The organism is Acetoanaerobium sticklandii, assembly GCF_000196455.1.
In the GTDB taxonomy this organism is placed as follows: domain Bacteria; phylum Bacillota; class Clostridia; order Peptostreptococcales; family Filifactoraceae; genus Acetoanaerobium; species Acetoanaerobium sticklandii.
In genome coordinates this window covers 2575172-2690514 of the sequence record NC_014614.1, presented here as the reverse complement: position 1 = coordinate 2690514, position 115343 = coordinate 2575172, and the positions used below count along the sequence as shown (strand labels likewise).

Genomic DNA, 115343 nt, shown 5'->3' with positions numbered 1-115343 from the left:
ATTGCCAGGAAGACCAGTAAGGGGATTGGAGTCAGCAGCTCGTTTTACTTGAAGAGAAACGGCGGCGAGGAGCAAATCCTTAACTGTAACAGTGCTTTTATATTCTTGATTACTGGTGACAGCAACGGAGTCGTAAATACATGAAGCTTGCCTTTCCATAGAAAGATTTGCAACTTCATCTATTCCCATAGCCTCGTCTACTGCTAGAAAATCCTTTATCATGATATCGCTTATTTTAGTTTTTTTATTGAGGTTGTATCCATATTCACCACTGAATTTTTCTAAAATATGCCTTCTAGGAAGTATCCCACATACTTTATTAGACTCATCGACCACAAAAAACTCTGATATAGCAGAGTCTTCCTTCATGGCATCGTAAACTAAAATAGAAGGCTTATTAAATAGAACGGTTTTATTTACAGTTCCAATTTCTGATATTTTTCCAAATATATGTCCCTTTGAATGAGGCTTAGCTTTATTGTGACAGCTAGTGATTTGAAATGTGGTATCGAAGTTAGGAGCTAAGAACTCACTATTAGGTTTTGATAAATAATATCCCTGAGCGTAATCTGCGCCTAGGTATATAAGCACCTTCAGCTCCTCTAGGGTTTCTACACCCTCCGCTATTACTCTTATTCCTGCCTCCTTGCAAAAGTTTATAGTTGCAGACACGGCAGATTTTTTTATAGGATCCTTATCTATGTCTCTTATCAAATCCATATCTAGCTTGATGTAATCTGGAGAAAAAGCACAGACTCTGTTTAGTCCTGAATATCCTGAACCAAAATCATCTATTCCTATCTTAAAGTTCTGGCTTCGATAATGCTCAATTGAAGCGATGAAAACATCTACTGAATTTACAGCGTTTTTTTCTGTTATTTCGAAAACTATATCCTCGGGATCGATTTTAAACTGAGCTAATTGCTGCCAAGTAAATCCGCTTTTGAGATCGGGGTCGTGAATTATATTTGCATCTACATTGAGAAATAATTTAGTTCTTAAAGGCTTGTCTATAGCTGCCTCTAGGGCTTTTTTTCTGCAGAGCTTTTCTAGCTCCCAAAGGCGCTTTCTTTCAGAAGCTAGATGAAATAATTCTTCTATATTAAGTGTAGAATCAGGAAGAGTTATGCGACTGAGCGCTTCATAGCCTAGGACATCTCCTGTTCTAAGCGATACTATGGGCTGAAATACTGGGCGTATAAACTCGCCTTCTAAAATCCTTATAAGTTCGTTTTCCTTTTCCACCTTTGACCTCCTGAAACAATATATGTAAATTCCATGTTCATTTTATCAATATTTTTGAACTCAACTATTATGGCTTTGTTAAAAATATTAAAATTATGTATATTATTTTCAATTTAGTGTGACTTTTATCACATTAAGGATATAAAAATAATGTTAAGATTATGTCACGTTAAAAAAATCACGATAAAGGAGGAAACAATTTGTTTACAGAAACGAAGAATCTACTATCAGAGGTTGCTGTTAAAAAAGTTAATTTTTACAAATCTGGAATTATAAAATATTTGATAGCATCTATGTGGGCAGGAGCCTATGTTGGTTTTGGAATTTTCCTAATTATGACTATAGGAGGACTTGGCTCAGAAAGCAATTTTCCTTTTACAAAAATGCTTATGGGTCTTTCCTTTGGTATTGCACTTAGTCTAGTTATCATGGCTGGCTCAGAACTTTTTACAGGAAACAATTTAATACTTACAGTAGGGGCTCTTGATAAAAAAGTTACATGGAAGGATTCAGCTAATATATGGGTTTGGAGCTTTATTGGAAATGCTATAGGCTCTACATTACTAGGACTTTTATTGTCACTTACAAATGCAGCAGCTACACCTACAGGAGCTTTTATACTTAAGACTGCAGCTACTAAAATGAATGGCGATTTTATACCGCTTTTAGTAAATGGTATCTTGTGTAACCTGCTAGTTTGCTTAGCAGTACTTTGCTCAATTAAGATGAAGAGTGAGTCAGGCAAGCTTATTATGGTGTTTTGGTGTTTGTTTGCTTTTATTACAAGTGGATTTGAGCATAGTGTAGCCAACATGACAATATTTGCAACTGCACTATTCATGCCTCATCCAGAGACTGTATCACTTATGGGAGTTTTTCAGAATATGATTCCTGTTACACTAGGAAACTTTATAGGAGGAGCATTGCTTTTAGGAGCTTCATACTTCTATATGGGAAAAGAAAGCTAATATAAACTAACCCCTTTACTAAAGAAAGAAGCTTCTAGCTGTCTTTAAGTAAAGGGGTTTTGTATTATGAAATTATATAGATCCAAGAAAAATTAGAAACGGAATTGTATTTATAAAGCTTAGTATATTCACATACTCTGTATGAAATAAAAAAGTAAAGCTTCTTTGTCACTGAAATATCTAGTTTTTAATGATAGGAAACCCTCACTGAACTAATGTATCAGTGGTGGGGGGTTCATGCTAAAGCTTCCACCTTATATCACTACCGTAGAACTTATAAAAATCAAAATGCATAACCATTCTTGAAAATATTCTGTCTCCATAGACCTCGTTTAATTCCTTTGGAGTCAGATTAGTTGATATTATAAGCTTTCTAGCGTGCATTTCTCGAAGGTTTAAGATATTAAACAACTGGTTTATTACAAAGCTATTTGTCATTTCAGAGCCTAGGTCATCGATTATTAGAAGCTGAGTATCCATGATTAGATCGTGAATTTCCTTGGAGCTAGTTTTTAAGAAGGTTTCACGTGAAAAGGTATAGTCTGATAACCGGTTAAATAGCTCAGAGGAGCTGTAGTAAAGCACTGTTTTGCTATTGTCCATGAGAGCTTTGGCAATAGAGGTACATAAAAAAGTTTTTCCAAGTCCTGGAGGTCCATAAAATAAAAGGCTCTTTTGGTCCTTGTTTCCAAAATTCTCAATAAAATCATAGGATATTTGCTTAAGAAACTTCATATTTTCTTTTGGAGATTTAGCTTCATTTGTAATATTATCATCAAAAAGGCTTATATCGAAGTTACTGAAGTTTTCATTTTCTATTTTATCTGTGATATTTGAGTTTTTATAAGCCTCTTGTATCAGCCGGTTAACTAAGCAGGTACATTTTTCATATAGCCCGTTTTTTTCTATAAAACCGGTGTCCTTACATAGCTGGCAATCGTGGTGAACCTTGAGCATTTGAGGAGTAATCCCATGTAAATCCAGAAGCTTATGCTTTTGCGCTATTTTTTCATCTATAGCTGATTTTATCTCAGGCATCTTATCGCTTTCACCTGTTATAGCTAGCTTTGACAGTCTTAAGTTTAGCTCGTAAATTTCATCATCTAGCTTTGCAAGCTCAGGAAATCTACTATGAAGTACAGATATATTTTGCTCATGCTGTTTTTGAGCTTTATCTCTTTTTAGCTGATATTCATATAGTATTTTGTTAAAAATCTGATCCTTCATAATTTCGCCTACTTTCTTTACTATAAATAAATTCTATGAATTTTGACTAGATTTATTTTTGCCTTTTTTTCATTAGCTTCGCTTCTAGTTCCTCGTTATTGAGCTTTGAGTTTACAAGAGTAGAGGTTTTAGTAGGTCTAGTCTTTGATACTTGCCTTGCTGGTTTTTCATCTATTATATCTTGAATTTCACTTAAACTGATTCCATCTGCTTTTTCAGCTAACTTTATAGTTTCTGAGCTGGATTCGTTTGCAATTTGGCTAGGGCTATTTAAAAATGTAAAAAGACTTTCTATACTAAGCAGCGCATTAACGGATTTCAAATGCTCTACAGCACTAAGACAGATATCTAAAGGAAAAGCTGTATACAGGTAGTGAAGCATTTTATCCTCGCTGTCAGTTATGATTCTATTTTCTAATTTAATAGCCTCCATAAGCTTAGTTCTATGTTCTAAAGCTGTTATTTCAGGCTTTACATGAGGAGAAGAGCCTCTTTTTACGAGCTTCTCATGCCAATTTTTAAGGATACCATTTACATAGTTTAAGTTTGGATTTTTAATTGCTAGAGATTTTTCAAAAGCTTTTTCAATTACCTCCATAGAGAAGTTCATATTGTCAACCCAAGTATCCATGAGCTTTTCCTCTGCTTTTGTAGGAAGTCTGTACTCACCAAGAAGAGATAGGATTTTGCGGTAAGTAAAGTACCTTTTATGTCTATTTTCAAGATGTTGTTCTAAGTCTTCCTTGGTTCTTACACCATCTAGATACCAGGTTCTAAGAACAGACAAGGAGCCAGCTACAGTTTTTACTTTTTTTATACTGGCAGAAAAGGAAAAAGCCTCTATGACTAAATCAGTAGATACGTTGTATTCCTTCATGAACTCGTTTATAGTTCTAAGCTCGTTGTAGCTTAGTATTCTTTTTAGGATTCCCTCTATTTTATCAAACATGCCTTTTAGATTTTCATTTTTTGATAATAGAATAAGCTCGTCTGTGCTTACTGTAGTTTTGAGATTTGATTTATTAAGATAAAGGTTTTTTAAGTCGATAAACTCTATGCTAAAATCCCAAGCCAAGGCGTTGTCAGAGCTATGCTTTTTTATTACTCCACAGCTTTCTAAAAAATCCCAAGCCTCTAATACCTCTTCTAGGGATAGCTTCAATTTATTTGCAAAGCTTTGATTATCCATCATTTCATTTTCTTTAGAAGAAACTAATAAATAATATGCATATAGATATATTTTGGCAAATTTTCCATCTATGACAGGCAGAATTTGCTCAAAGAAAATAGCTGGAACATCTATGTCAGCCAGTTGTAGATTTTTTGTTTCTTGAAAAAACATTTACTCACATCCTAATTAAGTCTTAACTTGCTATTGTTATTATACCATAGGAAATTTATCCTCAAAAAAGGAAAACTTTGTTATAATCTTTTTTTTGGTATAATGATATAAATATAAGAAATACATGGAGGAGCTAACTATGAAAAATAGAGTGCTTATTGCAGAGGACGAGAAACCTATATCCGATATAATAAAATTTAATTTGGAAAAAGAAGGCTATGAAATAATAACAGCCTATGACGGTGAGGATGCTCTTAAGAAAGCATTAAATGAAGAGCTAGAGCTTATCATCTTAGATATTATGCTGCCTTCTATGGATGGATTTGAGATTTGCAAAAGAGTTAGAGAAAAATCTTCAGTGCCTATAATTATGGTTACGGCAAAAGAAGAAGAGGTAGATAAAATTTTAGGACTAGAGCTAGGGGCTGATGATTATATCACCAAGCCATTTAGCATAAGAGAGCTAGTTGCAAGAGTAAAAGCTAATGTTAGAAGACAAGAGATGAACATAAATGCTGACCAGCAGGAAAAAGAGATAATTAAAAACAAGGATTTAAGCATAGATCTTATGAAGTATGAAGTTAAAAAAGGTTCAACTAGCATTGATTTAACTGTTAGAGAATTTGAACTGCTGAAGTTTTTGGCAAAGCAAAAAGACCAAGTTTTCTCTAGAGAGCAGCTTTTAGAAAGAGTATGGGGTTATGAATACTATGGAGATATTCGTACAGTTGACGTTACAGTTAGAAGGCTAAGAGAAAAGGTTGAGGACGATTCTTCAAATCCTACCTATATCATGACTAAACGCGGCGTTGGATATTATTTTAAAGGAGAGTAAATTTATTGTTTAAAAGTATACGCTATAAACTGATAATACTTTATTTTTTGCTGGTTTTTATCGCCATGCTGATAGTAGGTGTGTTTATAACCGACCAGTTTGAGAAATACCATCTCAATATAGTAAAGGACAATCTAACCTATACAGCAAACAACGTCGTAAGGACTATGATAAAAGATGTAGACCTCATAGAAAATAAAGATGATATCCAGGAAAACCTCATAAAAAGTACTATATCCTTAGGATATGAAATATCTATCATTGAGGGAGACTCATATAACATCATAGCATCAACTAATCTCGATTTTGTGGATAAGAATGCAATGGATGTACTTGAAAAATCAGTTATTTTATCGAGCCTAAACAACAGGGTAACTGAAAAAGATATCCAAAGTGAAAACACGGATTCATATAGAATAAAGCATATGGCTTTTTCCTACAAAGAGGACCAATCTGACAATCTGGATTATATAATTTATGGAAGAGCAAGCTTAGACAGTGTTTATAGGACACTGTCTAATTCTACTGTCATTTTACTTAGAGCTACTGTTATAGCGCTTCTTGTAACTATAGTTTTAGGATACTTGATGGCAGGTTCTATTACTGTACCTATAAATCAGCTTACTATGAAAGCTCTAAAAATGGCTAAAGGAGACTTTAGGCAAAGAGTTACAGTTAAATCAGATGACGAGATAGGTCAGCTAGGAAGCATGTTTAACTATCTTACTGAAAAGCTAGATACAACTTTGCTGGAAATATCCTCTGAAAAGAGCAAGCTAAATGCCATAATAAAGCATATGGAGGATGGCCTAGTTGCCATAGATGGAAAAGGCCAAATAATCCACTACAACCCTAGCTTTCTATCTATGCTAAACCTTAGGGAAAAAGACCTTACAGACAAAAGTTACGATAAAATAATAGATGATTATTCAAAGGATTTGGAGTATGGAGCCATACTTCAAAAAAGCATATCAAATAGCAGTGAAAACATAATATTTGAAAACAATAAAAAAAGAATTCTAAAGGCATCGCCAGCACTTTTTAGAGATGAGGCAGGAAGAATATCTGGAGCTATAGTAGTTTTTCAGGATATAACTGAAAGTCAAAGACTAGAGGATATGAGAAGAGAATTTGTGGCAAATGTATCTCATGAGCTAAAAACTCCTATAACAACAATAAAAAGCTACTCTGAAACCTTGTTATGTGGAGCTCTAGAAGATAAGGAGCTATCCAAGAACTTTGTAGAGGTAATTGAAAATGAAGCAGATAGGATGTCCTCACTGGTTAAGGACTTGCTTCAGCTATCCCATATGGATTATGAGAAGGTAGTATGGGAGATGCATCATTTGGATTTAAGAGAGATAGTTACTGATTCTGTTAGAAAGCTAGAAGTTCATTTTCAAAATAAAAACCAGAAACTCAACATGAAAATTTCTGATGAAGCTGTGCCTATATATGCAGATAGGGGTAAAATTCAGCAGGTAATTATTAACTTGCTTACAAATGCAATAAAATACACGCCTGAAAATGGAAATATAAGAATTAGCGCACAGGTTGTGGATAAAAATGCCATTTTTCAAATCCAGGATAGTGGAATTGGAATTCCAAAAGAAGATATAAAGAGAATATTTGAAAGATTTTATAGAGTTGATAAAGGAAGGTCAAGAGCTCAAGGCGGGACAGGGCTTGGCTTGTCTATAGCTCATAACATAATTAAGCAACATAAGGGCAGTATTAAGGTATCGAGTGAGCTAGAAAAAGGCAGTATTTTTACTGTTTACTTCCCTGTGGATAATTCTGTGGATATCTTGTAACTCATACTTAATTATGGTGTAATAATTTTGTAACAAATTCTATGTATAATCAATAGTGTTATAATAGATAAATTAGGTATTGTGGAAACTATATCAAATTGATATAGAAAAGGCTTATGAAAAAGGAGGTGCTTTATAATTTGAAAAAAATGAACTTTGCAATCATAACACTAATTATTACAGTTATATTCATGTCTACAAGCATCAACTCCTTTGCTGCATCGGTATCTGACACTAAACAGGCCATATTAACAGCGCCAAAGACCGAAAGCTTTTCTACAACTAACAGTACAGTTGTAATAGCTGGGACAGGTCAAAAGAATGACAAGGTTAGAATCGAGCTGTACACTAAGAAAGGCGAAAGCTTTTCTGAATTGCAAGCAGAAATAGAACTAGTGGTTGATGCACTCGGCGTTTTTAGCAAGGAAGTTCAGCTATTTCCAGGGGAAAACAAAATAGTTGTTACTCTTTCAAACGCAAAAGGAGAAATCTCGGAATCAAGATTTATTAACTATATCAAGAAGATTGTAGAAATAAATGAGATAATCCGTGGTTTAGATGTAAAAAATTCTCCATCTGTCTTAGGTGGACCATAGGAAGATGAATATGAATAAAGAAAAGCTAAAGAGCAATCTGCTTATCTTTCTGTTTCTTTCATCTGTGGTGTTGACTTTTATAAAATTTAATTTTATAGAGAATTTCAATCTTTATGAGAAAAATCCATATTCCTACTCACTTAGCCTTGAAGCTGGGCTTCAAAGCACGCTTAGACCCGTTCAAGTAGTAGTTAGATTTGGAGGAAATAATAACACCAAGATATTAAGCGGCAGACAACGATATTATCAGCAGTCAAAAAATCTTTTGAAGCTTTCTTTATCAAAAGCCCAAGGTTTAGTAGAAGTAGATGCTCTGGCATATGAAAAAGCCAAGCAGACCAAAAGCTTAGAACTTAGCTTTACTTCATTAAATGGAAAACTCCTTTCAAGGAGTTTTTTTTTAGAGAAGTCTTTGATAGAGAGCCTCAATGATATAACTCAAATTTTAATTCCTCTAGTAGATGAAAATGCTATCTACATAGTTGATTCAGGAAAAACCTATAAATTGCTTACATCCAATGAAAATAGCTTAGCGATGGTAAATGAACTGGAAAAATCATCCTATATAAAATACTATTCTCTTAAGTATTTATTCGGATCAAGCAGTGAAGTTTTAGTGCCCGGAAATGAGTTTAATATCTTATATAAAGCTTATGATACGGTTAGCAGTATGACTCCTGAAAAAAGCGATGAAATAGCTAAAGATATATTTAATGAGAGATATGACTTTATCAATAGAATAGTTGAAACAGACGGCTCGAATATTTACACTTATAACTATGGACAGCAGCTTTTAAAAGTTCAAACTAACGGTTATATAGAGTATTTGAATGAAAATCTGCCTTCAAAGGACACTGATGTTTCAGATGCAGTTCTTGGAGCTATGAACTTTCTAACAAAGCTAGATATAGATTTAAAATCAGTAGGCTATGAAGAAGCTACTCCAGTTAAAGTCAAAGGTAAAAATGGATATAAAATAGTATTTACAGAAGTGATAGATGATTTGAGACTCATGCCAAACGCTTCTAAATACAAGCTAAGCCTTATAGTTGTAGGTGATACTGTACATTCGTTTACAGGAATAAGAAGGAGTATTCTTCCTTATGATTTGTCGAGAGACCAGTCTATACTTTTACCATTTAAGGTTTTAGATACTCAGTTTTCTGTACTTAGCTCTAAGTTTAACGTCAAAAACGGAGTGGAGCTGTTTGACAAAATAGACGATATAGAATTATTATATTTTATGGATAATCAGTATATGCTCATTCCTTCATGGCAGATTACTATAGAAGGCAAAGAGTATGTTTTCAATGGATATACGGGAGAGATACTCTATTATGGATTGGGGCAAAGCTAAAACCTATCTTATTATCGCTTTTACAATTACAAATATAATTTTGATGTTTAGTATATTTACTGATAGAACTGATGAGAATTCTTATTTTACTAAAGAATCTTATGAAAGCCTAGAGCAATTTTTACTACAAAAAAACCTAAATTTACACACAGAATTACCTAAAGAAACGCCTAAAATGGGTACATTAAAGGTTGAATATCAATCCTTTGACCTCAGGGATTTGGAATCTAGGTTTTTGGAATATAAAAGTAATATTGAAATTTTGGGCGATAAGACTATGACTTTAAAAGCAAAACGAAAGCTAGCTTTATTTGACACAGACCACGCAAAATCAGATACCAAGCTATTTGTTGACACCTACGATTTGGGCAAGGATTTTGATTTGAAGTATGCATCTTTTGAAGGTGAGAATCTCGTAGTTGTTTACAATTCTGTTTACAAAAATAGATTTTTAGAAGACAGCTATATGAAATTTACTTATTTTCCTGATGAAAGCTTTGAGTTTGAAATGCTCAAAATGAATCCAGTAGAGGAAAGTAAGAACAAAAAAATAGTCATGACTTCTATTGAGGCTGTGATGAGAGCTAGCAACATGATGGAGGAAAATGAAACTATCACTGAAGTGGTTTTGGGATACAACTATGCTCAGTATGAGAGTTTATCTGTAGCCAAAACAAAGACAGCTACTGCGTTTCCTTGCTGGAGAATAAAAACTAAAGAAAATCAATATTACTATATAGAAGCTTTGGAGTTCTAAATATCCTTATGAGGAGTAAATATGAGTATACGATATATATCAGTTGCATCTGGAAGCAGTGGAAATTGCCACTATATAGAAAAATCTAAGACCAAGATACTAGTCGATGCTGGTCTTAGTGGCAAGAAAATAGAAGAGCACCTAAGGCAGCACCATGTAGACTTAAGCACTCTTGGAGGAATCATGGTCACGCATGAGCATTCAGATCATATCAAAGGGGTAGGAATAATATCCAGAAGATATGATGTGCCTGTTTTTGCAACTATAAAAACCTGGGAATCCATGGAAAACTGTCTAGGAAAGATTAAACCTGAAAATAAAAGGGTATTTACTCCCTATGAAAGCTTTTCTATTGGCGATATAGAGATAAATCCATTTTCTACTAGCCATGATGCTGTAGATTCTTGTGGATTTGCTATTAGTGATGGCAAAAACAAGCTTTCTATTGCTACTGATTTAGGCTGTGTCACTGATAAAGTTATGGAATATATCAGTCACAGTGAGCTCGTGATTCTGGAATCAAATCACGACGAGCAGATGCTAAAAATGGGTAGCTATCCATACTATCTAAAGCAAAGAGTGCTGTCTGAATTTGGACATCTTTCAAATGCTGATGCAGGCGATGTAGCTGCAAAGCTAGCAAAGCTAGGCACGAAAGCTGTACTTTTAGCTCACCTCAGCCAAGAAAACAATATGCCAGTTCTCGCTTATCAAACTGTTGCTAGTATTATGGAGGAGCAAGGCGTATACGCAAACAAAGATATGGATTTGATGGTTTTAGAAAGAAGTCGTGTTTCAGATATTTTTATAATATAGGGAGGATGAGATTATGAGTTCAAAAGGCTCAGGATTCATTCAAGCACTTATCGGTGCGATACTTGGGAGTGTAATAACCATGCTGGTTATATCTCAAAATATACTTCCGTTTATGCAAAACATAAATCCAAATACACAAAACAACAACCCTCAGACGGCATCGATAAATGTTGAGGGGGACAATCCAGAAACGATATACAAGGCTGTAGTTCAAAAAGCTATGCCCTCTGTAGTAGGGATTACAACAGTATCTACTCAAAATGACTTTTTCTTTGGAGCAAGACAAACCAGCGGCGTAGGTACAGGCGTAATAGTAGACGAAAGAGGCTATATCCTTACAAACTCCCATGTGGTCGACGATGGAACTGCAACTTCAGTTACTGTGCTATTTTATGATGGAAGCAAGCAGGAAGCCAAGGTGCTATGGAATGAAAAAGCTCTTGACTTAGCTGTTATCAAAGTTGAAAAAACAGGTCTTCCAGTAGCTGAGCTAGGAGATAGCGATACAGTAGAAGTAGGAGATATTTCTGTTGCTATAGGAAATCCTCTAGGCTTAGAATTTGAAAGAAGTGTAACTCAAGGCATCATAAGTGGATTAAATAGAAGTATACAAATCAGTGAAACTGAAAGCATAGATAATCTAATTCAGACAGATGCATCAATTAATCCAGGAAATAGTGGAGGCCCACTACTTAACTCAAAGGGTCAGGTAATAGCTATAAATTCTGCTAAAATAAGCAGTGCAGAAGGTCTTGGATTTGCGATACCTATTAATATTGCAAAACCTATAGTAGATCAGTTCATAGAAAAAGGCGAGTTCCAAAGAGTATATCTAGGAATAAGAGGAGTAGATGTGGACTACTATAAACAAGCCACTGGAGCTAACCTTAACGTTGAAACAGGTATTTATATAGCATCTGTGGAGCCAGGAAGTGCAGCAGAAAAGGCAGGACTTAAAGAAGGCGATGTCTTAATTAAATTTGATGGCAAGGACATGGATCAAATGTCAAAACTAGTAAGAGAGCTTTATTCAAAAAGACCAGGAGATAATGCATCTATAGAAATATTTAGAGATGGAAAAACTATAAATGTAGATATTACATTTTAGATTATACGAAGAAAGTCTTTCTTCCTTTCAAAAATTGTGGAACTCGGTTCCACAATTTTTTTTAGATTAAAAAAGATTTTTGAAGCCCACTAGAAATCAAGGTTAATTTCAGCATTAAAGGGTATCAAAGAGGTATTAAACTAAAGGGAGGAGATAAAATGAAAGATAATAAGAAACTAATAAAAAACCTTGTAATTGCAATAATTTTATTTGTAATTTTATTTTTTGGATATAAATTTTTCACAAAACCAAAAGAAGTAGGCTATGTAGGTCTTACTAAATCCAGCTATCAAGAAACTGTTCTTGCCAGCGGAAGAGTAGAAGCAGGTGAGTCAAGAATAGTAACTTCAGAAGTGGCATCAAGGCTAATATCTCTATTAGTAAACGAAGGCGATGCAGTAAATCAAAATACTCTGCTTGTAAAGCTAGACAGCAGTGATTTGAGCAAAAACATCAATGAAGCCAAAGCTTCAGTAGGGTCAGCTTCAGCAAATTACAATAAAATAGTAACCACTTCATATGAAATAGCACAGTCAGATATAGAAAAGCTAGAGCTAGAGTTATCTCAGCAAGCTAGGGAGCTTGAAAGAAAAACAGCGCTCTATGATTCTGGAGCTATTCCATTAATAGAATTAGAAGCTGTTACGGATAAAGTTAATCTTCTAAACAAACAGCTAGAAAGTGCAAAGCTCACACTTAATTCCTATGCACCTGGAGGCAGTGAGGCAAAAAAAGCTTCAGCTAGCATAGAGCAAAGCAGAGTAGCACTTAAAAATTTAGAGCAGTCATTTGGAAAATACTCCTATTCATCACCTATAGCTGGAACTATTGTAGAGTTAAATGTAACTGAAGGAGAATTTGTTCAGCCTGGACAGACGCTCATGAAGATAGTGGATTTGGATGACAAGTATGCACAAATTGAAGTGGATGAAAAAAGCATAACAAAAGTATTTGTGGGACAAAAAGCTTTTATATATCCATCTTCAGACACAAGCTTAAAGCTAGAGACAACAGTTAGAGAAATAGATAAAAGCGTAGATAGCGAAAAAGGTACAGTAGCTGTAAAATTAGATATTCCAGTTATAGACAGCGACAAATTTCTTCTAGATTTGAGCATAACAGCTGAGCTTATCTTAAATGAATATCAAGATGCATATGTAATAGATGCCAACTATCTTTCATATGAACAGAACCAGGCGTATGTTCTAGTAGAAAAAGATTCAGTAGCTGTAAAACAGCCTGTTACTGTAATAGGAAGCGGCTCTAAAAGAATAATTGAGGGAGATTTTTCTGAAGATATAAAACTTCTTAATCCTCAAGAAGTAGAGCCAGGCGATAAAATAAAACTGATGTCTGAGGGTGAGTAATATGCTATATGAATGGAAGATTGCCCTAAGATTTTTAAAAGATGGAAAGGCCCAGACGCTTTTTATTTTGCTAGGAATAGCTGTTGGGGTGGCAGTTCAGATATTTTTAAGCTCACTTATAAGTGGATTGCAGGAAAATCTCATAGACACTACTATAGGCAATAGAGCTCACATCACTATAACAGCAAAAGCAAATTCAAATGTTAATAGTCCATATTTTGAGTATATAAATACGCCTAAAAAAGAAGATAAATTAGGAAATTACCAAGGTATAATAGAGGGGCTTCAAAAAAATAAAGAGATAAGCGCAGTTTCACCATCAGTTGTAGGGACAGCTCTTTACAATCAAGGAGAAAGCAGTACTTCTTTAGTAGTAAAAGGAATAGACCTAGAGCTAGCAGATGAAATTTACAATCTAAAAAGCAGAATCGCTCAGGGAGAATCTGATATAGATTCAAATAGAGTACTGATAGGAACCTCCTTTGCAAATGAGTTCAACCTAACACCAGGAGATTTAATTAACCTAAGTCTTCCTGGAGAAAGCGTTCAAAGCTTTATAGTTGGTGGGATATTTGATTTAGAATCAGAAGCTTTAAATGGTTCATGGATATTTATGGAGCTATCTAGAGCTCAGAGAATATATGGACTAAACGGATATATATCAAACATAGAAATCCAAATGAATGAACCCTTTGATGCCGATATATTAGCTCCAAGATTAATGACGCTTTATCCTGAAATAGATGCAAGTGACTGGAAAGCTGAAAATGCTCAGCTACTTACTGGACTCAATAGCCAGTCTAGCTCTTCACTTACTATACAGGCATTTGTACTAGTAGCTATTGCTCTTGGAATCTCTAGCGTACTAGCAGTCTCAGTGGTTCAAAAATCAAAGCAGATAGGTATATTAAAGGCTATGGGAGCTACTAGCAATTCTGCCAGCAGTATATTTTTGATTCAAGGAGGAGTACTGGGCTTTATAGGTGGGATTTTTGGAATCTTAATAGGATATCTGCTCATCCAAGGCTTTATCATAGGAACTACTAGTGCCTCGGGGCCTATTTTCAATATAGTAGTGAAAAGAGATAATCTAGTATTAGTTGTATTTATCTCGACTATGGCAGGACTTATATCTTCTTTTGTTCCAGCTAGAAAATCTTCGTCCCTTAATCCTATGGAGGTAATCAGAAATGGATGATAAATTACTTGAGATAAAAGATTTGGTCAAAATATATGGAACTAAAATTCAGACAAAGGTGCTTCATGAAGTGAGCCTAGATATAAATAAAAGTGAGTTTATGAGTATAATAGGGCCATCGGGCTCAGGCAAGACCACTTTGCTAAATATAATAGGAGCGCTTGATAATGCCACCTCTGGCAATATATATTTTCAAAACAAAGATATAACTAAAATGAAATCAGATGAGCTAGCTAGCTTTAGAAATCTAAACCTAGGCTTCATATTTCAGTTTCACCACCTTCTGCCAGAATTTACTGCTCTAGAAAATGTAATAATACCCTCTTGGATAAAACATAAAACTCCTACAAAGCGTAAACAACAAAGAGCAATAGAACTACTTGAAATAGTGGGACTAAAAGATAGAATAAACAACAAAGCTACAGATTTATCTGGAGGTCAGCAGCAAAGGGTAGCTATAGCCAGAGCTCTAATAAACGACCCTACTTTGATACTTGCTGATGAGCCTACAGGAAACCTAGATAGCGAGTCAACGGAACAGGTTTATGAGCTTCTTAGAAATATCAATAAGGAGTTCAAAACCACCTTTATTATAGTAACCCATGATAGGCATCTAGCGGCAAAATCAGATAGAGTTATAGAAATGGTAGATGGGAAAATCAATCAAGACTATCTCACTGCTTCAAAAGGAGAAGAGCTGTGGCACTGCCTAGCTCCGCATAATTGCCTTTACTATCAGCAAAATGAAGGAAAAAATGGCATAGCAAAACCACACAATATCTAAATATCATATTTTAATAGCAATTTATACAAGGGGCTACTTATGAGAGCTCCTTTTTGTTTGTAACCATGAGAAATATAAACTATAATATAAGAAGGATAGGGGATTTATAGATGAAAGGATGGTTGCTTACATGAAGACCAAAGTTATAGCAGTTTCCAACAACAAAGGTGGATCAGGCAAGACCACTGTTGCTGGAAATTTAGCATATTCACTCATGCAGCAAGGCAAAAAGGTACTTCTTATAGACGCAGATATGCAAATAAACCTAACACGTTCATATGACCTTTCGAAAAACTCTGAAAAAAGTCTTTACGATGCACTTATCAAGGAAAATTCACTACAGCACTACATAATAAACACTAAGTATCCAAACATAGATTTTATTATTTCAGACCATATGCTCTCAGCTATTGATATGGAGCTGTTTACAAAAAAACTTAGAGAAACTGTATTTGAAAGAATACTAAGACCTGTTAAAAGCGAAAATAGCTACGATTACATAATAATAGATACCTGTCCTTTCTTGGGGCTACTTAATTACAATATTTTAGTTGCAAGCGATTACGTCTTAGTTCCTGTAGAGCTATCTGCATTTGGAATAGAAGGACTCGAGCCGCTTACAAATTTCTTTGAAGAAGCAAGATTAATAAATACTAACCTTCAGTTTCTAGGGATAATAGAAACAAAGGTCGACCTTAGAGAGAGTACAAATGATGTCACTCGTGAAATCCTCAGGGATTTATTTAAGGATAAAGTGCTAAACAGCTATATTCCAATTGACATAAACATCAAAAAGAGCCAGTTTGCAGGTGAACCACTGAGCGTATTTACCTCAGGCTCAAGAGCAGCCATAGCATATGAAGACTTGGCTAAGGAGGTCATATCACTTGTCGAATAAAAAGGATTTTATAAAAAAGGATAGATTTAAATCACTGGAAATAGCTGCAAGCAGAGTATCTGAGAACATATCTGAGGTAAAAGATGAGATAATGGAAACTGTAGTATCTAGATTTGCACCAAAAGATGAAAAGCTAAGTGAAGAGTTACAGGATTCTAGCGTAGTCGAAATAGATATTTCTAAGCTTAGCTCTGCACCAGAGCAGTGGAATTTCTATCAGCCACTTCCAGATGATAAAATGCTAGAGCTAGTAGAATCTATTAAGGATAAAGGTCTGATGCATCCTCTTGTAGTTTGGGAGCAAAAGGATAGCTATATGATACTGTCAGGGCATAATAGAAAAAAAGCTGTAGAAATGCTCTACGAAGAGACTAAAGACTCAAAATACAAAGCTGTAAAATGCAACCTCATAAAAATGAATGAGATAAATGAGGATGAAGCTAGAGAAATAATTATAGATACCAACTGGATACAAAGACAGCTTTCTACTGTAGAAAAAGCAAAATCAATCTCAGAAAAGTACATAAGACTAGGCAGAAAAAAACACCTAGGTGATGGAGTAAAGACTAGGGACATAATAGCTGAATCCTATGGAATAAGTGGAAGAATGGTACAAAACTACCTTAGCCTAAATCAGCTAATAGAGGAAATGGAGAGTCTACTTAGAGAAAACCATATAACAATCAAGTCAGCAGTAGCTATATCAAGACTTTCTAAGGACAAGCAAAAATGGCTCTATGAAAACTTTACTTCAAAACAGCTTTCAAGCCCAGATATAAAAAACATTGAAGCTAAAATGACTAAAACTCAAATAGAAAAGCTTTTAAACGCCGAAGATGAATATGTAAATGTAAACATAAAAGTACCAGCAAATAAAAAAGCTGAGCTATTAGAAAAAGTAAATCAGTGGCTTAAAGAACTAAATTAAAAGAATAAAACCGTAGCTAGTCTAAAATCTGAGCCGACCCCCAAAAGCTAGACCGAAAAATCTAACTTAGAGGAGGTCGGCTCATTTTTTGTTTAATCGGAGCTAGGTCTAAGCTCAGTTATCAGTATTGCTCCAAATATAGCTATGCATCCCATAAGCATACGAAGAGTAAATATTTCTCCTAGCATCACAACGGCAAGTAGGATTCCAAATACAGACTCTAGGCTCAGTATAATTGCTGCATGTGTAGCAAGAGTATAGCGCTGTGCTGCTGTTTGGAGAAAATATGCAAGTCCAGTACAAAAAATTCCTAGATAAAGTACTGAGGCTATCCCTTCAAAGCCTATGGCTGTAGGAAAAGGCTCAAAAAAGAATGCAAATATCCATGATATAATGGCAACCACTGCAAATTGAACAGTAGATAAAATTACAGGATCTTGCTTTTCTACAAAATAGCCATTAAACATGATATGAAGTGCATAGAATAAGGAGCTAAAAAGTGTAAGTCCATCTCCAAAGCTGATACTCAGGCTAGCATTTAGAGTGAGCAGTCCTATACCTAAAAAACAAATAAAAGCACCAGCAAGGGTTCTAAAATCAGGCTTTTTATGATAAATTATCCAGTATAAAAATGGAGCCATTACTACATAGGTGGCGGCAAGAAAAGCTTGCTTTCCAGCTTCAGTATATTGAAGTGCAATTAGCTGAGTTACAAAGGCTATAAAAAATATAATTCCGACTATAATACCGCCCTTTAAATCCTTAAGCGTTATCTTTGAAATCTTCTTCCAGAAAAAAATACACATTGCAAGTACCCCTATAGTAAAGCGAAAGGCTATCATATATACGGGTGTAAAGTAAGCAAAGGCATACTTTGAGACTGCAAAGGTAGTACCCCATAAAAAAGCAACGAGAAACAGAGCTAAATTGGAGTAAAGCCGCCTCTTCTTTAATTCTTCAGTACTTAGATTATTCAGGTGCATAGTAATCCTCCTTTTTAAATTTTTGTTATATATATAAATTATATCAATTAATCCTAGAAAAATCCTGATAATTCAAAATTATTAGCATAATTGGATCAAGCTAAAAGGAATAATAGTATAATGATATAATTAAGAAAAATTAGTTCAAAATATACTATATAGGAGCTGGATATGAAATTAAATAATAGAGAAAAGCTTATTGTCATACTTATAATTGCTATATCAGCTCTTTTTTTTAGTCAACTACTATCAAAAGACTATAAGGGACCTGATTATCTGCCTAATCCTATCCAAAAAAATCTAAGCTCAAAACAATATTTAGAGCTTGAAACTAAAGCTGGGAATATAAAAGTGGAGCTAGTAGCTAGCTACGAGGTACACGCTGGAGTCAGAGGAAGAAAAAATTATAGCTCTGACTATCCATCAAGGATATCACCTATGGATTTAATTCTAGCATGGGGAGACTTAAATCAGCCTAAGCTAATAGAAGCTGTAAAGTACAGACAATCAGGAAGATGGTACTACTATAATCTAAATCCTGATGCTCCAGTTACAGTATCTCATGTAGGTCAGCATTCCTCTAATACCCATATTATCCCTGCAAATGCTGAAGTTTTAAAAAAGCTTAAGACTGTAAAAGAAAACAGTGTAGTTTTAATTTCAGGTTATCTTGTGAATGTAATTTTTGAAGATGGGCCGTGGTCTACTAGCCTATCGAGAACAGATACTGGAGATGGAGCCTGCGAAATTCTACTAGTTGAAACCATAACAGTAAACTGAAAAAAATAAAATTAGCCATTAAAAAACCATAAGTTAATGAATAGATTGATTATAAGTCAGATATATTTTGATTCATTTACAATAATTAAGCCTCTTAATTCCTTAAAACAGAATCAAGAGGCTTAATTTTAAATTTCATTATGATTTTGAATGTAGCAAGGTTCTAGACATATATGAGAAACTGTATTTCTTTAACAGGATAGATGCCTATTTGACTGGGATATAAATATCAAAAGCACCTGTCTTCATATATCTGTCATCATATACCTCTAGCTGAGGTCTCATATCCATCTCATGTCCGGACTGAGGAAGATAGGTATCAAAAATCTTGCCATAAAATTCTCCTATATTTTTAATATCTCCTTCATAGGTATAAACTAGGTAGTTTCCAGCAGGGATTGTCTTAGTAACCATGGTTTCTGGAACGTTTTCAAATGAATCCACACCTACTGCAGCAGCATAATCAAATCGGCCCTGCTCATCCATATCAGAATCACAGATTCCATAGAAAAGCACAGGCTTGCTTATGTTTGAAATCTCCATAAACTTCTGATTGAAAATCTGCCACATTTTAGGAATCTCACCATTGTTATTGTCTCCAAAATAAGTCATTCCAACTGCCTTGAATCCATCAACACTAACTATTTTTCCTTGCATATAAACTATCTCCCTTCCATTTTTTAGGATACATTCATTATACCAAGGTATTACTGACAGCTGTATGTCATGAATTATAAACTGCTATTTAGCTTCAAAATATTTTTTGCTTTATCCTCTATCCAGGATTTAAGCTCAGCTGGTGCTATTACTTTGATACGGTCACTAAGAGGAAATAGTATATTGCAAGCAGTAGAGAAAGAAATCATATCTAGCTCGTAGGTGAGCCTTCCTTTTGAAGCAGATGAGGAGATTACAATAAAGCCCTTCAGACTTTCTGAGTCATTTGCATCTAGCTCTAGCTTTACACTGTAGGAAGGTGCAGAAACAGTTACAGCAGTTTTTTTGACAAACATAGTCTTGCTCTGCTGCCAAAATCTTTCTAAATCAAAGCTCTTTGGAATCTCAAAGGTTTCATCCAAAAGCTCAATTTCTTTCAATCTACTGCACTTGAATATCCTCACTTCGTTTTTAAGATGGCATTTTGCAACTAGATACCACTGAGAATTTTTTACTACTACTCCATATGGAGACAGAATTCTTTGGGAGCTTTCTTCATTGTACTTTTCGTATTTTACATTGAGCTTTCTGAGCTCTAGTACTGCTTGCTTTATTATATCTATGTTGTCCTCGCAGACATCCTCGCCCCACCACGGCTTGAAATCTACGAGAAATTTTTCCTTAGCCCTTATTATTTCTTCCTTATGCTCATCTGACACAGTACTTTCTAATTTCAAAAAAGCGTTTTGGACAGATTGATACATTTGAGTATTTTTTTGAGGATGAACTCCCATGCCTGAAAGCATGAGGTAAAGAGCATCACTGCCTTTCATAGTATTAAGTGACAGATCATAATCATCCATAAGTGAAAAACCACCACTAGGTCCACTTGAAGAAGTTATGGGAATACCTGATTCGCATAGTATATCAATATCTCTGTAAATAGTACGCTCAGAGGTCTCTAATATCTTAGCGAGCTTTGATGCAGTTATGGTTTTTCTAGAATCAAGCAGAGTAAGGATACCTAATAGCCTATGAAGTCTCACTCTACATCCCCCTCTTATCTAAAAGAAGATTGTAGCTAAGTCCACCAAGCACCAAAAAACCACCTAGTAGCTTGCCTGTAGATAAGGAATTCAAAACGAAATAATCTAGTATGACTCCACTAAAAAGCTGACCTATAAAAATGAGCAGAGTCAAATAAAAAGCTGAGATACGAACAGCCATGTAATTTGATAAAAAAACTACTCCTACACCTAGGACAGAGCCTATATATGCCCAGGATGGGATTGAAGAAAAATCCACCTTTGAATAGGAAATCATGCCATCTCCTAGCACCATGAGAACTAAAAATGATACAGTAAGGCCGACTATGAAGTTAAAAAAAGTGCTGGAGTTTAGACCTATCTTTCTAGCTAGGTTGGCATTGATGCTTCTAGAAGTAACTACAGTGGTTCCAGCTAGCATACCCGATAATATATATAAAAAATCCATTATTCCTCCTAAAATTTATCCATCAAAAATATTCCTAATCCTACAAAGCTAAGTCCAATACTCTTTTTGGCATTAAACTTGACTCGTGGCATTCCAAAAAGTCCGAAATGATCTATAAAAATAGAGGTTATAGATTGACCGAGCAGTCCAAGCGCTAGAGTACGGGACATTCCTAGATGATTAAAGCTTATATTTGTAAACAGCACAGTAAAAACCCCTACAGCACCACCTAAGTAAATATAAAAAGGTGCTTTTGGCAAAGTTTTAATTTTAATTTTTTTTAAAAAGATAATAATAAGAACAATACTTAGACCTATAGCATGATTTACAACAGTAGCTGGATAATTACCGAGATATCCTGCCAAGGTTCCGTTTGTGAGCACCATAAAAGAAAGCATTACTCCTATAAGCGCAGCCAAAGCTATATTCATAAACTAAATTCCTCTCTTGATATCAATCTCTCCTGTTACTATAGCGTTTCCACCTACATAGACGCCAGTTATTTCATCGTCAGTAACATGTAAAGAGGCAATTATCCTAGATGGGCTGTTCATATAGTAGCCCTGCTCAAAAGCAAGTCTGTTATAGGTTTTATCCTTTAGAACCTTGTATTTAAAAAGGTATGAAGATAAGGCACCACTAGCTGTTCCAGTAGCTGCTTCTTCATCGATATCATAAAGTGGAGCAAAATTTCGACAAGCACAATCAGCACCAGAGAGACTCTCGGTTGTAAATACGTGGTATCCAGTGCTTTCATACTTTTTGCTGATATCCGTTATGGCTTCAAAATCGGGCTCGATGTTTTTAAGCGCCTCTAGGGATTTAACTGGAACCATTATATCTTTTAGACCTGTAGATACCACCTGAACAGGATAGTCCTCAGATAGCTCAGATACTAAAAGTCCTAGGCTTTTAGCAATCTCTGAAGGCTCTATGATTTCATAATACTCAGGGATAGATTGCTCCATCAAAATACTTCCGTCAGCCAAAGCTTCAACCGAAAGTATCCCAGCTAGAGTTTCCTGTTTATATACACCAGTAGTTATTCTTCCTTTTAGTAAAAGTAGCTTGAAAGTAGCTATAGTAGCGTGTCCGCATAAATCGACCTCATCAGAGGGCGTAAAAAATCTCACTCTAAAATCAGCACTATCAGAGCTCATAACAAAAGCAGTCTCTGAAAATCCAACTTTTTTTGCTATACCTTGCATTTGCTTTTCAGTTAGATTATCAGCATCAAGTACAACGCCAGCAGGATTTCCGCCGCTCACGTCGTCAGTAAAAGCATTTAATGTATATACCTTAATCATGAAAACTCCTCCTTAAATCTAAAAACCGAATTTTTATTATAAAATTTCATCTCTACTCTTATATTATCATATATTGATATCTCTTCTTAATTAATGCCTCAAAAATAATACATTAATCACACAATAAAACCTGAAATTAGAAAACCTAACTTTGGTTAGGGGATAAATAAACTATGGTTATGTATACTGAGTATAGATATTTGGGTATCAATAAAGAATAAATGAACTTTAACTTATTTTTAACTAGCAACTAAGTATTTTTTGCAAATAATATGGGAAAATTTACAAAAAAATATTTGACAAACTTTTAAAAAGGTAATATCCTACATATATACATAACATATTACATATTTTTAAAAAAGGAGAGCGAAATGTACGATTTCGAGAAGATGGACAAAAGATATCTCATATTTGGCAATATATTTCTGCTGGCAAACAGACTTCAGACAGTAATGGATAATGCAAAAAAAGATCTAACAGCAAAGCAGTGGCTAGTGCTTACTATGCTAGGCTCATTTGAGGAGCCACCTACATTAAAACAGCTTGCGGCTATGTGTGAGACATCTCATCAGAACACAAAGGAAATTGTAAACAAGCTCGAGGCAAAGGGGTTTGTAAATATACTAAAGGATGAAGCTGACAAAAGAGCAATGAGAATACTAAGAACCTCAAAATGTGAGCAGTGGTCAAAAGACAATGAAGAATACGGCATGAACTTTATCAGCGAGATGTATGATGGGCTCTCAGAGGAAGAAATCCGTATAATGAGCGAGGCTCAGATTAAAATTTTTAACAACTTAAAAAAACTAGGGGGAAAATAGTTATGAAAAACGTAATAATCTATGCAAGTATGACAGGACACAGTAAAAAAATAGCACAGGCGATATCAGAGAAGCTAGGAATTGAAGCATTCAACATTAAAGACAATCCTAAAATAGAGGGCTATGACATGGGGATATTCGTAAGCGGAATTTATTCAGGAGAGTGCAAGCCAGAGCTGATTGAATTTGCAAAAAAACTAACACCAGCAAACATCAAATCAGCGCTTCTTGTGACCTCATCTATGAAAGAAATGACACCTGAAAAGCTCAAAGAAGCCTTGATAGCCAATCAAATTGAAGTTATGAAAGACGAATACACTTGCAAAGGTGGATTTTTGGTGATGGGAATATCTCATCCGAACAAGCAAGAAATAGACGAGGCAGTGGATTTTGTAAGAAATCACCTGTACCAGACTGTATAGGAGAGCTAAATAATGAGAAAAACTAAAAAAATATTGTTAATAGCAGGGATAATTCCTTTAGTAATACTATTTATAGCTGCAGGAAGCTTTATATCAACTGCTAACAAAATGACAGATAAGCTAGAGAACTTAAAATTTGAAACAATAAATATAAAAGAGCTTCCAAATGGCAAATACCTAGGTGAATACGATATGGGACTAGTATATGCTAAAGTAGAGGTGGAAATAGCAAACGGTAGAATCAATAAAATAGAACTGCTACAGCACGACAATATGAAGGGCGAACCAGCTGAAATAATAACAGCAGACATAATAGTAGAGCAAAAAATAGATGTAGATGCTATTTCAGGAGCGACTGCCTCAAGCCAGACCATAAAAAAAGCAGTAGAGACAGCTCTTCTAAACCAAACCCATTAATATAGCTTTTCATAAAAAATATAGGTGGTAATATATATGAAAATAGGTGAATTCTCTCAAATTAACAACATAACAAAGGATACAGTAAGGCACTATATAGACATGGGTTTATTAGTGCCAGATAAACAAGGAGCCCAGTATGAATTTGATGAGAGCTGCCAAAAAAGCCTAGATGAAATCCTAGCTCTCAAAAATATGGGATTCAGCCTAAATCAAATAAAAGATATACTTCTTTTCAAAACCTTTGGAAACCTCACAGCGCATCAAGAGGACCAGTACTATGAAATGCTGTTTTCAAATCAGCTAGCTATAGTAAAAAAACAGCTAGAGGACCTTACAGCAGTAAGTCAAAATCTAGAACAAAGATTAGCTGAGCTAAAGAAAAAGCCTTGCACTAAAGCTCATAACATCGGGATTCCACTAGATACACTTGATTTGTTTGCCTGCCCTATCTGCAAGCAAAAGTTAACTGTAGCTGATGCAAGCATAAAGGACAATCAAATAATAGATGGGGTCTTAAAATGCAGCTTGTCTCATGAATATCACATAGACGACGGTATACTAATGGGACCAGGCTATATAGATGCAGATAGCAGATTCAAGCAGGAAAATACCTATATAGCAGACTATATAAAGTTTACAGATACATCCTACCTAGAGAGCATATACAAAAATATAGAGTGGATGAAAAAACGTCTGGATTTTCAAAATCTAGAAGGCAAAGTAATACTAGAGCTAGGTACAGGAGTGGGCTTTTCCCTTAGAAATATCTATGACCTGCTTCCAGATGACTCTGTATATCTAGCTGTAGACTACGATATAAATAGACATAAATTTCTAAAATCCATGCTGGAAACCTCAACACTAAAGAAAAAAATCATATTCCTCTGCTGTGATTTTGTATCAATGCCAATAGGGGAGAAGCTAGTAGACATAGTATTTGATTTTTCGGGTAGCAGTAACTTTGGATTTGAGCATGAAGAATTTCTTTTAAGCAAGATAGACCATCATGTAAAACAAAACGCTTACCTAAACGGAAGCTATATCCTGTTTAAAAACTTCAGCGCAAACTCCATGATAGAGGATAAATATAAACCTAACTTCTTGCTTGATAACATAAGATTTTCAATTGATGAATTAGGATTTAAAACCATAGAGGACAAATTCTCTGACTACCTAGAGCATGGAGGTAAGTACGAGGATTATTTTGTAAAAGGCGAAAAGGTATACTCATATCTTTACTACGGCAAAAGGTAGGGTCAACCCCGCCTTTTCTCTTTTTTTGCCCTAAAAAATATAAAATTAGCTATTGCAGTGGAGTATGCCTCACTTTGTATCATTAAGATATAAAAGGAGGCTCATCATGAAAAATTTAGGATTATTTATAATAGGCAAGCTCATCTCAGTATTTGGCTCAGCAATCTATACCTTTGCTATAGGACTCTACGTGCTAAAACAAACAGGCTCAGGCTTTAGCTTTGCACTTACTTTATTTGTAGGGCTCATACCTACCATAATCTTTAGCCCAGTAGCTGGCTATATGTCAGATAGATTTGATAAAAAGAAAATAGTAGTATCTATGGACTTTGCAAATGGAATGATGTTTTTGATATTATTTCTGCTTACATTAAAATTTGAACTAAATCAGCCTATGATATACATCAGTACATTTATGACTACAGTATTTACAACATTTTTCGGGATAGCATTTGAAGCGGCAAAACCAAACCTAGTAGCTGACGAAAAGCTCATGTCCATTAATTCACTTAGCAAAGTAATAGACTCAACTGCGCTCATACTTGCCCCTGTACTAGGAGGACTTATATTTGCATTTACAGACATTAAGACCTTTATCCTCATAAATGCAGTCTGCTTTATTTTTTCAGCAGGGATAGAAACCATGATAGATTTTAACTACAATATAAAATCTACAGCAGAAATTAATGACGATGGAGGATTCGTTGAAGATATAAAGGATGGGCTGACTTATATAAGAAAAAGCTCAGAAATAGTCAAAATGATAAATGTGCTAGTAATACTAAATTTCTTTATAAGCTTTTCCGTGACAGTACCACTTCCATATATAATAAATAACCTGCTAAACCTAAGCTCAAACCAGTACGGCATCATCCAAGGCGCCTTTCCAGTAGGCATGATACTAGGCGCAGTAGTAGTAGGTAAAATCATAGAAAAAATCGACTACATGAAGCTCCTTATATTTTCAAGCATTACGCTTTCTGTAGCAATCGCACTTCTAGGTCTTCCAGTTGTCCTAGCTGATGCAAGTAGCCTAGCATATATGATATACTATATAAGTATAATGGTAATATTTGGGATAGCCATCTCATTTATAGACGTACCAATACTTTGGCTCATGCAAAAATCTATCCCAGACAACCTAAGAGGTAAGGTGCTAAGCATCAGTATGAGCATAGTAAAACTCATAGCACCTCTTGGACTGGTAATATCAGGAATGATAATAAATTCTGTTCCTGTATATATCATGACATTTGCAGGTGGAGGCATCCTCATGCTGTCAAACCTAATGATACTAAATCAAAAAAATAAACCTGCATAAACTTGATATAATAATAAGAAATACTAAAAATCAAGGAGTAAAAATGAATATAAAAATAATCTCAGTAGGCAAGCTAAAAGAAAAATACCTAAAGCTAGGGATAGAGGAATTCACAAAAAGACTTTCAAAATACTGCTCCCTAGAAATCATAGAGGTGGATGACGAGAAAGCTCCAGAAAACCTCAGCGACAAAGAAATGATTATGATAAAGGATAAAGAGGGCGATAAAATCCTATCTAAAATAAAGGATAATACCTACGTCATAGCCCTAGCAATAGACGGCAAAATGCTCTCATCAGAAGACCTAGCAGAAAAACTAGAAGACCTAGCTATCACCGGCAAAAGCAACATAGCTTTTGTAATCGGTGGATCTCTAGGTCTATCTGACGCTGTACTAAAAAGAGCAGACTATAAGCTATCATTTTCAAAAATGACATTTCCACACCAGATGATGAAACTAATACTTCTAGAGCAGGTTTATAGGGCGTATAGGATTATTAAGGGGGAACCGTATCATAAATAACTGAGGTTTTTTGTTGATGTGACATGTATGAGGGTCTGATCTTACATTGTTGATGAATATTGGAAAAAAATGATTTTGTACGAACGTCTGCTCAGGGTATAATTGATTTATTAATTAAGTATGATATTAAAAAGTAAAGGAACGATGAGTTTGAGTATAATAGATTTACATGTATCTACAGAAAACAGTTTTAATGAGATTAATGGAAATAATAGAAGTATTGAACTTAAAGAGAAGTATGAGCAATACTATACACCTACAAATATTGCGAACTACATGGCAGCAATGTTTAAGCCAAAAAAGAAAAAGAGTATAACTATGCTTGATCCTGGAGTAGGTATGGGAAGTTTGACCATTGCATTTGTTAGGAATGTGTTGGAATGGGATAATCATCCTGTCGAGATTAAAGCTTTGCTTTATGAAATTGATGAAACTGTAAAATTTAGACTTGAGGAAAATCTATCTGAATTAAAAGAGTACTGTTTAAGTCATGGAGTTACCTTTCAGTGGGAGTTAAAATTTACTGATTTTATTAGTGACAGTGTTGAGAAAATATTGAGAGGAGATATTGATATTTTCGACTATGTTATTTTAAATCCACCTTACCGCAAAATGGTTTCAGGTTCAAAAGAAGATGATGAATTGCGTGGGATTGGAATTCAATCTGCTAATTATTATGCTGCATTTGTTTCACTTTCAAAAAGGTACTTAAAGCAACATGGAGAATACGTGGCGATTACTCCGAGAAGTTTCTGTAATGGAGTATATTTCCTTCCATACAGAAAAGATATGGAGTTAGATACAAGATATTTGGATTTTCATTTATTTGATTCTAGAACATCACCGTTTAGTAAGGATCAAGTTTTACAGGAGACAATAATATACCATGGAATTAAGGAAATTTGGGATAGCAATAAATATGTAAACGTGCTACACAGCACTGACAGCAGTTTTTCAGACACTTCAAAACAACTTTTGAAACTTGAAGAAATTGTGTATCCTTCTGATGCAAACAGAGTGATTCGTATTCTTCGAAATGGTGATGAAAAGCAAATTTCTGATAGGATAAATGCATTGCCATGTACTTTGAAAGATATTGGGTTAGATGTGTCTACAGGACCAATTGTTGGCTTCCGAGAAAAATCAGAAAATATAAGTAAAGATGTGGTTGAGAATTCATATCCCTATCTTTATTCAAAACATATTAAAAATGGTGCAATAGTCTGGCCTCTAAATGATGCGAAGAATAATAGTATTATTGGAGATGATAGTAACTTGAAACGGTTGAGAAACCGTGGGAACTATGTATTAGTAAAAAGAATGTCATCAAAAGAAGAGAGAAGAAGGATTATTTGCGGAGTCCTTAAAGCTAGTGATTATAATTATGAGTATTTCGGTTTTGACAATAAGACCAACTACTATCATAGAAATAAGAGTGGATTCGAACTTGAAGTGACAAAAGGTTTATGTGTATTTCTTTCAGCTTCATTAGTAGATATATATTTCCGAACTTTTAGTGGACATACACAGGTTAACGCAAGTGATTTAAAAAGCTTAAGATATCCAACTATAAACGATTTGAAGGAACTATCAAGTGCTTATGATGATGAAAGTGACAATCAAGACAGCATTGATAGGAAAGTAGAAGAAATCATAAAAAAATATCACAACCAAGATTAACATGGTTGTGATATTTTTAATTGCTAAAGGTTATTCGATATACATGTGTCGTTCTGGACTTTCCTTGATCCAAACATATGAGCCGACAGCCAAATTATCTTCAGATTTTTGACGTGAGTACATTTTCTTCCATGTTGGATATGTTGTAGTTGCTCCTCCAAATTGAAGGTTAGATCTGTAACAGATTGCTTTTAGACCTCTCATTTTATGTTCGTCAACTTCACCATCTGATGTAACAGCTTCTATAAACCATAGTTTTTTTTCATTCGGATTTACTAGAATAGCATCGGGCCAAACATCATCTAAATGTCCAAATGAGATTCCGTAAAAATTAAGTTTTTCCCTTTCTGTGACTGTAATACGATCACCATCTGAGTCATCAACATAGACTGGAATGTAATCTGGTAAAAAATGATTTGCATAGATTGTAATTGATTGTTGAATTAATTTTTTGTGTGCATTATCTGTTGAGTTTTGTGCTGCCAACCGAACAGCATGTGCTTGAATCTCCAACCTTTTATTTGTTGATTCAATTGAAATCCATTGGTTAAGTATATTGTCAAATTGTGGGGAATTTGCTGATTTTAGCAATGATATAAAGCTATCAGTAAGCCTGTAACACGAATTAGGTGATTTTGCCACAAGATGACCTGATAAAAATTGACCATTTTTTAGAGTGAGAAGATTGACTGCACCAATGTCTACTAGTGGTTTTATCCAATAGTCTCTGCCTTCACGATCCAGTCTATTTCCACCTCTTAGTAATATCCCAACAAAACCTCCAATATGTGCAACAGATGCACCATCACATATTCTAAAGCCATTAGCATTGGCATACAAAGATGGAATTTCATCATTCAATAAACACCAAACTACATCTCTGATATCAGCTGTATACCTATTTATACTAGTTAGAACTCGTGTGACCATATCAAGCGTAATTCCATGATAATTATTCTTTAGTTGGTATCCATCAACTCGTAATCTAACAAAATAATCGTCAACCTTTTCTTTTCCTTTAAATAAGTTCATGTTTCACCTCTATAAAATTGAAATTTAAGTTTCAAATAATGGTATTTCCTTTTTCTAGCATAGCAAGAGTTGGAGAAATTTTCAAGCAATACGGGTTTTCTAAGTAATATTGAAGAAATTGAGGGATATAATGGTAAATGGAAAATTATAGTTTGAAATATTTAATTATTGCGAGGTGTTCTTTATGGAAAATGGGCAAAAGACTTTAAATGATCTATTTGATGGAAAGAAAATATTCAAGATACCAGAGTACCAACGTGCATATGCTTGGGGTGAAAAACAACTATTTGATTTCATGGATGACTTTAGAAATCAGAAGCTGGGAAAAGACTACTTCTTTGGCACAATATTATTTCAAGAGAATGGAAAACAGGGTCCATATGAGATAATTGAAGTAGTGGATGGGCAGCAACGGATTACTACATTAGTCATTTTTCTAAACACACTCTTTGACTTATATACTGATGTTGATGATGAAACCAAAGAAATGTACTATGAAACATTTATAAAATATAAGTCAGAGTACAAGTTGAAGGTGTTGCAAGATGATAATGATTTCTTTGAAACTTATGTTTTAGGTGACCACGAAGTGCATACTGGATTGATAACAACACCTTCTCAGAAGAAATTGTTGTATTCGAAGGAATTCTTCTATGAAGAGCTGTCAAAGTATTCTCAAGAAGAGCTCAAAGAAATACTCTCCAAAGTGGAGTCTACCAAAATTCTTACATATTCTGTAATGGACAAGGCAGAAGCAACGCTAATTTTTGAGACAACAAATGATCGTGGTAAGCAACTTACGAACTTAGAAAAGACAAAAAGCTTCATGATGTATAAGACATATATTGCCGCAGATGATCCTGAGTTCATGTTGTCGAAGATTCAGTCAAGATTCAGTGAGATATACAAATCCTATACAGTAATTGAAGATATGATAGATGAGAATTCCATTCTGCAATACAATTTCATTGCTTTTGAAGATTGGAAAGTAACTCAAAAGGTAAAAGGTTATCAACGTTATATGGAGCAAATGAAAGAGAATGTTAACGAACTGATCATTGAAAGTCATCATGACGCATTCGATTATATTGATAAATACACGATGAATCTGAGAGAATCTTATGCTATTATGAAAGCTCTTTTGACATCAGACATTCCTGAGTTTCATGATCTCTTAATACTTGGAAATATGGCAAACTTCTACCCACTATTGATCAAAACATATAAGTTCGATAGATCACCTGATTTATCAAAGTTTAGAGAGGTATGTGAGCTATTAGAGAAGTATAGTTTTAGGGTATATAGCATCTTAAACAGTCGATCAAATGCTGGTCAATCGAAGTTATATGGATTGGCAAAAGATTTCAATGGAGATTACTCATTGTTAAAGGATGAGCTCAAATCTGCAATATACACTTATAGTTCTAACGCTGATTTCATATCATATTTGACTTGGGGTGACTTTTTCGACTATAGCTCCAATATTAAGAATTACTTCTACTGGAAGTACGAAAACCATCTTAGAGATGTTGAACAGCCTGTAGCATCTCCAATACCAGCAAGTGTATTCAGATCAAAAGATAGAAGAAAGAAGTTCTCCATTGAGCATATTATGCCTCAGAATCCTAAAGCGAGTTCAAAAATTGCCACTGGTGATTTGAGTTTTGGAATAATGGATGATGAGTTTGAAGAAAAGTACTTGCATTCGATTGGTAATTTGACTATTGATCCAATGTCTGCAAATGCAAGTAAGGGAAATGCGGATATTGAAACAAAGAATAATTTGTATTTCAAAAGATCCCCATTCAAAACGCAAAATGAGTTAGATAATTTTATTGTAAATGATCAATGGGGCAAAGAAGCAATAATCAAGAGGCAAGAAAAGCTAGTCGAGTTTGCTAAAATTAGATGGTGTAGCTTTGATGCAATATAAATTATAACGTAACGATAGGTTTATTGAATAGTTGAGAAAGCTCTCAATCCACAAATGGATTGGGAGTTTTTATATTTTCAAGATCTGTAATGATAACCGCTTAAAGCATATATCATAAATTAGATTATTCATAAGGAGGCGATAGAGTGAAGAAAATTGTCAATGTAAGTCAGGTGGATGAAATGATTATTCAACCGCTGCTTAATGAAAATCTAAAGCATTACATGAACATTCTAGACAGTGAATGGGGCATAGACCGTGAATATGAGATTTATGGCGGTTATGCGGTGGTTGTTGAATCACCACTGGATTTTGATGAGTTGGAAAAAATGTATCTTGATGTGACTACGGATATAGCCGAAATCGTTCATCGCATTGTTGAGGAGAATGGTGAAGAAAATCTTTTGTGTTTGTACATTATGAATGCTGACTTCGGAATATTATGTGTAATCCCGAAAGAAAATAGCTCATAGTCATGTTGTTGAGCAGATTACCGATGTAGTTGAGTAGATAAGAAGAATGAGGAGTGACAGTTATTTGGAAGAGAAACATAGGAACAGAGAAAAACAACGATGTGCAAGAAAACGTGTTGAAATAGTCAGTCTCAAGATGGTCAGGGAATCGACATTTTTGTATGATCCCAGACGCATTTCTTGTCCTGCTGATGGTCTTATGATGGCAAAAATGTTTCTTGAGGATAAAGATCGGGAAGAATTTATTGTCATTACACTGGATACAAAGAATCAACCGACATCTGTAAATGTATGCAGTAAAGGAAGCCTTAACGCAAGTTTGGTGCATCCTAGGGAAGTGTTTAAAACCGCAGTCATATCAAATGCGGCTACTGTACTACTGGCTCATAATCATCCTTCGGGAAACCCAGAGCCGTCAAAAGAAGATATTAAAATTACAAAGAGGCTAAACGAAGCAGGAAAGATACTTGGCATAAAGGTTTTGGATCATTTGATAATCGGTAGTGACAGCTATTACAGTTTCAAAGAACAGGAAAAAATATAAGAGAGGTGGGAACATATGAAACTAGAAAAAGCTACAATAAAAACAGAAGCATGTTTCTCGGATAATAAACAGCACAGATTCTACATGAAGAAAGTCTGGGATTCAAAGAAATCATCGGCACTTGTATTGATGTTGTCGGCAGGATCGTGCAATGGGCTTACGATGGACTATTCCAGTTTGTTCACTGTAAATAATCTTGTGAGACTTGATTACGGTTCAGTAGAGATTATGAATCTGTTTACTGAGATTAATACACCTGTAAAATCGGCAGCATTAAAGGACACCAAGATGATCAATTCAAATAATAATATGATTCTTGAGAAAGCCAAGTCGGTTGATACGATCGTATTTGCTTGGGGAAGGGCAGGGAATACATCTAAGATAGTGCAAGAACGAATCAATCAGGTTGTTGAGCTTCTATCTGAATATAAGCAGAAAACTTGCATTTTGTGTGATGAAGATTCACGGAAATATTTCCATCCACTTGCCCCTAAAGTGCGTAGCATCTGGAATTTACAACCAATAGAGTAGACCTCAATCCAAATTAGATGGATTGGGGTTTTATTAATTTTTGAGATGAGGAGAGAACGAATGTGGAAGAAAATCGCTTTACAGGTCATCGTTATATTACTAGAGGTTTTGATAGCCGTGTGTCAATTGAAATCCAAACCAAGCTATGGTCAATGATAGAAGAATTGATGAAAAAAGATATTGGAAGCGACTGCACGTTATAAACGTACAAAGTGGAAATGAGTGATTGCAGTGCGTTTAGAGTTGCACGTTATTACCGAGCACGCAATTAACGTGATTATTCCTATAATTAACAGTAGATGCAGGAGGTGACAATAAAGTTGACTATAGGAGAGCGAATCAGGCAATTAAGAAGGATTAAAGATGTCACGCAAAGAGAACTCGCTGAAAGTGTGAACTTTTCTCATTCATATATTGGAGACCTTGAAAGGAATAGAACAAATCCGTCTATAAAGGCGTTGGAGATAATAGCTGAATATTTCAATGTTGACACATCCTATCTGATAGGTTCTGAGTGTTGTTATATAAGATTACAACGATGTAAAACCACGATATATGGTATTGAAGTGGACGCATGTACAGATTGTCCGCTGTATAAGTCGATATTAGAGAGAAGGGATAGCAAATAGAATGAATCACAAGATTACAGAAAGGATTGAACCAATGAAAATATTTAAGAACTTAATACCAATGATGCTTGTTATATCACTAGCCCTATCTGGTTGTGGGGGAGCGACTGACAGCACGGAGACGGAAGAAAATAAAGAGACACAAGCAGAAACACCACAGGAGACGGCTGGATCGACCGATGTGACGGAAGGGCAGGAAGAAGAAGAACCTCCCGAAGAAAGTGTCTCTGCGGTGGAAGAAGGAAGCGAAGATGAAGCAATGGATTCCAATGAAATGGTAGAGAATTCTGTCATAGTCGAATCCATAAGACTGGACGAATGGGGATTATTAGAAACAATCGTCAAAAATAATTCATCTGAAAATGTTAAGATCAAGGAAACTAACATCAAAATGACTACTTTGAGTGGTGATGTAATTTTACCGTTAGATGACAGGTTAGCTCAGACCATAGAGATACCTGCAAATTCGGTGAGAATGATTGAAACTTTATTCGGTGAAGTAAATACAGGCATTGTTACTGAAATCTTGGTCTATGACATTGATAATAGAGAAGTGGCTAAACTGGAGTTTGATACAAGCATTGATGAATATTTGGCTGAAAGAAGTTCCGCTGAGGATGATGTTGTTGAGGATAGCAGTAGTAATTATGAATCTATCTCAGTGGATGCACCTTCGAACGGTATCCTGAGTGATATCGTTGACCAAGCGGAAAATCTTGTTGATCAAAATAATGAGTATGTCGTTGGAATCAAAGCTAGTGAAATACACGAGTATGAAAGTATTACATATGGTGAGGCTTTTGAGTATTTCTTCGGCAGTCCAGCATGGATCTATTTTGAAGGAGTAAATGGTGAAAAAGTCGTAGAGTTTTCTGGATATTGCACTGTTGAGGGCGTGGAAGTAAAAGCTAACCTTCAGTTTCTCATATCTTCTGATGGAAATTATTTTGAAGTTGGGGCATTGAATTTCAATGGTGTACCACAAAGTCAACTGTTAACAGGGATGCTGATAAATCAAGCGTTTGAAGAATATAAATCTAGCAACTAGAAATATTAAATTATACAAAGGTGGGAAATAGACAATGAACTGTCCAAAGTGTGGAAGACAAAATAAGAAACGCAGTAAATTCTGTAGTGATTGTGGGGAAGTGTTGAAAGAAATTAAGCAAGTCCTTGGATTGGACTGTTCTTTGGAACGATAATACCAAGTTTAATATGCTCGTTAATCACATTGAGATGGGGTTGGAAAGGGCGAACATGCAAGGTTTGCTATGGAGAAGGAATTGTTTATCTGTAGGTGTATTGAATAAGAATGATGAAAGCTGTATAAATGATAATTTATTTAAAGTGGTCAATCGACCGCTTTTTTTAATGGGAGGATGTTGAATAATGAACCGTATTGCAGTTATAGGTATGAAAATAGCAGTGGCAATTTTGAACGTTGTGATCAAGGAAGGGGATCGACCGTCACCGTCACCAAGAAAAAGGAAATAAACGGTGAAATGACTGTACATATTCGCTATAATTGGTTTGACTGGATATTATAACGAAATGGAGTTGAACTGAATGGAAGAAAAACAAAAAGAAACAATCAATCTGAATCAGATTCTAATAGAGCTGGAAGATATTTTGCACTATGAGCATAATGCGTTGTATAAACGCTTTCAGAAGATCAGACCGATTGTTGTTGACGACGCAGAAGAACTGAAAGACAAGAATGAGATACTTTTCGATATTGAGGAAAAACCATTCATCATGGGATTGATTGATGAAATGGGGTATCCGTATCTCCCTAAATTTATAAGACGTCAAACAGGAGGTATTAAGAAAGTCAAAGGCGTTACAGTAGAACTTGAAGAAGCGAGAGACTTCTATGATCGCATGATGGCATGGATTGACAAAGTAAATGATAAAGAACTAAAGAAAATGATGATTGGATCAATTGATATGATTAGCCGAAAAGACGCATGGTCGAAAACATCGGTTATAACAGACAAGATCAGGAACATTGGAGATTTGATTCACAGTCAGGAATTAACTCATGATGAATACGACAGGATACTGAATGAGATTAGTCTTGCTCTTGATGTTTACTATTCAAAGCTGGATCATTACTTCAAGAAGGAAAAAAGCAAAGATAAAAAATAGCGTATTATACCAAATGGATGCCTTAGGTGTCCATTTATTTTTTTTGCAAATATCCTTACTAACAGGCAAGTCCCCAAAAGTGGAATAATAGGGTTGTCGAAGAACAGGACGAATTGAGAAATGGGAATTCAGGAATACAAGGATAACGATTTGTCAATGTAAAGTTTTTTGAGAAGACGTTCAATTTTCAGAATCTCATCTATTTGCGATACTGGTTATAGAAACAACGCACCTTGAAAACTTAATCAAACAAATAGTTGATGAGACTCCTAGTTAAGCGAAGCATCGATGCCGTCGAAGGAGTGCTTTATCAGCAGACTATAAAGATATGAAAGGAGATGTGATTAAATGTTCCATTCAAGAGATCATCCAAAGTCTAATGACGCAATTAAACATATATAAACGTAAAGATGGATCAAAGCGGAGGCTTTGGAAAGGCTAATGATATTGAAGATGATGCTACGAGTTAGCGTATGAGGAGGAAGAAAAATGAAAACAGTTATTGAATTATGGAAAGAAAAGTACGATGGTGACAGTCATGTTTCGTTAATGATGGATTTCGATATTATCCTAGAGAGTGATGACAGTATCATTACATTCTCAACTAATGTAATAAAGACCAAGATATTAGAATGTTTGGGTTTTGAAATCAATGCGGTGAAGAGAATCAAAAATACGTACGTGTTTGAATGTAGCACGGATAGTCCTTATATATGCTCTCTAAGAGACTTGGAACAGGAAGCGTTTATAACGGAGAATTTTATAGAGTCAAAATTGCTTGACCATGAAATTCCATTAGAAAACCTCACTTTAGTTCTAAAAGTGACTCGTGTGAATAAGGATGAAGAGAAAGATGCTGAAATTTTTATGGCGGAACGTATTCTTAAACTCCATAATGCTTCTGAACAGGTTAACTTACTGGCGGACTTAAATAGTAATTATGAAGAAGCTGCTTAGTTCCCCTGTTCTCCATCAGATTGTGTTGGCATCCCCTTTTGTGGGAAGTTGAAACCAAGCTGTTTGAACACACTGTAGAAAATCCCCTTTTCCCCTCTTGGAATGAAAGTTGTCCAAAGGAGAGAAAACAAGCAATCTGTGTGAAAGTCTCTCTAAAAGATGACTTTTTCCAAAGTGGGAAGAAGGGGGAATGTTCCAGAGCAAAGCAAAACCAAGAAAAGTAGAGTTCCCCAAAGTGGGAAATCTGATGGGGGATTCCCACGGAGAATCCTCTGTCATATAAGAAAGAAGAGGTGAACTAAATGGAAGAACAAGAAGTTGCTGAACAAACCCAAGCCCCATTGCATCGTAGCATTGATGTGGATTTCATTAATGGTGGAATATACACTCTTGATAAAGAGGGTAACCCATTTTACTTGGTGCGTGAGATGAACATTGATCATGTTGAAAGCAACATATTGACTGACGATGAGAAATTAGAAATTCTATACATCCGAAATGGAAAGGTAAAATCACTTGTAATGAACCGCAGTGATTTTACTAAACATGGATTGTTAAGAATTCTTCCCAGTAAAGGGATAGACATTACAGACGCAAACGCACCTATGGTTCATGAAGTGCTATTGATGTTAGAAGAGCAGGCTGAGCATATTAACATACATGATTCAGTTGGATGGTATGACATTGACGGACAGAGAGTATTTTTGCATCATGATGCGATTGGCTATGATCAACCGTCTGAATACAGAGGCATTCATAACATTGAACCCAAAGGAACACTTGATGAGTATTTGCAGGGAATCAACGATCTGGTAATCGGCAGATATCCACTTGAATTGTCATTAGTGTTGGGTTTATCTGCGCCAATAGCGTCACGTCTTAGAAAAATAATTGGACTTGAAGTTATATTTGTCCATATCTATGGCTTCTCAACAACGGGTAAGTCAACGGCACTGATGCTTGCATTATCAACATTTGGATATCCTGGCAAGTCCAATAACGGACTCCAAAAGTCTTGGATTGCCACATACAATGCGTTAATCGGATTTCTTGCAGGTGTGCATGGAATCCCAATCGGCATGGACGAAGCATCGGTAAGGGCAAATAAGGATTACTCCAATATTATTTACACCATAGCAGAGGGAAAAGACAAAGCCAGACAGAACCAAGATGGCGTCAATAAGAATGCTGAAGAGTGGAGTGGTGTTGTCATTAGCACAGGGGAGAACTCGCTCCTATCCAGCTCAAATGCTAATCAGGGTATTCGAGTCAGAAATACTGAGATTGCAGATGTGACGTTCACAGATTCGGCTGAACATGCAGAGCAGATTAAAATATTTGCGCAGAAAAACTATGGGCATATTGGTGTTGAGTTTGTAAAGGCACTACAGCGTATTGATGACGACGAACTACTATTTGCCTTTGAAAAGTCAAAAGCTTCAGTTCTAGATATGATGCCTGTCAAAGATCAGTTTACCGATCGTATTGCTAACAAGTTTGCGGTTATCTACATGACGGTTATCCTTGCCAACAAGTATCTGAACTTAACTTTGAATAAAGAAGAGGTACTTAAGATATTGATTGAGGCAGACAGTAAGCAACATGATGATCGCAACCTTCCGTTAAAGGCTTACGAGTATATGAAGTCTGAGATTAGCAAGAACATTAATAAGTTTATCTACAAAGCAGACTTGAAGGGTTTTACGACAGCCAGAAGCTATGAGGATCAGAAAGTAATTCCACATAGCGAGGTCATCGGTAGAATTCTTACACGAGCAGGGGTCGATCGTAGAGAAGGAAAAAAACGTGATGAAGATGACAAGAAGTATGATGCGCATGAATTTGTTGAAGTTGCCATTATATCAGATGTATTCAGAAAAATGCTTAGCGATGGCGGTTTCACAAATTCAGAAATCATTCTTAGACGATGGAGAGAGCTTGGAATTATAGAAACTGATGAGAACAAGCTTACAAAGAAGCGTACCATCATACCTAAAACTAAAGGTGTACGATGCGTGATTATTAATTTTGACAACGTATTTGAGCCTGAGAAAAAGAAAAGTAAGAAAAAGATTAATGATGAAAACAAACTAAACAGAACATCAATGTTATTTGATGAGGAAGATGATGAAAAGGAGACTAAACATGCCAGTTAATAAGGAAAAAGTAAACGAATTGAAAAAGAAGAAAGCACAAACAATCAGCACTCACGAGGACAGAAAGCAGGAAAAAGAGGCTTTTGAGAATCCTCCGATAGATACGGTAGAAACCGACGCAGGAAAGTCCCTCGACGACTTTCTGTCTGGATACCGTGCAACAAAGAGCGAACATAAGTCGAAAGAAAGTTCGGAATCAGGGGTGATGTCGGTTATTTACTCTGACAATGGGAAAAGAATAACTTTTCCAGTGGACTTTTGTGAAGAATTAGGCGTGGAGGATAAGCTTCAAATAGCCATCGGGTCAGACACAATTTTAGTTGGGCAAGAACTACCTAGCAACGAAATCTACTATTCCTTAAAAAAACAGGGTCGCAAGAAAATCATTTACTCTGCAAAACTTGTTGGGGAGTTAGTCGAAGCGTTTAACCTTGATTATTCAGATGGCAGTGTATCCAAGACTTTTAGCCAAGTTGAACACAAGAGTTTTGACGAGTTAAAGGTTGCCGTTATCAAGATTCAATAAGCCATGGATATGAGTGGGGATTTGCATGTAGTAAGGAGCAAATCCCCACAGCTAAATGGAACATGTAAGTTTTAAAATAGATATTATATTTAAGTACCTAATTGCCAATGGAGGTTTACAATGGTGGAACTATTTGAGGATAAAAACAAAGAATGTGACATTCTGTTTGATCTGCTTGTAGATTTGGTGGATCGTCAGATTAAAGATGAATATATGGCTGAGGAGGTCGATGACTATGGGGATTAAGACAGACGGATTGCTTGAAAATTTCTTAAAACAATATCGTGCAGGTGTTTATATACGGGTATCGACCCATGAACAAGCTGAACATGGATTTTCTTTAGAAGGTCAAGATGAGCATACTGAAAAGTATGCTGACCTTTTCAATATGGAGATTGTCGAAAAGTATATTGACAGCGGTATTAGCGGTAAGTCAATGGAGGCTAGACCAGCTCTCCAGCGCATGATCAGAGATGTTAAAGATGGAAAATTAGACAAAATAATAACATGGAAGGTCAGTCGTATTGCTAGAAACAATAGAGACTTGCTTAACTTGTTAAAGATACTCAATGACCATGAAGTGGCGTTGATCAGTATATCTGAGGGTATTGACACATCAAGCATGATGGGCAAAATGATGCTTCAATTCTTAGGCATCATGGCTGAATTCGAGAGATATACAATCATTGAGAACGTGAAAATGGGGATGGAGCGAAGAACAAAATTGGGACTGAAAAATGGCGGACGTATGTTAGGTTATCGTTCTGTCGGTGAAGGTCGTGAAAGCAAACTTGTTATTGATGAAAGAGAAGCTGAGATAGTTAGTTTGATTTTCAAACTCTACATATCGGGGAAAGGGTACAAAGCCATTGCCAATGATCTTAACAAGAAAGGGCATAAAACAGTTAAAGGAAACAACTTTTCGATCACAGCAGTAAAAGGCATACTGGAAAACCCGACTTACATTGGGAAAATAAGATACAACCAGTATGTTGATTACGCCAATAAACGACGAAAAGGAAAGAACGACGATGTGCTTCTTGTCGATGGTGTACATGAAGCCATAATTGATGAAATCACATGGAACCAAGCAAGATACATTCAGAGTAAAAAAACAAAGAATAGCACAAAGAATACGGGTAAATATCCACTAACAGGTATTCTTAGATGTCCAGAGTGCGGTTATGGCATGGTTGCGGCAGGCACAACAAATAAGTTGAAAGATGGAACAAGCAAACGAATACGCTATTACAGTTGTGGACAGTTTCATAATAAAGGGTCAGCAGTGTGTCACGCTAATTCAGTGAGGGCAGAATATGCAGAGGCTTATGTGTTTGAGCAAGTTAGCCAGTTCTTGAATAACGATGGACTGATTAAGAAGATTGTCAAGAAGCTGAACCATGATCGTAAAGCTGGAATCGCTCCAATGTTCAAGAAACGAGACCGAATTGAGCGAGAAATTTCAAAGGCTGCTGAACGAAAGAAAAAGGATATCTTGTTGTATGAAGACGGAATATTAAGCAAACAGGATATCATGGGAAGAATAGAAGCAGTTGACTCTGAAATTGAGTCAATGATTGGAGAGTTGGACGAAGTTAAACAAGAACTGGTGTTGTTTAATCACTGCGATGTTCCAGTCGAGCAGGTTCAAAATATATTTGCGAACCTAGCTGAACTTTTGGTTAGTGCAGATGCGATTGAGCGACAAAGATTACTCAAGCTTATTGTTGACAAAATTACGGTCAAGGACAAGAAAATCGAAAATATTCACATCGAATACAATCCTATCATCCAAGGAATGATGGATGAAATGAACGAAGAAGAAGGCGAGATTTCCACTATGGAGACCTCGCCTTCTTTTTATGAGTTTAGGGCTGTGATTTAATAGAATTAATGTACTTTGGTGAAGGTATCGTATTAATATGCCTTCGCTAAATGTTCTTTCAAATAATTGAAAAACATTACCTAAAGTGATAGATTAATGTTGATTTTAATTGATATAATGGAAATAATAGGACGTTGAAACTGAGCGAGAGATTTTACAAGTGTGATTGGAGGTTTATGATGAAAGAAAAAGCAATTTTGAGTGGCAAGTTCAGTATTTACAAAATCGATAATCAAAAAATTATTGAGCGATTTGATTTAGTCAAGAAGAATAGCCGAAAAATCAACGATATTAATTACTTGTACTTTAGAATGTATACATCTGTACTTGCCAGCATTCGATCACGTGAACCCATCGAACTTGAAGAATTTTCGTTTGATGATTTCAACGGTATTTACTTCAAGACAAGAAATGAACCGGATTGGAAACCGCTTATTGAACGCATGATCTCATCTGAAAAAGAACCTGAAAAAAAGGGTATTTCTGACTTCACTATTGAGAATATTAGCGTGTCATATTTAATGTTTTACACCTACGAAGGATCAATTTATGCTTTTACAGGAGGCTACGGTAGTACTTACATAAAGAATTTCATTGAACTATACTTTGGTCTTTACTTGGTGCCCAAGTTAGTTAAGAAGTCGAATCCAGTAGTTAAGAGGATTCTTGAAAACAGTATAACTGGGAATAGGGCATCAATTCAGTTTTCAAATAGAGATGTTACAAGTTTTCTTACAGAAGAGAACATGGGCAGTATTTATAAAGAAATGAACATTGAAATTGATAGTCAGTTGGCGAAAGAGTTAGGGATAAATTTCGGAGAAACTGAAAGTGTCGATAAAAAGATAACTCTGGGGAACAAAGATTCTATTGTAATAAACAGAACTTTAGGAATCAAGGAACTCAAAAGAGTTGTTCAGAAAATCAATAAAATTGAAGTAAGAAAGGATAATTTCGTTCTTAGCTATTTTATACCAGTCAGAAAAATTGGGATTAAGGAAAGCGACCTGACAGAGGAATTGATCAGGAATCATTTAATGAATAAGGATTTCGATTCTATTGCAATTGTTGGGGATGAATATGAAAAGTACTATTTCAATTCTTCAAAATTCATAGTTGAGTTAAGTGATGGGAGCATTCTTCTTGAGAGTACTGAACCGATTACGGTGAAGGAGGTTTTTGACGCAGTAGAAAAAAATCTCAAATTCAACTTGACTAAAGTAAGGGATGTTTTAAAGAAGGCAACTATTAGTACATATGATGAGGCAAATAACGAATCACTCTTTCCGATTCCTTTAATCAAAGTTATTCAAGGTCTTATCGATTATGCTGGTAAAACCTATTACTTGTTCAACGGTACTTGGTACATATTCAATGATAAGTATGTAGAAAACCTAGGTAAGCAGTTTAAAGAGTTGAATAAAATGATAGAGCCTCAAGTAGAGTCATTGAAGGTCAAGTTTAATTTGAATTTGGATAAGAAGATGAGTGAAGATCCATACAATAGACTGTTCATCGAAGATACTAATGAGTGTTTGATTTATGCTCACACAACAAATATGAGTAATATTGAGATTGCTGATCTGATTTTTTGGGATGAAGAAAACCTCTACTTAATGCACAATAAAACAAAATTCGATGGAGCAGGGGTCAGAGATTTGACAAATCAGATTTTGACATCATCTGAGTTTTTACAAAAGATGTTTATGAATGATCGAGTCAGTTTTCTAAATGACTATTATGCGAAGTTAAAAAGGAACAGTGAAATATCTGTGTCTGAGGAAGCGTTTAGAGAACTTTTTGATAAGAAGATCCATTACATTGCGGGATTTATCTATAATTACCGAACAAATACAAGATCGACTTATGGGAAGTATCTTATCTTTGATACTAATCAGAAACTTAGTCAAAGAGGTTATGGGTTGTTAGCAATGAATATTTATGATGAATAACATGAACGGAGTGGAATTGCCATGGATGTATTTGAACAGATTTTAGGACTATATATTGAGACAGATATACACTTGCATTATGAGGAGCGTTTAGACAAACTTGAGTTATTGAGAAGAGAATTTGTTGAGAAGTTCCCAATTAAGAATTTTCGACATATGAGTATTGATGATTATGTTGTAGGGAAGAAGAATGAAACTGGAGAAGAATCTTTTTGCTACTGGTTGGAAACAAGGCTGATGGAACTCGGAAAAATTAAAGGTGGTACAACTGCCGATAAAAAGTTTGGAGTTTATTATGGGTTCACCAAGTATGATAATCAGAAGAAGTATAGAACCATTAAGAAGTGGGATGGAGAACTTGATCCAAATAAAGCTTTCGATAGAATTAAGGATGAAATTCATCGATTAATCAAAGCTGGGCAAGCTAGGAATTATGATTTGATTGATGAAAACAAGATTTCACCAATGTTCAAAGGCAAAATATTAGCTACTTATTTCCCGAAAGATTATCTGACAATTTTCTCAGATAAACACTTGGACTATTTTCTTGAAGTATTGCCTATTAAGTATGATATTTCGAAACCAATTCGTATGATTGATAAACAGAGATTGTTACTGGACTTTAAAGACACTAATCTTATAATGGCTGACTGGAGTAATGATCAGTTTAGCAAGTTCTTATATACTGTCTATAATCCACGAAATAACATTGACCAAGAAAATAGGTCTCGCAAGCTTAATGTCGAGTTTATCGATTTTGAGTATCTTGGCAAGAAGAAGGCAAAGGTAAAAACGAATGCTGGAAAGCAAGATTTTGTTGAAATAGGCAAGAAAAATCAGAAAGTTGGACTCCTTGGGGAGCGGATTGTATATAGTAATGAGGTTAAAAAACTAAAAAGGATTGGAAGGACAGATTTAGCTACTAAAGTAGATCATGTTTCATTGAAAGATGATAGCCTGGGATATGACATCTTGTCATATGACCTAGATGGAACTGAAATTCATATAGAAGTGAAATCAACAACTGCACCACCGCGCGACATTCACTTCTATATTACTGATAATGAGTTGAGGAAAACATTAGGTAGTGAAAATCATTTCATTTATCTTGTATACAGTGTAAAGACACAATCGCCTAAGATACATGTTTTAGATAAAGCTACACTTACTGAGGAGAATTTAGAGCCTTTGAACTATCGAGTGAGACTGGATGCGAAGATGAAACAAGTCTAGAAAAACCTCATTCAAAACTAGTACGGTGAACCGTATCATAAGTAAAAACATACGAATTTTGAAAGCATTGAAAATAGAGGCTTTTAGAAATAAATTCGTATGTTTGACTCGTATGTTTTAACGTTGGTACGGTTGTTTTAAATAATAATCCTAAACTTTTAATTACTTTATCTAACTCACAGACTGTTGCTGTGAGTTTAATTTTAGTTAATTTATAATTATATAAAGATTAAATATATGAAATAGCAAAGGGATTGGTAAAGATTTTTTGTAAATATTACAGATGTATTTTAATGTGTTATTTACGTTTTGATGTAAAACGATTTACAAAATCAAACGCAAGTGCTATACTTAAAGTGGAGGAATAGAAACATGGAAATAAAATTACGTCTTAAAGAACTAGGTATCAAACTTTTGGAATTCGCAAAAGAATTAGATATCTCAAGGCCAACTCTAGACAATTATATTGCACTATACGAAAAAGGTGAAAATTTACCTTCTGAAAAATATCAAATCATCTTTGAAAGTCTGTTTGATGATGAAATTGAAACCAAAGAAGAATTTCAAGATGTATTAGACCGTTATCATCACCTAATACAACGAGATAAAATTTTAGGTGTTAAAGATTTAAGTGTTGAAAGAACAGATTTATTAAGCGATTTAATAGGCTTGATAACAAAGGATATTGAATCAGAAGACTATTGCAAAGATATATATGCATTTATCAATATGCTTGTGCGTAGTTACAAAGAGGTTCCAACGTATAGACGATTTTCGGATTATTTCCTTTATCTTAATGGGAAAAAGGATATTAACGATATTGTTGAAGAAGATAAAGCTTTTTATGGTAACTTTTATGATTTGATGAAAAAGGATACTGAAGATAGGTTGGTTGATGATTCTGGATTGTTTGATTTGTTCGAAAAAAGAGTTAATGAGATACTAATTAAGCAAAATGAACAAGAAGAAGATTTAACTGAGAAAGTAATGAAAGAAAAGTTTGATGAATTGGTAAGAAAAGCTATAAAGGACAAAATTAAGCAAGGTTATGATGTAAAAGACATTGACCCAGAAACATTGTTTGATTCAATTGATTTATCGAAAATCTAAATAGTGTTTTAGTAATAAAAACCATCGAAAAACACTATATGTTGTGTTTTGTAATATTAGATACACAATATGTTGACAAAGTGTTCGGGTTCATGTATCTTAATAGTAGGTAAGTCTGATGACTTAATATAAGAAGAAAAAGAAAAAAGCCCTTAACTGTTGGTAGCAGTTAGGACTTCCACAAGCCTGTTAGCTTGATTTCTCGCAACTTCATTCTAACAGAAACGTTAATTATACGCAACCTGAAACGTTTGTTCGGTTGTGGCTAGTTATTTGTGATATTCTTTGACTTCTGCCTAAATTTAAAACAAGGGGGAAGTTTTTTTATGAGTGGATTTGTCTGAATTTTGAATAATCTTTAAGTTGTCTATCAACAAACCTGGCTAAAGCCATGAATATACGTGGCTAAACCATCAACTACTGATTATTCAAAGGAGAATAAAATTATGAACAATAACAAGAAAACAAGTAACACAGTAAGTTCTTTAGCATCAAGCGTTTTAAAGGACAAAGATTCTTCAAATATTCAAAAGACATTAGCTGGTTCAGCATTATCTCAAGCTAATACAAAGAACCAAACAGGAAGTAAGATGGAAGATTTAGCTTCTAAGGTTCTTAAAAGTGATAAGTATAACGATACCACGAAGACATTAGCTGGCAGTATTTTAAGCCAGTCTAATAAGAAGAGGTAACCAATGCATAATTACGAAGTGAAAGGTCACCCGAAAGTAAAGGTGATAATTTTTATAACAATTTTCGCAGTTATGCTTTCTACATGGTTGAATCTATCGATTGATTTATTTGAGAAGATGATGGGCAGGCCTGTTTCAGTTACAGTTTCTACTGTAGCTGTTGCAGGTGCTTTATATTTTATATTTTCAAAATATGTTTGGAAGTGGGAACTGTTCAGAATAATATTTAAATATCCAGACTTCAATGGAAAATATTCAATTGTTGGTATGTCATTTAAAAATACAACTAATGAAAATTTTGAATGGGAAGGTATTTTATCGATTAAACAAGATTGGGATAAAATACTTATATCAATGAAGTCGAAAAATTCATCTTCTGAGTCAATTAGTGTAAATGGTTCTGTAGTGTATCATCCTATGAAGGGATATAAGTTGATATATTCATATGAGAATACACCTAATAATAATGTTGATGAACTTCATAAACATAACGGAACATGTGAATTCAGTTTTGAAGAGAATCTAATAAATGCAACTGGTAATTACTATAATGATGGCAAGAACCGTGAAAATTTTGGTAGTATGGAACTAAGGAGGATTAATGAGTAAAAATTATTCGAGTAGACTATCAGAACTTAGAAGTAGAAAAAATGATATACAGATTCTTCAAGAATGCTATGGATATAAAGGGTTTTCTTTAGATAGCTATAACCAATTTATTAAAATGGCTTCTGAGACAAATGATGTTCAAAACTATTTTATTGAAGCAATGGCTTCAGTGGATGAAATATACACCAAAAACACTTATAAAGAAGCTGAAAGAGTTAAGAATCAACTTGATAAAATTAAAACTGCATCACTTAACTTTGAATATGAGTATCAGGGTTCAGTTTCTAATAATACTCATATCAAAGCCCATAGTGACATTGATGTATTAGTTATCATTGATAAATTTGTTACTTTGCAGCATCCATTAGTACCAGCAAATCCTTATAAAGGTAATCCAATTAATGACTTGTTGGAGTTGAGGTATACAAGTGAAAAGCATTTGATATCTGCTTTTCCACAAGCAGACGTTGACTGTAGCGGTGCTAAAGCTATAGGCTTATCAGGTGGTTCTTTAAGAAGAAAAGTCGATGTAGTTCCATCAAACTGGTATGATACAGTTGAATATGATAGAACTAAACAAATGCATTACAGAGGTATTTATGTCTTAGACAAATATAAAAAAGAAAGAATACTAAACACTCCTTTTTATCATAACTATCTATTAGATGTTAAAGATATAAATACAGCTGGAAATTTTAAAAGAGTCGTAAGACTTTTGAAAACCTTAAAAGCTGATTCTGATAATGACATCAAACTTAGTAGCTACGACATTGTTGCAATTGCTTATCATATGGAAACATCTAAATATGTTACAGGTGATAAGTATATCCGTCTTTTAAAGAATGTTTACAGTTATTTAAACGATTTGGCTTCAATGTCTTCAGAACTAAGAAATAGTATTGATGTTCCAGATAAAAGTCGTAAGATTTTTAATGAATCTGGTAAATATATTGGCTTAATATTATTAAAAGACGAAATTGAAGAATTATTAAAATCATTAGTTTCGTCATATGGTTTAAGCGATTATTCAATTGAATATAAATCTATAGCGGTTTAGTAATTTGAGGGTTGCATTGCAATCCTCTTTTGTATCTAAACAAGATATTTAAAATGGTGTGATAGTTGTTAATATGTTGAACAGAATTTCTAGCCAATAGCCAAGAGGGACGGTTCTTTTTGATTTTTTCAAATATGGTAAAACAATAAGATACATTGGTACTCTTAACTCTTCTATAAGTGATTTAGGAATCAGGCATCTTCATTTTGATAAAGAGAGTATTTATATTTTCTGTGGTTATAATATAATTATCTAAATGAATAATGTTCAAATATAGGAAAAAAGTGTTCATAATAATTATAATGTTCTTTTGGATAAAAGGAGAGAAGCTTATGTATACTATTAAACCACTAAGTCCAGAGCTAGCAACAACATTCACTGAATATCTTGAAAATCTTGATTTTGGAGAGCCTCATTGGTCTAGTTGCTTTTGTAGATTTTACCATACAGACTTCTCTGCTGAGCAATGGAGTAAAAGAACTGGAGCACAAAATCGTCTTGAAGCAATAGAGCAAATAAAGGCTGGCAAGATGAAAGGCTACCTAGCTTTTGATGGAGAGAAATGTATTGGATGGTGTAATGCAAACAACGCAAGTGAGTACATAAGGCTTCATCAGTATATAGAAAATATGATAAAAGGCAAGAAAATAGGCTGTGTTATTTGTTTTGTGATTCATCAAGAGTATAGGAATCAAGGGGTTGCGAGACTTTTACTTAAGCAAGCTGTAGATGACTTTAAATCACAAGGATTTGAGGCAGTTTTAGCGCTTCCAGTAGAGGCTAGTGATGAACCAGAAAAGTTATATAGAGGTACTGTAAATATGTACAAAGAGCTGGGGTTTAAAGAGATAGAAAGACATGATACTGTGAGCGTGATGTGGCTGGAATTTTAGGAATTTCTAATAAGTCATATGAGTGAAAATTAGAGCACAAAGTGAGGTAAAAATGAGAGATAAAGCTTATGTTCCGCCATATACACTAACGGATAAGACTGTAAATTTAGTTTCTGCAATTACAGAAATTATAACTCAAATTAACATAAGTGATAGTATGAATAACAATCCAAGACTTAGAAGGGACAATCGTATACGTACGATTCATGCTTCATTGGCCATTGAAAATAATTCCTTATCTTTGGATCAGGTTACAGACATCATAAATGGGAAGCGAATTCTAGGAGCTCCAGATGAAATATGCGAAGTAAAGAATGCTTATGAGGCATATAAGCAGTTACTGGAAATGAATCCATATTCAGTTAAAGATATGTTATTAGCTCATAAAATTTTGATGAATGAATTAACAAAAGAAGCAGGAACATTTCGAAGTGGTGGGGTAGGTATATTTGCTGGAGAACAATTGGTTCATATGGCTCCACCTGCAAATCAAGTACCAAATCTTATAAAAGAGTTAGTAGATTGGGCAAAAAAAGCTGAGGTGCATCCTTTAGTAAAGAGTTGTGTATTTCATTATGAATTTGAATTTATTCATCCATTTGCAGATGGTAATGGTCGAATGGGACGAATGTGGCAGACGTTATTGTTGTATAAATGGAAGTCGCTATTTGGTTGGTTACCAATAGAAACATTAATAAAGGAAAGGCAAGATGAGTATTACAAAGTACTTGGAGAATGTGACCATAGTGCTGACTCAGGAAGATTTATTGAATTTTTATTACAAGCTATATATGATGCTTTATGTGAAATTGTAGACACCGAACAAGTTGGGGAACAAGTTACCGAACAAGTTGAAAAGCTATTAGAAATTATAGGGGATAAAGAGTATTCTACAAAAGAACTTATGGAATCACTTGAGTTAAAGCATAGACCTACATTTAGAGATAATTATCTATTACCTGCGTTAGAATTAGGTTATATTGAGATGACTATACCAGATAAGCCTAGGAGCAGTAAACAAAGATATAGGAAAGTTAGGAGCAATAAGTTTAAATAGTTTAATTAAAAATTTAAAAGCCTATATAAGATTAACACTTATATAGGCTTTTTGTATGAAGAAGTTTTGAACTTATTTAATAATGCTCACCACTTTCATAGTATTTTTCTTTATCAAGATGATAAAAAATAACGTCTACACTGCTATATCCAGCAGAATTTACATGCTGTGTTATTAGTTTTGCAGCCGTATCTTGGGCAGCTTGCCCTCTATCAAACCAATAAACCTCTACTGTAGGATGTCCATCTACAAATTCTCCATCTAAGATGAATTTAGATTGAGATAGCTCTATGCTAAAGTAATCTCTAGGGCACTCTAGAAGCTTTTCAAGGTCGTCTATTAGGATTTTGCTAAAAGCACAGGCTTTATTTTCATCGATTGATTTAAGTATTAATGCTGGCATAATTTTCACTCCTTACTCATTTTCTAGTAGTTTATTATAGCAGTTATAAAACTTAAAATAAATATCACTAGGGAAAATAGAGAGTATTAATGTACAATTATAAGTAGCATAAAGTTTAGTAGAGCTAAAAAGTGAGGTAAGGATATGGACTTACAAAATATTTTAAAAACCTATTTTGGCTATGACGAGTTTAGAAATGGTCAAGACAAATTGATAGAAAGTATAATCGAAGGAAGAGATGCTCTAGGGATTATGCCCACTGGTGGAGGAAAATCTATCTGCTATCAGCTTCCTGCTATAGCACTTGATGGAATTACTATAGTTATATCTCCGCTTATATCTCTTATGAAGGATCAAGTGGATTCATTAAATGAACTAGGGATAAATGCGGCATTTATAAATAGCACTCTTGATAACGGCGAGTTTTTGCAGATATTAGAAGGTATACGAGCTAATAGCTACAAGATAGTTTATGTTGCGCCTGAAAGATTAAATACTGATTCTTTTATAAATCTAGTTAAAGATATAAGGATATCTCTTGTGGCAGTTGATGAGGCTCACTGTATCAGTCAGTGGGGGCATGATTTTAGGCCGAGCTATCTTGAAATTCCTAGGTTTATTAATTCTTTAAAGCAAAGACCAGCAGTAGCAGCATTTACGGCGACTGCAACCAAAGAAATCATTAAGGAAATTAAGCGTCTTATAGGGCTGAGAAATCCTATAGAGGTCACTACTGGTTTTGATAGACCAAATCTCTATTATCAGGTGCTAAAAGTCAGCAATAAATCTAAATTTTTAATTGAGTATCTAAATGAAAATTTTAAAACTGAGTCTGGGATAGTTTACTGCGCCACGAGAAAGTCAGTTGAGTCACTGGTTAAGATTTTAAATGATAAGGGGTTTTCGGCAGTGGGGTATCATGGAGGAATGAACTCAGAGGAACGTCAAAATAATCAAGACGAGTTTATACTTGGAAATAAAAGACTTATAGTTGCAACCAATGCTTTTGGTATGGGAATAGATAAGCCAGATGTTAGATTTGTAATCCACTACAACATGCCTAAAAATATGGAAGCCTATTACCAAGAGGCAGGAAGAGCAGGACGTGACGGAGAAAAAAGCGATTGTATTTTACTGTATTCTGCTTCAGATATAGTAAAGCAAAAGCTCATGATTCAAAACGATGATATAGACCCTAAAAGGCAAGAGATGCTGTACAAAAATTTGCAGTACCTAGTTAATTACTGCAATACAAATGAATGTCTTAGAAATCAAATACTAAATTATTTTGATGAGGATTCTGCAAATGGTAAGTGCAAAAACTGCAGTAACTGTATAGATAGCTCGGAAATGATAGATATTACTCTAGAAGCTCAGAAAATACTTTCTTGCATATACAGGGTGAACCAAAGATATGGAGCCAACATGGTGATACAGGTGCTTAGAGGGTCAAAAAATAAAAAGGTATTAGAAGCTAGACTAGATAATGTATCCACCTATGGAATAATGAAAGAGTACAGTGATAGTGCTATCAGTGAGATAATCATGACACTGGTATCAAGTGGATATATTCATATGACTCATGATAAATACCCAGTGTTAAAATTAACCAGCAAATCTGCAGATGTACTGAGCGGAAAAACTAAGCTTCATCATAAAAAACATTTATTGCAAAAGAAAGATGAAAAAGAGAAAGCTAGTAAATCTGTAAAAGGTGGAAATATAGATTTTGATATAGAGCTATTTGAAAAGCTAAAGCAATATAGATATAAGATAGCCCAAGAAAAAGGGCTACCTCCATATGTTATTTTTCACGATATAGCGTTAAAAGAAATGGCGGCCTATCTGCCAGTGAATAAAGAGTCCTTTTTAGAAATAAAGGGCGTAGGTGAGAAGAAGTATGAAAATTATGGTGAAGGATTTATTGATATAATTAAGGGATATTAAGTTGAAAATTTTTGATAATGAGGATAGTATATGAAAAAGCTAATTAACCTTGCAAACTTTACTCAGACTATAGATAAATTTAACGAAGGAAAAGAAAGCATAGAGGATTTCTTAAAGCAGCATAATATAGATGCAGTAGAGCTTATGCTTTATGAAGAAGATATAAAAGTAAGCAAAGAGATAGTTCATGGACTTCATCTTAGAACCTGGTCATACTGGATGGATTTTTGGAAGGGAAATCATGAAGCCTTGCTCCATAATCTTATTTCAAAAGAAAATATACATGAGTTATATAATGGATCGAGTTCAAAAGCTCTTGTGGATTGGTACAAAAAAGAGTTCGAAATTGCTAAATCACTTAATGTAAGGTATATGGTGATGCATATAGCAGATATGGATATTCATGATATTTACACAGGGGATTATAGGCATACTGATGAAGAGATTGTAAGCTGTGCTGTTGATTTAATTAATCAGGCTTTTACGAAAGGCAGCGACATATTACTTCTTTTTGAGAATATGTGGGGACCTGGGATTAGGTTTGATAAACCAGATTTGATGAGACAAATTTATGAAAAGGTAAACTATAAAAACAAAGGATTTTTATTTGATTTATCTCACTTTGCTTTATCACAGGGCGATGTTTTTTCCTTGGATGAGCTTAAATCATCTATTAATACAGCGCTTAAACAAATGGGAGAGCTAAGAAAATATATTTATGGAATGCATGTATCGGCATGCAGTTTAGGAAATAGCGTAGAAAAAATGAGGGAAGGCTTTGACTATAAATCTCCACTACTATCGAGCTCCTTAGAAGACAGATACATTCATAATTTGACTACAGTAGGTAAGCTTGATATGCATAGACCTTTTGAGGATGAACTATTAAAGGACATCATAGATATTATTTCACCTGAATTTATAGTGTATGAATTTTTGTATCAGTCTAAAGATACGTTATCTGACTGGATTAAGACTCAAAATTCCTATTTATAAAAAAATACTCATCTTCTAAATTATGATTTAGATTGAATAATATGTTTGAGAATCTTTGAAAATATGAACATGAGTATCAATCCAGAAATAACTTGAATGTCTACTGTATCGGGATTAATAAGGGTATTTTTTATAAATATAAAGTATGGTATAAAGACTAGAATTAAAACTAAGAGTATTTTTGAGGTTAAATTAATTAATTTAGAAATTCTCATTAGTCAAAATCTCCTTTATACAAATAAGAGTAAAGCTTATAGCGAAAAATCAATAAAACTCACTGATTTCTCGCTATAAGCCTTCTATTCAATTAAGTTTAGAAAGATAATTAATTTGAAAGAGATTTCTCTCTGAAGTTTTTAAACTCAGTTTTTAGAGTTTCAACATTAGCTTGAGGATTTAAGCTTTTTTGCCATGAGATATAATATGATAATATTTCATCTTCATATTTTTCCCAATCCTCTTGACTGATTTTCAAGTATACACTCATACCTACTTGTGATTGCTGTTCCGGTGTAGCTTCTTCCACACTTTTTGTTTCAATAATTTTGATGACTTCATCAGATAAAGCTACTCCTGCATCAGCGTTTTTCCTTGCTCCTTGAACACCTATGAAAACGCCACCAGCTACAAGAAGCAATGATAAAAATAAAACTAAAAAGCCTTTTTTAGGATTTCCTTTTTTAAAGTAAAGGTACCCAAATAACATCCAAATTGCTACGATAAATCCTACTGTGCCGATTACGGCTAATACAGTGCCGAAATTTTCCATATGATGCTCCTCAATTAATGTGTCATTTTCGTTTCATTCTAACATAATAAACTATTTACTTCAAATATATAGCTTCAAAAAAGTATTTGTGTGTATAGAGATAGAGAACATCATATAATAAATTGTTAGTAAATTGTTAATTATTTGATAATAGAATAAGGTATTATTATTTTAGCGTTAAAAAATATAATAATCAGGGGGTATTTACATGGAAGAGATAGTGAAGTTTTTTAATTTTAAGGGAAGGATTAATAGAGGGCCGTATTTTATGTATAGTTTATTATTAGGGTCTATAAATTTGGGGTTATCTATGCTTGAATTTTATGACAATTTAGTACTTTTGTATATTATGGAAGTTATAAGTATTATTTTGTTGATAGCTAATCTATCACTTACTGCTAAACGTTTTCATGATCTTGATCGCCCAGGCTGGCACATATTATTAGGGATAATACCAATCTATAATGTTTATTTATGTTTTATATTATTGTTTAAAAAAGGGACAGATGGAGAAAATCAATATGGAAGTAATCCAATTGTTTTAAATGCAGCATAGATTTTTTAAAGGAGAGTTAAATGAACTGGAAAAATCACGATTCTTATATAGAATTATATCCACCAAAGGAATTTGATTTTAAGCAGTGTCTAGATTTTTTGGCTAGGAATGTTCAAGAAATGTTGCACAAAATCAAAGATGGATATTTGATTAAACTTTTAAAAATAGATGAGGAAATGATTTTATGTAAGATAGAGGCTGAGCATACGGTTATAAAGGTTGAATTTCTATCAGGGAAGCCTTCATATGAAGGAAGAGAAGCGATTGCGAAGTATATCTGGGAATGGTTTGATTTAGACCAGAATTTAGAAGAGTTTTATAATATAGCTAGTGAGGACAAACTATTAAGCCCACTGGTTAAAAGATATTATGGGCTTCGAATTGTTGGAATGCCTGATTTGTTTGAATCTCTAGTGTGGGCAATTATAGGCCAGCAAATTAATCTAAACTTTGCCTATACTCTTAAAAAGCGTTTTGTAAAGGCTTTTGGAGAAAGTATAATTTTTGAAAATGAAACTTACTGGGTTTTCCCATCATATGATAAAATAGCTCAAATTGAAGTCGAGGAGTTAAGAAACCATCAGTTTACAACTCGAAAAGCAGAATATATTATTGGAATAGCAAAAGCTATGACAACCAATGAAATTTCAAAAGAAGCCTTACTCAATCAGCATGACTTTGAGAAAATAAAGCAATCACTAATGGTATTGAGAGGGGTAGGCGCATGGTCAGCAGATTATGTACTTATGAAATGTTTCCATGACAATTCTTCATATCCTGTAGGAGATGTAGGTCTTCAAAATGCATTTAAAAGCAATTTAGGATTAGATAGAAAGCCTACAGCTGAGGAAATGTATGAATATGCTAAAGCTTGGAAAGGGTGGGAGGCTTATGCTACCTTTTATCTATGGAGGTCGTTAAGTGATAAAACCACTTAAATGTAATTATAAAAAGTACAAAAGGAATTTTAAAATACCTATCTCGCTTTATTTTATTTTCTTTGCGATACTGACTTTCTTTTTAGGAACTATACTTGAAGCTAGGTCAGATTTATTAGAGAAATATTATTCACTTGGAATAAATAAATGGACAATTCAAGGCATAAGTAGCCTAACAGGACTTTTGCCTTTTTCGCTAGGGGAAATAATATATGTCTCTCATCTTATAGCTTTGCCGATTATAGCTTTTCTATTAATTTGGAAATTATTTAAAGGAGATTTCTTTAATTTTTTAGGAAAGCTTTTGATATATGTTTCATCAGTATATATTTTATTTATGTTTTTATGGGGTTTTAATTATAGCAGAATTTCTATAGCTGAGATGATGAATTTAGAAGTATCAATGTACTCTAAGACGGATTTGTATTATTTGAGCTTAGATTTAACAGAGAAAGCTAATGAGCTTAGTAATTTGGCAAAGAAAAGTGAAGCTAAAAATGTAAATGTTTCACGTGAATATTTAGATATATTTTCAAGGGCAAATGATGGGTTTGAAGTTGTAGGAACAGATATTAAAGCCCTTTCAGGAGGCTATGGTAAGCCAAAATCAATAGCACTTTCACGCCCTATGCTATACACAAATATAACTGGTATGTATTTTCCTTTTACGGCTGAAGCAAATGTGAATACTCAGATACCAATGCTACTACTGCCAGCTACTACTCTTCATGAGATGGCTCACCAAAGAGGGATAGCTCCAGAAGATGAGGCGAATTTTACAGCATATTTTGTAGGGATACATCATCCGGATTACGATTTTCAGTATTCATCTACAGTGCTAGCACTGATTCACACCATGAATGCTCTTTCTAAAGAAGATTATGAAATGGCTAAACAAGTACAGGTTTTATACTCAGAAAATCTCAGAAAAGATTTAGAAGATTACTCTAGGTTCTGGGAAAAGTATGAGGGGACAACCTCAGAAGTAGCTGAAAAAGTAAATGACACTTATTTAAAAAGCAATAGACAAGTAGATGGAGTAAAGAGCTATGGAAGAATGGTGGATTTATTATTGGCTTATCATAAACAAGTAAATTAGAATAAATTTCGGGAGAGAGAATTTATGCAGCAGTATGATAATAAAGAACAATTAATCGCAGAAATACTAAAGAGAGCCAAGCTTTTCATAGATGAATTTGATGGTATATCTGATGATGATAAACACAAAATGATAGAAGGTATAGATAAAACTCCCATGCAGATGATTGCTTATCAACTAGGCTGGATGAATTTAATCATGAGCTGGGATAAAGATGAAAAAGAAGGAATCGAAGTGGTTACTCCATCTCCAGAATATAAATGGAATAAACTCGGAGGACTATACGAGAGCTTTTATGATACATATAAATCATATTCTTTGAATGAATTAAAGGAGTTATTTATATGCTCTGTTAATGAGATTGTGGATTGGATTAAAGGCTTTTCAAATGAAGAACTATTTAATCAAGATGTAAGAAAGTGGGCTTCATCCACACCATCAAAATGGCCAATTTGGAAGTGGATTCACGTCAATACAGTTGCGCCTTTTAAGAGTTTCAGAACAAAAATTAGAAAATGGAAAAAAGCAGCTTTAAAAATAGGTTTGTAAAACGGAGGTAGTAGGTTTTGACAAATATAGATTATAGAGAACTAAAAATTTCTGACATAGATATCCAGCTGTTTTCAGGTTTTGATAGATATCAAGATGTTAAAAAGTGTTGGCGTAAAGAAGATGGGAAATGGGTTTTAAAAGACATTGCTTTCGTGGAGCAATGGAGCATTGACGAATATGAATTTTTAGTTAAATGCCTGCAAAACACTGTAAAGCAAGGGGGAGCGGTATTTGGAGCTTTTGATGGGGATATGCTTGCAGGATTTGCTTCTTTAGAAAATGATTTTTGGGGAAGCGGGGGTCAGTATCTTCAGCTTTCCAGTATTCATATATCTTCTAATCAGAGAGGAAAGGGAGTAGGGAAAAAACTATTTTCTATAATTTGTGAGAAGGCTAAAGAACGTGGAGCTAAGAAGCTATATATATCTGCACATTCATCTGAGGAGACTCAGGCATTTTATAAAGCACTGGGATGCATCGAAGCGAAAGAATATAATGAAGATTTAGTCGAAAAAGAACCATGTGATTGTCAGCTAGAGTTTAGTTTGATTTAGAAATATAGAATTTTCAATTATATATAGGTCACTTTATCTTACTGGGATATTGTGTCACAACAAATAAAGACATCTGTTAAATCAGATAGTCTTTTTTGTTGACAGTTTTTTGTAAAAAGAGTAATATTAATTCTATAGACCGATGGTCGATAAGGAGAAAAATTATGAAAACTGTTAAAGATGCTGAGCTTAGAAGACAAGAAATTCTAATGACAGCAAGGGAATTATTTATAAAAAAAGGATATGACAAAACCTCAGTCAATGATATTTTAAAGGTTGTAGATATAGCTAAAGGTACTTTTTACTATTATTTTTCTTCAAAAGAAGAGGTGCTTGAAGCTATCATTATAGATATAGTTGAAGAAGGTGCCACAAAAGCAAGAAGAATTTTAAATGAACAGTCGATACCTTTACTAAATCGCATAATGATGGCTATGATGGCACAAAAACCAGATTTTGAAGGCTCAGAAGAAATCAAAGAAGAGCTTCATAAGGTTGAGAATGTAAAGCTTCATAGGATATATCTAAGAGAGATGATTAAGAAAATGACTCCTATTTTAGAACCTCTTATGCTAGAAGGGATAGATCAGGGGATTTTTAGCATAGAATATCCTACAGAGTGTATAGAATCTATTTTGCTCCTAGGCCATATGATGTTTGATGACAGTGATGTATTTGAATGGACTAGTGACGAGTTTCCAAAGAAAATCCAAGCTTTTTTAAGCAATATGGAAAGACTTTTGGGAACGAAAAAAGGTGAGCTTGAAATATTAATACAAATGTTTGGACAGCTATAGCAGATGGAAAAGCATTTGTTTTTTTTAATCATCAATAGACCGTCGGTCGAGAAGGAAGGGAATATTATGTATGAATGTACACCTATGAATAATAACTTTGATTCAGGATATAAAAAATTCAAATTACTAATTTTAGGACAAACTATCTCTAGCATAGGAAGTGGGATGACTGCTTTTGGCCTAGCTATTTATATTCTTAAGCTCACAGGCTCTGTGACGACTACAGGGATATTTAGTATATGTGCTTTTTTACCATCTATTTTACTAGCTCCTGTGGGAGGAGTGCTGGCTGACAGATATGATAGAAGATGGATGATGATTTTAGGAGAGTTGCTATCTGCAGTAGGGTTAAGCATATGTATGCTTGCAGTAATGAAAAAAGCTGATTTAGTTTGGATACTTATTGGAATAGGTATTAGCTCTATATTTACAGCACTTACTGAACCAGCATTTAAAGCAACTGTGACTGATTTATTGCCAGAAGAAAAGTATTCAAAAGCAAGTGGAATGATGCAGCTTGCCAATAGTGCAAAGCTTATAATTTCTCCTATGGTTGCAGGCTTATTGCTTCGTATAGTTAATGTCAGCGTTCTTATAGGAATAGATATTATGACTTTTTTTACAACTGCTATTATTATTGTATTTGTGAAAAGAGGTATGACAAATAAAGTTTCATCAGATACAAAAGATACAAAATTAAATCTAGGAAGTGAATTTAAACTAGGCATCAAAGCTATAGGAGATAAAAAGGGAGTCAAAGAACTTATTTTAATTATGACGATATCGACATTTTGTCTTGGATTTATTCAGATACTGAGTAAGCCGCTTATTCTTTCTTTTGCAAGTGAAATAGAGCTAGGGATTATAACTACAGTAATAGCATTTGGAATGATAGCAGGAAGTATAGCTGTAGTATGGATGAAGGAAATTAAATCTTATGTGAACTTACTTTCAGTTGGGCTAGTTGGATGTGGGATATTTTATTTTCTTGTAGGAGTAAGAGAGAATATGGTTTTAATAGCGGGATTTGGGTTTATGATGTTTGCTTTTATGCCAGCTGTTCAAATAGGAGCAGAGGTTCTGATAAGAAAAAATATACCAAATAAGCTACAGGGAAGAGTCTTCGGATTTACAGGCATGATTTCTCAGCTAGGATATATTGTAGCTTTTGCTTTATCTGGCATGCTTTCTGATTTTATATTTGAACCATTTATGAAGGGAAATTCTGCTTTTGCTATGGCTTTAGGCAGAGTGATTGGAATAGGAGAAGGAAGAGGAATCGCACTTATGATTATAATTGTGGGGGTAGAACTTGCGATGCTTGGAGTAGTAGTAGGTAGATTAAACAATGTAAGAGCTTTAGAAAGGGGGAGCTATCATGAAGCTGTTATTTAACTTGGTTGTAAATGATATAAGAAAAAACAGGATTATATCGAGTATATTATTTGCTTTCTTAATGATATCTGCTGTACTTCTAACTGGAGGACTAAGAATAGGTGTGACTAGCATAACCTCTATTAATGCTCTTAGCACGGTGGCTCAGATACCTGATTATATTCAGATGCATAAGGGAGCTTATGACGAGAAGGCAATTGATGATTTTGTAAAAAATCATGATTATATTGAGGCTTTTCAAGTTACAAAGATGCTCAACATTAAAAACTCAGAGCTATATCATAATGGAAAATCCTTTGAAAATAGTCTTATGGATAATAGCTTTGTGGCTCAAAATGAAAGCTTTGATTATTTGCTTGATATGAATAATGAAATTGCGATTATAGATAAAGGAGAAATAGGCATCCCTATATACTATTCTCAGGAGCTAGGGGTAGAGCTAGGAGACAGTATCAGAGTAGAGAAAGGAAGCTATGCAAAAGATTTTAAAGTATCTACAATAATTCGTGATGCTCAAATGAACTCAGCGCTTACATCATCTAAAAGATTGTTAATAAATGAGGCTGATATTTTAGAGCTAAGTAGTAATCTAGGTGAATGGGAGTATTGCTTTGAATTTTTGCTAGAGGAAGGCTCTATAGCTTCTTTAGAAACGGATTATATAGGGGCAAAGCTCCCATCAAATGGAGTTGGAATTTCAGGCAGTTTAATTACTATGCTCAATACTTTTTCTCATGGAATCATTATTATAATTATAATGGCAATAAGTATGCTTCTAATAGGGATAGCTTTTTTATGTCTTTCATATATAATTAGGGCTACGCTAGCTGAGCAAAGCAGTATCATAGGGGAGATGAGAGCTATTGGATTTACTAAAAAAGAAATCAAAAAACTATATCAGTTAAAATATGTAATCATAGCTATAGTTGCGGGAATCATAGGCTACTTAGGTGGGAATTTATTAGGAGATTATCTTTCAGAATCTGTAATTTTGTATTATGGAAGAGCAAAAGGAAATATAGAGCTTATTAAATGGGGAATTCCAGTTATAGGAGTGCTGATTCAGTTAGTAATAGTAACAATAGGCTGTACAGTCATAATCAGTAGGAACCTTAGGAAAACTGTGCTACAGATGCTAAAAGGTGAAGATGATGTAAAAAGAGAAGGACATTATAAGCTGCCAGCTAATGGCTTTAAATATCCTAATATTAGCATAGCTTTTGGAGAGCTAAAATGTAAGTATAGGCAATATATAGTTGTATTTTTAGTTTTTATTTTCTCATCATTTTTGATACTACTTCCTATGAATATGAAAAACACAATAAATCATCCTTCCTTTATGAGCTATATGGGTGTAGGCGAAAGTGATTTAAGAATTGATATCCAGTACACAGGCGATTTAGAAGCAAAAAAAGAACTACTAGAAGCTCATCTAAATAACGATGCTGATATTGAAAAATATGCTATATATCAGTATGGAAGTGCGCAGGTTTTAAATAATGATGGCAAATGGGATAATATAAGAATAGAAAGTGGTAATCAGGCTAAGTTTCCACTTGATTATCTAGAAGGGAAAGCTCCAGTTAATGATAACGAAATAGCCTTGTCATATCTTAATGCAAAAGAGCTAAATAAAAATATAGGTGAGAATCTGACATTAAATTATATGAATAAAGAAGTAGAGTTTATAGTTAGTGGGATATATCAAGACATCACCTATGGTGGAAAAACAGCAAAGGCAAAACTTGAATTTAATGAAAAGGATTTAGATGCTTATATTGTATATGTAAATCTAAAAGAAGAAATAGATATAGAAAAAAAGGCAAGTGAGCTAAGAGAGATTTTAACTGACAGCAAAGTCACTCCAGTTAGAGAGTTTATAGCTCAGACACTAGGAGGGATATCAGATACTATGGGTATAGTTGAGGTAGCGACTGTCATCATATCACTGTTTCTAAGCGTGCTAATTACAGCTATGATATTGAAATTAATAATGGCAAAAGAGCAGAACGCTATAGCTATAAAAAAAGCTATAGGTTTTTCTAATGATGACTTAAGAATCCAGCTAGGAATTAGAATCTTGGCTATTCAGATATTTGGAATAGGAGTAGGAACCATACTTGCAAATAATTTTGGTGAAGCTATATTTGGACTTATGCTGTCTGGTTTTGGAGCATCAAAGATAAAATTTCTAATTAACCCTATAAAGGCATATTTATTTTGTCCAGGGATTCAAATTTTAGCGGTTTTAATTATAGTGACAGTTATAAGCAAGGGTGTAAGTAAGTACCATATTAGAAATCAAATAATAGAATAGGGGAAATCAAATGATAAAGGTTAAAAATATAAGCAAGTCATATAAAGATGCTGTAGTTCTTAACAATGTGAGTTTAGAGATTAATAAGGGAGATTTTACTGCTGTTATGGGACCATCTGGCTCAGGGAAGTCTACTCTTCTTTATAGCATTAGCTCCATGGATAATCCTGATGAAGGAGAAGTTGTATTTGAGGGTATAGATGTTTATAAGCTTAGCGAATCCGAGCTATCAAAATTTCGACTTAATAAAATGGGTTTTGTATTTCAAAATTCTCAGCTGCTAAAGAACCTCTCTATTTTTGATAATATAATTTTGCCAGGCATGGTTGCTAAAAGAGAATCTATTGAGGTAGTACGAGCAAGAGCCACAGAGCTAATGAGCAAAATGGGGATAGAGGATATAAAGGACAGGGACATAAGAGAGGTTTCTGGTGGACAGCTTCAAAGAGCAGCTATTTGCAGAGCCATGATAAATAGTCCTGAGATTTTGTTTATGGATGAGCCTACAGGAGCCTTAAACTCAGAGGCAGCAAGTCAAGTAATGGAAATACTAAAAAAGCTCAATCAAGAAGGTATAAGCATTATGCTAGTCACTCATGATGCAAAAATGGCATTAATGGCTAAAAAGGTTATCTATATAAAAGATGGAAAGTTAGCTGGAGAAATCAAGCTAAGCAATGAAAAAGAAGCACTAGCAGAGATTGACTTGTGGCTAAAAACTATTTGATAAAGGAGAGTTTTTTATGAGTAAAAATAATATCAATGCTATGAGCATATCAAAAGTATATCCTCTGTATGTGGAAAAAGCAGAGCGAAAAGGAAGAACAAAGGAAGAGGTCGATGAAATCATATGTTGGCTTACAGGTTATAGTAAAGAAAAGCTAGAACTGCAGCTGGAAAAGGGAGTTGCTTTTGAAACATTTTTTATAGAAGCTCCTGAAATGAATCCGTCAAGAGAGCTTATCAAAGGAGTCGTATGTGGAGTGAGAGTAGAAGATATTAAAGAGCCCATAATGAGAGAGATAAGATATCTAGATAAGCTAATAGATGAGCTAGCAAAAGGTAAGGCTATGGACAAGATTCTTAGGAAAGCAGAAGAAATCTAAACAAGAGCAGAATTAAATTAATAATCATTATAATGAAGGCAATTATACATAATCCAAACGAAAAAGGCTTAACCTTATCAAAATGGAATAAAATGGGGAAATAACCATATAATTGATTGCATGCTAAGCCTTCAATACAAATACTAGCTTTGCGATAGCCAAATAAATTAGGAGTATGTAATTAATTTAAACGCATATTATGACTCTATTTCATCAACTGCAATATACACGTCCATGTATGAGGTTCCATTTACAAAATATTCTTTTTCAAAGCAGGAAATGATTTTTTTATCTTCTTTATGAGGAATTTTATTTATATGCATATGAGTCATGAGAACCTTGTATGCATTTGGAATCAATCTAAATGGTGCTATCATTGGGTCTTTGATAGTTATGACTATGTATTTTTGCTTATCTTGATTTACTATATCCATAAAATCAGCAGTTTCTGTAACATTATCGGGTAGTATGAGTGCGGCAACGTAACCATGCATATTAAACACATTTATTTGTTCTTGTGATAATACTGGGAAGTCCCAGCCAATAATTTCTGGATTTTGAATTTTTAGCATTTTTGCCCATTTTTTTACATGATCAAGTGCATCATCTTCAGGTTCTGTACTAACAACTGCATATCTAATATATCTAAAAGGTTCAACATATTCCATTCTTATGTCTGAATAAGCTTCGTCACTTACATTCATATCATTTCGTATTAATTCATCCATACTGCAAGAAAATAATTTGCATATCTCTATAACTTTATCCATCTCAGGGTACATGACATCTAGTTCCCATTTTGATACTGTTTGTCTGCTCACACCAAGTTTTTCTGCCAATTCTTCTTGCGTCATTTTATTTCTCATTTTTCTTAAAAATTGAATATTTTGTCCGAAACTCATAATTATCCCCCTCAATATTTCAATCTTTTGCTAAGAACAGATTACATCAAAAATAAAAAAAATTCCATAAACTGTATGTTTCTTTTTAGCTAAATAAAGCAACTTTAAATTGCGTAGTTTAAGAATTCATTAGCCTAAACATTTATAACTATTCGATATTCAAATAGCTATAAACAGGTTATGATGATGTTAAATTAGGATTTTGACATAAAAAATTAACTATTTTTGGAAATCATTATGTTAAATTTAGTTTGAGAGTGTATTAGGGAAAAATTGAAAATTAGGGGATAATTATGGAAAAGAATAAAATAAATATAGAAAACATTCCTGCTATTATTTGGGGAGATTCATCAGACAAAGTATATCTTTATGTTCATGGACAAGGCGGAAGTAAAGATGAAGCAGAGCAATTTGCGAAAATCGCCAATAAGTTTTCATATCAGGTTTTAAGTATAGATTTACCAGAACATGGGGAGCGCATAGAAGAGGTTGATTCATTTAATCCTTGGGATGTTTTGCCTGAGTTAGATTTAGTTATAGGATATATGAAATTGAACTGGGAGCACATATCATTATTTGCTAACAGCATAGGTGCGTGGTTTAGTATGCAAGGGATGAATAATGAAATTCTAGAAAGAGCTATTTTTGTATCTCCTATCATCGATATGGAAAATCTTATTTCCAACATGATGAAATACGAAAATATATCACAAAATGAGCTTAAAGAAAAGCTGAATATTACTACTTCATCTGGACAGATTCTCTCGTGGAGATATTTTAAGTATGCAGCGGAAAATCCAATATCAAAATGGGATATCCCAACCTGTATTTTATTTGCAAAAGAGGACATATTCACAGGCAATGAATTAATGAAAGCATTTGCCACAAAGTTCAATTGCAACCTTACAGTAATAGAACAAGCGGAGCACTGGTTTCATACTCCATCTCAGCTAGAAGTCCTGCATTCATGGATAGAGCAGTGCCTGGGTGATTCATTGGACAATAAAATAATTAGCTATGAAATAATTCATTTGCCAAAAGAGCAGTGGAAAGACACTATAATTCCAATAAAATATACTACAAATGATTACTATGATGTAATTATTACGGACCTAGATAAAGGATTTAGAATAGATATAGAAAAGAAAAAATTAGATAATGCTATAGCTCACACTCCTGAAGAATATAATTTTCCAGATAGACTCTACAAAGGCTACTGGGATGATGAGTTTGCTTGGGGGATAGTTGAGCAAGGGGAACTAATTGCGGCTATAGAAACAGCTCCTGAAAAATGGAGTAATAGGCTTAGAATCACAGAACTATGGGTATCCCCAGAGCATCAAAAAAAAGGTATAGGTCATGAGCTTATAGAGCTGGCAAAAGAGAGATTAAAAAGAGAGCGCAGAAGAGCTTTAATACTTGAAACGCAGTCTTGCAATGCAAATGCTATAGATTTTTATATTCATGAAGGATTTTCGATTATGGGAATGGATACTTGTTGCTATTCAAATGATGATATTGATAGAAAAGAAGTAAGGCTTGAATTTGCTTGGTTTCCTAAAAAGAATACAACAAGAAATTTCCGAAATTAAAGAAAATGAAATTTCCGGGACAATGGGATTAAATTACGAAGGAGGATGACGATGAAGGAACTATATATCAAGCAAAAGGTATTTAGCATAGGAGAAAAATTCACAGTAACGGATGAGAATCAAAACGATGTTTATTATGTAGAGGGAAGCTTTTTTCAAATTCCTAAAACATTTTCTATAATGAATGAAAATAGAGGCGAAGTTGCTCTTATTACTAAAAAGGTTTTTAGTTTTTTACCTAAATTCTTTGTAGAGGTTCAAGGAAAAGAGATCCTTACTATCACTAAAGAGCTCTCATTTTTTAAAGCGAGATACACAATAGATGCTGAGGGTATAGAAGTGCAAGGAAATTGGTGGGATATGGATTTTGAAGTCTATAAGCAAGGCCAGCTTGTAGGTCAGGTTAATAAAGAGTGGTTTACTTGGGGTGACACCTATAAGGTTCAAATCTTTGATGAGGCTATGGAAACCATAGTAATTGCAGTTGTAGTAGCTATAGATTGTGTAAAATCAGATGAAGCTGCAGCGTCTAGTGCAGCAACGTAGATATATATTAAATGGATAAAGTTAGACCCTCCATTATATCACCATACTTTCGCTTTATGGTATATTTAGTTCATGGAGGTGAGGGTGATGAGGGTTTATAAGACTGGTGAAATCGCAAGAATAATAGGCATACATTCAAATACAGTAAGGTTATATGAAGAGCTAGAGCTTATTCCAGTTGTGAAAAGACAGCCAAATGGTTACCGTGTATTTACGGATTTTCATATTGATCAATTTAAGCTTGCTCGCCTCGCTTTTCAAATAGAAGTCTTGCAAAATGGACTCAGGCAGAAAATAATTCAGATGCTAAAGATATCTGCCAAGGGAGATTTTGATACGGCACTTAGCATTACAAATGAATACTTGGAGCTTGTCAGTATAGAGCGAAGAAACGCTGAAGAAGCTATTGAGATAGTAAAGCAGATTTTATCAGACAAAGCGGATGAGAATACGAGGTTTTTTAAACGAAAAGAGGTTTCTAATTATCTAGGTATTTCTATGGATACTCTTAGAAACTGGGAAATGAACGGGTTACTGACGATAAAGCGTAAACAAAATGGATATAGGGTGTATACTGATAAAGATATAAGATATTTGAAAATAATTCGGTCTCTTAGATGTGCAAACTATTCCTTAGCTTCAATTCTTCGTATGCTAGGTCAGTTATCTAAAAATCCTGATATAGATATCAAGGAGGTACTTGATACTCCAAAAGAGACTGAAGATATTATAACCGTATGTGATAATCTTATTACTTCTTTGTCACATGCAGAAAATAACGCTAGTAAGATGATTGCTATGCTTCAAAATATGAAAGCCTCAAATTATGAGTTTTGATTTTTTGAAACTCTCCACTTTACCACCAAGGTTTTTCTTGGTGGTATTCTTTTTGTAGAGAATAAGGAGGTAGTCATATGAAGGAAGTAATCAAAGTAGAGCAGCTTACAAAATCCTACGGCAATTTTATTGCAGTAGATAATGTGAGCTTATCAGTAAGTAGAGGAATGGTTTTTGGATTGCTAGGAGCAAATGGAGCAGGAAAAAGCACCACTATTGAATGCATTTTAGGCACAAAAAATCCAGATAGTGGACAGGTTTCTATTTTGGAACTTAATCCAAAAGCAGATCGCAAGAGCTTGTTTGAAAAGGTTGGGGTTCAGTTTCAAGAAATGAATTATCAAGAACAAATTAAAGTATCTGAGCTATGTGAAGTTACAGCATCTTTATATCAGAATCCTTTAAATTATATTGAGCTACTTATGGAGTTTGGTATTGGTGATAAGCATAAAAGCCTTGTAAAGGATTTATCTGGAGGACAAAGACAGCGTTTATTTATAGTGCTTGCTCTTATTCCCAACCCTGAAGTAGTTTTTTTAGATGAGCTGACAACAGGACTTGATGCAAAGGCTCGCAGAGATGTTTGGAAGACTCTTATGAGGCTAAAGGAAAAAGGTTTAACTATATTACTCACTTCACATTTTATGGATGAGGTGGAGGCGTTGTGTGATAGAATTTGCATTTTAAAAAAAGGAAGGATTGTGTTTGAAGGGACAGTGCTAGAAGCGGTAACTAGTAGTCCCTGCGATAAATTTGAAGATGCTTATCTTTGGTATACAGATGAGGAGGAAGAAGCTAATGAAAACCTTTAGTACAATGCTAAAAACAGAGCTAAAGCTGTCTCTTAGAGGGATGGATATGTTTATATTTGCTATTTGTGCTCCGCTGGTGGTGCTTATTATTCTCGGAGTTATTTATGGAAATAAGCCAGCATTTGAAGGGGCAGGGTATTCTTTTTTAGAGCAGTCATTTGGAGCACTAGCTACGATTTCTATTTGTGCAGGGGGTGTCATGGGATTGCCACTGGTTATATCAGAGTATAGAGGGAAAAACATACTAAAAAGATATAAGGTAACTCCTGTTAGTCCAGCTATGATTTTATTAGTTCAAGTAACTATATATTTTTTATATGCAGTTTTATCTTTATTTCTTTTATATTTTGTTGCAAAACTCTTCTTTGGATATCAATTTCGTGGAGATATAGGGACTTTTATAGGAGCATACATTTTAGTGATGGTATCTATGTTTAGTATAGGAATGATGGTAGGAGGAATTGCACCAAATACGAAAATGGCAGGAATAATAGCGAGCATATTATATTTTCCTATGCTCATTTTTTCAGGAGCGACACTTCCGTATGAAGTTATGCCTAATGCACTTCAAAAAACAGTAGATATACTTCCTCTTACACAGGGAATAAAATTGCTAAAAGCCTCATCTTTAGGCCTAGGGGTTGACAGCAAAGTCATAGTGGTTCCAGCTATTATAATGACAGGGATAGCAGTTGTTTCAGTGGCTGTAGCTATTAGATTTTTTAAATGGGAGTAAAATGCAAGTTCATAAAAGCTAAATTAATGATAAACTTTGGTTTATTATAGGTATAATAAACGGCATTCCATATAAATGAGTAAAATATTAAATAAATTACCCATATTCATTTGACGTGAGTAATTATTACACATATACTTAGAATAGGAGTAAAATATAGTATATATTACACACGAGGAGATTCTTATGAATAAAAAATTAGAAAAATTACCCCCAAGGTGGAATAATAAGCTAGTGAATATTGAAACTGTAGAAATTATGAGGGAAGTTGCAAAAGCGAATCGTCGAATAGCTGAGCTAAAAGGTTATTCAGAAATAGTACCAAATAAAAATATACTTATCAATGCCATCACTATAAATGAAGCTAAAGAAAGCTCAGAAATTGAAAATATTATAACTACACATGATGAGCTTTTTCAATCGCTTTCAAATAAAAATTACTCTAGTAGCTCTGCAAAAGAAGTTTTAAACTATAAAGATGCATTGTGGAGAGGAATTACTCTAATCAGAGAGAATGGTATATTAACAACAAACATGATTGTAGAAATTCAATCAATAATAGAGGAAAATAATGCTGGAATCAGAACACAGGGTGGAACTGTTTTAATGAACGATAAGACTGGAGAAATAATCTATAGACCACCAGGAACAGAAGAAGAACTTAGAGAATTATTATGGAATTTAGAGCAGTTTATAAATATTGATGACGATATAGATCCACTGATTAAGCTTGCAGTTATCCATTATCAGTTTGAAAGCATCCACCCATTTTATGATGGTAATGGAAGAACTGGAAGAATCATAAACGAACTTTATCTTGTAATGAAGGATTTGTTGGATTCACCAATATTGTATCTTAGCAAATATGTCCTTGAAACAAAGAGCGAGTATTATAGGCTACTCAATGAAATTCATACACAAGGAAACTGGGAAGACTGGATTATATATATACTGAAAGGTATCCAAAATACCTCAGACCGCTCACTAAGGATACTCAAAGAACTAAATAAACTAATTGAAGAAACATCAATTGAAATAAAAGAAAAGTTACCTAAAATTCATTCAAAAGAATTAGTAAATCTCATTTTTACAGAATTTTATACACGGATTTCTAGCGTAGAAAATGAACTGAATGTAACAAGAAAAACAGCATCAAACTACTTAAACGAACTAGCTGAAACGAATATTCTTACAGTAGAAGTGAGGGGAAAAGACAAAATATTTATTAATAGGCGCCTTATTGAATTGATGAAAAGATTATAAATAATAAAAATTATTGCCCTTAAAATATAAATTATCTGAGAAATGGAGGCTTCATATGAAAGTGGCTTTGTTATCTTGTACAAGTAGAAAAAAGAATTATCCATGTAGAGTAAGTGAGATGTATTCAGAGAGTTCACGATTTAGGCTTTCCTATCAATATGCAAAAAAAACTTCTGACAAGATATATATTTTATCAGCTAAATATGGATTAATTTCTGAGTATGAAGTAATAAAACCATATAATGAAGCATTAAAAGATAAATCCTCTAAAGAAAGACTGTTGTGGTCTAATAATGTAATTTTATCTATGAAAAATGAATTTTTGTTAGACAGTGATGAGTTTACGATTATAGCTGGAAAAATATATTATGAAAATCTGATTCCATATTTTTCTAAATATAAGATACCACTTAAATCTGAAAGAATTGGAAACTGGATTCCAAAATTAAATTTAATGATTGAAAACAACCAATATGCAGAAGAAGATAATTACTGTAAAGAAATTCATGAACTATTTAATAATGCTAACAGATTATATCACTATGATATAACTCAAATACCATTTGAAAACGGGATTTATGTTATGTTTGAACGTGGTGAGAAGTATGGATATTTTGATAGAATTGTAAGAATAGGGACACATAAATCTGATGGAAGATTAAAAAATAGACTCAAAGATCATTTTCAAAAAGAGAATAAAGATGGCAGTATATTTAGAAAAAATATAGGGCTAGCTTTACTTCATAAAAATAAAAATCCCTATGAATATATATGGTCTTTAGATGAATCTAAAGCAGATACTAGAACTAAATTTTTAGATGCTATTAATAGTGAAAATAAATTATCTATAGAAAAAGAAGTAACTAACTATCTTCACAACAATATTTCATTTGTCTGTTTTGAAGTAGAGACTAAGGAAAAACGCTTGAGAATTGAAGAAGGTTTAATTTCACTATTAAATAACACTAACGATTTTTATAGTTCTGATTCATGGCTTGGTAAACATAGTCCAAAGTTAGAAATCGCTCAGAGTGGTTTATGGAATACTCAGGGACTAAACGCAAGACAGTTATCAAACTCTGAGATAAGCGATTTAAAAAATATGATTGATGGTGAATTTGATAAATCATTAAATAATGTACCAGTTATTATAGATAAAACAAATGAAACTACGAAAAATAACAATCTAAAAACCAGTTTAAATAACAATGCTTCTAAAGGTTTAACTTTAAGTATTGTGTCTTATATAAAAGATATAATGGCACAAAGCAAAATAAAAGGATATAAATACATTGATATAATTTCAGGTGACATCCATAAAGAAATGAAGTTGGTTAATAAAATGCCATCAGTGTGTAGTGCAATGTACAAACTGAGGACAGATAAAGATATGATTTTAAACACAACTCCAAGTGGAAAAAGCTCTACAATAAAGATTCGTTACTATTTGTAAAAATGTTAATGAAATAGACCTGCATATGCAGGTCTATTTAGTATAAGCAAAAGTAGGGATGGAAGTTCTCTTATGAAGAGCTGCCTTTTCTAGCTTTTTAATTTTTTCTACAGTTTCTTGATTATCAAGCTCAAGATTTCTTATATATTTATGAACATCCTCATATTTTAATCCAAGTCTTTCCTCATCGGATTTTCCAGAAAGTCCATCAGTTGGAGTTTTGTGAACTAAGTCATATGGGAGTTCTTCTAAGGTATCTCCTACTTCCACTACTTCTACGCTTGTAAGGTTTGCTATAGGGTTAAAATCTACTCCACCGTCCCCATATTTAGTAAAATATCCTAGTGTTAGTTCGCTCAAGTTTCCTGTGCCACATACTCGGCAGTGGTGGGATTGTCCCCATGCATAAAGAGTCATCATACGGATACGAGGAGCTATATTTATCTTTGCATCTACTGATATTTCATCTCCAGTTGATTCAAGTACCGCTAGCTCAGCGTCATATACTGGTTTTATATTTATTACTCTTGAGTTTATACCTAAAGCTTCACATACCTTATGACTATCAGCTATATCTATCTGATCTCCATTTGGCATTAGAATTCCATAGACATTTTCTTTACCGTAAGCTCTAGCGCAAAGAGCTGCAACCACGCTGCTATCTTTACCTCCTGATATGCCTAGTACTACTTTAGTTAAGCCAGTTGATTCTTTGTAGTCTTTTAACCATTTTATTATTTCGTCTCTCACCTTAACAGCATCAAATTCATAGTTCATTATGTTCATCCCTTCAAGTAAATTTTTTAAAATCTATTTTCATGCAAGGTATTTCTAACATCATATATTGAGATTTCATTGTAGACTTTACCATTTTTGAACACGCTCTGCAATAAATTACCTTCATTTGGAAGAGTAGCTCTAGTGTAGCCATCTGTTACAGCTATATCCCCATTTTCATCATAGTGGACATAACACATACCTTTTTGAGATTTTTTGAAGTTTCCTGTGTCGGTTACAGGGTTTTTAAATACTTCTATTGGTTTGCCATCTACTTCAACATAGGTTGCTTTTATTGCTATTCCGTAAGTGTCTCTAGTAAATGGTTTGATTTGTCCATTTTCTTCTGCACATTGCATGGAAAAACTTCCAGCGCCAAGAGCTACATTATTGGCAGCAAAGCCCTTGTCCATAAGTCCTTTATAGATGAGCTCAGCTCTTTCAGGAGTGATGCTGTCACCATAGATTACTCTTATTGTATTATTTAGAACCTTGTAGCCTTTTGAATTTATATATCCTCCAAATTCGTCCCATAGAGCCTCTACCGTTCCTTTCATAGCAGAAGATCTATTAAACTCTGAGCTATTATCAGTACCACAAATTATATCAACGGGATTTCCGCTGTCTCCCCTTACAAATAGAGCTCCATTTCTAGTTTGGATGAGGGTTTTTATATCTTCGCGGCTCAAAATATTTTCTATCATGTTCCAGTAATCATAGCTATCTGAGACCATTGATACGTTTTCAGTTGGATATATTTCACTAAGAAGTCGCTTTACAAAGGTAGCCTCATCGTTATCAACTGCAAAATTACTGCACATAACGCTATGCTCAGTGGATATCATACTTGCGCCTAAACTAGCATTTTCGAGAGTTCCATTGTAGTAGTCCTCGAGATAAAGGATGGCAGGAATAGTAGCAGTCTTAGCAAAAGAAGTAAGGAAAGCTGAGCTTGCGAGTACTGCACCTTCTTGTCCCTGAGCACCTCTAAAGCCAAATTCAGATATTGCTGCATATCTAGGAGCAGTATCATCAGCTGTTTTTTCAAAGTACTCATTTACAATTTGTCTATATTTATAGGCTTGATTGGCAATTGTCATAGGATACCATAGCTGACAGCTCATTATGCTTTCTATAAACTGCACTACCCATTCGAAGCCTGGCTTTGTACTAGTTATTTCAATACATGGAACTTTAATTGGGCATTTAGTTCCTTCTTTTAAAGCTTTGATTTCTATAGGAAGATATCCAAGCGAGTGAAGCTCTGCAATCTTAGTAGGTTCACAGTAACTATGGCTTAGGGTGTGCTTTATAACTCTTTCGTATTCCTTGAGTATAGTATCTAGAGGCACATTAAAAAAAGTATCATTGAATCTTTCAATTAAATAGTCCTTTATAAATCCTTGTATTCCAAATACTATAAGGCTATGTTCCTCTCTTAATCTAGACATTCTTGGGGTAAAGTAAGAGGCTATAAAATTCATTCCCTTTGGATACTGCTCAGCATGTGCTTGTTTATAAAAATCGCTTATCAAGGTCATTTGATGTTTTCTCATAACAAAACCTCCAAGTTCTAAAATATATCAATAACCAAAAGCTTAGGATGGCTTTGGCTTCTAAGGATACTATTTGTAGTAAAAACTTTTTCTATATCTGAAGAATCAAGTAGCTCACCTTGAAAAATAGTATTTTCAGTATGAGTTACAAATAGATAGATTTTATCTACTCCTTCAGATTTAAGAGCTGAGCTGGCATGCTTAAAGGTATTGCCAAAGCTACAAAGGTCATCTATTATAAGGGATGATTTATCTTTTAAATCTATATCCTCAGCTATAATACTATATTCCTTAATCTTGCCTCTGTTTGACAGGTCTCTCTTTTTTTGACCGTATATCACCTTATGTTTTTTACAGAGCTTTAGATATTTTTTTGTATATTTTTCTTTGGCCCCTTTATCAGGAAACATGATAAAGTCTATGTCAATTTTAGGAAGTATTTCGTCTAATATTATGTCTTCAATATTTAATTCTTCTAGATTGTTGATTAAATCCGAGCTAGCTTTGGAATGGGGATCAGCTAGGAGAATTTTTTCAAAGCTCATATTATTTAGAATATCTGCAAAGTATCTCAAACTAAATATTTGGTCATTTATTTCTCTATCCATTCGGCTATATGGAAGATAGGGCATAAGCAAAAGTTTTTTTTGCTCTGGAGCATGAATATTTAGGTAGCTATGAGCCATTGCTAGATTAGCTATATCCTTATTGCTTTCAAAAAGCAAGGTGATGGTATTTATATCAGTGTTTAATTTAGGCTTTTTATAGACTGCTTCTTTATTTCGAAATTCCTCATCTCCAAATATTTCCCCATTGATTTTTAGCATATGGCACCTCTAATTATATTATTTTCATTTGCATAGACTCCATAACATGGATAGCTTCATCGTGAAGATTATCGTCAAAGGATGCGCATAGCTGTGAATTTATAGTTATAAGAGCTTCTGGAAGCACAGCTTTGCAGATTACTGCATTTGAAATTACGCACATATTTGTAACCACACCGCAGATTTCTATTTCAGTTTCTTCATCAGAGTAAGGACAAAGGATTTCGATTAATCCCAATCCTCCAAAGGTAGGTTTTTTGATATAGATTGGATTTTCAATTACCTTACCTGTTTCTCCATATAGCTTCCAACCTTCGCTTTCTTCTATACAGTGCTCCACTGGTAGATTTTTTCCTTCTTGGGTTTCAAGATAATTAGGCTGATGAGTATCCATAGTAAATAGAATTATTTCGTTGTCTTCTTTAGCTTTTTTTAGTCGCTGGGCTATTTTTATGTCTAGAGCTACTGCTTTTTCAAATCCTAATGTTCCATCCACAAAATCTTTTTGAAAATCAACCACTAAAAGTATTTTTTTCATAATATTAGCCTCCCCTAAAATTTAGAATGTTTGTTATCAAATCTATAGAGCTGAGCTGGTCTATACGCCGAGCCATCGTCTTTCATCATGTCAGCAGGCTTGATTTTGTCACTTATTTTTCGCCTGAAAGCTTGTATAGTCCTTCCAAGGATACATTCATAAACCATTTGAAGCTCTTTTACAGTAAAAAATTCTGGAACTAAGTTAAAAGCTAGGTCAGTGTATTCTATTTTGTTTTGAAGTCTGTTTAGAGCATCTATAATCATCTGCTTATGGTCAAAGGCAAGGTCTTTAACTATTAAGTGACCATCTTCAGAGATTAGACTTACATCGACTATCTCATCAGCTTTTCTAATAGGCTCTATGGAAAACCAAGAAGCAGATGAGCTGTCTGTTTTTTGAGAGATTTGTATATTAATGTCGCTTTTTTTTACAAGAGCAAGGTAGGCTACACTCACAACTCTTCCTCTTTCATCTCTATTTGTATCTCCATAGGTATATAGCTGCTCCATATATAAGTTTTTGATTCCAGTCTTTGCATAGAGCTTTTCTCTAGCGCAATCATCGAGGTTTTTATCATAGTCTACAAAGCCTCCAGGAAGTGACCAAAATTCATTATAGGGCTCTTCATATCTCTTTATTAATAAAATTTGTAAGGTTTTTTCGGGTACTTTTCTTTTGTCATCTTCAGGTTTATCAGTCGCTGTCAAAATAACGATGTCATTTGCCAGACTTAGTTTTTTATAATCTTTAAATTCCATCTCGTCCTCCTTCTTACTTAATGACAATTTGTACTTAAGTAAGTTTAAAAAATATACTTAGTTACACTTTGTGTCTAAGTATATTTTGATTATATATCATGTGATATCAAAAAGCAATAGTTTTATAGCAAAATTATTATAGCAATTCCGAGTACTATCCTGTACCAGCCAAAAGCTTTAAAATCATGCTTTTTGATAAAGCTCATAAGGAATTTGATAACTGCCACAGATACTATAAAGGCTACAGCCATTCCTAAAATTAGAATAAAAAGTTCTGAGGCTGTGAAAACAAAACCGAATTTTAAGATTTTAAGTGCACTAAGCCCAAACATTACTGGTACAGCTAGAAAAAAAGTAAATTCTGCTGCAGCTACTCTAGATACTCCAATGATGAGTGCTCCAATAATAGTAGCACCTGATCGAGATGTGCCAGGTATTATAGATAGAACTTGAAATAGTCCTATAAGCCAAGCGGTTTTGTAAGTGATTTCGTTTAGATTAGTGATACTAGGAATGCGCATTTTATTCCAATTTTCTACTATAATAAACCCAATGCCATAAATAATCAAGGTTGTAGCTATAACAATTGGTGTATGAAAATTTGCTTCTATATAATCATCAAAAAGAAGCGTAATAACTGCTCCAGGGATGCAGGCAACTACTACCTTAAACCAAAGTGAAAATATTTCTTTCTTAATGATAGGCTGAGATTCATCTTTAAATTGAAAAGGAAACATCTTTTTCCAAAAACTGGTAAGTACAGCTAAAATAGCTCCGAGCTGAATAATTACAAAGAACATTTCCTTGAATGAATCGCTGGCGTTTAGTTGTAAAAATTCGTCCACGATAAGCATATGTCCAGTGCTACTGATGGGTAGCCACTCAGTTATACCCTCTACTATCCCTAAAAAAATAACTTTTAAAATTTCTGCAATCTCTAATGTCATTAATTATATCCTCCTCGTAAATAAAATTTTTAACTTGAATCAAGCAACAAATTTAGTATGAAGAAAATATGAGAAAAAAACAAGAAACATATGGTAACAATCGCAAGAATATGGGATGACACTAATAGTGTCATCAAGGAAATTGAATAATAAGATAGACTATTGTATGATTTTATATATATAATTTAATTAATAAGATTTAGAAATGGGGGAGGAAAATGATCCAATATTTTAATTGCAAGGATGTAGATGATGAGAGTATATATAAGGCATTTCAGATAGGGTTTTCTGACTATATGATACCTCTGCAAACTACAAAGGAAGGATTTTTTGAAAGGTTTTTCGGACCTGAAGGTAATAAAAAAGAAGAATCCTATATAGCTTTTGATGCTCAAAAACCTGTAGGCTTAATCTTAGGTGGAATTAAAGACTACGAAGGCCTTAAAACTATGAGATGCGGAACCATGTGTATAGATCCAGAATATAGAGGCAAGGGGATAAGCAAAGAATTATTTAAATTACATAAAGACAAAGCTAAGAAAGAAAATTGTAAGCAACTATTCCTTGAGGTTATAAATGGAAACGAAAGAGCAGTAAATTTTTATACTTCGATAGGATATCAGAAGCTATATTTTTTGAAATATTTTAGCTGTATTGTGAATGAAATAAAATCAGAAGCTAAAGATATGTCAAAAAAGCTTATTAAGAGAGTAGGATATGATGAAATTTTAGCTCTTGAAGCACATATTAGGGATATCCATATAAATTGGCAGAATGGTTTTGATTATATAAAGCAGATAAATGATGTAGTTCATTATGGAATATATGAAGAAAATAAGCTACTAGGAGCAGCAAGTATTCATAATAAGGGAAAAATATTTTTTATTTATATAAAACCAGAATATAGAAATTGTGGACTTGCAACTTCTGTGCTGGATAAAGCTTTATATGATTTGAACCTTACTCAATTTAATATAAGTCTACCAAATAATGCAAATCTGGAAGGCTTCATAAGAAAATATGGATTTACTCAGGATGATATAACTCAATATGAGATGTATCAGCCATTATAATTTCAAGAATATTTAGGAAAAGGTTTTCCGAAATTCAGAATATTTTGATATAATAGACTTAAGTTAACTATGACTTTAGAAAGGGGTATGATTATGAAACTCCCTATTATAGGAATATCAGGGACTATGATGAAGGATAATAATGATATGTTTGAAGGCTATGAAAAATCATACGTTATGGATGATTATGTTCAGGCAGTGCTAAGGGCAGGAGCTGTTCCTATAGTTCTTCCAATTATAGACTCGAGCGAAAAAGTAAACGAATATGCAAAGCTGATTGATGGCTTAATCTTAACAGGAGGGCATGATGTAAATCCTCTTATCTATGGAGAAGAGCCTGATGTAAAAGTTACGGAGATTCTTCCAAAGAGAGATTTTCTAGATTATGAGCTTATTAAGTATACTACTGAGCTTGATAAGCCTATACTAGCTATATGTAGAGGAATGCAGATTTTAAATACATATCATGGAGGGACTCTATATCAAGATAACTCATACTGCAAAACTTTTCATATAAAGCATATGCAAGTACATAATCCAGATGTAGCTACTCACACTATAAAAATAGAGCCAAACAGTGTTCTTGAAAGTGTGCTTGGAAACCATGCAGTTGTAAACTCATTCCATCATCAGTCAGTAAAAGGTTTAGCAGAGGGCTTCAGAATAACAGCAGAATCTAAAGATGGAATAGTAGAAGCTATAGAAAGAAACTCGGAGCAGTGGTGCGTAGGGGTGCAGTTTCATCCAGAAATCTTATCTCACAAGGATGAGAAAATGCAGGCGTTATTTAATGTATTTATAGGAGCGACAAGGAAGTAAATTAGCTATGATATACTTAAGAAATTTTAGTTTTCCAAGTGAAGACAGAGAGTACAACTTTATTTTAGATGAAAAAAGAACTTGTTTTGACACCTTTTATCCCTTTAAAATACTATCGAAAAATGATTTTACTGAAATTGATTTTGAGCCAGTTACTATCTTATATGGAGGTAATGGCTCAGGAAAATCTACAGCTCTAAATGTAATCGCAGAGAAAATAGAAGCATCAAGGGATACGATTTTTAATAAAAGCAATTTTTTTAAAGATTATGTGGATATGTGTGATATGGATGAAGTAAAAGTAGCAGAAATAAAAAGAATCATAACCAGTGATGATGTTTTTGACTATATTCTCAATCTTAGAAATCTAAATGAGGGAATAGACAATAAACGAGAAAATCTTTTTGGAGATTATCTCGATGCAAAATATTCTGATTTTAAGATGAAATCCCTAGAAGATTATGAAGAACTCAAAAAAGTTAATAGTGCAAGAAGTAAAACGATGTCTAAATTTATAAGAAAAAATCTTATGTCAAATGTACGGCTATACTCAAACGGAGAGAGCGCTTATAGATATTTCATAGAAAAAATAACTGAAAATGGCCTGTATATTTTAGACGAGCCAGAAAACAGCCTTTCACCTAAAAGACAAATTGAGCTAATGAGCTTTATTGAAGACTCAGCTAGATTTTTTGGGTGTCAATTTATTATTTCTACGCACTCTCCGTTCTTGCTAGCCATTAAAGGTGCAAAAATTTATGACCTAGATGAAAGTCCTGTAAGTGTAAAGCCTTGGACTAGTCTTGAAAATGTTAGAACCTATTATGATTTTTTCAAAAGCCATGATTCTGAGTTTTAGTCTACTTTTTTCTATATTTACAGAAATAATGTGGGTATTTGTGATTGATATTTTCTTCATCTGCTCGTACAGATATCATTTTCCAGTTTTGAGGGTCGATTTCTGGGAAGTGAGTATCTGCTATTTTTGTGTCATTTGTTTTGATTATTGTAAGATATATTTCATGAGAATAATCCAAAAAGCTTTTGTACACAGATTCGCCTCCACAGATAAAAACTTTTTTGTCAGGGTTATTTTTTGCAAGAGCTAAGACTTCTTCTATGTTTTTTAATTTAGGGACTCCATAGTCAATGTCTTTTCTGCTTAATACAAAATTATCTCTTCCTATTAAAGGTTTATGAGGAAGCTTAATATAAGTGGAAGAACCGAAAATAACTATATTGTTATATGTGATTTCTTTAAAATAATTTAAATCTTCTTTAATATCATAAAGTAAATTCCCTTGATACCCTATTGCGCTGTCATAGTCTCTCATGGCAGCGATTATTATAATGTTGTTCATAAAAATAGTCTCCTTTAGATTGCTAACTCAAATTTCGGATTGGGTTTAATAGGGTTATAGTCTATTAAATCAAAATCATTAATTGTAAAATTATAAAAATCTGTTTTTTGAGAATTGAGGATTAAACTTGGGTGACTTATTTCTTTGCCCACATCTCTTTTTAGTAGGGAAATTACATCATCTATATGTCTATCATAGATGTGTGCGTTGTGTACATAGTGGCATAATTTGCCAGGAGATAAACCTACATGTCTTGCAACCATCATCAGTAAAGCTGTATACTGAATTTTATTAATGCAGTTTGCAACAGCTACATCACTAGAACGCTGTATAAGTGTAACATCAAGGAAATCTCCTCTAACTGACCAATGTGTTTCCATGGCGCAAGGATAAAGCCCATCGGTTTCAAGAAAATCCTCATATTGATATAGGTTGATAATATGCCTTCTGCCATAAGGAATTTCTTTTAAAGATTTTAGTAATTTATTTACTAAATCATATTTTTTTACAGTAGCTCCATATCTCTGCCCTATCGTCCCATCGCCTATATTCCATTCATCCCACCAGTGAATATCATATTTTTCCTTCAGTACATTAAGTGAGCTCGTTTGATCTTGATATATCCATAAGATTTCTTTTACAGCTGATTTCCACGAGATAGGCCTATAAGTTATTAATGGAAATTCTCCTTTACTTATATCATATTCCTCAAACACTTGAGTAACGAACAAGGTATGAGAAGGAGTGTTATCTTTATATACTGGTCTTACTTTTTCACCATCAGTTGAAGTTCCTTCATTAATTATCCTAGTACACAAATCTTTAAAATATAGATCAGCTTTTGTCATTTATTTCCTCCTAAAATTTTATGTAAATTTAATATACCCAAAATATAGTGACATATACTTTGTTGCGGTTTTTTATTTGATATTGTATAATTAAATCATAATTACGAAATTCGATATCGAATAACAATATAAATTTTTAAGGATGGTGATGTTATGAAGAAACTTCACGAAAATGTTAATTCACATAAAAATGTAAAGTGGAGCAGTTTTTTAAAGGATGTTTTCATTTGCTCGCTAGGAGCATATGGTGGACCGGAAGCTCATTATGGAGTCTTTACAGACCAGATGGTGATTAAGAAGAAATATTTAACTGAGGAAGAGCTAGTTGAACTTATAGCTCTTACTGGAATTCTTCCAGGACCTAGTAGCACTCAGACTCTTGTAGCCATAGGGCACAAAGTTGGAGGACCAAAACTAGCATTTCTTACTATGCTGGTGTGGTCACTGCCTGTGCTAGTTATTATGACTATTCTTTCTTTTTTGAGTCAATTACTTGGTACATTTCATCTATCTCAGGACGGACTTAGATATATAGGGCCGATGGCGGTAGGATTTATTATAGTTGCGGCTTATCGCATAGGTCGTAAGGTAGTAAAGGATAAAATTACACTGATGCTTCTTTTGTTTGGGGCGATTACGACTTATTTTATAAGAGCTCCATGGATCTATCCTCTAGTGCTTCTTATAGGAGGTGGGGTTAGTATTGTTACTTCAAATGAAAAAAATCTTTGGAACCATGTGAAGCTTGCTCCGCCGTGGAAATATCTGATAGCATTTGCAATTTTTGCAGTAGGAGGAATAGTTCTTACTCTTACTACGGACAGTAAGCTAGTTCATTTATTTGAGAGCTTTTACAGATATGGATACCTAGTTATTGGAGGTGGCCAAGTGGTAGTTCCTCTAATGTATAGTGAGCTAGTTGAAGTAAATCAGTATATGACTAACCAAGAGTTTTTAACGGGGTTTGGACTAGTTCAAGGACTTCCGGGGCCGATGTTTAGCTTTAGTGCTTATGCAGGAGGTATGGCAGCTAGAGGGCAAAGCACTCTTTATCAAATTTTAGGAGCAGCGGCAGGAGGTGTAGGTATATTTCTTCCTGGACTGCTTCTTATATATTTCATCTATCCTATATGGGAGAATCTAAAGCAGATAAAAGGAATAAAAATGTCTCTAAAAGGAATAACAGCAGTTGCAGGAGGTTTAATTTCAGTAGCTGCAGTTATTTTAATGCAAAAGAGCGGATTTGCTTTTGATAATGTTATAATTATGCTTATAACTGCTTTATTATTATTTACCAAAAAAGTTCCTGCTCCATTTATAGTAGTATTTACTCTTTTGGCAGGATTTTTAATTTAAGATTTAAAGGGAGAGCTCTACTCATGAAGAAACTATATATTAATGGGAAGATTTATGTAGATAAAGAGCATTTTGAAGAATCAATGCTCATTTCTGATGGAATAATAGTAGCACTTGGTACAAATGAAGAGCTTATGAAGCATGAAGTAGATGAGGTGGTTGACTTACTTGGAAAGACTATGCTACCTGGGCTTAACGATAGCCATCTTCATCTTACCATGATGGGAGATTATATGAATACCTGTAATCTTACATCAGCAAAATCCATTGATGAAGTAGTTGGACTTGGGAAAAAATTTTTAGCTGAGCATCCAGATACAAAAGTGCTTATTGGCAAGGGCTGGAATCAGAACTCTTTTCAAGACGGGGAAAGAAGGTTTATAAATAGGCATGATTTAGATAGAATATCTACTGATATTCCCATAGTTTTTGATAGAGTTTGCATTCATGTTAGTGTAGGAAACACAAAGGCTTTAGAAATTTTAAATATAGATGAAACTACAAAAATAGAGGGTGGAGAAATTCAGCTAGGAGCTGATGGTAAGCCAAACGGAATTTTTAATGAAGGGGCAGTTAAATTAATTCAGTCTGTAATTCCTTCTAAATCTGCTGAGGATATTTCAAGAGATTTCATAAGGGCAATGGATTATGCAGTAAGCGTTGGTCTTACTTCAGTACAGTCATGCGATGTAATGTCAAAGGATTTTGAGAAAGTATTTAATGCGATTGATAATATAGTTAAGGAGAATAAGCTAAAACTTAGATATTCTCATCAATTTAACTTTCAAGATATAGAGGATTTTAAAGCTTACTTAAGAAGTGAGCATTTATATGGAGTTTATGATGAAAAAATGTATTCTAAAGGAGCACTTAAGCTTTTTAAAGATGGCTCGCTAGGAGCACGAACAGCTCTTATGAGCACGGGATATAATGATGCTCCAGATGAAACTGGTGTAGATGCACTTGACGATGATAAGCTTTATGAACTTTGCAAGCTAGCTCATGAAAACAACATCAGAGTACTTATTCATGCTATAGGAGACAAAGCAATTCAAAGCGTCATAGATGTGTATGAAAAGCTCATAGATGACAAAGAGAACACCTTAAGACATGGAATAGTACACAATCAAATAACTACAAAAGCTCAACTTGAAAAAATAGCTGAGCTTGGACTTACTGTGATGTATCAGCCTATATTTCTACTATCTGATATAGCCATAATTAACGATAGAGTAGGAGATGAGCTAGAAAAAACCTCCTATGCTTTTAATAGCTTATATCAGATGGGAGCACCTGTGAGTTTAAGCACTGATGCCCCAGTAGAAGACTGCAATCCATTTGAAAATATCTATGTAGCAGTTAACAGAATGCGTTTTGATTTTACTCCAAGGGAAGGATATTTCAAAGAGGAATGCATGTCAGTGGGTGATGCTATAGATGCATACACCATAAAAAGTGCTTACCTAGAAGGCAAGGAAGACTTTAAAGGCAGACTGAAACCAGGATTTGTAGCTGATATGGTGATACTTGACAGGGATATATTTACCATAGATAAAACGGAAATTAAAGATATAAAGGTAGTTGAAACTATTGTAGGTGGAAATACCGTTTATAAATCTTCCTGTGCAAAATAATGATATGTCATAATAAAACCAAAAGCAGAAGGTAAAGAGATAAGTAATAGGCTAAGCAAAACGGGATAACCTGTGCTGCTTAGCTTTCCATTTACAAGAAAAAAAGTGGCAACCCATGGATACAAGGCTCCTAAATCCTGATTTGAAATAGCAGCGCTTCCCATTACTATAACTGATGCACAGATTACTGGTGCTACAAAGGCTTTTGTTTTTTGAGCTAAATATGCAAATGGAGATATAGTTAAAAATATCAAAAAATTTCCATATAGAAACTTACAAAGCCATAAAATACCTATATTTATACCAAAACCGTCAAGACCAATTAAAAGATGATATATAAAGGACAAGATGAAAATCCCCATCCAAGTCACAAGTGTAAGTAAGATAATCCAAAAAAACAAAACTAAAAACTTGGCACTTATAAAATCAAATCTAGAAACAGGTACTGGCAATATTGTTTTTAGAGTTTGTTCAGAGTATTCTCGGCTAAACAGATATGCAGATATTGAAATATAGATGATGAAATTCGTTAGGAGCATTACATACAGTAAACTACTATCATAGATATCCGCTAAGGTAAATATTTTTTCAGGATGCTCAAAATGAGTTTGAAGAGATTCTACAAACATGAGCAATGGAGTTGCCAGGACTCCTAAGACACTAAGAAATACAATTTTTGACCGTTTCAACTTTAAGATTTCACAAAAGATTAGATTAAGCAATGCCCTTACCTCCTATTAGGTTTGAAAAATAATTTTCCAAACTTTCTTCATAAGAATGAACCTGTGTAACTAGTAAGCCGCTTTCTACAAAAGCCTTATTTATTTCACCAGTATCATGAGTACAGTCAGCTATCATTATAGTATTTTCAACTATATCGAGGTTTTTAATGTGATATCGTTCTTGTAAAAATTTTGAGGCTAGTTTTGTATTTGATACTGCAAATTCAGTATATTTGCGTTTGCATTTATTAAGCTTAGCCATCTCAAGCTCTTTTATGAGCTTACCCTCATGCATTACTCCAATTATGTCTGCTATTTGTTCTATTTCATTTAACACATGACTAGATATTAGTATAGTAGTGTCATTTTTTTTACTTAATTCAGATAAAAATGAACGAATTTCTAAAATTCCTATAGGGTCAAGTCCGTTAATTGGCTCATCTAATATAAGTAGCTTTGGTTCATGCATTATGGCTGCAGCTATTATTCCCAATCTTTGCTTCATACCCAAGGAATACTGAGCAAAGGGCTTAGTTTTTTCTTTGTCTAGACCCACGATTTCCAAACTTCTCATTATATGAGATGATTTTCTCTCTCCTCTTAGGAGATTTAAAATGCGTAAATTTTCATAAGCAGTTAGATTCGTATAAAAGCTAGGAGTCTCAATAATAGAGCCAATGTTTTTATAAACTGAAGCATTGTTTTTAACATTTTTCTCGCCAAATAAACTAAAGCTTCCAGATGTGGGTTTTACCATTTGAATCAGCATTTTCATAGCAGTGGTTTTACCTGCACCATTCCTGCCAAGAAGACCATAGATTTTACCTTTTGGAACATTTAAATTAATACTATTTACAACATCACACCCTTTGTATTTTTTTGTAAGATTATAGGTTTCGATAATATTTTCCATAAACTCTCCTTTTTCTATATTTAATAATTTCTACGAGCTAATTCCAATTATTAGGCAATTAGAGAAATATTCAAGAAACGAACAGTGACAGCTTCAAAAAATATCATGACACTATCAGTGTCATGATTGATAAATAAAGGTTTTAGAGGTAGTATTAATATATGACTAAAAATGGAATTTTTTGAAAAATATAAAATAGATTACATATATAGCGAGCACGCATGAGCCAAGGAGGAGAAAAGCATGGACACGAACTATAAAGATTTGAGGCTTAAAGAATACAATGAATTTATATCAGTAGTTGAAAGGCTTGGATTTATGACTTTATCAAACAACTGCATAGGGTTTCCAAATCTTGAAAGCATGACAGAAGAGGACCAATGGCATACAGAGTTGCCTTTTGATCCTTGGCGATGGAGAGTGAATATAGAAAAGGATAAGAAGGCTGCGTACGGGAAGTTATTTGATAAAAAACCAGGATATATATCTTTAGAATGGTATCCCAAATTTTTTGCAGCTAGAAGAAAAAGAAGAAGCTTTATGGATATGTATGAAGATGGACTTATGAGTATTTATGCCAAGCAAATCTATGAACTTTTTAATGAAGACAGCATATTGGCAGTTCATGAAATAAAGGCTATGGCTGGCTTTACCAAAGAATTGAATTCCAAGCATGAGTCTGCAATGATGGAATTGCAGATGGGGATGTTTATAACGGTTAATGGAACCAAGCAGAAAATAAGTGCAAAGGGAGAGCCGTACGGATGGCCATCAACTGCATATTCTAAAGTGGAAACATGGGCAAAAGAAATTGTAATTCTATCTGATAATATAAATGCTGAGGATGCTAAAAAAGAAATTTTACTAAGAATTGAAGAAATAGTCCCTGATGCACAGCAAAAGAAAGTAAATCGATTCTTAGGGATTTAAGACGAGGAGAAGTATATTGTTATGAATAAAATATATGAAACTGAGAATCTGTTTTTAAAGGGACTTGATAAATCATCAGCTAGACAAGTATTGGATTACTATATGAGAAACAAAGCTTTTCTTGAAGAGTTGGAAATAATTAGAAATGAAGAATTTTATACTTTAAATTTTCAAGAAAAACTGTTGGAAGAAGAGGCAAGATACATAGAAAACAAAAATCTTGTGAAGCTATGGTTATTTAAAAAAGATGATGATGAAAAGGTTATAGGGTCAATTGCGTTTAATAATATAGTAAGGGGTGCATTTTTATCTTGCCATTTAGGGTATAAGCTAGATGCAAATGAGATAAATAAAGGGTACATGACGCAGGCTCTTAATAAAGGAATTGATATAGTATTTAATGAACTTGGACTCCATAGAATAGAAGCTAATATAATGCCTAAGAATAAGAGGTCGCTTAGAGTAGTAGAAAAACTAGGTTTTTACAACGAAGGCATAGCATATAAGTACCTTAAAATAAACAACAGATGGGAAGACCATATACATATGGTACTAAGAAATGAGAGATTGGAGACATAACCTATGAACACTAAAAAAGATATAGTTAAGGTTGCAAAACCTAAATTAATGAGATTCATGGAAGAGATAAACAGTGAAGCTATAGATATTGAAGATGAATATGAAATGAACAATATATCATTTTCAGATTGTGAAATAAGGACAAAGACAGCTGACAAACTTAAGGTTGATGGAGTGATTTTTAGTAAAATGGATTTTAAGGATATTTTTCTTAAGTCTTTAGAGCTTACTGATGTAAGGTTTGAGAATTGTGATTTATCAAATGCTGATTTTAGCGGAGCAGTGATTCACAGAGCAGAGTTTATAAACTGTAAGCTTATGGGACTTAATCTTAATGAAGCCTCACTAAATCATTTAACTATAAATCAGTGTAATTGCAAATTTATACTTATGAATTATGTAAAAATGAAAAATATAATTATCTCGGATTGTATATTTGAAAGTAGCTATATTCAAGAGAGCAAGCTAGATAAAGTTGAATTTAGAAACTGCAATTTTAAACAAAGTCAATTATCAGGGACCAGTTTGTCAGGGGTAGATTTAAGCGATTCTGAGTTTGAAGGTGCGGGATTTAGAGCAGAAGACCTTAAAGGAGCAATTGTATCAGCTACTCAAGCTGTCGATTTTTCGAAAATATTTGGATTGAAAGTGAAGGGTTAGATGAAGATAAAATTAATTCAGCCAGCAATGCTACCTAGACCTATGGATACTAAGCTTAAAACTAGAATGGCTCCTTCTCTAGCTTTGCTTACTCTTGCGAATCTAACTCCTAAGGAGCATGAAGTAATTATTGAAAATGAAAATGTAGAAAGTATAAATTTTGATGAGAAAGTTGATTTAGTAGCTATAACTGTAACTGTGGATGTTATGAATAGGGCTATAGAGATAGCAAAAGAATTTAGAAAGCGTAGCGTGAAGGTGGTTGCAGGAGGAATACATATCACAGCAGATCCAAAAGGTGCATATGGATATTTTGATGCAATTTGTGTAGGAATGGCTGAAAGAATATGGCAGAGGATTTTATTTGACGCTCAAAACGATTCATTAAATAAAATATATAATGATATGCTGAGCATCAGTGGACAAGAGATTGTATCTCCTGATTACGATATTATTGATAACAGTAAGTATTTATATACGAATATAATAAGTACAAGTAGAGGTTGTCCTTTTGAATGTGATTTTTGCTATAATAGTTCTCAAAGTGTACATAAGGCTTATATTAATAGACCAATAGAGGATGTTATAAGAGAAATTAAGACTCTTAGGACAAGGCATATAATGTTTATAGATGATAATTTCATAGGAAATCCATCTTGGACAAAGAAATTTTTAGCACAAATAAAGCCACTGGGTCTCAAATACAATGCAGCAGTAACCTCTAATATAGTAGATATGCCAGATATTTTAGATGACCTAAAGGAATCAGGATGTCAGAGCTTATTCATTGGGTTTGAAAGTATAAATGACAAGGCTATAGATAGTGTTAATAAGGTGCAAAATAGTGTAGGTAAATATGAAAGATTGGTTGAGGAGCTTCACAAAAGAGGAATAATGATAAATGCTAGTTTTGTTTTTGGGCTGGATGAAGATGATAGCTCAGTATTTGAAAAGACATTGGATTGGATAGTCAAAAATAAAATAGAAACAGTTACTTCGCATATTCTGACTCCGTATCCAGGAACTAGGCTTTATGAAAATTTGCATAAGCAAGGTAGAATAACAGATTTTGATCTTTCAAAATATAATACAGCAAATGTAGTATATAGACCTAAGAATATGACACAAGAGGAACTATATGAGGGATATCTTTGGATTTATAAAGAAGTATATTCATTTAAAAATATAATTAAAAGATTGCCTAACTCAAAAAAGCAGTGGATCCCGTATCTAGCTTTTAATCTACTGTACAGAAGGTTTGGCAAGCTAACAGAAAAAATTTGTGAAATTATTTCGTTTAGAAGAGTAGGGAGCATAACGAGATGGTTTTCATATAATATAAAATAGGAGGTCAAGAATGATTAATTATTTTGTTATACTGATGCTACTGATTTTACTTGCAAAGCAGATTACATTTATTAGAAAGATTCAAATAAGGACCAAAAAGAGCACGTTTGAAATTGGTGTTTTTTCTGTAGCTTTACTAGCTTTAGCAGTACTTACAATATTTTTTGCCAAGGGCTATATGCATTACTTAATAGCTCTTACAGCGGCTTCTTTTTTGCTCATAAATTGGATGAAGCAGGGACTAGCAAGCTCTGGACTGCTGATAGTTTCTAGAGGAAAAGAAGAATACGCATGGAGAGAAATATCAAGTGCAAAAATAAAAACTAGCGATAAAATAAATATAGATTTTTTTAATACTTCTGGCAGAAGAATAGCTTCTCATAGCTATGACATGAAATATTATAAAGACTTGATGAAGCTGTTACGATACAACAAGGTTAAGGTAGATGTGATAAAATCGGTTTAAATATCAGACTGGTCTAGAGTAACTTTAAAAATAGTAAACTATAAAATTAACTAATCTTATTTTAAAGCAGGAGCTGGTAACATTATGAACTATAAAGAGATTAACCCCATAGATTTAAATGAGAGCACGTTTCGCCTTATAGGTCATGACTGGATGCTCGTAACGGCTGCTCATAATAGCAGGGTGAATACAATGACAGCATCTTGGGGTGGATTTGGAGTGCTTTTTAATAAAAATGTAGCTTATATTTTTGTAAGACCTCAAAGATTTACAAAAGAATTTGTAGATGGTTCAGATAGATTTTCTCTTACCTTTTTTGACAAAAGCTTTAAAAAAGAGCTTTCATATCTAGGAACTGCTTCGGGTAAAGATGAGGACAAGATAAATAAAGCTGCACTAACTACTCTTTATTTGGGCGAAACTCCATATTTCGAAGAGGCAAGACTTACTATAATTTGTAAAAAGCTATATGCTCAGGACATGACGCGTGAAAGCTTTATAGATGTAGATATGAGAAAAAAACACTATCCTGAAGAAGATTATCATACTTTATATATAGCTGAGATAGAAAAAATACTATTAAAAGATTAATATCTTGTTCTTAAACCGTACCTTTGGGTGCGGTTTTTTGTTTTATATCATTTACAAAAAAACAAATTAATACTATAATAGCTAGTATTGATAATCAATATCATATTATAAATATAATTAATTAGAAGATGGAGGGAGATATGTCAAGGCTATACACAGAGGGAATCAATATAGGCTATGATGATAATTTGATTGTTAAGAATTTAAGTATTGAGATTCCAGATAAAAAAATAACTACAATTATTGGCTCAAACGGATGCGGAAAATCTACATTGCTAAAAGCCATTACTAGAATAATTTCTCATAAGTCAGGAACTGTTGTTTTAGACGGCAAGGATATTTTAAAGGAAAATACTAGAGAGCTTGCCAAGAAAATGGCCATCCTTCCTCAAACGCCTGAAGCCACTATAGGACTCACAGTAGGAGAGCTTGTGTCCTATGGAAGATTTCCATATCAAAATGGGCTTGGCAGATTGACAAAAAAGGATTTTGAAGTAATAGACTGGGCACTTGAGGTTACGGGAACAAAGCAGTATAAATTTCGTACGATAGATGCTCTATCGGGAGGTCAAAGGCAAAGAGTCTGGATAGCAATGGCACTGGCTCAAGAAACAGATATAATTTTTCTCGATGAACCTACGACTTACTTGGATATGGCTCACCAGTTAGAAGTGCTTGAGCTTTTAAAGAAGCTAAACTTAGAGCAAGAAAGAACTATAGTCATGGTTCTTCATGATATCAATCAAGCTGCCAGATTTGCAGACTACATAATTGCATTAAAAGATGGTCAAATAGTAAAAGCAGGGGACTGTGAAGAAGTGATTACTAAAGAGGTGCTTAAAAAGGTTTATAATATCAGCGCTGAGATTGGAAGAGATTCATTTACAAATAAACCTATATGCATTACATATAATTTACTAAAAGGAGAGACAGAAGATGAAGAAATTATTGATACCTATGATACTGGTATTTGCGTTAATTTTTAGTGCATGCACAGCAGAGCAGCCTAGTGAGGGAGCAAGGGCGAAGACGATTACATACCAATCTGAAAATGGTCCTATTGAGGTACCAGCAGAGCCTGAAAGAGTAGTTGTAATAAATGGAGCAGTATCAGGAGCGGTTATGGCCATGGGAGTAAATATAGTGGGAGTTGATAGCTGGTCCAAGGATAATCCGCAATATGCCAAATATATTGAAAATGCTGAAGTTATAACTGATGAAAGTCTAGAGCAAATCATAGAGCTAGAGCCAGATTTGATTATTGCCGCATCTACAGATAAGAATTTAGACAAATTTAAGAGCATTGCACCTACTGTTTCATATACATATGGTAAGGTAGATTACCTAACTCAAATTCTAGAAATTGGAAAACTACTTAACAAAGAAGACAAGGCTAAAGCGTGGATAGAGGATTTCAAGGCAAGAGCTCAAAAAGCTGGAGAAGAGGTTAAGGCTAAGATAGGTGAAGATGCAACCATCTCTGTGATTGAAAGCTTCGAAAAAGAGCTTTATGTATTTGGCGATAGCTGGGGCAGAGGAACAGAGATAATCTATCAGGAGATGAAGCTAGCCATGCCTGAAAAAGTCAAGGAAATGGCTCTTAAGGATGGTTATTACTCACTATCACTAGAAGTGCTTCCTGAGTTTGCAGGAGACTATCTAGTTATAAGTAAAAATTTTGATGCAGAAAATGCATTTCAGCAGACAGAAACTTATAAAAATATTCCTGCTGTAAAAAATGGAAATGTCATAGAGGTTAGTGCAAAAGAATTTTATTTTAATGACCCAATTACCTTAGACTATCAGTTAGAGGTCTTAACTAAGGCTTTGCTTTCTAAATAATATTATTACTCAGCAAGAGGAATTCTAATTTGAGGAATTCCTTTTGTCGGTTTTATAAATAGGAAAGGGAGGCTAAAATGGTTGAAAAAGAACAGAATATGAATTTCGCTTTTAAGCTTATTACGGCGCTTTTTATTTTGATAGGAATGTTTACAGCCTCTATGGTTTTTGGAGCAGCAGATATTTCACTAGAAGAGCTATCAAAAGCACTTTTTACTAGGCAGGTCACTGACAAAATATTAATTATAAGAGAGATAAGACTTCCAAGAGAGATAGCTGCAATTTTTGTAGGCTCAGCTCTTGCGGTGTCAGGAGCTATAATGCAAGGAATTACTAAAAATCCTCTAGCTGATCCAGGACTTCTCGGACTTTCTGCTGGAGCAAATGCAGCACTTGCCTTTACTATAGCTTTTGTTCCTAGAGCAAATTATTTTGTCATCCTTATAGCGTGTATTATTGGCGCGGCTATGGGAGTTTTTATGGTTTTTGGAATTAGCTTTATGAAAAGAGGAGGTTTTTCTGCATTTAGAATAGTTCTAGCAGGAGCAGCTGTATCGACATTTTTATTTGCTGTAGCTCAGGGAATAGGCATATATTTCAAAATTTCAAAAGATGTTTCTATGTGGACTTCAGGGGCTATGATTGGGACTACATGGACTCAGCTTAAAGTAATCATTCCATTTATAACAGCTGGAATAGTTACGGCGATGTTTTTAGCTAGGCAGCTTACGATACTTAGCCTGAGTGAAGAGGTTGCTCTTGGATTAGGGCAAAACACTACTAAGGTTAAGATGATTTTGTTTGTAGTAATTGTTTTGCTTGCTGGCTCATCAGTGGCATTAGTGGGGAATATGGCTTTTGTTGGACTCATGGTTCCTCACATGGTCAGATTCATTGTAGGCAGTGACTACAGGTATATAATTCCCATGTCAGCTGTAGCTGGAGCCATACTGATGCTCTTTGCAGACACTCTTGGGAGGACTATAAATGCTCCATATGAAACCTCTGTATCGGCTATTATTGCAATTATTGGGTTGCCCTTCTTTTTATTTATTGTAAGTAAAGGGGGTAAGGCATTTTCATGATTGAACCAAATATAATAAAAAAACAACAGTGCACACTGGCTATTTTGTTAATACTTACAGTAGCTACAGCTATTACTGGAATGGCAATGGGCTACGGAGCCTTGTCTTTTGATAGACTTATTCCTACCTTGATTGGACAGGGAAGCTTCAAAGAAAGCTTTATACTTTTTTCAGTTAGACTTCCTAGAATAGTTATAACTTTATTAGCAGGTATGGCTCTGGCTTTATCGGGGTGCATACTTCAGAGCATAACTAGAAATGATTTAGCAGATCCTGGTATCATAGGAATCAACTCTGGAGCAGGAGTTGGAATAGCCATTTATTTCTTGTTTTTTCCTATTAATACGACTTCTTTTATATACATATTGCCTTTGGTGGCTTTTTGCAGTGCACTTCTTACTGTGCTTATAATCTATATATTTTCATATAAAAAAAATGAAGGAATTCAAACTACAAGATTTGTATTGGTTGGAGTAGGTCTATCTATGGCTCTGTCGGGCCTTATGGTTGTTATTATTTCATCTACAGAGCAAATCAAGGTAGAGTTTATTGCAAAATGGCTATCAGGTAATATTTGGGGTGCAGACTGGCCCTTTGTCTTAGCGATATTACCATGGTTAGTTGTGCTTATTCCATTTACTCTATACAAAGCAAACAGATTAAATATTTTGAGATTAAGCGAGCAGGTGGCTATTGGAGTAGGGATATCAGTAGAAAAGGAACGACTTTTGATGCTACTTGCTTCAGTTGCGCTTGCTGCATCAGCAGTTTCTGTGACAGGAGGAATATCTTTTATAGGACTCATGGCTCCACACATTGCAAGAAGCTTAGTGGGACCTAGAAATCAGCTTTATACTCCTATTGCTCTTGTGCTTGGAGGCTGGATGCTTTTATTTGCAGACACTATTGGAAGAAATATAGTTCAGCCTGAAGGCATATCAGCAGGGATAATGGTTTCTCTTATAGGAGCACCATATTTTATTTATCTACTTGCAAAAAAATAATTTTATATTTGTTGACAGATGTTTTTCCTAGAGATACTATGAAAAAAACTGATAGCTAAAACTAAGCTTGCTCATAGTCGTGGGTATAGATTCTAGGGGGGAATATCTAATGAAAAAGCATTCGGATGTAGATTTCAGACCTTTATTTAAACTAACTGAATATCTTATTATTATAATGCTACTGATTATTCCTATTCAAATAATAGTATTTAGCATTGCGCCTCCTCCAGATAGTGTCGTGGGATTTTTTGAATTATTTAGAGAGAATGCTTTTTTAGGTTTATTAAGCTTAGATTTCCTTTACTTAATTAATAATACAATTATGATAGTGCTGTATCTGTCACTTTTTATTGCCTTATATAAAGAAAAACCAGTTACTTCTCTGATTGCATTTGTTATAGGCCTAACGGGAGTTGTTTGCTACTATGGTTCAAACCCATCATTTGAGATGATGACTCTAAGCAAAAAATTCTTTGAAGCGAGAATGAGTGACCAAATTATATATATTGCTGCAGGAGAAGCATTGTTGGCTGGATATTCAGGGACTTCATTTAATGTATATTATGTACTTAATACTATATGTCTTTTGCTATTTGCTTACATATTAATAAAGAGCCCAATATTCAAAAAATCTGTAGGATACTGGGCTCTTGCTTCAGGTTTCTTTATGATTATTCCATCATCTGCTGGAATGATAGGTCTAATATTTTCACTACTTTCTTTAATTCCGTGGGTTGTATTTATAGGGCTACTTAGACTAGAATTTAAAAATAAATTTAGTCTCTAATCCAAGAAAATGAATACTGAACATTTTCTGGAAGCTCTATTGCAGGAGCATTGCTAATTTCAAAATGGCCATTGATATTTTTATCTTTTACAGAAAAATCAAAATGAGCAGCTGCAATTCCCATATCAACTCTTTGTATATCATAGCTGAATCTATCACTATATCCAGGCTCTTTATATTCAAAGAAATGCCAGTTACCATCTTTAAGAACTATTCTCCAAGGCTGTTTATTTGATGCAGATGGTCCTAGGCGAACCATTTCAAGAGCAAAAGCCATGTCTTTTGCTTCTTCTTTAGTAATAGGAGAGCTGAAGTTTTCATTAAAAAATAGCTCAGACCACTCTTTACGCTGATCGGCTTGAATCATTTTTCTCATCTCTATTTCCATTTCATGCTTGTGGTCAGATGGATATCCGTATGGAGTTATTATTGGGAATATATCTCCTTCTTTTACTTTCATTGCCTCAGCAAAGCCAGCGCGGTCGAATGTACCTCCTAGCCAGCAGGTTCCTAGTCCAAGATGAGCTAGATATAGCACTAAGGCTTCAAATTCATATCCAAGAGCCTCAAGAGCTTGCCCTTCAAGAGTAATAGTAGTACCTATATATTGCTTTGCACCTTTTATAACGCCATAAGTACCAAGTTTCTCTTCGTTTTTCATACCCTTACTGTCTAAATAATGAAAATTTATCTTACTGCCAAAAGGGTTATCTAGAGAATCTATAAATGATTTTATAAGCTCTAGCTTTTCTGTTTCTATTTCCCTTTCCTGATAATTTCTAACACTGTATCTTTTAGTAACTGCTTCTTCAATTGAAAAATTAATATTCATAATTATGATGCTCCCTTCGATTGATAAATTACAAATTAAATTACATACAATCATATTGTACACAATTTAATTTGCATTGACAAGAATAATATATTTTTTCTATGTTATTTATACCTATAAACTAAAATAATTAAAACTTTTGTAATGATTATTGCGTCTATTAGATATAGAATTAAATTACAAAGGAAAGGATAAGTCATGATGACTAGCAATATATATAAGCATATATAGCGTAAAGATAGGAGACGGATATGAGACAAAAGATAACGAATTCTTTTAAGAAAATAACTAGTTTATGGATTTTAGCTTTAGTATTAGTAGCTTTTTTACCTTATTCTCAAGCATATGCACAGACAAAGGTATTAACTAGAGGAAATCCAAATTTGCCATATATGAGCCTTACTTTTGATGATGGAGGTTCAGAGGAAAATGTAAAATCTGTTTTAGAGACTTTAGATAAATATGAAGTCCATGCAAGTTTTTTCTTTCTGGGAGGCTTTATAGAGCAAAATCCAGAGCTTATGAAGGTGATTGCAGATAAAGGTCATGATGTAGGAAACCACAGCTATTCTCATCCTTATTTTACAAAGGTTTCTTATAACAAAATTATTAGCGAGCTCTCAAGCAGTGCTAATGCTTTTAAAAAAGCTACAGGCTATGATATGAAGCCCTATGTGAGACCCCCTTATGGAGCTAAAAATAATACTGTACTAAATGCTATATCTGATGCAGGCTATACTCATACTGTTCTTTGGAATGTGGATACAAATGATTGGAAGAATAAATCCTCAGATGAAATAGCAAGTCATGTACTAAAAAATTCAGGAAATGGCAATATAGTGCTGATGCACACTATACCAAATTCGAACTCAGCAAAAGCCCTTCCTAAAATAATAGAAGGTTTGCAAAGCAGTGGCTATAAGCTAGTGAGTATATCTGAATTACTAGAAGCTTCACCATATATAGCTCCAAAGCTAGGGGTAGATGAAATTTCAGAAGTAGAGTTTTTAAACAATCTTCTTTATACAAAAACAGGAAGCTTTTTAAGTACAGCTGAGGAGATTAAAAAATCAGCTATTGAATGGGGCCTAATAGAAGGTACTTCAAATATAAGCTTTAGTAAAGCATACACAAAGGAAGAAATGATAGCTATGATTAAGAAACTCTATCCTTTGAAATCTGATATAGACAAGAAATTTGCTAATGTTGAATTTAAAAAGTCTAATCTAGAACAAATAATTAAGCTTTTAAAAGAGTAAAGTTGACATGAGTAGCTAATAAAAGCTATAATCAAAGCGAAAAATAATTTAATGAAAGGCAAGGTAAATATAGCGATGAAGTAGACACCACTTTTTATAATTACACTAAAATACTTGTTGAAACTCCCATTTAGGGATTAATTGACATGCATTTTATCAAATTATGAGTGGATAGTGTCTATAGCTAAAGTTATCTTGCTGATATAGTAGGTCTGTTTTTAATATACAAATTTTTAGGTGGAATATTTTGTAATTCACTATATATTTTGTATTTTAAAGCGGTTATTATATTTAGAATGCTATCCTCTCTTTCAACCAAGGGAGGATTTTTTATGCTGTTAATTGAGTTAAAAGATATAAAAAAATATTATGGAATTAGATTAATCTTGGATATACCTGAGCTTAAGCTATATTCTGGAGAATGTATAGGAATATTAGGCTCCAATGGTTCTGGCAAGACTACGCTTTTAGATTTGATGGCAAAAAAACTAGAGCCTGATGAAGGAACTGTAAATTTGTATGATAAATCAGGGTATATTTTTCAGCTTAAGCATCCTTTAGAAAAAGCCATAAGCCCAAAATGGGCGTCAAAATTATCAATACCAGATAAATGGTCAGATACTATGAGTGGAGGAGAAAAAACTAAATTCAAGATTGCACTTGAACTAGAAAAAAATTATCCGCTTATGTTTGCGGATGAGCCTACAACTAATGTTGATATAGAAAGCATTTCAGTTATTGAAGAGATGTTTAAAGCATATAAGGGAACTTTAATTGTAATATCACATGACAGAAATTTTTTGGACAAGCTTTGCACTCAGATTATAGAGGTGGAAGACAGTAAAGTTAAAATTTATAAGGGAAACTATTCTGATTATAAAGCACAAAAGGAGCATCAAAAGCTTCGAGCAGAGTTTGAACATGAAGAGTATATCAAGGAGAAAAAAAGGCTAGAGTCAGTAATGAGTCAGACAAAGCAAAAATCTCTTAGTATCAAAAAAGCACCTAAAAGAATGGGTAATTCCGAAGCTAGGCTACACAAAATGGGAGGGCAAAAGCAAAAAGCTAAGCTCGATAAGATTGCAAAAAGCGTTAAGACTAGGATAGAGCATCTAGAAATCAAGGAAAAACCCAAAACTCAGTCGAAAATACATTTTGATATACAAGGCTCAGAAAAATCTCACAGTAAAATCTTGATAGAAGCTAAAAAGCTCAATAAATCCTTTGCAGGTAGAGTGATTTTTAAAGATGCTGAGTTTGCAATAGAAAATGGAACTAAAACAGCAATAGTAGGAGCAAATGGCTCAGGAAAAACCACTCTTATTAACATGATATTAGAAAGAGATGAGCAAATAAAAGTGTCTAAAACTGCTAAAATCGGTTATTTTAATCAAGAGCTTAAAATTTTAAAGCCTGAGTTAAGTATAATAGAAAACGTCATGGAAAATAGCATCTATAAGGAGGATTTTGCAAGACTGTTACTAGCAAGACTACTATTTAGAGGAGAATCAGTATATAAAAAAGCCAAGGTACTAAGTGGCGGAGAGCTAGTCAAGGTGTCATTTGCGAAAATACTGCTAGAGGATATCAACATGCTCATTTTGGATGAGCCTACAAATTATTTGGATATAAGTAGCCTAGAAGTTATAGAAGAAGCATTAATAGATTACGATAAAGCTCTTTTATTCGTATCTCATGATAGGAAATTTATCAGCTCAGTAGCAAATCAAATAATAGCTATAGAAGATAAGAAGCTGAAGCTTTATAGAGGTGGTTATGAGGAGTATTTATATCCTATAAATAAAGTAAGTAATAAAGAAAAAACTAAAGTAGAAGAAGAAATAATATTGAAGAATCGTATGGCAGAGGTTATAGGAAGATTATCAACTCAGATAAGCATAGAAGATAAAGCAAGGTTAGATTTAGAATATAATGAAATTTTAAATAAGCTTAGAGCACTTGGGTAAGGATAATCAAGCAATTATTATATTAAAATGGATAATTTGGGTATAAATTATAGAAATATAATTTTAGTAGGAGAGGATAGCCATGAGTGATTATTCTAAATGGGAAAAAGCAAAAGCATCTAAAGATTTAAAGGAATTAACAGATATACAGTATCAGGTAACCCAAAAAGAAGCTACAGAAAGACCTTTTTCTAATGAATTTTGGGATTTTAATGAGGATGGGATTTATGTGGATATAATATCTGGTGAGCCATTATTTTCATCAAAGGATAAATTTGACGCAGGCTGTGGATGGCCTAGCTTTACAAAGCCTATAGATGAACATTTTATAATCAGCAAAAAAGATTTTAAGCTTCTTATTCCACGAACTGAAGTAAGAAGCAGATATGCAGACTCTCATTTAGGACATGTATTTCCAGATGGGCCTCCTCCTACTGGACTCAGATACTGCATAAATTCAGCATCTCTTAAATTCATACCTAAAGCAGATATGATAAAAGAAGGGTATGAGGATTATATAGATAAATAGAAGGCTTTAATAAAAACACTATTATGATATTTTATATAAAAATTATTCTTAATAGTGTTTTTTTAATTAAAAATGTGGTAAAATAATTTTACGAAAGTAATAGGGCGAATTTAATCTTTGATATTTTAGGAGGAATATTATGAATAAAAAAATGAAACAACTATTAAGTCTTGCAGTTGTAGCGGCTACTGCATCTACATTTACATTAGCTTCATATGCAGAGGAAGTAGTGTCAGAACAACCAGCTACAGAAATAACTGAGCCAGCACCTGTGACAGATTTTTCTGCATCAGTTACTTTAACTGCATTAGAGGATGAATACACTTTTGTGTTGGATGAAAAAGGTGTTATAAAGCTTATTGAGGGAACAGACAAAGAGCTAGCAGCTTCAGTTTTGGAGCAGGGAAAAACTATAAATGAATCTATAGAGCTAATTCTTTCAAGCTACGAAGAAAAACCAGAATATAATATAAGTATTGCATCTACAGATGAAGAACTTGGTAAAACTTTAAATGAAGAGTTAAAGGATTTGGTTGAAGGGGAGATTGAAACAGAAATCAAGAAGCAACCAGAATTTATACAAAAGAGATTTGAGATGGCAAAACAGCTAGGAATCACACCTGGTAAAATGAATCTTCTTGAAAAACTAGCAGCAAGTACTGACAAAGAAGTTAATTATGAGGAGCTAGCTAATAAATCAGTAAAAGAAATTATGGCTGAAGTGAAAGCAAACAAAAAGCCTGTAGTTGAGACAGAATTAAAAGTTGAAGCAACTAAGCAAGCTGAAGTTGAGAAAAAAGCTGATGACGTAAAAAAAGAAAAGCCACAGACAGAAAAAAAATCAGAGAAATCAAATGGCAAGGGCAAAGGGAAAAACTAATTCAGATATTTGTAAAGATATCGACTATATGATACTATATTATTCGTTGATTACTAAATAACGATTAATGAAGGAGTAAATAGTCTATGTTACCAAATTGCCCAAAATGTAATTCTAGCTACACCTATGAAATGGATAATATGTTTGTATGTCCTGAATGTGCTCATGAATGGAGTGCTTTAGACTCTACTGATGGCGATGTATCAGTAAGCGTTAAGGATGCAAACGGAAATGAATTAAAAGATGGAGATTCTATCACTATAATAAAGGATTTGAAGGTTAAAGGAAGCTCAGCTCCTTTAAAGCAAGGTACTAAAGTGAAAAACATAAGGCTCATAGATGATGGAATTCACAATATAGATTGTAAAATAGATGGATTTGGAGCTATGAAGCTAAAATCAGAGTTTGTTAAAAAACTCTAGACTTAAATAAAATTAAAATAATAAAAAATAAAATAATATTTAATAAAAAACTAGCTATTCGCGAATAGCTAGTTTTTTTATTGCTTAAATCAAATTTAATTAATTGAGCTCATAGAACTATTTTAATTTTTATAAAGAAAGACTATTTTACTAAAATACAGATTTTATTGTTAATTCTAGACTTAATATTATTTTATTTCTTGCTTATTTTCTTTTAAAAGGATAATTTATAAGTTAACAATGATTTAAGGGAGGGAAAGTTATTTTGAGAAAAAAGAAAAGTATTAATTTATTTGTTTCTATTTTGCTTTTATGTTTTTTACTTTCTATTACAACTAGATTTAGTTATGCAAATTACGACACATTCATAGGTGAAATTCAGGTCTTTCCATATGGATTTGCTCCAGTAGGATGGGAACTCTGCAATGGGGAAACGTTACAGGTAAGTCAGTATCAACCATTATTTTCTTTGGTTGGAAGTAAATTTGGAGGAAACGGTGCAACAACATTTGCTCTTCCAGATTTAAGAGGAATGGAACCTAATCCAGGGGTAAAATATTATATAGCAACGGAAGGAATTTATCCTGTGCCAGATGGGGGGGTGGGAAATGACATGTTCATAGGTCAAATAGTAATGTTTCCATTTCCACAAGATACTAGTGGTTTTATGAGATGCGATGGAAGAATGTTTCAAATAAACCAGTATAATGCATTATACAGTTTGATTGGTACTAATTACGGTGGTGATGGAGTTAACAATTTCAAAATACCAGATATGAGAAAAATGAATCCTAATAATGATGTATGGTACTTCATTAATATGAACGGTATTTACCCACCAAGAAACTAAGGAGGAAGTTAATTTATGAAAAATAATTTAAGATGTAGTGTAATAATTTTAATATTGCTAATTAGTTTTTTTACTCAAGGGGTTACATATAAAAGCTATGCATCAGAAGTTTACATGGGAGAAATTCATTTATTCTCTTTTGATTTTGCTCCAAGAGGATGGGCTAAGTGTGAAGGACAGTTAATACCAATACAACAAAATGCTGCTTTATATTCATTAATAGGAACAACTTTTGGTGGAAATGGTACAACAAATTTTGCGCTTCCTGATTTAAGAACAGCAGCTGTGCAATTCGAGAATTCACCACAGCCAATGTGTTACTATATTGCACTTCAAGGGCTATATCCTACTAGACCATAATAGCGTAATTAAAAATTGTTTCAAAGGGAGGCATAAATTTGAGATGTTTATCTAAAATAAATATATATTATAAGTTTTTGTTTGTTTTTACTTTGGTATTTATTGGAAATGTTTATTTTTGTAGTTCTACATATGCAAGCTCAAATATTGTTCAAGGTAAGACAGTTTCGGTTAAACAAATCATTGATCCATCAAGTTCTGTTGATGTGAGCTATATGTTGCCATATGAACCTAGTAGAGCTGTAGATGGTGATAAAACTAATCCAACAAGTAGATGGCAAACAAGGCAAGGAGTAGGAGAAACCTATCTACAGGTTAACTTAGGAGGTATCTATAGCATTGATAGATGGGTAGTTTATCATCAAGGCTACTTATGGAATGCTCAGCCAAATGATTTTTATAACTTAAAGGCGTATAGGCTTCAAAAAAGTAATGATGGAGTAAATTTTGTAGATGTAGATATTGTAAATAATAATTTTTCCAACAAGACAGATAAAATGGTTCAAAAGTTCACTGCAAAGTATCTAAGAGTTTACATAAATCAAGGATGTGGATATACAGCAGATAACTCTTGGAATAGTATTTTGGAATTCGAAGCCTACGGTGAGCTAGCTTCACTGCCAAACCTTACAACTTCAAATGCTACTGAAGTAGGAACAGGAAAAGCTATTTTACATGGGGAAGTAGTTTCTGATGGAAAGTCAAACATTACAGAAAGAGGATTTGTCTATTCTACAGTTGATAATCCGGCAATTGGGTCAGCTAATGTAAACGCACTTGTTTGCGAAGGAACAACCGGAAACCTTTCAAAAGAAATTTCAACAGGGCTTCTACCTAATACGACATATTATTTTAGGTCTTATGCTAAGAATGAGCTAGGTATAGGGTATGGAGAGGTAAAAACATTTACAACTTTGGGTTCAAGTTTGAATATTATTTCAGATAATATTAATGAAATGAATTTGAACGGTGCAGAAATAATAGTAAATTTAGATGGAGAAACATTTAAAGACAATATACTTGATGTATCAAATTTCTCGATAATTAATATGCCTGTAGGTATGAGTATTACAAATATAAACTATAAGAGTGATACAAATGTCGGGATTATTATAGGATATGATGGAACTGATTTTGACTCTGATATTAATAATCTTAAGGTTACAATAGATAGCTCAGAGCTTACAAATGATGTGGATATGACGTCGACTAATGAGTTCGCTTTGATTGCAGTAAATGATGATGAAAGTATTGAATTAAGTAATAGCATTCAGATAGTGGAAGGGCAAGAAGATGGAAAATCAATTAAAGTGGATATTGTCGGAGGGACATTTGCACCAGTGCTTAATTTAGCAAACTGGAGTATCAGTAAACTTCCTACGGGAGTATCAGTTGAAAGTATTGTAAGAGATACTAATAAATCTGTAAGCTTAATTCTTACAGGGAATACAACTGAAGATTATGATACAGATATAACAGATATAGAAATAACTTGTGATGAAACTCAGTTTGTAGATGCTAATAATAGCCAAAGCTTGACTTCTAATTCAGGAGTAGTGTTTACAGCAATAGTTGAGGGAAATCCTCCAATTGGAGAGTTGGTTTTCGACATGTCTATCCCTATTCCTAATGCTACAGTAGATACTAATTATCAAGGATATATTTTTTCTGTTACTGGAGGAACACAACCGTTAGAGTTTAGTATTACAAGTGGAGCATTGCCACAAGGCATGACACTTTTAAGTGCGGGGGTAATATCAGGAACGCCTGAATTATCAGGGACATTTAATTTTACAGTTAATGTAACTGATAGTGGAACCCCTACATTAAGTAAAAACCAAACATTTAATATAGAAGTTATGGAAAAACAAATAATAGAGGTTGTAGATATTGAAGTAAAATCTCAACCTAGGTTAGTTTATACAGAAGGAGATAAATTAGATTTAAGAAATTTAATTGTCATTTTAATTAAAAGTGATTTATCCTCTGTTGATGTAGGCTATTCTGATTTTCAAGCAAATAACATTATTTGTGATATAAATCATGGAGAAATTCTTGAGTTAAATGATGATAACAAATCTATATTGGTTTCTCATACAGTTAGTTCAAAGAGCGTAGAGACTCAAAATATCTCTGTATCTGAGAAAATTGAGCCACTAATTCTTGATGATACAGTAACTTTACCTGAGGGTACTGTAGGAAAAAAATATATAGGTTATGGATTTGTGGCTACTGGTGGAAAAGGAATTAAAGAATTTACATTAGAGTCTGGAAATTTACCATCAGGAATAACATTGTCAGATGATGGCACTCTATCAGGAGTTCCTACTGAAGCAGGATTAAAGTCGTTTACAATATCGGTTACAGATAGCGATTTGCCACCTACTACAACTAGTGGAGCATTTAGTATAATAATTAATGAAGCTCCAATTATAAATCCAATTACAGTTATAAACATAGAAGTTAAAAGACAACCTAAACTTATTTATACAGAAGGAGATTCATTGAACCTAGATGGATTAACTGTAACTTTGTATAAAAGTGATGGAAGCACACAAGATATAAATTATGGTATGTTTTATTCTTTTGGAATAGAAACAAACATGGATAATAATTCGAAATTAACAATAAATGATAATGCGAGTGTTATCAGAGTAAAGCATATAGACAGTAAACTTATATGTTATACGCAGAGCCTAACAATAAACAAATTACCACCTTCAAATAATGGCAATAACGATAATTCTAGTAACACAAAGAACCAAGAAGCTAGAGAAAAAACTCAAGTAAAAAAAGACACTCAAGAAAAAAATATTATTAAAATCGATAATATTAAGGATTCTATAGAAAAACAATTAAATAACGGGTCTAATGAGCTAGATATATCTACGGCCTTAGCAGAATTTAGTTTTGATAAAGCTACGATGGATTGGTTGTCAACTGAAGGGAAAAAGAATCTAGAATTATCAGTGGCAATGGTTGATAGGGATACGTTATCGCCTGATTTAATAGCTATTGTTGGAGACAGACCAGTTTATGATTTTGAGCTTTTAGTGGACAATGAATCAGCATCAAAGTTTGGAGGAAATGTTAGAGTTTCTATTCCATACACTTTAAAGCCGGGAGAAGATAGCCGAGGTATTGTTGTTTATTACATTAACAATAATGGAGAGTTAGAAGTAATAAGAAATTGTTACTTCGACGAAAAAAATAACATTGTTACGTTTATAACCGATCATTTCTCTAAGTATATGATTGGATATAATAAGGTGAGTTTTAATGATATAAATGGAGATTCGTGGTATAAAAATGCAGTAAATTTTGTTTCAGCAAGAGGGATATTACCTAAAAATATAAATGGTTCTTATGAACCCAATGCAAATATTAATAGGGCTGAATTTCTTGCTATGCTTATGAAAGCCTATGATATAGAGCCAGACTATACTTTAATCGGAAATTTCTCTGATTCAATTGAAAATACATATTCTGAATATATTTTAGCGGCAAAAAAGCTAAAAATAACTGTAGGGGTAGGAAATAATAAATTTGAACCTGAAAGAGAAATATCAAGAGAAGAAATGTTTACACTTTTATACAATACATTAGATAACCTAGGTAAACTTCCTAAAGAAAAAATTGATAGAGAGATTTCAGAATTTGACGATTATGCACAAATTTCACCATGGGCACATAATACAATGAACCATTTTATAAAAGCGGGAATTATTAATGGAACCGACAATAATAAGCTTCTACCGAAGGACAAAACTAGTAGAGCTCAAATGGCACAAATCATATACAATTTAATTTCAAGTAAATAATAATCCTAAAACAGCAGATTTGATAAAATTCTGCTGTTTTTTTATATGAATAATAAAGTCTACGGAGCATGGATTGTCCCCGTAGACTTTGCATAGTAAGATAATTATGAGGTGAAGCAAATGGATATGAATAGAAAACAACAACTTATGGAAGATTATAAAAATAGACATCCAGAGATGGGAATAATAGCTTTTAAGTGTGGAGAAACAGGTGAGATTTTTTTAGGAATATCTAAAGATACTAAAGCAGACTATAATAGCAATAGATTTAAACTGTTGACTCAAACTCATCCTAACAAGAGAATGAAAGAGCTTTGGAAGAAATATGGAGAAAGTAATTTTGAGTTTAGTGTAGTTAAAATTCTAAAGTATGAAGATCCGCAAAAGGACTATACTGATAAGCTTGAAGCTATGCTAGAGGAATGTTTAGATAGTATTGAAAACAGTAGTATAATTTGGAAATGATGAAAAGGAAGTGAAGAGATGGATTGCAAGAAAGTTGGACAATTGATATTAAAGCTTAGAAATGAAAAAGGACTGACGCAAAAGCAAGTAGCAGATAGCTTAAATATAAGTAATAAAACAGTTTCTAAATGGGAATGTGGAATGGGGTGCCCAGATGTGACTCTTTGGACAGAGCTATCAGAAGTGCTTGGAGCAGATATTCTTAAGCTTTTAGAGGGAGAACTCAAGCCTAATAAGCCTGATATAGGAAAAATTGAAAAAGTAAAATTTTATGTTTGCCCTAGCTGCAATAATATTTTAATAAGTACTGGAGAAGCTACAATTTCTTGCTGTGGAAGGAAATTAGCGATGCTAAAACCTGTCCCACAACAAGAGGAGCATGAAGTAACAATTCAAGAAATTGATATGCAGCATTTTATAAGTATAGATCACCCAATGACTAAGGAGCATTATATTTTATTTATTGCATATGTTCAAAATGAAAGAGTGCTCCTTCATAGACTATATCCTGAGCAAAATGCAGAAATTAATCTTCCTATGATGAGAAGTAGAGGAAATCTCTACATCTACTGTACAGAGCATGGACTAATGAAATATCCATTTAAAGCAAAGAGATAAAAACAAAGACTTTATTCATGGGCGCTAGTCTTCCTTGAATAAAGTCTTTTAAATTATCGGTGAATAAAACAAGGTTTCCAGATAGAATTAACAATTTACATTGATTTAATGAATGTAATCCTTATTTTTTATATGGCTGAGCATATGACTGCTCGATTACTTTGTTTTTCTTCATCTGGCTATCCCAGTATAGCTGAATTAGCTTATTTGGAAGTAGAGTAAAAGCAAGCTTAAGAGATTTTGTCAGATGCACAGGCTTGATTAATTCGTCCAGTATATCAGATGACAGGTAACCATTTTTGGCAAAATATGAGCCAAGCTCATTAAAAGCAGAATAAAGTTTTGCGTTTGCTTTTTCTGGAGTAAGCCTAAGTCCCTCCATCCCTCCTTTGATTCCACATCCACTATATATCCAGCTGTTGTGAATACAAATCGTTTCAAGTGCTGCTCTGCAATAAAAAGATTGATAGCCTTCCTTGAAACCAGATTGAACAAAAAATCCAACTTTAGGAGATGGGATATTTTTATTATCAGAAGCGCTAGATTCTACAGCATCTATAAAATTCTTTACTATTCCAGGCATGCTATGTACATATAAAGGCATAATAAACATATGATAATCCACATCATAAAACTTAGATGCAATTTCTTCATGCTTGGAGATTTGGCTTAGGTTATAAACCTCAATTTGTTCTTCAAGTATACCCTCTATTAGTAATCCTTTTTTGAACTGCTCAACTAAAAGCAATGTATTAGAAGCTGTGCCTCTTGGAGAACCATTGTATATAGCAATTTTACTTGAATTAGATATAGGAGATGACATATTTTTCATCTTTTCAGGGATAATCGGACTCATTCTAGTCATTGTATCTTTTGAATTTATTATGGCATTTGAATTTAGCTGGTGCATCATTCCTTTAGCTCTAAAATGTTCATTGCATCTAAAGAAATAGCCCTCTAAACAATTGATTTCTCTTTGCGTAATCTCTTTTTCATTTGGAGCAAGGCTGTAGGCATAATGCATTTGAGGCATAGAAGCATAGCGTTCATAATGCATCATTTCATTGTTTACTATTTTTATGTGAGGATGAAATAATGGAATTAGCCTATCCATAAATGTTTTTGAGTTTCCAGATAGGAATCCATTTTTTACTTCATGAGAAAACACACAGATATCAGTATTTATTATAGAAAAGTAGCATTCACTTAGCTTATCTCTATGAACGCATCTTCCAGGAGTCTTTACCCAGCAATTCCAGCAACCTATACAGTTTTTAATATCATACTCTGACAAATCATATATTTCAAAAATAGCCTCAGGGTAGGAAGCTTTATAATTCGATTCTAATTGAGCTTTGATTTGATTGTTAGGATTTAAGTGAAGAATGGTTATATTTTTTATTTGCTTCATATTAGTCTCCTCAGTTATTTTTAAAGCCCATAAGAGCTTTGATTTTAGAACAGTTATCTTTGGATGTTAGCAGTTCTAAAAGATAAAAGGTAACCTCAAAAGAAGCAGAGGGGTTATAGCCAGTTATTATGTTTCCATCCACAACCATAGATTGATCTGGTATTACATTTACTCCAAAATCAGAAAGCTGTTTTTGTCTTGTACTTTGACCTAGTCCATAGGTTGTGGCATTTTTATCTTTTAAAATTCCACTTTTTGCAATAGGGAGGGCTCCTACACAGATTGAAGCTATGATTTTATTTGATTCATGAAATTTATTAATAAGATTAAGAAAATCTTCATGAAAAGCATCATCATAATAGCCTTTTTCTTCAAATCCACCGGGTATTGCAAGAGCATCAAATTCATCTACATTGATTTCACTGATGAGTAGTTCTCTTTTTACAGCAAAACCTACAGTAGATTTTATTTCTTCATGCAGTCCAGTAGTTAAAAGCTCAGTATTTAAATCACCTTCTAGCTTGTTCCAGCCTATAACATCAGCAAACACGCTAGCTTCAAAAGCTTCAAAGCCATTGGCTAAAAGCAGTAACACCTTTTTCATATCAGGCTCCCAACCTTTTTATTTAAATTTTAATGTAAATACAACAAGGTTTTTGATTTAATTTGCAATTTTATCCATAACAAATGGGGTTTTATACATTATACATTATACATTATCTTAGTTAGATAGAGCTACGATTATAAAGTTGAAATTGGAATAATTAGGAAATGAAAATTTATGTTGATATTGAGATAAATTTGGTATAAATAATAAAATATAAGATTTTATATTGAATCCTATATTAATTATTGATACTAGATTATATATATTGCTATATTTGGAAAAATTAGGAAAAATATTGAAAGGTGGAACTACTATGTCAATTTATGACATTAAGCTTAGAACTATTGATTTTGAAGAAATAACTATGGATGCCTTTAAAGGAAAAGTACTTCTTATAGTAAATACAGCAAGCAACTGAGGCTTCACACCTCAATATGAAGAGCTGGAAGCTCTTTATCAGAAGCTAGGTAATGAACATTTTGAAATTTTAGGTTTTCCGTGCAACCAGTTTGGAAATCAGGAGCCAGGAGATACTGCTCAGATAAAAAGCTTTTGTTCGTTTAATTTTGGGGTTACCTTTCCTATGTTTGATAAAGTAGACGTAAAAGGACCCAATGCTCATCCTTTATTTGTTCACCTTACCAATGCTAAAAAAGGACTAGTTGGTAAGGACATAAAGTGGAACTTTACAAAGTTTATTGTGGATTCCAAGGGAAATGTTGTAGATAGGATAGCTTCAGCCACTTCGCCACTTAAGTTAGAAGAGAAAATAAAACAGCTTATAGATGAAGCTAGTTAATTTCAAATATATTATTTAAATTTTGAAAGTATACATTATCTATTTTTTTGTATTTATCTAAAATAATCTGACCTTTTTGAACTGACGAGTATATTATTTCATTATTTTTTCTTATAGCTACATTTACTGAAAAATCAAATGAAGTATCACTTTTTTTCTTTATAGTAATACCATTTACATTCATATCAAGATTATTATCATTTAGAAATTGCCAAAGAGAGATAGGATCACGATTGCTTTTTAAACTATCAATACATTTCTTTGTGCAAAAGTTTTCCATGTAATCATATTTTTCATTTAACAAAATAGAAAGTTCTTGAAAGTCTTTTGAAGAGTTAATTTCTTCAAAAAAATCAGTGTTAGATTTATATTCAAAAGAATACACATATTTTAGGAAACCCTCTATATGGGTTTCTTTTTGCTTACATCCAAAACTAAACAAAAAAAATAATAATACAATTAATAGGAAAAATATTTTATAATAGTTTAATTTTGTTTTCATTAATTCTATCCCAAATGCAAAATCTAAATTAGTACGATTCATGTCATTCGTCTCCTTATCTTGCCGTATATAAAATTTAAATATAAATAGTTCAAGCAAAATTTTCTGAATGTATAAAATCTCTACCAAACATTAAGTTACTTCTAATTATTTCTTTTTGTAGATGAGATTAAATATAGAAAACACTAAAGCTGATATTATGAGGATAAATAATTGAAAGTAAAGTGTTCTCTTAATTATAGTAAGCAAAACTGGTTGTATTGATATATTGATTAATCCTATAAGAAACATAAGAATAATAAGTGTCGTTACTACTGAGCTAATTATAAGTATATTCTTTTTTAGTTTAGATAATTTTTTTAACATTTCTTATCTATTCCTCCAGTACTAGTAGTTGCTATGATAGTTAAAAGACTGGTCCCAAAGTGTCATTATAGAAGATGTTTTCACAGATATAACAGTACATATAGTTCTAACGACAATCGCTGTAGTCACTCTTATTTATAGTTGTTAGCTCTTTGTCATTTTTTTGAATTATCTATATATCCGGGACAGTCGCTTCAATTTTATTAGCAAAAGAAATAATGCTTAAATTTACAGTTAATATTATTGTATCACATAGAGTTAAAACTATAAATTTTATCATGATGAGAAAGTTCAAGCAAGTTATTCATTGTCATTTATTAATAAAAGGAGTTGGTTTTTGTAAAATAAAAGAAAAACAAAGTATTCTAATGGGTGGAGTTTTTTCTGTATCTGAGTATCATATAGCTAGTGATAGGAAGAAGATATAAATAAAAAGCGTAAGTGATAAAACCTACGGGACTCACATCCATAGTAGAGGTTGGAACAAAGGCAGCAAGATTCCAAGGAATGAGAGCTGAAAGCACTATGCCAGTGTTTTCTAAATCAAGAGCCATTTGGTATTTATCTACTGAATTTTGCTTATATGCTTTATCCATAAGTGAAGCAGTAAGAACAGCTGCAATTGATTGATTTGAACCAAAGGCTGCAGTTAGGATGCTCACAATTGTGGTATATAAAAATAGGCTACTTCTTGAGTTCGCTTTTAGCAGAAGCTTTTCTACGCTTTGAAGAGTTTTAGTACCTTCAAATATTCCAGCTAGACTACATGAAATAAAAACCACTATAGCAGGTCTTAGCATAGAGATTATGCCCCCACCTTTTATTATGAGGTAAAGTGGATTAGCAAAGTCCAAATGAAATCCCATAAGTATAAAGTAGAGCACCTCATTAATTTTATAACCTTGGATATAGATGCTAAGTACACCAGCAAGAGCTATGCTTAAAAACATAGAAATTTTGACATTGACTCTAAATATTGATAGTACAAGGATTATAATAGAAGGTAAAAGCGCCAATATACTTATATCAAAGCTTTTTACTATAGCCTTATCAATACCACCAGACGCAGTGTTAAGTGGAGAGCTCAGTGATACTAAAAAATAGAGGATCAATGAAAGTATAAACGGAAGTACTGCACTTTTTAGCATGTTTTTTATGTTTATAAAAAGCTCTGTTTCAGTAAGGTTAGCGATTAGATTGGCACTAGATGACATAGGAGAGCACCTATCTCCAAAGTATGCTCCTGCAATTATTGCTCCAGCGGCAATATTAGTATTTACTTCGCCACTTTTTGCCATAACTATAAGAGCGAGTCCTACAGTGCTAACAGTACCAAGTGAAGTTCCAAGTAAAAAAGAAACGAGACTGCTTATTATAAATGCATAAAAAATAAAATAATTGGGGTTTATGAGGTTGATTCCATAGTAAACGATTGAAGGAACTGTTCCACTACTCATCCATACTGCAGTTATTGCTCCTATTAAAATGAAAATCTTTAATACGACAAAGGACTTTTTGCCGCCATCATAAGCCATTTTAGAGATAGCTGTTATTGAGTAGCCTTTACGAAGCGATATTATTACAAATATAAAAAAGCTTATAAGAAGAGGATATCCTATGAATATTCCCTTATATATAGAAAATATTAGCATGACAAAGGTAATTACAAGGCCAAAAACTGTTTCCATTTACGTTCTCCTTAAGTAGATGATAATTTAATTATACCTCTAGGCAGTTATAATTTATAGCAAAACGTGAATCATCATTAATAATATACTGTTAGGTGTGAATCTACAGATTAGACGGATTAATTTCGATATATATATGAATAAATATATATTGTTGATACAAGGGATAATCCTATGCTAAAATATAAAAATGTATCTTTCTTTAAGAGAGTACTGATTTCATAAAAGGTTCAAGCCTAGCGCTTGATTTAGGAGGGTGCTTGATGACAAAAGGACAAGTTGAATCGAAGATAAGCGAAGCAATAAGTAAATTTGAAGTTGAGCAAATGGGCAGAGGCCCTGAAAAAATACGAACCATAATTTTTCAAGATTTAATTATTGTAAGACTCAAGGGGTTTCTTAGCACATCTGAAAAGAATCTTGCACAGACTAAGGAAGGTGTAGATTTAATTAAAAAAGTTAGGACGGCTTTGTTTGAAAGCTCTAGAGAGGAACTAGAACTAGCAGTAAAATCTGTTCTCAATGTAGAAGTAATAAGCACGTACTCAGATGTCAGTACAAAAACAGGAGAAAAAATCATAGGTATCGTAGTGGATCAAGATATAGATAATTACCTTGCAAACTTGTAATTTGGAAGACGAATTGAAAGATTTTTAAATCAGTCGAGAGTAAGCCAATAGCAAAAGTTCTTTAGGGAGCTTTGCTGTTGGCTTTTTAATATAAAAATTATAGAAAGTAGGAGATTTATGAAAGAAAATATAAGCTTAGACTTGAAGAAAAGCACAAACAGTAAAAGATGGAAATATGTTATTTTAGGAATTATTTTGATGATGCTGCTTGGAACAGTTTATTCTTACAGTGTGTTTAGACTAGCTGTACAAAATTATTTTGAAGTGGATTTTACGAGCAGTGGACTTCCATATATGGCATCATTAGCTTTTTATTCACTTTTTATGTTTGTAACAGGGAGATTTATTGATAGATTTCATCCTAGAAATATAATGATATTTGGAAGCTTACTAGTAGCACTCGGCTGGATACTATCTGCCTTTGCACCTAATATATATGTGCTTACCCTTACTTATGGAGTTATAAGTGGAGCAGGAGTAGGGATTGCATATGGAGTTCCTATGACAGTGGTGGCAAGGTGGTTTCCGGAGAAAAAAGGTTTTGCAGTGGGCTTGGTGCTTGTAGGCTTTGGATTATCCCCACTTATCACAGCACCTCTTGCTAGGACTATAGTCGAGCTAGTTGGATTAACTAAGGCATTTTTAATACTGGGAGCTGGGTTTGCAGTATTTTTGCCTGTTCTTTCCTATTTCTTTGAATATCCAGAGCTAGGAGATTCATCCCAGATTAAAGAAGAGGGTAAATCAGTAAAGGTATCTGGACATACGACGAAGGAAATGCTTAAAGACAAAAGCTTTAAAGGGCTTTACATAAATTTTATAATAGGGACGACTATAGGGCTTATGCTTGTAGGAATGACAACTAGCATAGGGGTTGAATATGTAGGACTCACTGCAACAAAAGTGACTATGCTCATGACTATATTTGCCATTTTTAATGGGATGGGAAGACCTACTTTTGGATGGCTGACAGACAGATTATCTCCGAGAAAAGCTATGCTTTTATCATATATACTGATAATATCAGCAGCTCTTGTTATGGTCTTATTTGGAGAGAGTAACCTTATAGTTTATATTATTGGATTTGCAATATTTTGGTTTAATCTTGGAGGCTGGCTTGCTATAGCGCCTGCATCCACCATGAATATGTACGGAACAGGTCATTACAGTCAAAACTATGGACTTGTGTTTACAGCATATGGAATAGGCGCAGTAACTGGAGTAATAACTTCGGGTATGTTAATAGATGCCCATGGAAATTACAAGCTCTTATTTTACTATATTATCGCACTTTGCTTAGTAGGAATTTTTTCTACAATAAACTTTATAAAACCCAAAAATGCATAGGAGTATAGAATTTTACATTGCCATCAGGAGAGCCTGATGGTTTTTTGTTACAAAATAATCTATATACTGTGATATATTATTGTAAATCCTTTAGAAATATTCGATTGTCATAATAAGCTTTTTTGTTGAATACATATTTAAATATAAATTAGGAGGAAGTCATATGGAGCTGGGAGAAAAACTTCAGCAGCTTAGAAAACAAAATAATTGGACTCAGGAACAGCTTGCAGAGCAGCTTTACATTTCTAGGACAGCTGTTTCGAAATGGGAGAGTGGCAAGGGTTATCCTAGCATTGATTCGCTAAAAAATATCTCTGCTTTATTCAAGATATCAATTGATGATTTACTTTCTGGAGATGAGCTAGTACAGCTTGCAACAAATGAAAATAAAGAAAATGTAGAAAATATAACAGGAATGATATATGGGCTACTCGATTTAGCTACTATTGCCTTTATATTTCTGCCTTTTTATGGAAATCCAGAGGGAGATTATATAAGAGCTGTAAATCTTATAGATTACAAAGAGGTAGTTGGGCTAAAAACCATCTACTACATTTTACTGCTTTCATTATTTGGCATAGGGGCGGCGGAGCTTGGGCTTAGATTTTTTGAGAAAACAAAAAGCATGGGTAAAGTATTAAGAAGGCTATCTGTAGGAATGCATATACTAGCAATTCTT

General features: G+C 33.7%; 120 protein-coding genes (2 of these 120 running past the window's edge). 92 read left to right on the top strand and 28 right to left on the bottom strand.

What is annotated here, in order from left to right; all coding sequences use genetic code 11:
* On the bottom strand, positions 1–1245 hold the 5' portion of the coding sequence (locus tag CLOST_RS12950) for a GGDEF domain-containing protein (RefSeq protein ID WP_013362767.1). Its footprint begins 492 nt before the window's first position; only the first 1245 of its 1737 coding nucleotides appear in the window; its start codon is at positions 1243–1245; its stop codon lies beyond the left edge, outside the window.
* A 200-nt stretch (positions 1246–1445) separates the two neighbouring features.
* On the opposite strand from CLOST_RS12950, the gene CLOST_RS12945 reads away from it, so the two are divergent.
* Entirely contained in the window at positions 1446–2213 is a 768-nt protein-coding gene (locus CLOST_RS12945) for a formate/nitrite transporter family protein (RefSeq protein WP_013362766.1), read from the top strand.
* Positions 2214–2453: 240 nt separating this feature from the next.
* On the opposite strand, the gene CLOST_RS12940 is transcribed toward CLOST_RS12945, so the two are convergent.
* Entirely contained in the window at positions 2454–3440 is a 987-nt protein-coding gene (locus CLOST_RS12940) for an ATP-binding protein (RefSeq protein ID WP_013362765.1), read from the bottom strand.
* A 52-nt stretch (positions 3441–3492) separates the two neighbouring features.
* A complete protein-coding gene (locus CLOST_RS12935) occupies positions 3493–4782 on the bottom strand; it encodes a DnaD domain-containing protein (RefSeq protein ID WP_013362764.1) in 1290 nt (429 codons plus the stop codon).
* Between the two features lie 139 nt (positions 4783–4921).
* Between CLOST_RS12935 and yycF the strand changes: the two genes are divergently transcribed.
* From yycF to CLOST_RS12875, 12 genes are all read left to right on the top strand, one after another.
* A complete protein-coding gene (gene yycF / locus CLOST_RS12930) occupies positions 4922–5617 on the top strand; it encodes a response regulator YycF (protein WP_013362763.1) in 696 nt (231 codons plus the stop codon).
* A gap of 5 nt (positions 5618–5622) precedes the next feature.
* The gene (pnpS, locus tag CLOST_RS12925; RefSeq protein WP_013362762.1) at positions 5623–7431 is read left to right on the top strand and encodes a two-component system histidine kinase PnpS; all 1809 of its coding nucleotides are present in this window, start codon (positions 5623–5625) and stop codon (positions 7429–7431) included.
* Between the two features lie 140 nt (positions 7432–7571).
* Positions 7572–8027, top strand: a complete 456-nt coding sequence (locus CLOST_RS12920) for a hypothetical protein (protein ID WP_013362761.1) — start codon at positions 7572–7574, stop codon at positions 8025–8027.
* Between the two features lie 4 nt (positions 8028–8031).
* Positions 8032–9384 (top strand): YycH family regulatory protein, encoded by a 1353-nt coding sequence (locus CLOST_RS12915; RefSeq protein WP_013362760.1) that lies wholly within the window; start codon positions 8032–8034, stop codon positions 9382–9384.
* Positions 9365–10141 (top strand): two-component system regulatory protein YycI, encoded by a 777-nt coding sequence (gene yycI, locus CLOST_RS12910; protein ID WP_041487234.1) that lies wholly within the window; start codon positions 9365–9367, stop codon positions 10139–10141. Before CLOST_RS12915 ends, yycI begins: the two co-directional genes overlap by 20 nt.
* A gap of 21 nt (positions 10142–10162) precedes the next feature.
* Positions 10163–10957, top strand: coding sequence for an MBL fold metallo-hydrolase (locus CLOST_RS12905; protein ID WP_013362758.1), 795 nt, complete (start codon positions 10163–10165; stop codon positions 10955–10957).
* Positions 10958–10970: 13 nt separating this feature from the next.
* Positions 10971–12065 carry a serine protease HtrA gene (gene htrA / locus CLOST_RS12900; RefSeq protein ID WP_013362757.1) on the top strand — a complete coding sequence of 365 codons (1095 nt, stop codon included), beginning with the start codon at positions 10971–10973 and terminating at the stop codon, positions 12063–12065.
* A 158-nt stretch (positions 12066–12223) separates the two neighbouring features.
* Positions 12224–13432 (top strand): efflux RND transporter periplasmic adaptor subunit, encoded by a 1209-nt coding sequence (locus CLOST_RS12895; RefSeq protein WP_013362756.1) that lies wholly within the window; start codon positions 12224–12226, stop codon positions 13430–13432.
* A 1-nt stretch (position 13433) separates the two neighbouring features.
* Positions 13434–14630 carry an ABC transporter permease gene (locus tag CLOST_RS12890; RefSeq protein WP_013362755.1) on the top strand — a complete coding sequence of 399 codons (1197 nt, stop codon included), beginning with the start codon at positions 13434–13436 and terminating at the stop codon, positions 14628–14630.
* Complete coding sequence (locus CLOST_RS12885; protein ID WP_013362754.1) at positions 14623–15414, top strand: ABC transporter ATP-binding protein; 792 nt, start codon at positions 14623–14625, stop codon at positions 15412–15414. Before CLOST_RS12890 ends, CLOST_RS12885 begins: the two co-directional genes overlap by 8 nt.
* 130 nt (positions 15415–15544) lie before the next feature.
* Positions 15545–16312, top strand: a complete 768-nt coding sequence (locus CLOST_RS12880) for a ParA family protein (protein ID WP_013362753.1) — start codon at positions 15545–15547, stop codon at positions 16310–16312.
* The gene (locus CLOST_RS12875; RefSeq protein ID WP_013362752.1) at positions 16302–17240 is read left to right on the top strand and encodes a ParB/RepB/Spo0J family partition protein; all 939 of its coding nucleotides are present in this window, start codon (positions 16302–16304) and stop codon (positions 17238–17240) included. The genes CLOST_RS12880 and CLOST_RS12875 overlap by 11 nt, the downstream gene beginning before the upstream one ends.
* A 92-nt stretch (positions 17241–17332) precedes the next feature.
* On the opposite strand, the gene CLOST_RS12870 is transcribed toward CLOST_RS12875, so the two are convergent.
* Positions 17333–18223, bottom strand: coding sequence for a DMT family transporter (locus CLOST_RS12870; protein ID WP_013362751.1), 891 nt, complete (start codon positions 18221–18223; stop codon positions 17333–17335).
* Between the two features lie 171 nt (positions 18224–18394).
* Here CLOST_RS12870 and CLOST_RS13695 point away from each other — a divergent pair, with 171 nt between their 5' ends.
* Entirely contained in the window at positions 18395–19003 is a 609-nt protein-coding gene (locus CLOST_RS13695; protein ID WP_013362750.1) for a hypothetical protein, read from the top strand.
* Positions 19004–19210: 207 nt separating this feature from the next.
* On the opposite strand, the gene CLOST_RS12860 is transcribed toward CLOST_RS13695, so the two are convergent.
* The 5 genes from CLOST_RS12860 to CLOST_RS12840 all read right to left on the bottom strand — a co-directional run bounded on the left by CLOST_RS12860 (position 19211) and on the right by CLOST_RS12840 (position 22461).
* Complete coding sequence (locus CLOST_RS12860) at positions 19211–19660, bottom strand: GyrI-like domain-containing protein (RefSeq protein ID WP_013362749.1); 450 nt, start codon at positions 19658–19660, stop codon at positions 19211–19213.
* A gap of 74 nt (positions 19661–19734) precedes the next feature.
* The gene (locus CLOST_RS12855; RefSeq protein ID WP_013362748.1) at positions 19735–20706 is read right to left on the bottom strand and encodes a helix-turn-helix transcriptional regulator; all 972 of its coding nucleotides are present in this window, start codon (positions 20704–20706) and stop codon (positions 19735–19737) included.
* Position 20707: 1 nt separating this feature from the next.
* The gene (locus tag CLOST_RS12850) at positions 20708–21154 is read right to left on the bottom strand and encodes a DMT family transporter (RefSeq protein ID WP_013362747.1); all 447 of its coding nucleotides are present in this window, start codon (positions 21152–21154) and stop codon (positions 20708–20710) included.
* 8 nt (positions 21155–21162) lie between these two features.
* A complete protein-coding gene (locus CLOST_RS12845) occupies positions 21163–21585 on the bottom strand; it encodes a DMT family transporter (protein WP_013362746.1) in 423 nt (140 codons plus the stop codon).
* 3 nt (positions 21586–21588) lie between these two features.
* The gene (locus tag CLOST_RS12840; protein WP_013362745.1) at positions 21589–22461 is read right to left on the bottom strand and encodes a PhzF family phenazine biosynthesis protein; all 873 of its coding nucleotides are present in this window, start codon (positions 22459–22461) and stop codon (positions 21589–21591) included.
* Between the two features lie 371 nt (positions 22462–22832).
* Here CLOST_RS12840 and CLOST_RS12835 point away from each other — a divergent pair, with 371 nt between their 5' ends.
* The 7 genes from CLOST_RS12835 (at position 22833) to CLOST_RS12805 (ending at position 28902) form a co-directional block, all read left to right on the top strand.
* On the top strand, positions 22833–23282 hold the full coding sequence (locus CLOST_RS12835) for a MarR family winged helix-turn-helix transcriptional regulator (protein ID WP_013362744.1): 450 nt from the start codon (positions 22833–22835) through the stop codon (positions 23280–23282).
* A 2-nt stretch (positions 23283–23284) separates the two neighbouring features.
* Entirely contained in the window at positions 23285–23704 is a 420-nt protein-coding gene (locus tag CLOST_RS12830; protein WP_013362743.1) for a flavodoxin domain-containing protein, read from the top strand.
* A gap of 12 nt (positions 23705–23716) precedes the next feature.
* The gene (locus tag CLOST_RS12825; protein WP_013362742.1) at positions 23717–24121 is read left to right on the top strand and encodes an FMN-binding protein; all 405 of its coding nucleotides are present in this window, start codon (positions 23717–23719) and stop codon (positions 24119–24121) included.
* A 36-nt stretch (positions 24122–24157) separates the two neighbouring features.
* On the top strand, positions 24158–25378 hold the full coding sequence (locus tag CLOST_RS12820; protein WP_013362741.1) for a MerR family transcriptional regulator: 1221 nt from the start codon (positions 24158–24160) through the stop codon (positions 25376–25378).
* Positions 25379–25484: 106 nt separating this feature from the next.
* Positions 25485–26699, top strand: coding sequence for an MFS transporter (locus CLOST_RS12815; RefSeq protein WP_013362740.1), 1215 nt, complete (start codon positions 25485–25487; stop codon positions 26697–26699).
* A gap of 43 nt (positions 26700–26742) precedes the next feature.
* Positions 26743–27222: a 23S rRNA (pseudouridine(1915)-N(3))-methyltransferase RlmH gene (gene rlmH / locus CLOST_RS12810; protein ID WP_013362739.1), complete on the top strand. Its 480-nt coding sequence runs from the start codon at positions 26743–26745 to the stop codon at positions 27220–27222.
* 144 nt (positions 27223–27366) lie between these two features.
* Positions 27367–28902 carry an Eco57I restriction-modification methylase domain-containing protein gene (locus CLOST_RS12805; RefSeq protein WP_157858307.1) on the top strand — a complete coding sequence of 512 codons (1536 nt, stop codon included), beginning with the start codon at positions 27367–27369 and terminating at the stop codon, positions 28900–28902.
* Positions 28903–28932: 30 nt separating this feature from the next.
* On the opposite strand, the gene CLOST_RS12800 is transcribed toward CLOST_RS12805, so the two are convergent.
* Positions 28933–29934, bottom strand: coding sequence for a BsuBI/PstI family type II restriction endonuclease (locus CLOST_RS12800; protein WP_013362737.1), 1002 nt, complete (start codon positions 29932–29934; stop codon positions 28933–28935).
* Positions 29935–30118: 184 nt separating this feature from the next.
* Here CLOST_RS12800 and CLOST_RS12795 point away from each other — a divergent pair, with 184 nt between their 5' ends.
* The 22 genes from CLOST_RS12795 (at position 30119) to CLOST_RS12700 (ending at position 50319) form a co-directional block, all read left to right on the top strand.
* On the top strand, positions 30119–31867 hold the full coding sequence (locus CLOST_RS12795) for a DUF262 domain-containing protein (protein ID WP_013362736.1): 1749 nt from the start codon (positions 30119–30121) through the stop codon (positions 31865–31867).
* A gap of 146 nt (positions 31868–32013) precedes the next feature.
* Entirely contained in the window at positions 32014–32340 is a 327-nt protein-coding gene (locus tag CLOST_RS12790) for a hypothetical protein (protein WP_013362735.1), read from the top strand.
* Positions 32341–32404: 64 nt separating this feature from the next.
* Entirely contained in the window at positions 32405–32884 is a 480-nt protein-coding gene (locus tag CLOST_RS12785; protein ID WP_013362734.1) for a JAB domain-containing protein, read from the top strand.
* A 15-nt stretch (positions 32885–32899) separates the two neighbouring features.
* Complete coding sequence (locus CLOST_RS12780) at positions 32900–33415, top strand: DUF1643 domain-containing protein (RefSeq protein WP_013362733.1); 516 nt, start codon at positions 32900–32902, stop codon at positions 33413–33415.
* A 62-nt stretch (positions 33416–33477) separates the two neighbouring features.
* Positions 33478–33618 (top strand): DUF960 domain-containing protein, encoded by a 141-nt coding sequence (locus CLOST_RS13970; RefSeq protein ID WP_013362732.1) that lies wholly within the window; start codon positions 33478–33480, stop codon positions 33616–33618.
* A 96-nt stretch (positions 33619–33714) separates the two neighbouring features.
* Positions 33715–34044 (top strand): helix-turn-helix domain-containing protein, encoded by a 330-nt coding sequence (locus CLOST_RS14360; protein ID WP_081455134.1) that lies wholly within the window; start codon positions 33715–33717, stop codon positions 34042–34044.
* Position 34045: 1 nt separating this feature from the next.
* A complete protein-coding gene (locus tag CLOST_RS12770) occupies positions 34046–35092 on the top strand; it encodes a hypothetical protein (RefSeq protein ID WP_013362730.1) in 1047 nt (348 codons plus the stop codon).
* 34 nt (positions 35093–35126) lie between these two features.
* Positions 35127–35246 carry a double zinc ribbon domain-containing protein gene (locus CLOST_RS14355; protein ID WP_081455133.1) on the top strand — a complete coding sequence of 40 codons (120 nt, stop codon included), beginning with the start codon at positions 35127–35129 and terminating at the stop codon, positions 35244–35246.
* A 364-nt stretch (positions 35247–35610) separates the two neighbouring features.
* Positions 35611–36192 (top strand): hypothetical protein, encoded by a 582-nt coding sequence (locus tag CLOST_RS12760; protein WP_013362728.1) that lies wholly within the window; start codon positions 35611–35613, stop codon positions 36190–36192.
* A gap of 489 nt (positions 36193–36681) precedes the next feature.
* Complete coding sequence (locus CLOST_RS12755) at positions 36682–37149, top strand: hypothetical protein (protein WP_013362727.1); 468 nt, start codon at positions 36682–36684, stop codon at positions 37147–37149.
* 302 nt (positions 37150–37451) lie between these two features.
* A complete protein-coding gene (locus CLOST_RS12750) occupies positions 37452–39305 on the top strand; it encodes a DUF927 domain-containing protein (RefSeq protein WP_013362726.1) in 1854 nt (617 codons plus the stop codon).
* The gene (locus CLOST_RS12745) at positions 39295–39831 is read left to right on the top strand and encodes a hypothetical protein (protein WP_013362725.1); all 537 of its coding nucleotides are present in this window, start codon (positions 39295–39297) and stop codon (positions 39829–39831) included. The genes CLOST_RS12750 and CLOST_RS12745 overlap by 11 nt, the downstream gene beginning before the upstream one ends.
* 120 nt (positions 39832–39951) lie before the next feature.
* Positions 39952–40077, top strand: coding sequence for a hypothetical protein (locus tag CLOST_RS14175; protein WP_013362724.1), 126 nt, complete (start codon positions 39952–39954; stop codon positions 40075–40077).
* Positions 40067–41716 (top strand): recombinase family protein, encoded by a 1650-nt coding sequence (locus CLOST_RS12740; RefSeq protein ID WP_013362723.1) that lies wholly within the window; start codon positions 40067–40069, stop codon positions 41714–41716. The genes CLOST_RS14175 and CLOST_RS12740 overlap by 11 nt, the downstream gene beginning before the upstream one ends.
* A gap of 179 nt (positions 41717–41895) precedes the next feature.
* A complete protein-coding gene (locus CLOST_RS12735) occupies positions 41896–43668 on the top strand; it encodes a DUF6119 family protein (RefSeq protein WP_013362722.1) in 1773 nt (590 codons plus the stop codon).
* Between the two features lie 21 nt (positions 43669–43689).
* A complete protein-coding gene (locus tag CLOST_RS13690) occupies positions 43690–44901 on the top strand; it encodes a protein NO VEIN domain-containing protein (protein ID WP_013362721.1) in 1212 nt (403 codons plus the stop codon).
* A 372-nt stretch (positions 44902–45273) separates the two neighbouring features.
* Complete coding sequence (locus CLOST_RS12725) at positions 45274–46011, top strand: helix-turn-helix domain-containing protein (RefSeq protein ID WP_013362720.1); 738 nt, start codon at positions 45274–45276, stop codon at positions 46009–46011.
* A 446-nt stretch (positions 46012–46457) separates the two neighbouring features.
* Complete coding sequence (locus CLOST_RS12720) at positions 46458–46703, top strand: hypothetical protein (protein WP_013362719.1); 246 nt, start codon at positions 46458–46460, stop codon at positions 46701–46703.
* Between the two features lie 3 nt (positions 46704–46706).
* Entirely contained in the window at positions 46707–47312 is a 606-nt protein-coding gene (locus tag CLOST_RS12715; protein WP_013362718.1) for a Cap15 family cyclic dinucleotide receptor domain-containing protein, read from the top strand.
* A complete protein-coding gene (locus tag CLOST_RS12710) occupies positions 47305–48369 on the top strand; it encodes a nucleotidyltransferase-like protein (RefSeq protein ID WP_013362717.1) in 1065 nt (354 codons plus the stop codon). Before CLOST_RS12715 ends, CLOST_RS12710 begins: the two co-directional genes overlap by 8 nt.
* A 332-nt stretch (positions 48370–48701) precedes the next feature.
* Positions 48702–49262 carry a GNAT family N-acetyltransferase gene (locus CLOST_RS12705; RefSeq protein WP_013362716.1) on the top strand — a complete coding sequence of 187 codons (561 nt, stop codon included), beginning with the start codon at positions 48702–48704 and terminating at the stop codon, positions 49260–49262.
* A gap of 52 nt (positions 49263–49314) precedes the next feature.
* Positions 49315–50319 (top strand): Fic family protein, encoded by a 1005-nt coding sequence (locus CLOST_RS12700; RefSeq protein WP_041487230.1) that lies wholly within the window; start codon positions 49315–49317, stop codon positions 50317–50319.
* Positions 50320–50395: 76 nt separating this feature from the next.
* Here CLOST_RS12700 and CLOST_RS12695 read toward each other — a convergent pair whose 3' ends face one another.
* Entirely contained in the window at positions 50396–50722 is a 327-nt protein-coding gene (locus tag CLOST_RS12695; protein ID WP_013362714.1) for a DUF1904 family protein, read from the bottom strand.
* 144 nt (positions 50723–50866) lie between these two features.
* Here CLOST_RS12695 and recQ point away from each other — a divergent pair, with 144 nt between their 5' ends.
* Together recQ and CLOST_RS12685 are read left to right on the top strand one after the other, a co-directional pair.
* The gene (recQ, locus tag CLOST_RS12690) at positions 50867–52669 is read left to right on the top strand and encodes a DNA helicase RecQ (RefSeq protein ID WP_013362713.1); all 1803 of its coding nucleotides are present in this window, start codon (positions 50867–50869) and stop codon (positions 52667–52669) included.
* Between the two features lie 30 nt (positions 52670–52699).
* Complete coding sequence (locus CLOST_RS12685; RefSeq protein ID WP_013362712.1) at positions 52700–53665, top strand: TIM barrel protein; 966 nt, start codon at positions 52700–52702, stop codon at positions 53663–53665.
* Positions 53666–53990: 325 nt separating this feature from the next.
* Here the strand turns inward: CLOST_RS12685 and CLOST_RS12675 are convergent, their stop codons facing one another.
* On the bottom strand, positions 53991–54434 hold the full coding sequence (locus tag CLOST_RS12675; protein ID WP_013362710.1) for a hypothetical protein: 444 nt from the start codon (positions 54432–54434) through the stop codon (positions 53991–53993).
* 208 nt (positions 54435–54642) lie between these two features.
* Here CLOST_RS12675 and CLOST_RS12670 point away from each other — a divergent pair, with 208 nt between their 5' ends.
* From CLOST_RS12670 to CLOST_RS12625, 10 genes are all read left to right on the top strand, one after another.
* Positions 54643–54990, top strand: a complete 348-nt coding sequence (locus CLOST_RS12670; RefSeq protein ID WP_013362709.1) for a DUF805 domain-containing protein — start codon at positions 54643–54645, stop codon at positions 54988–54990.
* A gap of 20 nt (positions 54991–55010) precedes the next feature.
* Positions 55011–55928, top strand: a complete 918-nt coding sequence (locus CLOST_RS12665) for a DNA-3-methyladenine glycosylase family protein (protein ID WP_013362708.1) — start codon at positions 55011–55013, stop codon at positions 55926–55928.
* A complete protein-coding gene (locus CLOST_RS12660) occupies positions 55912–57027 on the top strand; it encodes a DUF3810 domain-containing protein (RefSeq protein WP_013362707.1) in 1116 nt (371 codons plus the stop codon). The genes CLOST_RS12665 and CLOST_RS12660 overlap by 17 nt, the downstream gene beginning before the upstream one ends.
* Before the next feature lie 24 nt (positions 57028–57051).
* The gene (locus CLOST_RS12655; RefSeq protein WP_013362706.1) at positions 57052–57576 is read left to right on the top strand and encodes a ClbS/DfsB family four-helix bundle protein; all 525 of its coding nucleotides are present in this window, start codon (positions 57052–57054) and stop codon (positions 57574–57576) included.
* Between the two features lie 17 nt (positions 57577–57593).
* Entirely contained in the window at positions 57594–58133 is a 540-nt protein-coding gene (locus CLOST_RS12650) for a GNAT family N-acetyltransferase (RefSeq protein WP_013362705.1), read from the top strand.
* Positions 58134–58297: 164 nt separating this feature from the next.
* On the top strand, positions 58298–58930 hold the full coding sequence (locus CLOST_RS12645) for a TetR/AcrR family transcriptional regulator (RefSeq protein WP_013362704.1): 633 nt from the start codon (positions 58298–58300) through the stop codon (positions 58928–58930).
* 66 nt (positions 58931–58996) lie between these two features.
* The gene (locus tag CLOST_RS12640) at positions 58997–60325 is read left to right on the top strand and encodes an MFS transporter (protein WP_013362703.1); all 1329 of its coding nucleotides are present in this window, start codon (positions 58997–58999) and stop codon (positions 60323–60325) included.
* Positions 60309–62642: an ABC transporter permease gene (locus tag CLOST_RS12635; protein ID WP_049779829.1), complete on the top strand. Its 2334-nt coding sequence runs from the start codon at positions 60309–60311 to the stop codon at positions 62640–62642. The genes CLOST_RS12640 and CLOST_RS12635 overlap by 17 nt, the downstream gene beginning before the upstream one ends.
* Before the next feature lie 10 nt (positions 62643–62652).
* Positions 62653–63369, top strand: coding sequence for an ABC transporter ATP-binding protein (locus CLOST_RS12630; RefSeq protein ID WP_013362701.1), 717 nt, complete (start codon positions 62653–62655; stop codon positions 63367–63369).
* Between the two features lie 16 nt (positions 63370–63385).
* Positions 63386–63748, top strand: coding sequence for a DUF2200 domain-containing protein (locus CLOST_RS12625; protein ID WP_013362700.1), 363 nt, complete (start codon positions 63386–63388; stop codon positions 63746–63748).
* Between the two features lie 197 nt (positions 63749–63945).
* On the opposite strand, the gene CLOST_RS12620 is transcribed toward CLOST_RS12625, so the two are convergent.
* Positions 63946–64650, bottom strand: coding sequence for a helix-turn-helix domain-containing protein (locus CLOST_RS12620; protein ID WP_013362699.1), 705 nt, complete (start codon positions 64648–64650; stop codon positions 63946–63948).
* A 293-nt stretch (positions 64651–64943) separates the two neighbouring features.
* On the opposite strand from CLOST_RS12620, the gene CLOST_RS14125 reads away from it, so the two are divergent.
* The 7 genes from CLOST_RS14125 to CLOST_RS13985 all read left to right on the top strand — a co-directional run bounded on the left by CLOST_RS14125 (position 64944) and on the right by CLOST_RS13985 (position 71889).
* Positions 64944–66242: a GNAT family N-acetyltransferase gene (locus CLOST_RS14125; protein WP_013362698.1), complete on the top strand. Its 1299-nt coding sequence runs from the start codon at positions 64944–64946 to the stop codon at positions 66240–66242.
* A gap of 51 nt (positions 66243–66293) precedes the next feature.
* On the top strand, positions 66294–66788 hold the full coding sequence (locus CLOST_RS12610) for an LURP-one-related/scramblase family protein (protein WP_013362697.1): 495 nt from the start codon (positions 66294–66296) through the stop codon (positions 66786–66788).
* Between the two features lie 87 nt (positions 66789–66875).
* A complete protein-coding gene (locus CLOST_RS12605; RefSeq protein WP_013362696.1) occupies positions 66876–67625 on the top strand; it encodes a MerR family transcriptional regulator in 750 nt (249 codons plus the stop codon).
* A 77-nt stretch (positions 67626–67702) separates the two neighbouring features.
* The gene (locus CLOST_RS12600) at positions 67703–68437 is read left to right on the top strand and encodes an ABC transporter ATP-binding protein (protein WP_013362695.1); all 735 of its coding nucleotides are present in this window, start codon (positions 67703–67705) and stop codon (positions 68435–68437) included.
* On the top strand, positions 68424–69173 hold the full coding sequence (locus CLOST_RS12595; RefSeq protein WP_041487228.1) for an ABC transporter permease: 750 nt from the start codon (positions 68424–68426) through the stop codon (positions 69171–69173). The genes CLOST_RS12600 and CLOST_RS12595 overlap by 14 nt, the downstream gene beginning before the upstream one ends.
* 186 nt (positions 69174–69359) lie before the next feature.
* Positions 69360–70436 (top strand): Fic family protein, encoded by a 1077-nt coding sequence (locus tag CLOST_RS12590; protein WP_013362693.1) that lies wholly within the window; start codon positions 69360–69362, stop codon positions 70434–70436.
* 55 nt (positions 70437–70491) lie between these two features.
* The gene (locus CLOST_RS13985; protein WP_013362692.1) at positions 70492–71889 is read left to right on the top strand and encodes a DUF6884 domain-containing protein; all 1398 of its coding nucleotides are present in this window, start codon (positions 70492–70494) and stop codon (positions 71887–71889) included.
* A 33-nt stretch (positions 71890–71922) separates the two neighbouring features.
* On the opposite strand, the gene nadE is transcribed toward CLOST_RS13985, so the two are convergent.
* The 6 genes from nadE to CLOST_RS12555 form a co-directional block, all read right to left on the bottom strand.
* A complete protein-coding gene (gene nadE / locus CLOST_RS12580) occupies positions 71923–72666 on the bottom strand; it encodes an NAD(+) synthase (protein WP_013362691.1) in 744 nt (247 codons plus the stop codon).
* Positions 72667–72692: 26 nt separating this feature from the next.
* The gene (locus CLOST_RS12575; RefSeq protein ID WP_013362690.1) at positions 72693–74222 is read right to left on the bottom strand and encodes a nicotinate phosphoribosyltransferase; all 1530 of its coding nucleotides are present in this window, start codon (positions 74220–74222) and stop codon (positions 72693–72695) included.
* Between the two features lie 17 nt (positions 74223–74239).
* Entirely contained in the window at positions 74240–75049 is an 810-nt protein-coding gene (locus CLOST_RS12570; RefSeq protein WP_013362689.1) for a ribose-phosphate pyrophosphokinase, read from the bottom strand.
* Between the two features lie 13 nt (positions 75050–75062).
* Positions 75063–75587, bottom strand: a complete 525-nt coding sequence (locus CLOST_RS12565) for a cysteine hydrolase family protein (RefSeq protein WP_013362688.1) — start codon at positions 75585–75587, stop codon at positions 75063–75065.
* A gap of 14 nt (positions 75588–75601) precedes the next feature.
* Positions 75602–76348, bottom strand: coding sequence for an NUDIX hydrolase (locus tag CLOST_RS12560; RefSeq protein WP_013362687.1), 747 nt, complete (start codon positions 76346–76348; stop codon positions 75602–75604).
* A 122-nt stretch (positions 76349–76470) separates the two neighbouring features.
* On the bottom strand, positions 76471–77295 hold the full coding sequence (locus CLOST_RS12555; RefSeq protein WP_041487227.1) for an undecaprenyl-diphosphate phosphatase: 825 nt from the start codon (positions 77293–77295) through the stop codon (positions 76471–76473).
* A gap of 218 nt (positions 77296–77513) precedes the next feature.
* Here CLOST_RS12555 and CLOST_RS12550 point away from each other — a divergent pair, with 218 nt between their 5' ends.
* The 3 genes from CLOST_RS12550 (at position 77514) to CLOST_RS12540 (ending at position 80046) form a co-directional block, all read left to right on the top strand.
* Complete coding sequence (locus CLOST_RS12550) at positions 77514–78368, top strand: GNAT family N-acetyltransferase (RefSeq protein ID WP_013362685.1); 855 nt, start codon at positions 77514–77516, stop codon at positions 78366–78368.
* 93 nt (positions 78369–78461) lie between these two features.
* The gene (locus CLOST_RS12545) at positions 78462–79187 is read left to right on the top strand and encodes a gamma-glutamyl-gamma-aminobutyrate hydrolase family protein (protein WP_013362684.1); all 726 of its coding nucleotides are present in this window, start codon (positions 78462–78464) and stop codon (positions 79185–79187) included.
* A gap of 7 nt (positions 79188–79194) precedes the next feature.
* Positions 79195–80046 (top strand): AAA family ATPase, encoded by an 852-nt coding sequence (locus tag CLOST_RS12540; RefSeq protein ID WP_013362683.1) that lies wholly within the window; start codon positions 79195–79197, stop codon positions 80044–80046.
* 1 nt (position 80047) lies between these two features.
* On the opposite strand, the gene CLOST_RS12535 is transcribed toward CLOST_RS12540, so the two are convergent.
* On the bottom strand, positions 80048–80548 hold the full coding sequence (locus CLOST_RS12535; protein ID WP_013362682.1) for a dihydrofolate reductase: 501 nt from the start codon (positions 80546–80548) through the stop codon (positions 80048–80050).
* Positions 80549–80562: 14 nt separating this feature from the next.
* Positions 80563–81396: a thymidylate synthase gene (locus CLOST_RS12530; RefSeq protein ID WP_013362681.1), complete on the bottom strand. Its 834-nt coding sequence runs from the start codon at positions 81394–81396 to the stop codon at positions 80563–80565.
* A gap of 153 nt (positions 81397–81549) precedes the next feature.
* Between CLOST_RS12530 and chrA the strand changes: the two genes are divergently transcribed.
* Together chrA and CLOST_RS12520 are read left to right on the top strand one after the other, a co-directional pair.
* On the top strand, positions 81550–82752 hold the full coding sequence (gene chrA / locus CLOST_RS12525) for a chromate efflux transporter (RefSeq protein ID WP_013362680.1): 1203 nt from the start codon (positions 81550–81552) through the stop codon (positions 82750–82752).
* A 23-nt stretch (positions 82753–82775) separates the two neighbouring features.
* A complete protein-coding gene (locus tag CLOST_RS12520) occupies positions 82776–84386 on the top strand; it encodes an amidohydrolase (RefSeq protein WP_013362679.1) in 1611 nt (536 codons plus the stop codon).
* On the opposite strand, the gene CLOST_RS12515 is transcribed toward CLOST_RS12520, so the two are convergent.
* Both CLOST_RS12515 and CLOST_RS12510 read right to left on the bottom strand, forming a co-directional pair.
* The gene (locus tag CLOST_RS12515) at positions 84362–85108 is read right to left on the bottom strand and encodes an ABC transporter permease (protein ID WP_041487226.1); all 747 of its coding nucleotides are present in this window, start codon (positions 85106–85108) and stop codon (positions 84362–84364) included. The genes CLOST_RS12520 and CLOST_RS12515 overlap by 25 nt on opposite strands.
* A complete protein-coding gene (locus CLOST_RS12510) occupies positions 85101–86021 on the bottom strand; it encodes an ATP-binding cassette domain-containing protein (RefSeq protein ID WP_013362678.1) in 921 nt (306 codons plus the stop codon). Before CLOST_RS12510 ends, CLOST_RS12515 begins: the two co-directional genes overlap by 8 nt.
* A gap of 243 nt (positions 86022–86264) precedes the next feature.
* On the opposite strand from CLOST_RS12510, the gene CLOST_RS12505 reads away from it, so the two are divergent.
* From CLOST_RS12505 to CLOST_RS12455, 11 genes are all read left to right on the top strand, one after another.
* The gene (locus CLOST_RS12505; protein ID WP_013362677.1) at positions 86265–86951 is read left to right on the top strand and encodes an AlkZ-related protein; all 687 of its coding nucleotides are present in this window, start codon (positions 86265–86267) and stop codon (positions 86949–86951) included.
* Positions 86952–86972: 21 nt separating this feature from the next.
* The gene (locus tag CLOST_RS12500; protein ID WP_013362676.1) at positions 86973–87530 is read left to right on the top strand and encodes a GNAT family N-acetyltransferase; all 558 of its coding nucleotides are present in this window, start codon (positions 86973–86975) and stop codon (positions 87528–87530) included.
* 3 nt (positions 87531–87533) lie between these two features.
* On the top strand, positions 87534–88190 hold the full coding sequence (locus tag CLOST_RS12495; RefSeq protein ID WP_013362675.1) for a pentapeptide repeat-containing protein: 657 nt from the start codon (positions 87534–87536) through the stop codon (positions 88188–88190).
* On the top strand, positions 88191–89537 hold the full coding sequence (locus CLOST_RS12490; RefSeq protein WP_013362674.1) for a B12-binding domain-containing radical SAM protein: 1347 nt from the start codon (positions 88191–88193) through the stop codon (positions 89535–89537). It abuts the gene before it with no gap.
* 10 nt (positions 89538–89547) lie between these two features.
* Positions 89548–90003, top strand: coding sequence for a hypothetical protein (locus CLOST_RS12485; protein ID WP_013362673.1), 456 nt, complete (start codon positions 89548–89550; stop codon positions 90001–90003).
* A gap of 84 nt (positions 90004–90087) precedes the next feature.
* Positions 90088–90594: a flavin reductase gene (locus CLOST_RS12480; protein ID WP_013362672.1), complete on the top strand. Its 507-nt coding sequence runs from the start codon at positions 90088–90090 to the stop codon at positions 90592–90594.
* A 140-nt stretch (positions 90595–90734) separates the two neighbouring features.
* Entirely contained in the window at positions 90735–91580 is an 846-nt protein-coding gene (locus CLOST_RS12475; RefSeq protein ID WP_013362671.1) for an ABC transporter ATP-binding protein, read from the top strand.
* Positions 91531–92436: an iron-hydroxamate ABC transporter substrate-binding protein gene (locus CLOST_RS12470; RefSeq protein ID WP_041487225.1), complete on the top strand. Its 906-nt coding sequence runs from the start codon at positions 91531–91533 to the stop codon at positions 92434–92436. The genes CLOST_RS12475 and CLOST_RS12470 overlap by 50 nt, the downstream gene beginning before the upstream one ends.
* Positions 92437–92513: 77 nt before the next feature.
* Positions 92514–93521 carry a FecCD family ABC transporter permease gene (locus CLOST_RS12465; RefSeq protein ID WP_013362669.1) on the top strand — a complete coding sequence of 336 codons (1008 nt, stop codon included), beginning with the start codon at positions 92514–92516 and terminating at the stop codon, positions 93519–93521.
* Positions 93518–94525, top strand: a complete 1008-nt coding sequence (locus CLOST_RS12460) for a FecCD family ABC transporter permease (RefSeq protein WP_013362668.1) — start codon at positions 93518–93520, stop codon at positions 94523–94525. The genes CLOST_RS12465 and CLOST_RS12460 overlap by 4 nt, the downstream gene beginning before the upstream one ends.
* 109 nt (positions 94526–94634) lie before the next feature.
* The gene (locus CLOST_RS12455) at positions 94635–95312 is read left to right on the top strand and encodes a DUF4386 family protein (protein ID WP_041487224.1); all 678 of its coding nucleotides are present in this window, start codon (positions 94635–94637) and stop codon (positions 95310–95312) included.
* On the opposite strand, the gene CLOST_RS12450 is transcribed toward CLOST_RS12455, so the two are convergent.
* Complete coding sequence (locus tag CLOST_RS12450; RefSeq protein WP_013362667.1) at positions 95302–96144, bottom strand: nitroreductase family protein; 843 nt, start codon at positions 96142–96144, stop codon at positions 95302–95304. The two genes, CLOST_RS12455 and CLOST_RS12450, sit on opposite strands and share 11 nt — an antisense overlap.
* Before the next feature lie 251 nt (positions 96145–96395).
* On the opposite strand from CLOST_RS12450, the gene CLOST_RS12445 reads away from it, so the two are divergent.
* The 10 genes from CLOST_RS12445 (at position 96396) to CLOST_RS12395 (ending at position 107315) form a co-directional block, all read left to right on the top strand.
* Complete coding sequence (locus CLOST_RS12445) at positions 96396–97403, top strand: polysaccharide deacetylase family protein (RefSeq protein WP_013362666.1); 1008 nt, start codon at positions 96396–96398, stop codon at positions 97401–97403.
* 332 nt (positions 97404–97735) lie between these two features.
* Positions 97736–99370, top strand: a complete 1635-nt coding sequence (abc-f, locus tag CLOST_RS12440) for a ribosomal protection-like ABC-F family protein (RefSeq protein WP_013362665.1) — start codon at positions 97736–97738, stop codon at positions 99368–99370.
* Between the two features lie 82 nt (positions 99371–99452).
* Positions 99453–99899 (top strand): peptide-methionine (R)-S-oxide reductase MsrB, encoded by a 447-nt coding sequence (msrB, locus tag CLOST_RS12435; RefSeq protein WP_013362664.1) that lies wholly within the window; start codon positions 99453–99455, stop codon positions 99897–99899.
* Between the two features lie 139 nt (positions 99900–100038).
* Positions 100039–100779, top strand: a complete 741-nt coding sequence (locus CLOST_RS12430; protein WP_013362663.1) for a hypothetical protein — start codon at positions 100039–100041, stop codon at positions 100777–100779.
* Between the two features lie 86 nt (positions 100780–100865).
* On the top strand, positions 100866–101201 hold the full coding sequence (locus CLOST_RS12425; protein ID WP_013362661.1) for a zinc ribbon domain-containing protein YjdM: 336 nt from the start codon (positions 100866–100868) through the stop codon (positions 101199–101201).
* A gap of 265 nt (positions 101202–101466) precedes the next feature.
* Positions 101467–102051, top strand: coding sequence for a phage tail protein (locus CLOST_RS14220; protein ID WP_013362660.1), 585 nt, complete (start codon positions 101467–101469; stop codon positions 102049–102051).
* 15 nt (positions 102052–102066) lie between these two features.
* Positions 102067–102411: a phage tail protein gene (locus CLOST_RS12410; RefSeq protein ID WP_013362659.1), complete on the top strand. Its 345-nt coding sequence runs from the start codon at positions 102067–102069 to the stop codon at positions 102409–102411.
* A gap of 38 nt (positions 102412–102449) precedes the next feature.
* Complete coding sequence (locus CLOST_RS12405) at positions 102450–106232, top strand: S-layer homology domain-containing protein (RefSeq protein WP_013362658.1); 3783 nt, start codon at positions 102450–102452, stop codon at positions 106230–106232.
* Positions 106233–106352: 120 nt separating this feature from the next.
* Positions 106353–106697 carry a GIY-YIG nuclease family protein gene (locus tag CLOST_RS12400; protein WP_013362657.1) on the top strand — a complete coding sequence of 115 codons (345 nt, stop codon included), beginning with the start codon at positions 106353–106355 and terminating at the stop codon, positions 106695–106697.
* 18 nt (positions 106698–106715) lie between these two features.
* Positions 106716–107315, top strand: a complete 600-nt coding sequence (locus tag CLOST_RS12395) for a helix-turn-helix domain-containing protein (RefSeq protein WP_013362656.1) — start codon at positions 106716–106718, stop codon at positions 107313–107315.
* 121 nt (positions 107316–107436) lie between these two features.
* Here the strand turns inward: CLOST_RS12395 and CLOST_RS13680 are convergent, their stop codons facing one another.
* Both CLOST_RS13680 and CLOST_RS12385 read right to left on the bottom strand, forming a co-directional pair.
* Positions 107437–108726 carry an NAD(P)H-dependent oxidoreductase gene (locus CLOST_RS13680; RefSeq protein ID WP_013362655.1) on the bottom strand — a complete coding sequence of 430 codons (1290 nt, stop codon included), beginning with the start codon at positions 108724–108726 and terminating at the stop codon, positions 107437–107439.
* A 10-nt stretch (positions 108727–108736) separates the two neighbouring features.
* Complete coding sequence (locus CLOST_RS12385; RefSeq protein ID WP_013362654.1) at positions 108737–109330, bottom strand: DJ-1/PfpI family protein; 594 nt, start codon at positions 109328–109330, stop codon at positions 108737–108739.
* Between the two features lie 316 nt (positions 109331–109646).
* Here CLOST_RS12385 and CLOST_RS12380 point away from each other — a divergent pair, with 316 nt between their 5' ends.
* Positions 109647–110132 (top strand): glutathione peroxidase, encoded by a 486-nt coding sequence (locus CLOST_RS12380; RefSeq protein ID WP_013362653.1) that lies wholly within the window; start codon positions 109647–109649, stop codon positions 110130–110132.
* Here CLOST_RS12380 and CLOST_RS12375 read toward each other — a convergent pair.
* Positions 110125–110676, bottom strand: coding sequence for a hypothetical protein (locus CLOST_RS12375; RefSeq protein ID WP_013362652.1), 552 nt, complete (start codon positions 110674–110676; stop codon positions 110125–110127). The two genes, CLOST_RS12380 and CLOST_RS12375, sit on opposite strands and share 8 nt — an antisense overlap.
* A gap of 689 nt (positions 110677–111365) precedes the next feature.
* On the bottom strand, positions 111366–112688 hold the full coding sequence (locus tag CLOST_RS12365; protein WP_041487222.1) for a Na+/H+ antiporter NhaC family protein: 1323 nt from the start codon (positions 112686–112688) through the stop codon (positions 111366–111368).
* Positions 112689–112951: 263 nt separating this feature from the next.
* Between CLOST_RS12365 and CLOST_RS12360 the strand changes: the two genes are divergently transcribed.
* From CLOST_RS12360 to CLOST_RS12350, 3 genes are all read left to right on the top strand, one after another.
* Positions 112952–113317, top strand: a complete 366-nt coding sequence (locus CLOST_RS12360; protein WP_013362650.1) for a Na-translocating system protein MpsC family protein — start codon at positions 112952–112954, stop codon at positions 113315–113317.
* Positions 113318–113434: 117 nt separating this feature from the next.
* A complete protein-coding gene (locus CLOST_RS12355; protein ID WP_013362649.1) occupies positions 113435–114664 on the top strand; it encodes an L-lactate MFS transporter in 1230 nt (409 codons plus the stop codon).
* A 163-nt stretch (positions 114665–114827) separates the two neighbouring features.
* A protein-coding gene (locus CLOST_RS12350) for a helix-turn-helix domain-containing protein (protein WP_013362648.1) crosses the window boundary here: on the top strand, positions 114828–115343 show its 5' portion. It continues 96 nt past the right edge of the window; the window shows 516 of its 612 coding nt (coding positions 1–516); its start codon is at positions 114828–114830; the stop codon falls past the right edge of the window.

Bases quoted from the DNA above. Each gene is read 5' to 3' on its own strand.
- CLOST_RS12625 (WP_013362700.1), top strand. From the start codon at position 63,386: ATGAGTAAAAATAATATCAATGCTATGAGCATATCAAAAGTATATCCT.
- CLOST_RS12905 (WP_013362758.1), top strand. From the start codon at position 10,163: ATGAGTATACGATATATATCAGTTGCATCTGGAAGCAGTGGAAATTGC.
- CLOST_RS14360 (WP_081455134.1), top strand. From the start codon at position 33,715: ATGCAGGAGGTGACAATAAAGTTGACTATAGGAGAGCGAATCAGGCAA.
- CLOST_RS12665 (WP_013362708.1), top strand. From the start codon at position 55,011: ATGAACTGGAAAAATCACGATTCTTATATAGAATTATATCCACCAAAG.
- CLOST_RS12445 (WP_013362666.1), top strand. From the start codon at position 96,396: ATGAGACAAAAGATAACGAATTCTTTTAAGAAAATAACTAGTTTATGG.
- CLOST_RS12745 (WP_013362725.1), top strand. From the start codon at position 39,295: ATGCCAGTTAATAAGGAAAAAGTAAACGAATTGAAAAAGAAGAAAGCA.
- CLOST_RS12545 (WP_013362684.1), top strand. From the start codon at position 78,462: ATGAAACTCCCTATTATAGGAATATCAGGGACTATGATGAAGGATAAT.
- CLOST_RS12780 (WP_013362733.1), top strand. From the start codon at position 32,900: ATGAAACTAGAAAAAGCTACAATAAAAACAGAAGCATGTTTCTCGGAT.
- CLOST_RS12805 (WP_157858307.1), top strand. From the start codon at position 27,367: ATGAGTTTGAGTATAATAGATTTACATGTATCTACAGAAAACAGTTTT.
- CLOST_RS12645 (WP_013362704.1), top strand. From the start codon at position 58,298: ATGAAAACTGTTAAAGATGCTGAGCTTAGAAGACAAGAAATTCTAATG.
- CLOST_RS12575 (WP_013362690.1), bottom strand. From the start codon at position 74,222: ATGAGAAAACATCAAATGACCTTGATAAGCGATTTTTATAAACAAGCA.
- CLOST_RS12385 (WP_013362654.1), bottom strand. From the start codon at position 109,330: ATGAAAAAGGTGTTACTGCTTTTAGCCAATGGCTTTGAAGCTTTTGAA.
- CLOST_RS12825 (WP_013362742.1), top strand. From the start codon at position 23,717: ATGAGAAAAACTAAAAAAATATTGTTAATAGCAGGGATAATTCCTTTA.
- CLOST_RS12605 (WP_013362696.1), top strand. From the start codon at position 66,876: ATGAGGGTTTATAAGACTGGTGAAATCGCAAGAATAATAGGCATACAT.
- CLOST_RS12815 (WP_013362740.1), top strand. From the start codon at position 25,485: ATGAAAAATTTAGGATTATTTATAATAGGCAAGCTCATCTCAGTATTT.
- CLOST_RS12895 (WP_013362756.1), top strand. From the start codon at position 12,224: ATGAAAGATAATAAGAAACTAATAAAAAACCTTGTAATTGCAATAATT.
- CLOST_RS12885 (WP_013362754.1), top strand. From the start codon at position 14,623: ATGGATGATAAATTACTTGAGATAAAAGATTTGGTCAAAATATATGGA.
- CLOST_RS12505 (WP_013362677.1), top strand. From the start codon at position 86,265: ATGGACACGAACTATAAAGATTTGAGGCTTAAAGAATACAATGAATTT.
- CLOST_RS12360 (WP_013362650.1), top strand. From the start codon at position 112,952: ATGACAAAAGGACAAGTTGAATCGAAGATAAGCGAAGCAATAAGTAAA.
- CLOST_RS12600 (WP_013362695.1), top strand. From the start codon at position 67,703: ATGAAGGAAGTAATCAAAGTAGAGCAGCTTACAAAATCCTACGGCAAT.
- CLOST_RS12465 (WP_013362669.1), top strand. From the start codon at position 92,514: ATGGTTGAAAAAGAACAGAATATGAATTTCGCTTTTAAGCTTATTACG.
- CLOST_RS12695 (WP_013362714.1), bottom strand. From the start codon at position 50,722: ATGCCAGCATTAATACTTAAATCAATCGATGAAAATAAAGCCTGTGCT.
- CLOST_RS12835 (WP_013362744.1), top strand. From the start codon at position 22,833: ATGTACGATTTCGAGAAGATGGACAAAAGATATCTCATATTTGGCAAT.
- CLOST_RS12675 (WP_013362710.1), bottom strand. From the start codon at position 54,434: ATGGAAAATTTCGGCACTGTATTAGCCGTAATCGGCACAGTAGGATTT.
- CLOST_RS12475 (WP_013362671.1), top strand. From the start codon at position 90,735: ATGTCAAGGCTATACACAGAGGGAATCAATATAGGCTATGATGATAAT.
- htrA (WP_013362757.1), top strand. From the start codon at position 10,971: ATGAGTTCAAAAGGCTCAGGATTCATTCAAGCACTTATCGGTGCGATA.
- chrA (WP_013362680.1), top strand. From the start codon at position 81,550: ATGAAGAAACTTCACGAAAATGTTAATTCACATAAAAATGTAAAGTGG.
- CLOST_RS12890 (WP_013362755.1), top strand. From the start codon at position 13,434: ATGCTATATGAATGGAAGATTGCCCTAAGATTTTTAAAAGATGGAAAG.
- CLOST_RS12740 (WP_013362723.1), top strand. From the start codon at position 40,067: ATGGGGATTAAGACAGACGGATTGCTTGAAAATTTCTTAAAACAATAT.
- CLOST_RS13680 (WP_013362655.1), bottom strand. From the start codon at position 108,726: ATGAAGCAAATAAAAAATATAACCATTCTTCACTTAAATCCTAACAAT.
- CLOST_RS12840 (WP_013362745.1), bottom strand. From the start codon at position 22,461: ATGATTAAGGTATATACATTAAATGCTTTTACTGACGACGTGAGCGGC.
- CLOST_RS12685 (WP_013362712.1), top strand. From the start codon at position 52,700: ATGAAAAAGCTAATTAACCTTGCAAACTTTACTCAGACTATAGATAAA.
- CLOST_RS12485 (WP_013362673.1), top strand. From the start codon at position 89,548: ATGATTAATTATTTTGTTATACTGATGCTACTGATTTTACTTGCAAAG.
- CLOST_RS12595 (WP_041487228.1), top strand. From the start codon at position 68,424: ATGAAAACCTTTAGTACAATGCTAAAAACAGAGCTAAAGCTGTCTCTT.
- CLOST_RS12715 (WP_013362718.1), top strand. From the start codon at position 46,707: ATGCATAATTACGAAGTGAAAGGTCACCCGAAAGTAAAGGTGATAATT.
- CLOST_RS12500 (WP_013362676.1), top strand. From the start codon at position 86,973: ATGAATAAAATATATGAAACTGAGAATCTGTTTTTAAAGGGACTTGAT.
- CLOST_RS12635 (WP_049779829.1), top strand. From the start codon at position 60,309: ATGAAGCTGTTATTTAACTTGGTTGTAAATGATATAAGAAAAAACAGG.
- CLOST_RS12860 (WP_013362749.1), bottom strand. From the start codon at position 19,660: ATGCAAGGAAAAATAGTTAGTGTTGATGGATTCAAGGCAGTTGGAATG.
- CLOST_RS12750 (WP_013362726.1), top strand. From the start codon at position 37,452: ATGGAAGAACAAGAAGTTGCTGAACAAACCCAAGCCCCATTGCATCGT.
- CLOST_RS12725 (WP_013362720.1), top strand. From the start codon at position 45,274: ATGGAAATAAAATTACGTCTTAAAGAACTAGGTATCAAACTTTTGGAA.
- CLOST_RS12770 (WP_013362730.1), top strand. From the start codon at position 34,046: ATGAATCACAAGATTACAGAAAGGATTGAACCAATGAAAATATTTAAG.
- CLOST_RS12820 (WP_013362741.1), top strand. From the start codon at position 24,158: ATGAAAATAGGTGAATTCTCTCAAATTAACAACATAACAAAGGATACA.
- CLOST_RS12425 (WP_013362661.1), top strand. From the start codon at position 100,866: ATGTTACCAAATTGCCCAAAATGTAATTCTAGCTACACCTATGAAATG.
- CLOST_RS14125 (WP_013362698.1), top strand. From the start codon at position 64,944: ATGGAAAAGAATAAAATAAATATAGAAAACATTCCTGCTATTATTTGG.
- CLOST_RS12620 (WP_013362699.1), bottom strand. From the start codon at position 64,650: ATGAGTTTCGGACAAAATATTCAATTTTTAAGAAAAATGAGAAATAAA.
- CLOST_RS12720 (WP_013362719.1), top strand. From the start codon at position 46,458: ATGAACAATAACAAGAAAACAAGTAACACAGTAAGTTCTTTAGCATCA.
- CLOST_RS12705 (WP_013362716.1), top strand. From the start codon at position 48,702: ATGTATACTATTAAACCACTAAGTCCAGAGCTAGCAACAACATTCACT.
- yycI (WP_041487234.1), top strand. From the start codon at position 9,365: ATGGATTGGGGCAAAGCTAAAACCTATCTTATTATCGCTTTTACAATT.
- abc-f (WP_013362665.1), top strand. From the start codon at position 97,736: ATGCTGTTAATTGAGTTAAAAGATATAAAAAAATATTATGGAATTAGA.
- CLOST_RS12510 (WP_013362678.1), bottom strand. From the start codon at position 86,021: ATGGAAAATATTATCGAAACCTATAATCTTACAAAAAAATACAAAGGG.
- CLOST_RS12410 (WP_013362659.1), top strand. From the start codon at position 102,067: ATGAAAAATAATTTAAGATGTAGTGTAATAATTTTAATATTGCTAATT.
- CLOST_RS12565 (WP_013362688.1), bottom strand. From the start codon at position 75,587: ATGAAAAAAATACTTTTAGTGGTTGATTTTCAAAAAGATTTTGTGGAT.
- CLOST_RS12375 (WP_013362652.1), bottom strand. From the start codon at position 110,676: ATGAATCGTACTAATTTAGATTTTGCATTTGGGATAGAATTAATGAAA.
- CLOST_RS12880 (WP_013362753.1), top strand. From the start codon at position 15,545: ATGAAGACCAAAGTTATAGCAGTTTCCAACAACAAAGGTGGATCAGGC.
- CLOST_RS12550 (WP_013362685.1), top strand. From the start codon at position 77,514: ATGATCCAATATTTTAATTGCAAGGATGTAGATGATGAGAGTATATAT.
- CLOST_RS12555 (WP_041487227.1), bottom strand. From the start codon at position 77,295: ATGACATTAGAGATTGCAGAAATTTTAAAAGTTATTTTTTTAGGGATA.
- CLOST_RS12870 (WP_013362751.1), bottom strand. From the start codon at position 18,223: ATGCACCTGAATAATCTAAGTACTGAAGAATTAAAGAAGAGGCGGCTT.
- yycF (WP_013362763.1), top strand. From the start codon at position 4,922: ATGAAAAATAGAGTGCTTATTGCAGAGGACGAGAAACCTATATCCGAT.
- CLOST_RS12800 (WP_013362737.1), bottom strand. From the start codon at position 29,934: ATGAACTTATTTAAAGGAAAAGAAAAGGTTGACGATTATTTTGTTAGA.
- CLOST_RS12915 (WP_013362760.1), top strand. From the start codon at position 8,032: ATGAATATGAATAAAGAAAAGCTAAAGAGCAATCTGCTTATCTTTCTG.
- CLOST_RS12670 (WP_013362709.1), top strand. From the start codon at position 54,643: ATGGAAGAGATAGTGAAGTTTTTTAATTTTAAGGGAAGGATTAATAGA.
- CLOST_RS12700 (WP_041487230.1), top strand. From the start codon at position 49,315: ATGAGAGATAAAGCTTATGTTCCGCCATATACACTAACGGATAAGACT.
- CLOST_RS13690 (WP_013362721.1), top strand. From the start codon at position 43,690: ATGGATGTATTTGAACAGATTTTAGGACTATATATTGAGACAGATATA.
- CLOST_RS12520 (WP_013362679.1), top strand. From the start codon at position 82,776: ATGAAGAAACTATATATTAATGGGAAGATTTATGTAGATAAAGAGCAT.
- CLOST_RS12830 (WP_013362743.1), top strand. From the start codon at position 23,285: ATGAAAAACGTAATAATCTATGCAAGTATGACAGGACACAGTAAAAAA.
- CLOST_RS12490 (WP_013362674.1), top strand. From the start codon at position 88,191: ATGAAGATAAAATTAATTCAGCCAGCAATGCTACCTAGACCTATGGAT.
- CLOST_RS12470 (WP_041487225.1), top strand. From the start codon at position 91,531: ATGAAGAAATTATTGATACCTATGATACTGGTATTTGCGTTAATTTTT.
- msrB (WP_013362664.1), top strand. From the start codon at position 99,453: ATGAGTGATTATTCTAAATGGGAAAAAGCAAAAGCATCTAAAGATTTA.
- CLOST_RS12710 (WP_013362717.1), top strand. From the start codon at position 47,305: ATGAGTAAAAATTATTCGAGTAGACTATCAGAACTTAGAAGTAGAAAA.
- CLOST_RS12640 (WP_013362703.1), top strand. From the start codon at position 58,997: ATGTATGAATGTACACCTATGAATAATAACTTTGATTCAGGATATAAA.
- CLOST_RS12560 (WP_013362687.1), bottom strand. From the start codon at position 76,348: ATGGAATTTAAAGATTATAAAAAACTAAGTCTGGCAAATGACATCGTT.
- CLOST_RS12735 (WP_013362722.1), top strand. From the start codon at position 41,896: ATGAAAGAAAAAGCAATTTTGAGTGGCAAGTTCAGTATTTACAAAATC.
- recQ (WP_013362713.1), top strand. From the start codon at position 50,867: ATGGACTTACAAAATATTTTAAAAACCTATTTTGGCTATGACGAGTTT.
- CLOST_RS12655 (WP_013362706.1), top strand. From the start codon at position 57,052: ATGCAGCAGTATGATAATAAAGAACAATTAATCGCAGAAATACTAAAG.
- CLOST_RS12455 (WP_041487224.1), top strand. From the start codon at position 94,635: ATGAAAAAGCATTCGGATGTAGATTTCAGACCTTTATTTAAACTAACT.
- CLOST_RS12610 (WP_013362697.1), top strand. From the start codon at position 66,294: ATGAAGGAACTATATATCAAGCAAAAGGTATTTAGCATAGGAGAAAAA.
- CLOST_RS12935 (WP_013362764.1), bottom strand. From the start codon at position 4,782: ATGTTTTTTCAAGAAACAAAAAATCTACAACTGGCTGACATAGATGTT.
- CLOST_RS12460 (WP_013362668.1), top strand. From the start codon at position 93,518: ATGATTGAACCAAATATAATAAAAAAACAACAGTGCACACTGGCTATT.
- CLOST_RS12760 (WP_013362728.1), top strand. From the start codon at position 35,611: ATGGAAGAAAAACAAAAAGAAACAATCAATCTGAATCAGATTCTAATA.
- rlmH (WP_013362739.1), top strand. From the start codon at position 26,743: ATGAATATAAAAATAATCTCAGTAGGCAAGCTAAAAGAAAAATACCTA.
- CLOST_RS12365 (WP_041487222.1), bottom strand. From the start codon at position 112,688: ATGGAAACAGTTTTTGGCCTTGTAATTACCTTTGTCATGCTAATATTT.
- CLOST_RS13695 (WP_013362750.1), top strand. From the start codon at position 18,395: ATGAAATTAAATAATAGAGAAAAGCTTATTGTCATACTTATAATTGCT.
- CLOST_RS12630 (WP_013362701.1), top strand. From the start codon at position 62,653: ATGATAAAGGTTAAAAATATAAGCAAGTCATATAAAGATGCTGTAGTT.
- CLOST_RS12540 (WP_013362683.1), top strand. From the start codon at position 79,195: ATGATATACTTAAGAAATTTTAGTTTTCCAAGTGAAGACAGAGAGTAC.
- CLOST_RS12940 (WP_013362765.1), bottom strand. From the start codon at position 3,440: ATGAAGGATCAGATTTTTAACAAAATACTATATGAATATCAGCTAAAA.
- CLOST_RS12495 (WP_013362675.1), top strand. From the start codon at position 87,534: ATGAACACTAAAAAAGATATAGTTAAGGTTGCAAAACCTAAATTAATG.
- CLOST_RS12530 (WP_013362681.1), bottom strand. From the start codon at position 81,396: ATGACAAAAGCTGATCTATATTTTAAAGATTTGTGTACTAGGATAATT.
- CLOST_RS14175 (WP_013362724.1), top strand. From the start codon at position 39,952: ATGGTGGAACTATTTGAGGATAAAAACAAAGAATGTGACATTCTGTTT.
- CLOST_RS12450 (WP_013362667.1), bottom strand. From the start codon at position 96,144: ATGAATATTAATTTTTCAATTGAAGAAGCAGTTACTAAAAGATACAGT.
- CLOST_RS12535 (WP_013362682.1), bottom strand. From the start codon at position 80,548: ATGAACAACATTATAATAATCGCTGCCATGAGAGACTATGACAGCGCA.
- nadE (WP_013362691.1), bottom strand. From the start codon at position 72,666: ATGAACTATGAATTTGATGCTGTTAAGGTGAGAGACGAAATAATAAAA.
- CLOST_RS12355 (WP_013362649.1), top strand. From the start codon at position 113,435: ATGAAAGAAAATATAAGCTTAGACTTGAAGAAAAGCACAAACAGTAAA.
- CLOST_RS12570 (WP_013362689.1), bottom strand. From the start codon at position 75,049: ATGCTAAAAATCAATGGGGAAATATTTGGAGATGAGGAATTTCGAAAT.
- CLOST_RS12400 (WP_013362657.1), top strand. From the start codon at position 106,353: ATGGATATGAATAGAAAACAACAACTTATGGAAGATTATAAAAATAGA.
- CLOST_RS12845 (WP_013362746.1), bottom strand. From the start codon at position 21,585: ATGAATATAGCTTTGGCTGCGCTTATAGGAGTAATGCTTTCTTTTATG.
- CLOST_RS12430 (WP_013362663.1), top strand. From the start codon at position 100,039: ATGAATAAAAAAATGAAACAACTATTAAGTCTTGCAGTTGTAGCGGCT.
- CLOST_RS14355 (WP_081455133.1), top strand. From the start codon at position 35,127: ATGAACTGTCCAAAGTGTGGAAGACAAAATAAGAAACGCAGTAAATTC.
- CLOST_RS12590 (WP_013362693.1), top strand. From the start codon at position 69,360: ATGAATAAAAAATTAGAAAAATTACCCCCAAGGTGGAATAATAAGCTA.
- CLOST_RS12755 (WP_013362727.1), top strand. From the start codon at position 36,682: ATGAAAACAGTTATTGAATTATGGAAAGAAAAGTACGATGGTGACAGT.
- CLOST_RS13985 (WP_013362692.1), top strand. From the start codon at position 70,492: ATGAAAGTGGCTTTGTTATCTTGTACAAGTAGAAAAAAGAATTATCCA.
- CLOST_RS12795 (WP_013362736.1), top strand. From the start codon at position 30,119: ATGGAAAATGGGCAAAAGACTTTAAATGATCTATTTGATGGAAAGAAA.
- CLOST_RS12850 (WP_013362747.1), bottom strand. From the start codon at position 21,154: ATGGATTTTTTATATATATTATCGGGTATGCTAGCTGGAACCACTGTA.
- CLOST_RS12480 (WP_013362672.1), top strand. From the start codon at position 90,088: ATGAACTATAAAGAGATTAACCCCATAGATTTAAATGAGAGCACGTTT.
- CLOST_RS12395 (WP_013362656.1), top strand. From the start codon at position 106,716: ATGGATTGCAAGAAAGTTGGACAATTGATATTAAAGCTTAGAAATGAA.